Here is a 115,343-nt window from a genome sequence, read left to right as displayed (position 1 = left end):
CGAGAGCTGCATTATCGAAGGCCGCCTGTCCGATTACCTGCTGCGTAACAACCCCAATCACATTGCCGTGTTGGTGACCGCACCCTTTGAGGACCGCGTCGAGATCGTGCGCAAGAAGCGTGGGCTCAACAAAAAGAAGGGCGCCAAGCTGGTCAAGCAGCAGCAGAAGGCACGCGAGGCGTTCTATAAGCGCTACAGCGCCGGAAAGTGGAAGATGACGAGTGGCAAGGATATCGTCGTCAACCGCGCCAAGCTGGGCCGCGAGGGCTGCAAAGACGTCATAGCCGCTGCCTACCGCTACAAGGTGGCGCAGCTCGAAGGCTAGCCGACCAAAAGCCATCACAAAGGGGACAGGCACCTTTATGGTGATCGGGCGGCTGGCATAGAAAAAGTCCCCGCCGGGCGTGTGCCCGACGGGGACTTTGCCGTTTGGTGGCTAGCGCTGTAGGTGATTACTCACCCAGCAGGCTCTTGGTGATGGAAGCGGCGGCCTTCTTGCCGGCGCCCATCGCCAGAATGACCGTAGCGGCACCGGTGACGATGTCGCCGCCGGCCCAGATGCGGGGATCGGTGGTCTGGCCGGTCTCCTCGTCGGCGACGATGTAGCCCCACTTGTTGAGCTCCATCTTGCCGCCGATCTTGGCAGCGAAGGGGTTGGCGTTGGTACCGATAGCCGAGATCGCGACGTCGCAGGGGATCTCCTCGATGGCGCCCTCGATGGGCACCGGGCGACGACGGCCGGACTCGTCGGGCTCGCCGAGCTCCATCTTCTGGACCTTGACGGAGCACACGGAGCCGTCCTCGCCAGCGACAAACTCGAGCGGGGAGACGAGCGGCAGAACCTCGACGCCTTCGGCCTTGGCATGGTGCAGCTCGGCGCGGCGGCAGGGCATCTCGTCCTCGGTACGACGGTAGGCGATGATGGCGTGCTCGGCGCCCAGGCGCTTGGCGGTACGGACGGCGTCCATAGCCACGTTGCCGCCGCCAAAGACGACGACGTTCTTGCCATGCTTGGTGGGGGTGTCGTACTCGGGGAACTTGTTGGCCTTCATCAGGTTCACGCGGGTGAGGTACTCGTTAGCGAAGAAGACGTTGGGCAGGTTCTCGCCGGGGACGTTGAGGAACTTGGGCAGGCCAGCGCCGGTCGCCACGTAGATGGCGTCGAAGCCCTGCTCGAACAGCTCATCGGCCGTGGCCATGTTGCCCACGACGGAGTTGTACTCAAACTTGACGCCCATGTCCTCCAGACCGTCAATCTCGCGCTTGACGACTGCCTTGGGCAGACGGAACTCGGGGATGCCATAGACCAGCACGCCGCCGCCGGTGAAGAAGGCCTCAAAGACGGTGACGTCAAAGCCGTTACGGGCGAGCTCGCCGGCGCAGGTGATGCCGGACGGGCCGGAGCCGACGACGGCGACCTTCTTGCCGTTCTTGGGAGCCATCTTGGGCGTGGAAGCGAGCTCGGGGCGGTCACCCAGGAAGCGCTCGAGCTGGCCGATGGCCACGGGCTCGGACTTCTTACCACGGATGCACTTGCCCTCGCACTGGTTCTCCTGCGGGCAGACGCGACCGCAGATGGCGGGAAGCATGGAGTCCTCGCGGATGGTATCGAGGGCGCCGCCAAAGTCCTTCTCGCGGATTTGCTCGATAAAGCGGGGAATGTTGATGTTGACGGGGCAGCCCTCAACACAGAACGGCTTCTTGCAGTTGAGGCAGCGCTCGGCCTCGGCCAGCGCCATCTCCTCGGTGAAGCCCTTGTCGACGGGGCGGAAGTCGCAGGCGCGCTCGGCAGCCGGCTCCTCGTTATCGGGGGTGCGGGGCGACTTCATATCGGCAACGAAACGACCGTTAACTAGTGGCATGCGCAGCTCTTTTCCTCATAGGCCTTGAGGGACTCGCCCTCTTCGGAACGGTAAGCGGCCTGGCGGGCACGAAGGTCATCCCAGTCGACCAGGGTGGCATCGAAGTCGGGGCCGTCGACGCAAGCGAACTTGGTCACGCCGCCCACCTCGACGCGGCAGCAGCCGCACATACCGGTGCCGTCAACCATGATGGGGTTGAGCGACGCGGTGATGGGGGTGTCGTACTTCTGGGCGGTGAGGGTCGAGAACTTCATCATCGGAACGGGGCCGACGCAGAAGACCTGGCTCACGGCCTTGTCCTGCAGCAGGCGCTCCAGCGGAGCGGTGACAACGCCCTGCTCGCCGTAGGAACCGTCGTCGGTGGTGATGTGGATGTGGTCCTCGTCGAGGAGCTCGCGGAACTGGTCCTCCATGAGCAGGAGGTCCTTGGTGCGAGCGCCCATGATGGCGTGCACCTCGTGGCCGGTCTCGACCAGGTGCTTGGCGACCGGGAAGGCAATTGCCAGGCCGACGCCGCCGCCAATGACGGCGCAGGGGCCCTCGGCCATCTCGGTGGGAACGCCCAGCGGGCCCACGACGTCGCGCAGCGACTCGCCGGCCTCGTAGGTGGAAAGCATCTCGGTGGTCTTGCCGATCACCATGAAGATGAACTCGACCCAGCCCTCGTCACCGTTCCAGCCGGCCAGAGTAAACGGGACACGCTCGCCCGTCTCGTTGGCGCGAACCATGAGGAACTGTCCAGCGTGCGCATGCTTGGCGATTGCAGGCGCCTCGATGCGGAACTTGAACACCTTCTCCGAGAACTGCGTCTTCTCCAGGATCTTATACATAGAACCCCTCTCTTGTTAGGGCAACCGAACCGTGCCTCCACGGAAATGGACGGCAGCCCGAATAAAACCGTACGCGCACAGGCGTTGTGCAGACATACGGTGCAAATTATACCCTCATGGACATGTTGCTTGCGTGTATCTTTGGCAGGCGGGAAAAGTGATCTAGCACAAAGAGACAGGTTTATTTTGGCGGGTTTTATCAGATAAAACGACAAAAGGGGCCGGCCTTGCACATCGGTGAGGCCGGCCCCTTTTAGGGCGTTGGGTATGTATGGCGGCACAGGGTTTATTGCGATGCGGCCGCTGCGGCGTTTTCGCATATAAAACCTGCCAAAATAAACATCCCTTTTTGGTAGGTTTTAGTGCTTGCCGTTGGCAGAGGCGGAGCCGTTGACGTGGTCGCGGGCATAGATTACGCCGTGCACAATCGCCAGGCCGGCGGCGTCGGCGGCGCGGGCGCAGGTGTCCTGGAAGTCCTCGGCCTCGCGGGCGCGCAGCTGCTTGAGCACGTAGTCGGCGACAGCCATCTTGCCGGGAGGGTTGCCGATGCCGGTGCGGATGCGGCTAAAGTCGCGGCTGCCCATCTTGTCGATGATGGAACGCAGGCCGTTGTGGCCGGCGTGGCCGCCGCCCACCTTGACGCGCACGTCGCCGGCGGGAATGTCGAGCTCATCGTGGATTACGAGCAGCTCTTCGGCCTTGATTTTGTACTCTCGGCAAAGCTTGGAGATGGGGCCGCCCGAGGTGTTCATGTACGACTGCGGCTTGACCAGCACAATCTGGCGCTTGCCGCCCTCTTCCTCTGGATCGTTGATGTTGATGAGCGCGACCTCGGCGCCGGCCTGGTTTTTCCAGTACGTGACGCCGGCCTGACGCGCCAGCTCGTCGATCGCCTTAAAGCCTGCGTTGTGGCGGGTCTCGGCATACTCATCGCCAGGGTTGCCAAGTCCGGCAACCATGCGAATCTTAAGCGGCTGTGCAGCTGCCATGTGCTTCCTTTCATCGATTTGTCGCCTGTTATGGTGAGCGACCCCGTTGCTGCTGTCAAATGGAGGGTGATTGAGGCTGCATGAGGGCGTTTGGACAGTCGTCAGAAGCCGGGATGGACAGTTAGTTCAGATTTGTATAAACCAAGAGATCTTTGACTGCCAAAATCGGGGCCACGGAACTGTCACGGCGCTTTGGGGAGCACAATTTGTGCTATTTCAGATCTTTTGAGTCTTCAAATGAGGTGATTGGCGCCGGGATGGCGGCAAACCACCTCGAAATGAGCCGTCTGTTTATACAAATCTGAACTAACTGTCCAGCCATGCTCGGTAACACTGGGTAAAAGTCTTTTAGACCGGCGCGAGGCCGATTCCGGCCCGCAGGGTGTTGAGCCAGGCGGCCTGACGCTTGCGATAACCCTTGATGCGGTAGCGGAATCGGACTCCCGCAAGTCGATGCATCGTCTGGGCGAAGGCTTCGAGTGCAACAAGGTCCTTCATTTGGTCACGATTGATAACCAGGACGTGGATACCCATGGCCTTAAGGCCATTGTTGCGATTGCCATCGTGGATGCGAGCGTTTTGAAGCTCATGTCCAATTCCGTTGTATTCGTTGTCGACTCCGGCTGCTGGGCAATATAAGTCGCAGATGGCGTAGGGGATGCCCGAGGACATGTTGACCGCAAGGGTGTCGAAATCGATTCGATAGTTGAGCAGCAGGCCTCCCATGGGCAGGCTGCAACACCCGAATCCGCCAAAGCGCATGGGTGCGCCCAGGACAGCGAACATCAATGATTCCGCTGGGGATGCGGATCCGGCCCGGGCGAGTTTGATAGCTGTGCGAAACGAGGCGTAGGAACTACTTTTGGCAAACCGTGCGACTGCCTCGAGCTCTTCGATGGTTGTGGCGGGCTCGCATTTGTAGTGCGCCTGTTCGTAGCGGGTTTCGGCTTGCTTTTCGGGTGTCGGTTGATCGCCCTGGCAATCGAGATCGTCCATCGTTTCGAAGCTGTTGGCCTCGGGCCACGTGTCGTCGTAGGCGATGGGGTAAGTTGCTTCGGGCGGAAGTGAGTAGGTCCCGAGCAGTTCCATGAGAAGCATCAAGGTTTTGGCAACCGATTCATTTTTGGAACAAAGCATGGCCGTCATGGCGGGAGACGTTGCGTAGATGTCGGCTTCGATGTGCATGATCGCGCCCTGGGGGAGAGGGGCGGTGATGGTGTGCTGGAGGAGCCGTCCGTCGGGTCGTCTGTTGCTGCCGCTCGCAACAAAGAGGTCTAGACGCTCGGAGTCGTCTTCGCTCCAGGCGTCAAGTATTGCAAGGGCCGCAAAGTCTATGGCGTCCTTGTTGGGAACGCAACCTACGAGGGCTTGTGTCTGTTGCTCGTCATCGATGGCGTCCCAGGGAAGGGCGGAGTACGCCCGTCGAGCGCGGCGAATTGCGCGGAGGGCGGAGAGGTGTGAAATTACGGTTGTCATAGCTATAAGGTACTAAGCCGTTGGCGAAATGATATGGCCGTGTCGTTCTTTTCGCTCAAAGGGGCGTCGCGCGCCGCGGGCGGTAACGACATCATACGGAATGCCTTGGAAAAGTGGAGAATGGAGTGATGGGTTGGCCTTGGAGGCATCTACTGAGATGGGTGCTGGACAGTTAGTTCAGATTTGTACAAGGTGACCGGGGTGTATTGCCGTTGTTGAAGGACTCGGTGGGCAAAACGGGGCCAATGGCACGGTGAGGAGATCCATAGGTGGAGGAATCGAGTGGAATTATGCCGGCAAGAGAGCTTTCGACGCATTAAATGGCCCAAACGAATGCCACATTAATACAAATCTGAACTAACTGTCCAAGGCGGGTTGTCGAGGGGCAAAAAAAGGGTCGGAAGCGAGCCTCCGACCCTTCAAAAACACCAAAGATGATGCGATGCGCGCTGGATTACAGCGCGAAGTCGCCGCCGACGAGCGTGGAGACGGGCTCCTCGTGGTAAACGGCAGAGATGGCCTCGGCGAACTCCTCGGCGACCGAGATGGTCTTGATCTTGCCGCCAACCTCGACGGGGATGGCATCGGTGACGAGGCACTCGACGATGGGGGCGTCGTTCAGACGCTCGATGGCCGGGCCGGAGAAGATGCCGTGGGTGGCGCACACGTAGATGTCGCCGGCACCCATGGCCTTGAGCTCCTTGACGTTGGCGCACAGGGTGCCAGCGGTGTCGATCATGTCGTCATTGATGATGCAGGTCTTGCCCTTGATGTCACCGATGATGCCCATGACCTCGGCGGCGTTGTGGCGCGGACGGCCCTTGTGGGCGATGGCCAGGTCGCAGCCGAGCATGTCGGAGAGCTTCTTGGCAGCTTTGGCGCGACCCACGTCGGGGGAGACGACAACCAGGTTGTCGGTGTCGAAGTGCATGTCGTTGTAGTACTGGCCAAACAGCGGCAGCGCGGACAGGTGATTAACCGGGATATCGAAGAAGCCCTGGATCTGGCCCTGATGCAGGTCGAGGGTGATGATGCGGTTGACGCCAGCGCGCTCGAGCAGGTTGGCGACGAGGCGGGCGGTGATGGGCTCGCGCGGGCCGGCCTTGCGGTCCTGGCGGGCATAGCCGTAGTGGGTGATGACGGCGGTGATGGAGCGGGCGGATGCGCGCTTGGCAGCGTCGGTGGCGATGAGCAGCTCCATGAGCATGTCGTTGACGTTGCCGCCGGCCACGGACTGAATCAGGAAGACGTCGGCGCCGCGGACGGTCTCGTCGTAGCGGGCGTAAATCTCACCGTTGGCGAACTGCTTTAGCGTAAGGCCCGAAAGCTCGACCCCAAGGTACTCAGCGATCTTCTGAGCGAGGGGACGGTTGGAGGAACCGGAATACACGCGGATGGACTTGCGCATATTCTCCGACTTCTCGGGATCATTAATCGGCATTACCCTTCTCCTTTATATATCGAATGCCATATAGATGCCTTGTTGCATTGTAACCGCGCGGCGGGGTTTATCGGGTCTTGATAACGTCTTTACCGTCAACGGACACGAACCGACCACTCATCCGGTCGCGCAGGTCAGCATAGAAAAAGGAGCCATCCCCATGGGAACAGCTCCTTAGATGTTTGGTAAAACGTTATACCTCGTCGTCCTCGTGCAGACGGCGGCGATAATCGGCGGCCCAGCCCTCAATATTTAGCTGACGGGCGCGGCCCAGGCCGAGTGCGTCAGCCGGGACCGGCTCGGTGATGACGGAGCCGGCGGCCACGAGTGCGCCGTCGCCGATCTGGGCGGGCGCGACCATCATGGTGTCGGAACCGATGAAGGCATCCTTGCCGATGACGGTCTTGTGCTTGTGCACGCCGTCGTAGTTGCAGGTGATGGAGCCCGCGCCCACGTTGACGCCGGAACCCATGGTGGTGTCGCCGATGTAGGACAGGTGCGGTACCTTGGAGCCCTTGCCGATCGTGGACTTCTTGATCTCCACGTGTGTGCCGGCCTTGGAGCCATCGAGCATGTGGGTGCCCGGGCGCAGGTAGGCGCGCGGGCCGCAGTCAACGCCGTTCTCGATGACAGCCTCGATGGCGATAGTCTCATCGATGGTGCAGCCGCTGCCAACGGTGGTGTCGGTGAGGCGGCTGTTGGGGCCGAGCTGGCACTCCTCGCCCACGGTGACGTGGCCGATCAGGTGCGTCTGCGGCCACACGACGGTGTCGCGGCCGATGACGGCGTCGGGGCCGATCCAGGCCTGCGTGGGGTCGATGAAGGTAACGCCCTCGGCCATCCAGTGCTCGTTGATGCGGTCGCGCGCGATAGCGGTGAGTTGCGCGAGCTGGATCCGGCTGTTGACGCCCAGGCCGTCGCGGTAGTCGTCGCAGTGGAAGATGGAGACTGCCTGGCCGTGGCCCTTGAGAATCTCGAGCATGTCGGGCAGGTAGTACTCGGACTGCGCGTTGTCGTTGCCGATCTCGCTGATGTGGGCTGCGAGCTGCGCGCCGTCGAAGGCGTAGCAGCCGGCGTTGCACTCGAGCAGCGTGGCGGCCTGCTCGGGCGTGCAGTCCTTCTGCTCGATGATGCGCTCGATCTGGCCGTCGGCGCCCAGCTTGATGCGGCCGTAGCCAAAGGGATCGGGCGGGGTCATGGTCATGACGGTGCAGGCGAGCTCGCCGGTAGCGACGGTCTTCGCGAACTTGGCGACGGTGTCGGCGGTGATGAGCGGCAGGTCGCCGTTGAGCACGACGACGGGGCCTTGCATGATGCCGCATGCCTCGAGCGCGACCTTTACGGCGTGGCCGGTGCCCAGGCGCTCGGTCTGTTCGACGCACTCGACTTTGGTGGCGCTGTTGGCGTAGGCGCCGTCGATAAGGGCGCGCATCTCGTCGGCGTGGCTGCCGATGACGACCACGACGCGGCTGCAGCCGGCCTTGATGGTGGCGTCGACGATCCACTGGACCATGGGCTTGCCCAGGATCTTGTGCGAAACCTTGCAGTGGTTCGACTTCATGCGGGTACCCTCGCCGGCGGCGAGGATAATTGCGGTTGCGTCCATGTGATCTCCTGTTACGTTATAGACACGTGAGTTTGGAAACGATACACGGCGCAATATGATACCGCAGGCATATGATGAGCGCGTAACGATTGGCGCATGGCGGCTGATGTCGGTGCCGCCGGCGTGACGTTTGCGCTGGTTGTGCATGGCGGCGGCACTGCGGCGTTGGCGTTTGAGCGAGGGGATGGGGGTGTCCGTGGATATCATGCGAGAGGAATCGGGCAACGAACCCGTCGCGGCATTCTCGATGTCGCATCCGGCTGTGCCGGCACTCTATATAGTGCTGACGCTGGGGCTCACCATGTTCTCGATGCAACCGGTGCTGATCGCGCTGTCGCTTGCGGGCGGGCTGGCGTACGGGCTTGCGACGCGCGGTGCTGCGCGCACGTTGGGGGCGCTTCGCTGGCAGCTGCCGGTGATTTTGATTATCGCGCTGGTCAATCCGCTGTTTAGCGCCTCGGGCTCGACGGAGCTGTTCCGTATTGGCATGCGCGCGGTGTATCTGGAGAGCATGGTATACGGCCTGTGCATGGGCGGGCTGTTTGTGGCGAGCGTGCTGTGGTTTGAGGCCGCGGCATCGATGCTTGGCTACGACAAGGTGCTTGCGCTTTTGGGTAACGCCGCGCCGGTGATCGCGCTCATGATCTCGATGTGCATGAGGCTTATCCCACGGTTTTTGCGCCGCGGTCGTACGGTGCTGGCGGTGCAGGATGCGATTGATGTGCCGGGCCGCGCGCCGGCCGACCCCGTGCGTTCGCGCCTACGGGCATCGAGCGTGTTGATGGGCTGGGGCATGGAAGATTCGCTGGAGCGTGCGGACGCCATGCGCTCCCGTGGGTGGGGCGCCGCGGCGCGTCGCACGACGTACGCGCGGTATCGGCTGGCGCGCGGCGACGTTGCCGCGCTGGTTGGGCTTGCGCTGTTTGGCGTGGCCACGGCTGCAGTGGCGTGGACTGCGACGATGCAGTATTCGTTTTACCCGCAGCTTTCGGTGCCGGCGCCGTGGCCTGGCTATGTTGTATACGCGACCTGGATGGCGCTGCCCTGCGTGGTGCATGCGATTGACGAGAAGAGGTTTGGCTGATGGCTCGGTTGGACGGGAGCATCATGGCGGACGCGGTGTGCGGCTCGGATATGCCGGCGATTGAAGTGCGGGGCCTGCGCTTTGCCTACCCCGGGGCCGAAGTGCCGGTGTTCGAGGGGCTCGATTGGCGTGTTCCCCAAGGGACGTTTGCGTTGCTTGTCGGTGGTACCGGGTCGGGCAAGTCGACATTACTCTCGTTGCTCAAGCCCGAGATTTCGCCGGCGGGCGAATGCTCCGGCGAGCTGCGCATGCTGGGCGAAAGCGTTGCCGACATGGACGTTCGCGCGTCCGCGGAGCGCGTGGGCTATGTGTTTCAGGACCCCGAGAACCAGATTGTGTGCGAAACCGTGTGGCACGAGATGACGTTTGGCCTGGAAAACTTAGGCATGTCGCGCGACGAGATGCGCCGTCGCGTGGCCGAGACCAGTTATTTCTTTGGGGTGGAGGATTGGCTCCACCGCGATACCGATACGCTTTCGTGCGGACGCAAGCAGTTACTGTCGCTGGCAGCCGTGCTGGCGTTGCGCCCTCGCGTGCTGCTGCTCGACGAGCCCACGTCCCAACTGGATCCCGTTGCCGAGAAAAATTTTCTGCATGCGCTGTTTCGCGTGAATCGCGAGCTGGGCTGCACGGTTGTTGTGGCAACGCACCAGCCGCGCCCGATGCTTGAATACGCGACGTGCGCGTATCGGATTGAGGGCGGGCGCGTATGCGAGGTCGCTGACATCGCCTCCTTGGGGCATCGCGAAGAGCTGTTTTCTGGCGAGGTGCCAGGGTGGGGTGGCTCGTGGCGTGCAAAAAACGGAGTTTTCAGCAGCGCCAGTGGCCGTCCGGGCTATTTGGACCCGCGCGTGGGCGCTTCGGGCGCAAAAAAAAGACCGAAATCGGACAAATCGGCTGAATTTGAGGCGCAAATCCTGTCGCAAGACGACTCGGGGGCGCCGTCGTGCGCCGGTGGATGCCGAATACTCCCAAAAATGCACGCTGGGTCGGCTACCACCCTGGCAGGGGGCTGGTTTCGCTACGATCGAGCGTCCGGCTGGGTGTTGCGCGGGCTCGATGCGTCGTTTTCGGCGGGCGCGGTGCATGCTGTTGTGGGCGGTAACGGCTGCGGTAAGTCGACAATGCTTTCGGTGCTGGCCAAGACGGTCAAGTTGCAGCGTGGGCATATGGAGCGCGGGGCGGCCTCGGCGGCACTGCTGCCTCAGAATCCCAAGGCGCTGCTGGTTGCCGAGACGGTGCGCGAGGAGCTGATGGAATGGGCTTCGACCTGCGGATATGACGAGGCTATGGCGCGAGAGCGCGCGACGAGTCTGGGATTGTCCGGCTTGGATGGGCGCCATCCGTACGATCTTTCGGGCGGGCAGCGCCAGCTGCTTGCGTTGGCAAAGCTGCTGTTGATCGGCCCCGAGCTGCTATTGCTCGATGAGCCCACCAAGGGTCTGGACCTGGCCAGCCGTCGCATCATCGCCCGCGCCCTGCGCGACCATGCGGAGGCCGGCGGTACCGTCATCATGGCAACGCACGATCTGGGTTTTGCCGAGCAGGTTGCCGATGACATTGCCATGATGTTCGATGGTGAGATTGCCTGCATGGAGCCGCCCTCCGACTTTTTTGCCGACAATGTGTTTTATAGGGCGTGATGGGATGGCGGATTATCGCGTCTTGCGCATACTCGCAAAACTGGAGATCCCACTGCTGCTGGCGGTGCCAGCGGTAATGGCCGCGGCGTTGCTGGCAGGCGTTGAGCAGGCGGCGCTTGCCATGCTTGTCGTGGTGGCGCTGGTGCTCGCGCTGTTCTTTGCGGGCTACGAGGCGTCGCGACCGGGCCTGCGCCAGATTATGCCCACGCTGGTTCTGGCGGCGTTGGCCGCGGCGGGGCGTATCTTGTTTGGCCCCATTCCCGACTTTAAACCCGTGAGCGCTATCGCCATTATCGCCGGGGCGACGCTCGGTCGCCGCAATGGTTTTATGGTTGGCGCGCTGGCGGCGCTGACCAGCAATTTCTTTTTTGGGCAGGGCATGTGGACACCGTGGCAGATGTATGCCTGGGGGCTCGTGGGATACGTTGGCGGCGCGCTGGCGCATACGGGGGCGTTCGACCGTGCCGATGGAACCGTGCGCATGCCGGCGCTGATGGCGTACGGCTTTGCGTCGGGCCTGCTCTATGGCGCCGTGATTAACGCCTACGACATCATCGGTTTTGTGCAACCGCTCACGTGGGCGGGCGCCGTGGCGCGTCTTGCCACGGCGGTACCGTTCGATATCACACACGGCCTTGCGACCTGCGTGTTCTTGGCCGCTCTCTACAAACCTTGGTGTCGTCGCATTAACCGTGTCGTCGTGAAATACGGGCTGTAGTGGCGGTTGCGCCGGGGCGAGAATCAATACTGTCGAAGTGCCATTTTAAAACTATGCCGGTTTACGGGGCTAGATTGGCACAGGCAGACCATACCGGCTTTTTCCGAAAATAGACGATCCGTCTACCTGCGGTTTTATTTTGCTTGAATTGCGTTTGGTTGGGGATTTGCGATTCAGCCCCATAAACCGGCATAGTTTTAAAATGGCCGGCTGATATGACGGGCGTCGTGGCCCTCAGAGAGCCAAATCGATCCGTTTTCTTCCGCCCCCAGACGTCCCCAGGGAATCAGTTGACGGCGCTTGCCACGAAACTGCCCCATCTACTACGTTTAGCTTGATACCCCCGACCATGACCGCGTTTTATGAAAACCGCAGGCTTTCTACCTGCGGTTTTCTTTTTGCGTTGTTCGCTGTGGTTGAGGGTAGTGGCTTAAACGTAGTAGATGGGGCAGTTTCGTGGCTGGTGTGCCGCGTGGATTCCCTCGCGAGGTGAACATGATCCGTTTTGCTTCGTCCCCGAGGGGTCGGCTGGGGCTAGAGCTCTAGGGTGAGGGTGACGGGGCAGTGGTCGCTGCCAAAGATGTCGCCGCGGATGCCGGTGTCGCGCACGTTGCCGGCGATGGCGTCGCTCACCAGGAAGTAATCGATGCGCCAGCCCGCGTTGTTCTTGCGGGCATTAAAGCGGTAGCTCCACCAGCTGTAGACGCCCTCGACGTCGGGATTTGCCGCGCGCCAGGTATCGGTAAACCCGGCGTCGAGCAGCTCGGTAAACTTGCCGCGCTCCTCGTCCGAAAAGCCTGCGTTGCCGCGGTTGGACTTGGGGTTCTTGAGGTCGATCTCCTCGTGCGCGACGTTAAAGTCGCCGCAGGTCACCACGGGCTTGCCGGTCTCGCGCTCGAGTCCCGCCAAAAAGCCGCGATAGGCATCGTCCCAGGCCATGCGCACATCGATGCGCGCGAGCTCATTTTGGGCGTTGGGCGTATAGACGTCCACAAACCAAAACTTGTCGAACTCGAGCGCGCAGACGCGGCCCTCGGTCGCGGCCTGCGCCACGAGCTCGGCTGCCGCGCCCTCGCCGGCGTAAGGCAGCAGCGCATCGGCGCGCAGCACGCGCAGCGGTTCCTGGCGGCTAAAGACCGCAGTGCCCGAATAGCCTTTACGCTCGGCGTAGCTCCAGGTTTGGTGATAACCGGGCAGGTCGATATCGGCCTGGCCCTCCTGCAGCTTGGTCTCTTGCAGCGCCAGGATATCGACATTGAGCTCCTGTGCGATCTGGATAAAGCTCGGGTCCTTTTTGAGCACGGCGCGCAGACCGTTGACGTTCCACGAGGCGAAAGTGTAAGTCTGAGGCATGGTGTCCTTTCGACGGGGTTTGCAGGCTTAAGATTAGCGCAAAAGGGGCGGTGGTGGGCTCCGCGCGTGCTGACTCAAAGACCGCATGCTGGGATGTCGCCCGACGCTGCCCGACCAACAAGGACGGAGGACTCATATGACGCAGGCGATATCGGATCCCAAGCGGGCCTCCGCCGCACTGGCGGAGCTGTTTGGTACCCACAAGCGTGTGGTCTTCTTTGGCGGCGCCGGTGTTTCCACGGCGAGTGGCATCCCCGATTTCCGCAGCGTGGACGGCCTATATCACCAACAGTTTGCCTACCCTCCCGAGACCATGCTCTCGCATAGCTTTTACGAGGCGCATCCGGCCGTGTTCTTCGACTTCTACCGCACCAAGATGATCTCACTTGGCGCCAAGCCCAACCGCTGCCACACCAAGCTGGCCGAGCTGGAGCGTGCCGGCAAACTAAATGCCGTGGTGACGCAAAACATCGACGGCCTGCATCAGATGGCGGGCTCGCAGCGCGTGTTCGAGCTGCACGGATCGGTCCATCGCAACATTTGCCAGTCGTGCGGCGCGGTCTATAGCGCCGAGTGGATTTGCGCCCGCGGGCACGAGGACGCCGCGGGTGTGCCCGTGTGCCCCGCGTGCGGCGGGCGCATTAAGCCCGATGTGGTGCTCTACGAGGAGCCGCTCGACGAGCATGTGCTGACCGACGCCGTTGCCGCCATTGCCGCGGCCGATGCCCTCATTGTGGGCGGGACCTCGCTCGTGGTGTATCCGGCGGCGGGTCTTACGCGATACTTTACCGGCGATACGCTGGTCATATGCAATCTTGCTCCCACCGATCAGGATGCAAATGCCGACCTGCTGATTTCTTGCGACATCGCTGCCGCGTTTGCGTTCTAGCCCGCGTGCGCGGATACAATAGAAAGACTGATTGCAAAGCGACCCCGCCGCCTGCGCCCGAGCGTGGCGGCGCGGGCATTTTAGGAGGATGTTCATGGCGAACGACAGCAAGACATGGCGGTGCGGAAAGTACGAGCTCAGCTTTGACCGTCCGCGCATCATGGGCGTCCTCAACGTGACGCCCGATTCGTTTAGCGACGGCGGGGAGCATTTCGACCCGGATGCCGCCATCGAGTACGGCCTGGCGATGCTCGATGCCGGTGCCGACATCATCGACGTGGGCGGCGAGTCCACGCGCCCCGGTTTTACCCCGGTCAACCCCGACGAGGAGGCTCGCCGCGTGCTGCCTGTTGTGCGTGCGTTGGCCAAAGAGGGCGCCATCGTCTCGATCGACACACGTCACGTGGCGGTTGCCAAGGCGGCCGTGCGCTGCGGCGCCTCGATCGTCAACGACGTGACGGGCTTCACCGACCCCAAGATGGTCGAGTTTGTCGCGACGAGCACCTGCGGCGTCATCGTGATGCACGCCGGCGAGGTCGCCGCGCCTGCTCGCACGCATGCAACGGTGCAGCTCGATACCTCTGCCGCGGCGTTTGTTGCCGAGAAGGCGCGCGAGGCGGCTGCCGAGGCCGCGCGCGAGGCCGAGAAGCCCGCCCGCCGTCGTCGTGGCAAGCTGCTGGGCGAGCCCAAGACGGAGGCCAAACTGCCGGGTGGCGTGGTGCAGCCCTCGCTGCCGTTTGGCGATCCGGAGCCGGCGCCCGAGCCAACGGGCGAGCAGAAGCAGGAGACGCCGGCCGCCGAGCAGGCTGCCCCTGCCGCCGAGGCCACCGCGACCCCTGAGCCCGCGCCGGAGCCCAGCGATCACTTGGCCGCCATGATGCGCCGCAGCGCCCGCCGCGAGGAGGCTTATGTGCCCACCTCGCAGCTTCGCCGCTTTACCCTGCCCGATTCGGCGCCCATCATGCGCCGCGTCATGGGCTTTCTGTCCGATCAGGCCCGCGCGCTCATCCACGCCGGCGTGTCACGCGACCGTATCTGCATCGATCCGGGTCCGGGTTTTGGCAAGACGGCCAACGAAGACATCGTCATCCAGCGCGAGACCGCCAAGATGGCGTCGCTGGGCTATCCGCTCATGTGCGCCGTGTCGCGCAAGCGCTTTGTGGGCGCCGTCTCGGGCGTGACCGAGGCCGCCGAGCGCGATGCCGCCACATTTGGCGTGTGCCTGGGCGCTATCCAGGCCGGTGCCAACATCGTGCGCGTGCACGATGTCACCGGCTTTGCGCAGTTCCTGAACGGCTACTGGGCTGTTGCCAAGCCGCAGCCGCGTCGCGCGTTTGTGGCCGTGGGCTCCAACCTGGGGCATCGTTGCGACAACATCCGCGCCGCGCGCGACATGATCGCCGAGATTCCGCTCACCTGTGTGTCCAACTGCTCGCGCATCTACGAGAGCGAGCCGGCCTACGAGACGCGCCAGGACGCGTTTGCCAACGCTGTCATCGAGATCAAGACCGAGCTGGCGCCGCTGGTGCTGCTCGACGAGCTTATGAAGATCGAGGCCGAGCTGGGGCGCGACCGATCCAAGAAGGCCAAGGTCAACGGCCCACGCACCATCGATCTGGACCTGCTGTGGATGGATGGCGAGATCCACGGCGGCGAAAAGCTGCGCCTGCCGCATCCGCTCATTGGCGAACGCGACTTTGTGCTGGTGCCGCTCGAGGACCTGATGCACGACCCGGCGCGGTTCTTCCGCTACAACGGCGTCGAGGTCAAGGAGCCCGAGGATCGCGTGGGCCATATCGTGGGCGAATTGGGGCGTATGTAGATGATTGAGATGAACGCTGTAGCCGCCGGTACCGAGCTTGACGCGGCACGTGACGCGGGCCGCGAGGGTGTGCCCGCGGGTTGGTGCGCCTGGAGTGCCGGCGACACATCGTTGGCATTTTCGCTGGTCGTGCGCCCGGATGTGAATATGCACGCCTTCCATGGCCTGCCGTTTGTGGCGGCGATGGGCATGATGGACGCGCTCGCGGGAACGGCATCGACGCCGGGGCTGGGTCTTGCCGGTAAGGTGGGCATTCGGTGGCCGAGCGATATCGTGTACGGCGCGCCCGCGTTTGAGACGTCGTTTGCACGCGTCGCCGTCAACGGTGGCGCCGGTGCTGCGGGTATGTTCGGTGCCGTGACGGTGGATATTGAGCGCGCGGCGCTGGGCGAACTTGGCGTGGATGTGACCGATGAAGCGCTGGTCGAAGCGCTGACTACCGCCGTGCTGGCCCGCGTGGACGCCTGGGCGGTTGTCGCCAACACGCCGCAGGGCGCCGCCGGCCCGCTGGCTCCCGTGCTGGGCGAGTACTTCGACATGGTGCCGCTGCTGGGCCGCCAGGTTGCGGCGGTGTCGCCCAACGGCTTGCCGCTTGCGGTCGGTGTGTTTGCGGGCCTGGACATCTGGGGTCGCGCGACCATCAAGACCGATGCCGGCGAGCAGGAGTTTCCGCCCGAGGCCGTACGGATTCGCGGGCTGTAACACGAGATGCCCGCGCTCAAAGACAACGATGACTACAAGACCCTCCCCGGCAGAGTGAACTGCCTCTGCCGGGGAGGGTCTTTGCGCGACTACAGGGTGGCATCGCGGCCCTATTCCTCAAAACTGAAGAATTTTCGTTTTTGAGGAATAGCGATAAAAGACTGCGAGGAGGCCCCGATGAAACTCATCAATAGAGCGTCATATATGGACACGTTGACGAGTCTTATTGGCGTGCCGGATATCAAGGTCATCACGGGCATCCGCCGCAGCGGTAAATCAAAATTGCTCGAGGCCCTCCGCGATTACGTGGAGGCAAATCTGCCTAATTCGAATGTCATCCATATCAACTACAACCTCGATGAGTTCGAGAACCTGCTCGAGTATCACGCGTTGCTCGCTTATGTAAAAGATCATCGGGTGCCCGGCAAACAAAACTTTCTGCTTATCGATGAGGTTCAGATGTGCGACGGTTTTGAGCGTGCGATCAACAGCCTTCACGCATCCGAGCGGTATGACATCTTCATTACCGGATCGAGTGCCTTTTTGCTGTCGAGCGATCTGTCGACGCTCTTTACGGGGCGCACGTTCGAGATCGAGGTTTTCTATTCTCGTTTGAGGAGTATCGTCTCTATGGCGACGAGGGCGAGGTCGACCGTGACTTCGATGAGTACGCGAGAACCGGCGGTATGTCCGGCTCTTACCCTTATCCACTGCAAGAGCACCGCTATCAATATCTCTCCAATGTCTTTAAGACGCTCATCGTGAGGGATATCGTGCGGCGGCATAACGTGAGAAACGAATCGGCGCTGCTGCGCATTGCCGATTACATGATGGACAACGTTTCCAACATTACGTCGGCACGCAACATTACCGATGCAATAAATGCGGATGGGCTAAAGATTACGAACAAGACGGTCGGTGCGTACATGGGGTACCTGTGCGATGCGTTTGCCTTCTATAAAGTTCGTCGATATGACATTCGCGGCAAGAAATACCTTAAGAGCGGCGAGAAGTATTACCTGGCAGACCACGCGTTCAAATACGCGCTGCTCGGTACACGCAATATGGACTGGGGTCGCGTGTACGAGAACATGGTGGCCATCGAGCTGCTGCGCCGCGGATATGAGGTATACGTCGGCGTACTCTATAAAAAGGAAATTGACTTTATAGCAATCAAGCGAAGCGAGAAGCTCTACATTCAGGTGAGCGACGACATCAGCTCGGATAAGACATTTGAACGCGAGATTTCACCACTGCTGAGCATTGGCGACGCGTACCCCAAGATGATTCTCGCCCGCACGCATCACGAGGCCACGGACCGCGACGGAGTGCAGATCGTGGACCTGGCGAGGTGGCTGTGCGGCGAGGCGTAGCGTGCATCGAGCCTGTTCCTCAAAACTGAAAAATTTTCGTTTTTGAGGAATAGAAAGGCTTTGAGCCTCTTAGAAAACCATTGGGCTGCCTTTCCGGTGCGAGATTTGTGTCCGCGCCGTGCGAAATAATAGTTTATGTCCTAACGATGGGAGCAGACTATGACTGACAAAGCAAATTCGGCGTGTCCACAGGCATGGAGGGTTGCAAAATCCCTATCCGAGAAAATACTCGCTCAAGGCAAGAACGGGGTTTGGTCGCCTGCGTGCGTCGCGAGCTTGTTGACGATTGTACGAAAGGGTGCCTCGGGCGCCACATGTCGGGAGCTCGACATGCTCCTGGGCGATGGCGACATGTTTAGCGAGCGTGATCCCTTCGGCATCGAGCTGGAGCGGAACTGGGGCTATGACGGTTATGATGCGAGCTCGGCAACGGCAGCTTGGCTTTCCAGGTCCGCGAGCCCATCGGAGGCGTTTCTGCACGAGTGCGACAAATGCAGCGTGCATGTGTCAATCGATGACTTGGCCGATCCGCGCGTTAGCCAACGGGTGACCGATTGGATAGCCGAACAAACTCACGGCCTGCTGTCGCCAAGCATCGAGTTATCACCAGTGGCTCTTGCCTGTCTTGTGAGCGCGCTTTACATGAAGGATGCATGGGCGGATCCGTTTGATGGCGAATCGACCAAAGTTGAGACCTTCCATGCAAAGAACGGCGATGTTCAGGCAGCGTTTATGCGTGGCGAGCGCGATTGTGCGGTGATCGTCGAGAACGGCAGGGTTGCCTTCTTGTTGCCGCTCAGCTCCGATGCCGGCGTGTGTTTTGTTCTTCCGAGCGGCGAGGATGATCATGTTGATGACGCGCTTGGGCTATTCGAGCGTCTGTCCCAAGGCGAGGGAGAATGGGAGCCCGTCGACCTGGGGGTTCCTCGCTTTGAATGCGAGTCGACGCTCTTGGACGTCTGCTCGCTGCTAAAGGCCGCCGGCGTCTCTACGGCAACTGCGATGGAGCTTACACCTATGGTGGGGGTAGGGGGGACTTCAACGCAGATTGTCCATGGCGCGAAGTTCGCTGTCGATGAGAACGGCGTAGAGGCCGGAGCGTACACGGTGATGGTCGCTGTCGCGGGCCTTCCGCCGGAGAACCCGCCAGAGCCGCGCAAGATAACGCTTGACAGGCCTTTCTATGCAGCGCTCGTGTCTCGCACCGGCGTACCGCTCTTTGTGGCAAGCGTCGCGCTGCCGTCGGTGGACATGCAAGAAAGGTGAGGTTGAGGTTTGCGAAGGGGGGCTGCTATGCCAAGGGTTGCCAACGTACTCTTTCCAGCTGACTATTTTGAAAAGATAGCTCCAGATGGGTCGATGCGCATCGAATATGAGTCTGCGTGTGCTGAGGGGCGTCTTGACGTGGGGCTTTTCGATCTGGAACTGTTCGAGGAGCGTGGAGAGCTTGCGCTCTGCTTTTCTGGGCCATCGGACTGATGCGGGGTAATCAACCGCATGTTCACGGAGTTTATGGTCAAGGACTATGTAAAGTCGGTCAAAGGGACGAGGTTTCCCGTTAGCTTTCACACTCCCGTGAGCCAAGAGCGCATGGACGGGATTGTTAAAGAGTTCGTCAAGCTCCGCGGGGACCTTTTCACGGTCGGTATTGTCTGCAAAGAGTACGTTGATCTGGCCCGCTACCTTTCTGTTTTGATGAAACGTAGTCCCTTGATCTGGCTCACGGAGGGGTTGGAGAACTAGAGTCACCTAGTCCGTGCGTCAGAGAAACCGAGGGGATAGGACAATGCTCACGCTTGGCTCCGGTCCCCGTCTTGCCCCAGCTCCTGCATGCGGCGGTAGATTTCGCAGATACCCTTAATGGTGAGCTGTCCATCGACCACGTCGAAGGCATCGGTCGAATCGGCGACGATGCCGGCGAGGCCTCCCGTGGCGATAACGGTGGCATCCTCGCGGCCCAGCTCGCGCTTCATGCGCGCGACCAGGCCTTCGGCCATAGCGGCGGTGCCCACCACGGCGCCGACCTTGATGCACTCCTCGGTATCGCGGCCGATGGCGTGCTCGGGCGCCTCGAGCGGCACGCTGGCGAGCTTGGCGGCGCGGGCGGCAAGTGCATCCATGGAGATGCGGATGCCCGGCGCGATCGCTCCGCCAATGTAATAACCGTCCTCATCGATGACGTCGATATTGGTTGCGGTGCCAAAGTCCACCACGATTGCCGGCGCGCCGTAGAAAGTCTCGGCCGCAACGGCGTTGGCAACGCGGTCGGCACCTACGGCCTGGGGACGCGCCGCGCGCAGCTTGGTCACGGCGGCCGTCTGCGGCCCAATGACGATGGCGTCTGCGGCAATGCGGTCGGCCACGGCATGCCATTCACGCGAGAGCTGCGGCACCACGCCCGCAAAGGCGATAGCATCGACCGCGTCGAGCGAAAGGCCGTACATCTTAAAAAAACCCATCAGGCGCACGTGGATCTCGTCGGCGGTATAGGAGCGGTCGGTGGGCATGCGCCACGACTGCACCAGCTCGTCTCCGTCAAACAGGCCCATGGCCGTCTGCGTGTTTCCCATATCGATAGCGAGCAGCATGTCTACTCCCGGTTTCGGCATAAAAGGACGCGCACCATTGTATACGTGCTGTCGACGGCGCTCGGCTGCGATTCGTTTACGGTGATATGGGCTGAGGGGTTTTAAATATGAAGGAATTATGCTCTACGAGAGTTTCCTTGCCGTCCACCGAACTCCCGAGTAATATTCTTTCTTGCGCACATGAGGCGCCCAGACATTGCGGGGTGGAGCAGTCTGGTAGCTCGCCGGGCTCATAACCCGGAGGTCGTAGGTTCAAATCCTGCCCCCGCGACCAAGAACTTGCAGCTCGGAAGCAAAATTGCTTCCGAGCTTTTTCTTTATCGGGTTACCTTGCGGGTGAATCCTGAGTCAATTTATTATGTGAAACAGATAAACCATTGATAATCGCGGGCCGGTCGGCTTGACTTATCGACCGATAAACTCCAATTGGGAGGAGTTCCGGCGGTCCTTAGCTAAAATAGTGACGTCTGAATAACAACAAGGGAGTCGCTATATGAAGACCGTCTACGATGCCCTTGATTCTATCGTCAATGGGTCGGCAACGACCAAGGAGAAGGGCGACAAGTACGAGGCGGCCTGCATTTACTATCTCAAGAACGACTCCTTCAACGCGCTGTTCTTTTCCCGCGTCGGGACGATAGCCCGGGCACTCGAATGGGATAACAGTTTGTTTTAAGGGAAAGGAAGCCGTATGGCGAAAAAGGGATATATCTTCTGGGACAGCGAGACGGCGAATCCCCAGCAGAGGATATGCCAGGTCGCCTACATCCTCACGGATCTTGAGGGAAACTGCGTGGGCGACCCGGTTTGCCGGGTGATCAATCCTGAGAGCGAGATTGGTTGGTGGAGCAGGTCTCATCTGGAAATCGATTGGGACTCACTGGACGACATGCCGACCTTTGTCCACTTCTGGGAGGATGCCGGTCTGGCGGATTTGCTGCGAGACTACATCCTGGTCGCGCATAACGCCAACGGCGCCGACATCCACCACATCAAGAAGAGTCTGGCTGCCTACGACATCGAAATGCCCGAGATCGAAGTGGTCGATACGATGCTGGTGGCGAAGCAGAATGGTCTGCCGGGAGCGCTTGTCGATCTCTGCGAGCATTACGGAGTGCATCTTGATAGCCACCACGATGCCATGTGCGACGCCGAGGCGTGCCTTGAGATTTTCCATAGGCTGGTCGGCGAGTTCGGTGCGCTCGAGCCTGCCGTTTGGGCCCCGAATGCTTCCTCCCATCATGGCCGCAAGCGTGTTTTCACGGGCTTGGGACTGGTGAACGGGTCGCAGGAAACCATCGAAGAGGTTTTGGCGAAAGCCGAGGAGGCGGGCCACAGGGGCGATCCGGGCGAAATCACCGATCCGGTCGGACTCAAGGTGAAGGTATCCGGCGTTACTCCGGGCTACAATCGCGATGAGATCCTTGCCGCACTTAAGGAATGCGGGATGAAAGCGACCGATGGCAAACCCGCGCAGAGCACGAAGTACCTCGCAATAGGCGACAATGTGGGACGAAGCAAGCTCGACGCAGTTTTCAACGGCAACTCGCAGGCAAAAATCGTCACAACGGGCGAGTTACTTGAGGTCATGAACCGATTTGGCAAGGCGGAATAGAAGGGAAGGCTCGATATGGCCGTCAATTTGAAAACCGTAAAAGACACGGTGAATCTTGCGGCAGGGGTTTTGGCTGCTGCCGCCGGGGTTGTCGATGGGGCAAAGCAGCTCGGTTTCGATGTCGATGGGGCCGTGAAAAGCGCTGCCGATGGGGCAACCAACGGCGCACGTGTTGTTGTCGACGGCATCGGCAAGGGATTTGGTGCTGCGGCGGAAGGCGTCGGCGCGGCAGCCGGCGCGTTGGGGGATGCCACGAAGGCGTTCCAGGACTCAAGGGCCGCTGCGGAGGCTCGCAAGAAGATCGATGCCGCGAGGCAATCAATATTTGAAGGCGCGTCGACGGTGATGCCCCTGCACGAGTTCATCTGCCAGCAGGGCAAAGCCTCCGAGGCTGCGTTCAACGGCTACGATATGCCCGGCTGCTATCTCATCGCGACATACCGCAGGCATGACCACGATAAGAACTTCAGCGACTATCTCGGAATATACGTGGGGTCAAGTGATCGTATGGCGGACGATATCGCGTCCATACCTACGCGATTGGGCGATCCGGATGTCTACGCTGACTACAAGTACCGGCAAAACATTTTGCTATTCGTGTATCCGTGCGAGCTGAAGGACGTCGACGAACGTCGTGGGCTCCTGCTGCGTTCGTTTGACGGCGAGAGGCTCTACAACGGCACTGGATTATCGGTCGAGAGAGCGGCGGATGAAGACCTATAACCTGGACACCATCAAGAAGGTCCCCTTGCGCGAGGTGTGGCCGCATGAGGCCCACGACTTCACCAAGTGGCTGGCCGAGGAGCAGAACCTCGCAACCCTCGGGATGGCGGTCGGAATCGAGCTCGAGCTCATAGAGACTGAGTCCTCGGTCGGATCGTTCAACGTGGACATCTACGCACAGGAGTCCGGTACGGGCCGCAAGGTGATCATCGAGAACCAGCTCGAGGACACCAACCACGACCACCTCGGCAAGGTGATCACGTACGCCGCCGGCAAGGGCGCAGAGGTCGTCATCTGGGTCGTGGCGCGCGCCCGCGACGAGCACCGCCAGGCCATCGAGTGGCTCAACCAGCACACCGACAGCGACTTCGGGTTCTTCCTGGTCGAGGTCGAGCTCTGGAAGATCGGGGACTCCCTGCCCGCCCCGCGCTTCGGCGTGGTCGAGCAGCCGAACGAGTGGACCAAGGCCGTGAAGCTCTCCGAAGGGCTCAGCGAAACCGAAAAGGTCAAGCTGGCGTACTGGACGGCCTACCGCGAGGTGGCGGGCGGCCATCCGGAGTTCCTCAAGGAGTTCAGCCCGCAGAAGCCCAGCAAGGACCATTGGTCGACGCTTCGCCTGGGGGTCTCGGCATACCATCTCGCCCTGCTCATCGATACGCACAAGGGCCGCACGGGTATCGAGCTGTACGTGGACGACGACAAGGAGATCGGGCACCGCGCCATCGCCAACAGCGGAATCTTCGAGGAGCGCCTCGGGCTGACGGCGGCACCCTTCGATGCGAAAAAGGCCTCGGGACTGCGCTTCTACAAGGCGGGCCACCCCATCAAGGGCCACCAGGACGCATGGCCGGGGTACATCGAGGAACAGCTCGGATGGGCCCTCGAGATGAAAAAAATAATCGCGGAGATCGGACTTTAAAAGCGCTTCGGCAATTACTGGGCTTATTGGACACACTTTTTGTCCTATAAGCCGACTGTTTTCTGACTACAAAATGCGGGGATGTCATCGAAAACAACGCTTGCGGTATCCAGATTCTGGTGGGGATAGATATCGCGAGCAAGGATTCCGATGCTAGACGATGCGCCCGGTAAGGTGCCCGGACGCATCGCGGTCGGTCTGTTGGGGGCCGTGCGTCTGACGGTAAGATCTATCACGATGTTACAGGGCATGCCATCTTGCGGTCTTTCCCGTTCCGTCGCTATCGATGGTCTTGTCCACCTTCTTCATTTTCGCTAGAAGGTTCGATACCTTCTTGGCCTTTTGCGCGTCGGTAAGGCCCGAGGGGAGAAGATCGTTGATGAGGGCGGTGATTTTCGCGCGTGGTGCGGGCCCCGTTTCTGAGAGCATCTGAATGACAAGCGCCTTGCAGGCCTCTTCATTGAGGCCTTTGCTGCGCGTGTAAGACACCTCCTGTCCCGTCTTCGAGGCAAGGGCGTTCGTGATGGAGATATGGGGGTACCTGCCTTCGATAAGCTTGAGTCGATGCAGCTCTGAGGCCTCCTCGTTCGTGATTTCCTCGCCTTTTTGAACCTTGTCCAAAAGGTAGACGACGTCCATCGGAAGGTCCGGCTTAGCATAGAGTAGCCTGCTGTAGCTCTCATTGATGGTCTTACCGTAGACACTTACGCGCACGCGGGTTGGATCCGAAAGGTCGTAGGTGGGTAGGGGGAAGTATCGCTTTCTCTGCATCTGGAATACTTTGGGGATTCCCATGGCGATGGTGTCGATCATGTCCATCTGCACCATCGCCTCGGAAAGGAAGGGGTTGCGGTAGTAGCTTGGCTTAAAACCCGGCCGCATCGCATTTTCGATTGTCTCCGGAATGAAGGACCCTTCGTTTAGGAAAACGAGGTGATCCTCGAATTCCTCGACGTTGATTCGCCCCTGCATGGAATAGTCTTGATGGGCGATACAGTTGTTCAGGAGCTCTCTGATGATCTCGGGTTCGTACTGGTCAGCCTCAAAGGGAAACAGACTCGCGCCATTTGCGTTGAACCGGTACTTCTCGTTGCGGATTTTCCCGAGTACCTGGTCAATCGCGAGAAGGAAGGGTGGTTTGAAGTGCTCGTAAGAGGTTACCGATCCATTGGAGGCATAGAGAGTCCAGGTGATGCGCGGGCTCATCCCATCGAGCAAGCGGGTGGATTCCGGCCTTCCGAGCAGGATGAGTGTCGTCGGGGTGATCTTGCCGTTTCTGGTTAGGTTTGCCATGTCGAGAATCGTGCGGTCATCCATGTCCGCGAACGCCCCGGAATGCCGTCGGTGCTTGGAGAGAAAGAGCCCCACCGCTTTCTTCACGGCTTCGGGGTCGAGGTCCTCGAAGGTTGCTTCTTCGATTTCGAGGGCACTCCAGTCCGGCCTCCGCATTTGGCGTATCTGCTCGTACTTATCGATGGGGAGTGGCCCGAGTGATTCGCCCTCGCGCGCCCATGCCGCATTGTTGAACGCCGTTGGCATGCCCGGCGTTGCGGCGGGGATTTGAAACGCGAGGACGCGTTTGCCGTCAATCCTGAGTTCATGGATCTCTCTCAGGGTGAGGTGGTTGTTCGCGCGGTCCGCAATCTCCTTTTTAAGGGATCTAAGGTTGGCCGGATTTCCTTCTCGGTAAGCGGTTCCGCATGCGACCTTGTCGTTGTCCATACCGAAGATGAGCCAGGCGTCTTGTTTCCCGCGCAGGACCGCTTCGTTACTCAGGGCGGAGAAGTACTTCCCGAGGTTCTTGAAACTGAAGTCGTTTTTCGCTTCCTTGAGCTCGATAACCTCGCTCTCGTAGGGCTTCTCGATACGGGCGATGAGTTCAAGGACGTCGTGATCGCTGTAGTACAAGATCGCTCCTAACGGTCTCGTGGCTGATATTTAGTCGTAAGATACGACTAAATACCGAAATCAAAGTCATTTTAGTCCAATCTAACGACTAGAAATAAAGATGTTGGACTGTTTATAGGACTAAACACTGTGGAAGGCCCGGCTTTAGTCCAATCGCTGTTTGACGGCCCGCCATATCCGTAACCCGGAGGTCGTAGGTTCAAATCCTGCCCCCGCGACCAAGAACTTGCAGCTCGTCGGCCTAGCCGACGAGCTTTTTTGTTATTCCGGGATCGTGTTTTCGGTACGGTCCGCAGCTTCTCAAACAATATCTTGATCTGTAACAGATGGACCCGATTTGGACGTCTGGCCGTTACAAATCGAGACAAACCAGCACGCCAGCCTCCGTTTGTCTAAATCTGTAACACGAGGAGCGATTTTTGTCGTCTAATTGTTACAGATCAAGATTATTCGGAAGCCCGGTTTGGTTTGTCTCGATCTGTAGCGCCTAGGGCCGGTTTTGGTCGATAGATGTTACAGATCGAGACGTTTTGTTGGGATGGTTTCTATTGTCTCGATCTGTAACAGGTAGGGGTCAAAAGTGGGTCTAGCTGTTACAGATTTAGATTGTTGAGGATGGGTCGAGAGGAATATCTCGATCTGTAACAGTAAGACCCGGTTTTGCTGGGTAGCTGTTACAGATTGAGACAAACCGACGGGCCGCCCCGCCCCATCCGCCTGCCTCCACCTGATATTCGCCGATTTTCGTTGTGCCGCTGTACCCCCATGCCATATCCTCTAAACAACTACGCGGCACCATCGCCGCCGCGTCTACAAGAGAGGAATGTCCATGACCGTACCTGCGTCCAAGCTGCTCCAGCCCATTACGGTTGGCCCCCTTGAGCTCAAGAATCGCATTATGTTCCCGCCGCTGACCACCGGCTATGAGGAGCGCGACGGTTCCATCGGCGAGCGCAGCCTGGCTTTTTACGAGCGCCTGGCCCGTGGCGGCGTGGGCTACATCGTCATTGGCGACGTCGCTCCCGTCATGACCGCAAGCCCCACGCCCAAGCTGGCAACCGACGCCCAGATCCCCACGTTTAAGGCACTGGCCGACGCCGTCCACAAGCACGGTGCCAAGGTTGCGCTGCAGCTGTTCCACCCCGAGTACGACGTGCCCGGTGTCGGCCGCATGGTCATGGGCTCCATGGCCGCCGCCAAAGCCGCGCAGGAGGCCAAGGCCGCCGGCGACGAGGAGACCTTTGCCGCCAAGATGGCCGAGTCCAACGAGATCCGCAAGCAGGCATATGCCAAGCTGCACCACGACATGCAGCACTTTGTGAACGAGGCGAGCGTAGAGCAGCTCACCCAGATCAAGGAGGCCATCGCTGCCTCGGCCGCTCGCGCGCAGCAGGCCGGCATCGACGCCATCGAGGTCCACGGCGACCGCCTGGTGGGTTCGCTGTGCTCCGCGATCCTCAACAAGCGCACCGACGAGTACGGTGGCTCGTTTGAGAACCGCGTTCGCTACGCGCTGGAGGTCGTCGCTGCCATCAAGGAAGCCGCGCCGCAGCTGATGGTGGAGTATAAGCTCCCCGTGATCATGGAGAACCCCGACGGCACGCCGCGTGGCAAGGGCGGCCTGCAGCCCGACGAGGCCTGCGAGTTCGCCAAGCTGCTCGAGGGCGCGGGCATCGATATGATCCAGGTTGCACAAGCCAACCACACCGGCAATATGGGCGACACCATTCCGTCCATGGGCGCCATGCCCTACAACTGGACGCTGCCCGTGGCCGAGCACGTCAAGGCCCTGGTCTCCGTGCCGGTGGCAACTGTGGGCCGTGTTGTCTCGGTCGAGGCCGGCGAGAAGATCCTGGAAGACGGCGCGGCCGACATCATCGCCTATGGCCGCTCGCTCATGTGTGACCCCGACATTGCGCTGAAGGCCGCCACGGGCGAACCCATCCGCGAGTGCCTCAACTGCAACAAGGGCTGCGTCGATGCGATTCAAAACCGCAAGTACATCTCGTGTGTGCTCAACGCCGAGAACGGCGACGAGGCCACCATCGCCATTAAGCCGGGCGTGGGCGACAAGAAGATCGCCGTTGTGGGCGGCGGTATTGCCGGTCTGGAGGCCGCGCGCGTGGCGGCCAAGCGCGGCTACGACGTGACCGTCTACGAGGCGAGCGATCATCTGGGCGGCCAGATTGTGCTGGCGGCCGCGCCTCCGCGCAAGGACGAGATCATGCGCTCGGTCGAGTATTACGAGAAGATTCTGCCCGGCCTGGACGTGAAAGTTGAGCTCAACCATGCCGCTACGGCAGAGGACCTCAACGCCGCCGACGCCGCGATTGTGGCTGTGGGCGCGCACGACGTGGTCATCCCCGTTCCGGGTGCCGATTCTAAGAAGGTCGTCTCGAGCTGGGACGTGCTGGCCGGCAAAGTGGAGCTTACGGGCCGCGTCGCCGTCATTGGCGGTGGCCTGGTGGGTACCGAGACTGCCGAGTACCTGCTGCAGCACGGCTGCGAAGTGGCGATCGTGGAGATGCTCGACAAGATTGCCGCGGGCGAGTCCGAGACCATTCTGCCGCTGATTATGAGCGACTTTGCCGAGCACAACGTGGAGCAGCATGTTAAGACCCGTCTGACCGCCATTACCGACGAGGGCGTGGAGGCCGTGCGCACTGCCGATGACGGCGCCGAGGAGCCGGTGAAGATCGCCTGCGATTACGTGGTGATGGCCGTCGGTTCCAAGGCCAACGTGTTTGACTTGGATGGCGTTACGGTGCCCGTGACCTGTGTGGGCGACTGCTCGGGCGAGCGCACCGCCGACATTGCGAACGCCATTCGCACGGCATATCACGCGGCCAACGAGCTGTAGTTGAACATCGCGGCCAGGCGGGGCGGTAGCACGGATCTGTCTCGCCCGGCCGCGTCCCATCGGGTGTCAATCGGGGCGGGGCCTGCAAGCGCAGCAGGTCCCGCCCTTTTTGTTTTGCCCCGGTGGACGGCAATGCGCGCTAATCATGGGGAGTGAGGCGTCTACTGCCCTGCAGACTGCTCAAAATTATTGGAGGAGGGGTTAATAACTATATCCTCTATTCCAAAGGACATAAAGAGATGCCAATTTTGCTGGCAAGCGAATGACGATTAGCTACGAGCTAGTTACCAGCGTAAATAATCAATAAAGAAATGTCGTAAAATGGTGTCAAATTCCCAGATAGCGCCGCGTCTATTTTAATTAACTGCTTTGAGCAAACAGTAAAATGCTACTATCTAACTTGCACGTAAGAAAGCAATTTAACGTTTAAGGCTAAGAAGTAGAAGTGGCAGGTATGTCAGAAACAACAAGGACTCGCACGCATGCGCCCGAGATTAGGCAGCGCGCCGTCGAGATCCTCCAAGAAGGGGTCGGCCATCGCGCGCTCGCCGCAGAGCTTGGCATCCCCCAGGCCACAGCCCGTCAGTGGGCCCGTGCGTATGCCGTTGGCGGCGCCGACGCCGTTCTCAATGCGGGCTCTCATCACCACACATATTCGTTTGACGTTAAACTTGCCGTGGTTAAGGACCGCTTGGAACATGGTCTGACGGTGCGTGAGGTCATGGTCAAGCACAAGATCCCCAGCGAGTCTTCGGTTAAAGCTTGGTGCCGACAGTATCGCGACGGTGGCGAGGCCGCCTTGGTCGATAAGCCGCGGGGTCGTAAACCGCGCGTTAAAAAGGCGGAATAGCGAACGGGATGGTGCGTCCGCAGGGGCGCATTTTTCTTGCCGCGCCAACTTTTTGGACCGCCGCGAGTCTATTGGGACATCCTTCAAAGTGGTCAATAAACCGCGCGCAGTGGCCCGTGCGCCCGCCGCTACGATAGGGGGAGCGTCGCCTCTCTGCTCCAAAGCGGACATGCCCTTACCCCATACGCCTAAAACTCCCCAGTTGACCGAAAACCTGCCGCCTGAACCCCCAATTTGAGCTATAACGTTAAATAATTGCAGCGTTTTTGCATGGGGGAGTGATGGTATGACGCTACTGTATTTCCTTACCCTGTTTCCGCTGGTACCGGCGATGGGCATGCTGCTCGCGCGCAGTGACCGAGCCCGCGATGCGGTAGGGCTTGTGGGCTCCGGCATTATTATGGTGGTGACCGTTGTAGTCGCCGTCTTATTTTTTGGCACGGGTCCGCAGGGCTTTGAGGTTGCCCCCGGCACCTCGCATGTGCTCTCGATCATCAGCTCCGTCATCGACGTAATTCTGTGCGCCGTCATCCTGTACAACGCGTTCAAATATAGGAACGCGCTTACCGGTGTGCTCGGCGTGGTGCAGCTGGTGGGTTCGGTTGCCTTCGCTGCCATGACGCTGCCCACGGCCGAGGTCGTCACCGCCACGCCGCTCTACCTGGACTATATGAGCGTGATCATGGTGCTCGCCGTTGGCATTGTCGGCAGTCTGATCTGCGTGTATGCCCTGGGCTACATGAAGGACTTCCAGGCGCACGATGAGCACGAGGCCGCGCTGCGTGGGCAGACCGCGCCCGACCGACGCCCGCAGTTCCTGGCGCTTATGTTCCTGTTCCTTTCGGCCATGTTCGTCATCGTGACGAGCGACAACCTGGAGTGGCTGTTCTGCGGCTGGGAAATCACCACCGTGTGCTCGTTTCTTATGATTGGCTATACGCGCACGCCCGAGGCCATCAAAAACGCCTTTACCCAGATCATCCTCAACATGCTGGGCGGCATCGCGTTTTTGGCGGGCCTTATGTTCCTGCACGTCAACGGCGTACCGCTGACCATCTCGGGCATGATCGAGCTTTCCGGCGCCGGAACCGCGCAATCCGCGCTGCTGGTGCTGCCGGTCGTCTTGCTGTCGATCGCCGCGCTTACCAAGGCCGCACAGATGCCGTTCCACACCTGGCTGCTCGGCGCCATGGTCGCCCCCACGCCCACGAGCGCCCTGCTGCACTCGTCCACCATGGTCAAGGCCGGCGTGTTTTTGATGGTCAAGCTGAGCCCGCTGTACGCCACCTATCCCGTGACCGGCTTTATGGTCACGAGCGTGGGCGCCATCACGTTTTTGCTCGCCGCCCTCATGGCCATCTCGCAGAGCAATGCCAAGCGCGTGCTCGCGTACTCCACCATTTCCAACCTGGGCCTCATCAGTGCCTGCCTGGGTGTCGGCGCGCCCGAGGCCGTGTGGGCCGCCATCTTCTTGATCTTGTTCCATACGGTGGCAAAGTCGCTGCTGTTCCTGTGCGTGGGCACGGCCGAGCATCATATCGGCAGCCGCAATATCGAGGACATGGACGGCATGTTCAGCCGCATGCCGCACCTGACGCGCCTGATGATGCTGGGCATCATGGGCATGTTCGTGGCGCCGTTTGGCATGCTCGTGTCTAAGTGGGGCGCCCTGGTGGCGTTTGCGCAGACCGGCAATGTGCTCATGATCATGGTGCTGGCCTTTGGCTCGGCCGCGACGTTCTTCTTCTGGGGCAAGTGGCTCGCCAAGCTCTCGGGCGTGGATTCTACGGCCGAAAACGTGGAGGGCAATGTCCATAAGACCGAATGGATAGCGCTCAACACTATCGCCGCGCTGCTGATTCTGTGCTGTGTAGCGTTCCCGATTATCTCGAGCGGTCTGGTGTCGCCTTACTTGGCCATGGTGTTTGGCCGCGTTCCGTATGTTATTGGCAAGGATGCCATGTATCTAATGGTGGTTATCGTGGCTTTTATCGCCGTGGTGCTGCTGACTTCATTCCGCGTGAGCAACAAACCGCACGTAAACGTATATCTTTCGGGCGTGGGAACCGACAATTACCGTCATTTCCGCGGCTCGATGGGACACGAGGTGAAGGCCGAAAAGCGCAATTGGTACCTGGAGGACGCCCTTGGCGAGAAGCGTATTGGCCCCGCGGGCAGCATCGTGTGCTGTGGCATCATTCTGTTCGCGCTGCTATGCTGCGCATGGATTGGTCCCGATACGCTCGCCATGGGCGAGCCCTCGGTGCTGCGCGGCAAGTATTTCGAAGGCTCGGGTGTCGTAGGCATCTTTATAGGCACCGTGGCGTTTGCCCTGCTGGCGCCTTTGGTTGGTGGCCTGATCGACGGCATCGACCGCAAGCTGTCCGCCCGCATGCAGGGCCGCGTGGGACCGCGTCTGCTGCAACCGTTCTACGATGTAGCCAAGCTCCTGCGCAAAGCCCCTGCCAGCGTAAACACCGTGGACGATACTTACATGGCGTGCGCGCTCGTCTTTACCGTGGTGGGCGGCGGCATCTTTGTGTCGGGTTCCAACACACTGTTATGCGCCTTTATGGTTACCCTCGCTGCGATCTTTGTGGTGCTGGCGTCCTCCTCGACGCAAAGCCCGTTTGCCCAGGTCGGCGCCGACCGCGAGCTGCTGCAGGTCATGAGTTACGAGCCCGCCGTTTTGCTGATGAGTGTGGGCCTGTACCTTGCCACCGATAGTTTCGATTCCATCGCCGTGACGGGGCAGTCGGCCCCCATTATCGTGTACAGCGCGCCCATCTTCCTCGCGCTGCTCGCGGTGCTTACCATCAAACTGCGCAAGTCGCCGTTCGATCTTTCGTACTCGCATCACGCGCATCAGGAGATCGTCCAGGGCGTCGCCACCGAGATGAGCGGCACCACGCTGGCCAAGATGACCCTTATGCACTGGTGCGAGACCGTGCTGTTTTTGATGTGGGTGGGCATGTTCTTTGTTTGGGACAACCCGGCGAGCTGGGTCGTCGCCCTGGTCGTTATGGTCATGACGTATTTTGTCGAGGTACTGATCGATAACACCTTCGCCCGTAGCACCTGGCGCAGCTGCTTTAAGCTCGGCTGGGGCGTGGCGCTGGTGTTTGGCCTGCTCAACCTTATGCCCATCCTCATCGACGTGTTTATTTAGGAGGCGGCATCCATGGATCATAAAATGTCGCGCTCGCCGTGGGTTATTCATTACGACGGCTCGAGCTGCAACGGATGCGATATCGAGGTGCTGGCCTCGCTCACGCCGCTGTTCGATGCGGAGCGCTTTGGCGTGGTCAACACCGGCAACCCCAAACATGCGGACATCTTTTTGGTGACGGGGTCGGTCAACGCCCAGAACTTGCCCGTCGTGCGCCAGATCTACAACCAGATGCTCGAGCCCAAGTGCGTGGTGGCGTGCGGCATCTGCGCGTGCTCGGGCGGCGTGTTCCGCGATGCGTACAACGTGATCGGTGGCGTGGATCGCGCAATTCCCGTGGATGTGTACGCGCCCGGATGTGCCATTCGCCCCGAGACGGTGATCGACGCCATTGTGGAGGCGTGCGGCATCCTGGACCAGAAGGAGGCCGTGATGCGCGCCGGCGGCGACCCGCTTACCGTGGGCGGTGCCGCTACCTGGGATGGCGGCGTTGATCTGGGCGAGGACGGATTTGTGGCCCCGGCTGAGGCCGGCGACGCGCCCGCCGCTGGCGACGCACCTGCTGGGACGCCCGCCGCGTCCGCCGCTGCAAGGGGGGCCGAGTAATGCAAAAGGCAATCTATACCACCGTCGAGCTCGATGCACTGCTGTCGCATGTCCAGGCGCTCAAGGGTGCCGGTGCCCGCTTTGTACAGATGCACGCCGAGCGCAACGTGGACGACGGCACGTATCGCTTGGTCTATACGTTCATCAACGTTCGTGCTGCCCAGGAGCAGATCGCGCAGGACGGCAGCTATGCGATTGAGAACCTGGTGGTTGAGGGCATCGACCAGTACCAGGAGATTCCGTCCATCAGCTCGTACTACCCTGCGGTGTTCCCATTTGAAAATGAGGCACACGACCTGTTTGGGCTTGCCATTACCGACATGCAGATTGACTTTAAGGGCTTTTTCTACCAGGTCTCGACTGCCGAGCCCATGAGCGTCATCACGCCCGAGGTTAAGGCTGCGCGCGAGAAGGCCATGAAGGTCCGTGCCGCTGCCGAGGCCAAGGCGCGCAAGGCCGCGGCCGAGAAGGCCGCCGCTGCCGCGGCTGCTGCAGGGGAGGGCGCTGCGAGCGTCGGCGATGCCGCGGGCGCCACTGTTCAGCCCACTGCGGCTGCCGGCTCCGATGCTCAGCATGACGAGGCTGCCGCCAAGGCCGCGCTCAAGGCTGCCGAGATGGAGGCAAAGCTCGCCGCCATGGATCCCGAGAAAGCGGCCAAGGTTCGCGCGGCGCTTGCCGCCAAAGCCGCCCGCGATAAGCAAAAAAAGGAGGCGTAAGGTCCATGGCACATCGCTCCGTTATTCCGTTTGGCCCGCAGCACCCGGTGCTGCCCGAGCCGCTTCACCTGGACCTGGTGCTCGAGGACGACCGCGTTATCGAGGCAATTCCGCAGATCGGCTTTGTGCACCGCGGACTCGAGAAGCTCACCGAAAAGCGTGACATGCACCAGTTTGGCTACATCGCCGAGCGCATCTGCGGCATTTGCGCCGTGGGTCACAGCTGCGGCTATGCCAGCGCCTGCGAGCGCATGCTCGATATCGAGGTGCCTGGCCGCGTGCGGTATATTCGCACCATTTTGCACGAGCTTTCGCGCATTCACTCGCACCTGCTGTGGCTGGGCCTGCTCGCCGATGCCTTTGGCTTCGAGGCGCTGTTCTATCGTTCGTGGACCCTGCGCGAGCAGATTCTCAAGATCTTTGAGAGCACGTGTGGCGGTCGCGTGATTCTGTCGATTAACGAGATCGGCGGCCTTAAGCACGATATCGAGGACTCCGAGCTGTCGGGCATTGTCCAGACGCTCGACGCCATGCGCCCCGACTACGAGGCCCTGGTGCATACCTTTTTGGACGACAACAGCTGCGGCGAGCGCCTGCATGGCGTGGGCGTGATCAGCAAGAAAGACGCGCTGGAGCTTTCGATGGTCGGTCCGTTTGGGCGCGCCTCGGGCGTGGATTACGACGTGCGCATGTTTGGCGATGGTGCCTATGCGGACCTGGCTGCGTTTGAGCCCATCGTTGCTACCGATGGCGATTGCTATGCCCGCTGCCAGGTGCGTTGCGCCGAGGTCACGCAGGCCATGGACATCATTAAGGAGCTTGTGGGCAAGATTCCGCACGACGGCATCGGCGGGCGTACCAAGCTTACGCCAGCCGATGGCGCGCGCGGCGAGGTTGTGATTGAGCAACCGCGCGGCGAGGCGTATTACTATGTGCGCGGCAACGGCACCAAGAATCTGGACCGTTTCCGCGTGCGCACGCCGACGTCGCAAAATCTGGCGGGTCTGACGCATGCGCTGCAGGGCGTGCTCATTGCCAACGTGCCCATGATTATCCTGACCATCGACCCCTGCATTAGTTGCACGGAAAGGTAGGCGCGGCATGAGTTTGATGACATTTGCCAAGACGGCCTTGGGCTCTATGGTCAAGCAGCCGGTCACGGTGTGCTATCCGCAGGAGGAGCTGGCGGCGCCCGAGCGCCTGCGCGGGCATATCGTCAACGATATGGACGTGTGCATCTGCTGCGGTATGTGCGCGCGTCGCTGCCCGGCGGGCGCGCTTGCGGTCGATCGCAAGGGTGGTATCTGGTCGATCGATCCGTATGCTTGTGTGGTGTGCGGCGAGTGCATCGAAAGCTGCCCTAAGCACTGTCTGAGTATGGACACCACCCGCACCCCGGTTGCGGCGGACAAGACTCCCACGGTAGAAACCAAGCCGGAGTAGCACTGGAATAGAGCTGGAATAGGGGCCGGTGGGGCAAAAATGCCCCGCCGGCCCCGCGCTTAAACGCGCGGTTAGGCTGCCGCTAACAAAACTATGCCGGTTTACGGGGCTGGATAGCGAACCTCCGACCATACAGATAATTGCAAAAACAAAACCGCAGGTAGACAGCCTGCCGTTTTCCAAAAAATGAAGGTATGGATGAGGGTCTCGACTTTAGCTCCGTAATCCGGCATGGTTTTGAAATGGCACCATATCCGTAACAGCCTTTGATCTCCCGTGGACGGAGGAAAACGGACCATTTTGGCCTTGCGAGGGCTGCCGCGCGACCCGTCTGCCACGAAATGGGCCCATCTACTACGTTTAAGCCGCTACCCTCAACCATGCCAAAAAGCGCGAAAACGAAACCGCAGGTAGAACGCCTGCGGTTTTTCATGAAACGCGGTTGTGGTCAGGGGCATCGGGTTAAACATAGTAGATAGGCCAGTTTCGTGGCGAGCACCACCAATTGATCCCCCGGGGACGGAGGAAAACGGGTTCTTTTGCCCCGTCCATCTTGAGTCGCACCCGTTTTCCTGCGAAAACGCTCGTGTCTCAACTATGGTGAGACATTTGTCTCACGCTCAAAACCGAATCTGGAACGTGTGTCACCTGCTCAAATTGTGTCTCATTCCGTAACTTGAGGCTGATGCAAGGCCTGAGTCTGCGAGAAGGGAGACGCGATGGGTAAGTACACGAGGGGTCTCTTGGCGGTGATGCTGGCCGTAGTGCTGGTATTGCCGGCTGCGGCATTTGCCATGCTGCCCGAGGCCAACGCCAGGTCCAGCACCGGAATGGATGGACCGACAATGACCGGAAAGGTCGTCGATCCCGATACCAGCGGCCGCTGGGAAATCTGGGCGGCTGGCCATAGCGGCAATAAAGTATCGACCCAACACGTCGGCCGAATCTGGACCGACAAGACGGTCAAGGCAACCGAGAAAAACGAGGAGTCGGATTTTCTGACTACGCTTTCGGCCATGTCCTCGACGTCCAATTCAACCGTGACGGTTACTACGCCGCTCGACATCGTGATGGTGCTGGATGCCTCTGGCTCGATGGATGGTGAGATGGGCGGTGGAGATTCCACCAAGCGTATCGATGCACTGGAGAGCGCTGCCAGCAGCTTCATCGACACCATTGCCAAACAAAACGAGGGTATCGAGGGCGTGGATAGGCAGCATAAGGTTGCAATCGTTAAGTTCGCGGGCAAGAAGTCCGACAATATCGGCAACGGGACGTATCGTGACGGAGAACACACCTACAATTACACGCAGGTAATGAAAGGCCTGACCGATTGCTCCGGCGGCAACGTGAAAGCTCTTAAGGATAGGATTGCCCAGATTACACCCGCTGGTGCAACGCGCGCCGACAATGGCCTGCAGCTGGCAGAGGGCATCACTTCTGGTCGCGTGGACGCCAAGAAGATTGTTGTGTTCTTTACCGACGGCACGCCGACAAGCTTCAGCGAGTTCAATCCGGATGTCGCTAACGCTGCCGTAACGGCCGCCAAGAGCATGAAGGACAGCAAGGCTACCGTTTATACTATCGGCATCTTTGATGGCGCGGATCCCAAAGCCAGCGTCCAGGATTCGAAGACAAGCCAAGAGAACAAGTTCATGCAGGCCGTTTCGAGCAACTACCCCAATGCCACGAAATGGAATTCTCACGGAACGCGTGCGGAAAACTCCGACTACTACAAGTCGGCGACCAATGCCGAAGAGCTCAAGAAGGTCTTCGACGACATCTCGCAGGCCATCACATCGGAGGCGCCTTATCCGACCGAAATCCATAAGGGCTACGACGAGACCAAGTCCGGCTACATCACGTTTACCGACGAGCTGGGCGACTTTATGCAGGTTGATGGATTTACCGAAGTCGTCATTAACGGCACGCCGTTTACCAAGGCGAGCAAGACGGTCAATAAAGAAACCAATAACGACACCTACGAGTTCACCGGCAAGGCAAAAGACCTGCTCATTACCGTGCAGCGTGCCGGCGATGACAATCCCCAGAAGGGCGATATCGTAACGGTCAATATTCCTGCGTCGTTGATTCCGCTGAGTCACTTTAAGACCGTAGACGGCAAGCTTTCGGTCGACAACGTTAAGCCCATCCAGGTGAAGTATGCTTCGAGCGTGAAGAGTGTTGCGCTCGACAACCTATTTACGCCTGAGGAGGTCACGGGGCTCAAGGCTTACATCGAAAAGAATACGACCGTTGCCGACGATGGCACCAAGACCGTGAACTTCTACGCGAACAAGTGGGAGACCGGCGCGTTGGGTAATACGGTTGCGACCTTTGAGCCGGCCGACACCAACCGCTACTACTACTTCCAGAAACAGACCCCAATTTACACGGACAAGGACTGCACGCAGCCTGCAAAGAATTCGCTGGCAGATACCGGCACCTATTACTACAAGGATGAGTTTGAGGAGCAGGGCGAAAACGATGAGGCCAAGCCCGCCTCTGCCGTCATCGAGTTTATCGGCGGCGACGCTGCGAAGTTTGACGGCGCTATTGTTGCTGACGAGGACGGCAGCCTTTCGTTTAGCGTGGGAACCGCGCGCCTAGCCTTTATCGACGAGCTCCACACCACCAAGGAGAGTGTGGGCGGCAACAACACTGGTACCGCGACCGACGTTCTTAACCCCAAGTGGAACAACGTGTCCGCCAAGGCGACCGCGACGCATGTCAATTCCTACCTGGGCAACAACGGCAAGATCAGCTTTAACGTGACGCCGACAACGGTGGATACCAAGGCCAGCTTTGGCCTGACCAAGGTGCTCGAGGGCCGCGATTGGACGGATGCGGACGAGTTTAAGTTTGAACTCTCCGCAACGTCCGAGAATGACGCCCCGATGCCCGCACACGCGACCGCGACCGTGACCAATGACGACCTGGACGACAATGGCAAGGCAGCTATCGACTTCGGCGAGATCACCTGCAACAAGCCGGGCGAGTACACCTATGAGGTCCGCGAGGTCAAGGGCGGCGCCGGTGGCATCACCTACAGCGAGAACGTTGCCACGTTCAAGGTGACCGTGGCGGTTAAGGCCACGGGTGGGCTTAAGGCTGACGTTGAAAAGATCTCGGGCAAGACCGAGTTCAAGAACACCTATAGCGCCAAGACGGAAACCCCGCTGACCCTTGAGGCAACCAAGACGCTCACGGGACGCCCGATGGCCGATGACGAATTTAAGTTTGCGCTGAGCTATGCGGGGCACGACGAGGTTCTGCTGGATGCAACCAACAAGGGCGGCAAGGTTGAGTTCGGGCCGCTGACGTACACGACCGAGTCGCTTGCCAAGCTGGTCGAGGAGGGCAAGGCGTCGGTTGATGCTAGCTCCGACAAGCCCACGTGGACCATTCGCTACATTGCTGCCGAGCAGACCGGAAAGCTGCCTGCGGGCGTGAGCGCCACCGTGTCGGCAATTGACGCATGTGTAACCGTTGTCGACAACGGCGATGGTACCCTGACGGCGACGGCTGTCTACGGCGATGCCGGCAACGAGTTTGTGAACACCTACACTGCCGCGCCTGTCGAGGCATCGCTTGTGGGCAAGAAGAATCTGCAGGTTCCTGATGGCTTGACCCCGGCTGACATTGCCGGCAAGTTCACCTTTACCGTGACCGGTGAAGAGGGCGCACCCATGCCCGCGAACGCGAGCGTGACCAATGATGCCAAGGGCAAGGTCGACTTTGGCAAGATCACCTTTACGCTCGACGACCTTAACAAGGCTCTGGGCGAGAAGCCCGAGAAGCGCGAGCGCACCTTTACCTACACCGTGACCGAGTCCGGTGAGGTCGCTGGCGTGACCAACGACGCCGAGACTTCGCGTACGGTTTCCTTCACCGTGACTGATGACGGCGAGGGTACTCTGAGGGTGTCCCGCAAGCCGGACGGCGATGCGGCATTTACGTTCACCAATACCTATAGCGTGACGCCCGTCGAGACGCGCGTCACCGACCAGATCACCGCGACCAAGGTTCTGGACGGCCGCGGCCTCAAGGCTGGCGAGTTCAGATTCGAGCTCGTCGAGGGCGAGGGCGAGGACGCCAAGGTCGTCGCCACCGGCACCAACAATGCCGAAGGCAAGATCACGATGAACGCCGTGAAGTACGACAAGCCCGGCAAGCACACCTACACACTGCGCGAGGTCAACGGCGGAACCACCAGCAAGGGCGTCACTTACAGCAACGCCAAGTACACCGTTGAGACCACCATCACCGACAACGGCGACGGTACCCTCAAGGCCGAGCATGTCCTGAAGGACGACGTCAAGGCTGCAACTTTCGAGAACGCTTACAGCGTGACCCCGCTCGACACAGAGCTCGACTTTGGCCTGAGCAAGGCCATCGACGGTCGCGACTGGACGGATGCAGACAAGTTCAGCTTTACCATCACGGCCTCCGAGGGCACCCCACTGCCCGACCCGGCAACCGTAACCGTGACCAAGCAGGATGCTGACAACGAAGGCATCGCCGCCATCAAGTTCGGCAAGATCCACTACACGGCTGCCGGAACCTACAAGTACGAGATCCGCGAGAACGCGGGCAGCGCGGTCGGTATGACGTATGACGCGCATGTCGCAACCGCCGAAGTGACCGTGACCGAGAACGGCGACGGCACCCTGACCTCCAACGTCACCACGAAGGAAAGCGGCCGCTTCACCAACACGTACCGCTCTGAGCTCGATTACACCGCGGCCGGCGGCCTCAAGCTCAGCAAGAGCCTCTCCGGACGTCCCATGACCGAGGGTCAGTTCACCTTTACCGTGACGCCTGCCGACGAGGCTTCGGCCATCGCGCTCGGCCTGCACGAGGGCGCCAACGTGTACAAGTCCCCTGCAACGGCAGAGGCAACGGTTGGCCTGATCGACATCCTGGCTGGCCATGAGGTCAAGTTTACGCAGGCTGACGCGGGCAAGACCTTTACATACACCGTTGCCGAGAAGAACGATGGCCAGCCCGGTTACACCTACGACGAGGCCGTACGCACCGTGACGATCGCTATCGCCGACGATGGCGCTGGTACGCTCACCGCTACGACGACCGTTTCTGGCGGACCCAATGGCACGCCGGTGGCGGTCCACAAGAGCGGCGAGAATAAGGTCGAGAGCGCCGTGGTCCCGTTCGCCAACAGCTACCACGCATCGACCGATAACCCGGGCGGCGAGCTTGCGCAGATTGTCGCCACCAAGACCCTGACCGGTCGTCCGCTGGCCAACGGCGAGTTCTACTTTGGCATCGCCTATGCGGGCGAGACGGAAGCCATTGACGGCACTGTGGCGACCAACATCAACGGCCAGGTGAGCTTTGGCGCGCTGCATTACACGACCGAGATGCTTGCCGACCTGGTAAACGCCAAACGCGCCATCCGTACCGACACGGATGCCAAGCTTGCGTGGACTATCAACTACACGGCGTTTGAGTACACGTCCCCGCTCGCAGCAAAGGGTATTACTGCCGCGAAGTCGAGCTTTAGCTTTAAGGTCATCGTCGTCGACAACGGCGACGGCACTCTGACGGCGAAGCCTGACTACGGTGGCGTCGAGCCCGTGTTCGAGAACGTCTACGGCGCCGATGCCGTTGACGCCGCGCTCGCCGGCGCCAAGAAGCTCCAGGCTGCCGAGGGCCTGACCCCGGCCGATATCACGGGTAAGTTCACCTTTACCGTGACCGCCGATGAGGCGGGCACCCCGATGCCCGAGCGCACGACCGCAACCAACGACGCGGCCGGCAACGTGGACTTTGGCAAGATCCACTTTACGCTCGAGGACCTCAACCGCGCCTTGGGCGTGACGGATGATGCGACCGATAAGGCCGAGGCAGACGAAGCTGACGAAGCCGAGGCCGACGAGGCAGAGGCTGAAGAGGCCGACGCTGACGCCAATGCCGACGAGTCCGGCGGCGAGTCCGAGCCCGCAGCCCCCACCGCCCCGCGTTCGCACACCTTTGCCTACACGGTGACCGAGTCCGGTAGCGCCCCTGGCGTGACCAACGACGCCAACGCCACGCGTAAGGTTTCCTACACCGTGACTGACGACGGTGCCGGACATCTGAAGGTCGTGCGCGAGGGTGACGACGGCGCTGCCTTCACGTTCACCAACACCTACAGCGTGACGCCTACCGATTCTGTGGTGACCGATCAGGTCAAGACGGTCAAGCGCCTGACCGGACGCGACCTTGCAGCAGGCGAGTTCACGTTTGAGCTGCTCGAGGACGGCGCGGTTGTCGCGACCGGCACCAACGACGCCAATGGCACCGTCGCGCTGAGCCCGATCCGCTACGAGGCACCTGGCGCGCACACGTACATGCTGCGCGAGGCTTGCCCCAACGCGCTCGGCCTGTACAAGGGCGTCACCTATGACGGCACGACCTACACCGTCGTGACCACCGTCTCCGACAACGGCGACGGCACGCTGACCGCGACGCACAAGCTCGAGGGAACTACTGAGTCGGCTGGCTTTACCAACAAGTATCATGCCATGCCCACGCAGGTCTCCATCGGTGCCATCAAGGTGCTCGAGGGACGCGAGCTCAAGAAGGACGAGTTTAGCTTTAAGCTCGTTGGCGAGGACATCGAGTCCACTGTCACCAACGATGCCGATGGCAAGATCAACTTCGACAAGTTCGAGTACGACGAGCCCGGTACGTACGTCTACACCATCAGCGAGGTCAAGGGCGACGAGGCCGGTATGACCTATGACAAGTCCGTCTTTACCGCGACCGTCAACGTGGCCGATGACGGCGAGGGCGACCTCAAGGCGAATGTCGCCTTTACCAAGGGCGACAAGAGCGTCGAGGGCATCGTGTTCAACAACACGTACAAGAAGCCCGAGACGCCCGTGCCGACGCCCGATCCCGGCACGCCCAAGACCGTGACGAACATCGTCAAGACGGTCAAGGGTTTCCTGCCCACCACGGGTGACCAGCAGACCGCCGCACTGCTCATGGCATTTGTTATCGCCATAGCCGGCGTCGGAGCCCTGGTCTGGGGTATCCGTAAACGCTAGGCACGCTGGCGGCGCCCGGGGCCAAAAGGCCCCGGGCGGCCGGCGGGGAGCCAGAACATAGCCCCACCCCCCACCCCCAGCCGCCACGGAGGTATCTCCCACCTCCGTGGCGGCGCTTTTGTGCGTAGGCGAGGAGGGCTCGCCACGAAACCGGCCCATCTACTACGTTTAGTCCCTTACCCCCAACCATGTCAAAAAACGCGAAAACAAAACCGCAGGTAGAACGCCTGCGGTTTTGCTCAAAACGAAGGTATGGTCAGGGGTATCGAGTTAAACGTAGTAGATGGGCCGATTTCGTGGAGCGGTTCCGGCTGATCCCTTGGGGACGGAGGAAAACGGATCATTTTTGGCTTGAAGCGGCTTGCGGAGACACTTGACGTGGCCGCTCGGACAAAACTAGGCCGGTTTACGGGGCTGAGTCACGAGTCCCCAACCATGCTGATATTCGTGAAAATAAAACCGCAGGTAGACGAGCCGTCATTTTACAGAAAACGCGGGTATGGATGGGGGCCCTGAGTTTGGCCCCGTAAACCGGCATAGTTTTGAAATGGCATTAAATCGGTAGCAGACATTTTGTTATGTCGGGGCGATCGGTCTTCGGGCAACTACCCTCGCAGGTAGGCGATGGCGATCTGCGTGCGGTTGCGCAGGCCCATTTTGGCCAGGATTGAGCTGATGTGGTTTCGCACGGTGCCTTCGCCCATATAGGCGGTGGCGGCAATCTCCTTGTTATCGAGGCCGCGGGCAATGAGCTCGGCGACCTCGAACTCGCGGTCGGTCAGGCTGACGAAGGCCGCGGGCCGGCGGGTCGTGCCCACCTCGACGCCCGCCCCATCAAAGTCGACATCCTCGATCGCCTTACCCTCGAGCACGCGTTTGCCGTCCATGACCTGGGCCAACGCCGGCGGGATGGCAGCGACATCGGTTTTGATCAGGTAGCCGCGGGCACCCAGTTTGAGCGCCGACACAATGTACTCGTCATCCGAGAATGTCGTCAGAAACACCACGCGCGCCGCAGGGTCGCACTCAAGGATCTCGCGGGCCGCCGAAAGCCCGTCGCGCCCCGGCATCTGAATGTCGAGCAGCGCGATATCGGGTGCGTGTTCGGCATAAAGAGCCACTGCGTCGTTGCCGTCGGCGCCGGTACCCACCACCTCGATCTGCGGCTGGGCGCCCAGGATTATCTTGAGCGAATCGACCACCAAGCGGTCGTCGTCGACAACGATGAGCCTCATCGGCCCTCATCTCCTTGCTGTTTGGGAACGGTGGCAAACACACGCCAGCCGCCGGTGCCGGCGCGCGGGCCGGCGGTGAAGGTGCCGCCAAGCGCCTCGACGCGCTCGCGCATGGAGCCGAGCCCCATGCCCTCTGCGGTGCCGCGGCCGCTTGCTTGGACCCCGCCCGCGCCATCGTCGGTAACGATGAGCTGGTAAAACGACGGATGCTCCATGCATCGTACGGTGACGGTCTGGGCGCAAGCATGGCGTATGGCGTTGGAAAGCGCCTCGCGCAGGACCGCCGCAAAGCAGTTGGCGACATTTGCGGGCGCATGTTCGGCCAAAACCTCAAGTTCAATCTGCGGCCCGCCATCTGAGCGCGCGCCCTCCACGATGCGCTCGAGCTGTACGGAGAGATTCGCCGCGTTGTCGTTGAGCGCGTGGACGCTCGAGCGCACGAGCTGAAGCGCTTCGTCCACGGTGCGCTTGACGTCAGCGAAGTCGGCGGCGACGCCGGGCTCGTTGGCGTGGACCACGCGTAGGGCCTCGGTTTGCAGCGAGGCGCGCGTGAGCTGGTGCCCCACGTTATCGTGGATCTCGCGTGCGATGCGGGCGCGCTCGGCGAGTGTTGCGAGCTCGACCTCGTAGTCCTGGCGGTCGGCAAGGTCGCGGTTGCGCGCCTCGAGCGCGAGGGCTCGCTCCTGCAACTCGTCGCGGGTGCGACGCATGCGCTCCTGCTCGAGCTCCAGCTGAGCGGTGCGCAGAGACAGCAAGGTGGCGGCGACTGAAAGGATGGCGGTCAACAGCAGCGCACGGGTGGGAAGCGCGCCGGCGTGGGCATATGCGACGAGTGCGCAGACAAAGATGGCGCCGGCGCCCAGCGCGACCCAAACGTGTTCACGGCGCACGTATCGCGCGATGTCATAGAGGGCGAGGGGCGCAAACGGCACAAACGACGGCACAAAGACGGCCACCATAATGTAAGCGTAGCTCGCGGCCTCACCGGCGCGGCGGGCACGTTCGCCTTGCGCAATTTCCGTAAGCGAGGCGACTGCGACGCCAAGACAAAACGCCGCGACCAAGCAAGCATCCACAGCAAGGCCCAGAGCGGCCGCGATACAGCACGCCAGCATGATCGATTTGTCGAATAGCCTGTTCATACGGGTATTGTACGCGATGGTGCGCGCGACGATTGCTCAGGTGCCGCAACCGTGACATTCCTCCCGCCCGCCCCCGCCGCACTCGTGACAAAGCTCACTGGTGCGCGCCGCCCGCACCTGCGATGATGCAATCGTACCGGGCCGAAATCAACAGAAGGGCCGACTCATGACAGACATCGTCCACGTCGAAAACCTCGTCAAGCGCTACGACGATCTTATCGCGCTCGACCACTTTAACCTGAGCATCGCCCCCGGCGAGATCTTTGGCCTGCTGGGCCCCAACGGCTCGGGCAAGACCACGTCCATCAACTGCATTCTGCAGCTGCTCGCCTACGACAAAGGCACCATCGAGTTGTTCGGCGAGCCCATGACGCCCGCCCGCTACGACCTCAAGCGCCGCATCGGCGTGGTGCCGCAGCAGGTGGCGGTGTTCGACGAGCTTACCGTCCGCGAGAACATCGACTATTTCTGCAGCCTCTACGTCAACGACCGCAAACGCCGTCGCGAGCTGGTCGACGAGGCCATCGACTTTGTCGGCCTGGGCGACTTTGCCAAGTTTCGCCCCGGCAAGCTCTCGGGCGGCCTGGCGCGTCGCCTCAACATCGCTTGCGGCATCGCGCACAAGCCCGAGCTCATCTTCTTCGACGAACCCACGGTGGCCGTCGACCCGCAGAGCCGCAATGCCATCCTGGAGGGCATCTGCCGCCTGCGCGACGAAGGCGCCACGGTGGTGTATACCAGCCATTACATGGAGGAAGTCGAGCAGATCTGCAGCCGCATCATGATCATGGACGGCGGGCGCGTGCTGGCGCAGGGCACCAACGACGAGCTCAAGCGCATGATTCAGATGGGCGAGCGCGTGACCGTCGAGGTCGGCGCCGTCGAGCTCGCCACGGTCGAGCGACTGCGCGCCCTCGAGCACGTGCTTTCGGTTGAGCTTTCCGGCGGCGAGCTCGTTTGCACCTGCGAAGCGAGCCCGCACAACCTGGTTGACATCCTCGACACGCTGCGCGCCGCCGATGTGGCGCTCGGCCGCGTGTGGAGCGAGCCGCCGACCCTCAACGACGTGTTCCTCGAGATCACCGGCCGCGAGCTGCGCGACTAGGGGGCGGCCATGTTCAACACCATTATCATTACGGTCAAGACGCTGCTGCGTCGGCCGAGCACGTGGGTTTGGGGCGCGATCTTTCCCGTCGCGCTTTCCACGATGTTCATGTTTATGTTTGCGAATCTGAGCTCCGACGGCACGGTCGATCCGGTGCCGGTGGCCGTCGTGGCGGATGAGGCCTGGGGCGCCTCGACCTTTAAGGACGTGGCGACGTCGCTTGCCAAGGAAGGCGACGACCAACTGCTCGAGATCCACGAGTGCGACGACGCAGCCGATGCGAGCCGTGCGCTTAAAGCCGGCGAGGTCGCGGGCATCTATACGGTCGATGCCGCGGGCACGCCCAAACTCACGTTGCTTTCGAGCTATGACAGCTCGCGTGCGACGTCGGTGCTCACCGACCGCAGCATCCTGGAGACGGTGGCAAGCTCGTATACGCAAAATGCCGAGCTCATGCGCCAGATTGCCCAGGACAACCCGGCGGCGCTCGCCGACCCGGAGGCGGTTGCGCGCGCCCTGTCGCTCGAGGGCGGAATCCGCCGTGTGAGCCTGACGCGTGCCACGCCCGATGGCACGGTCATCTACTACTACGCGCTCTTTGGCCTGGTTGCGATGATGTCTGCCGAGTTTGCCGCCTTGAGCGTCGTCGACCTGCAGCCCAATCTGTCGGGCCTTGGTGCGCGTCGCTGCGTGGGTGGCCTTTCCAAGACGGCGTCGCTGGCCGGTATCTTTGTGGGCGCGTGGTTGGTCTCCTTTGCCTCGATGACGATCGCGATCGGCTACGTGCGCCTGGTCGTGGGGGTCGACTTTGGCGGGCGCGAGGGGCTGTGTCTGGTGGGTGGTGCCGCGTCCGCGCTTGCCGCGACGGGTCTGGGCCTTTTTGTGGGCACGCTTCCCGTTAAGGGCGGCAAGGCGTCCAAATCGGGCATCCTCACGGGCTTCGCCACCACGTGCGCCCTGTTCGCCGGCCTCTACGGCGAGCCGGCGATGGCGCTTGCCGACGACGTCGCCCGCGCCTGCCCGGCCGAGAGTTGGCTCAATCCCGTCAAGCTTATCTGCGACATGTTCAACCGCTTGTATTTCTTTGAGGACCTGGGCCCCTTTGCTGTTCGCGCCGGCGCGCTGGTCCTTATGGCGTTGCTGTTCGTTGCCGTCGCCACGCTGATCTTTGGAAGGAGCCGCTATGAGCACCTTTAAGACCGCGCTTCGCATGGCGCTGGCGCACCCGTTCTACCTGCTCATCTATACGGTGTTCATCTCGCTCATGGGCGTATTCATCGCGGCATCGGTGAGCTGGAACTCGTCGCAGCTCACCGAGTACAAGCCCTACGATGCCAACGTGATCGTGGTCGACCGCGACAACAGCGACCTTTCGCGTGCGCTTACCAAGCACCTGGGCTCGCGCTTTGATCTGGTCACGGGTATCGGCGAGGACACCTACGACCTTGCGGACGCGCTCTCCAAGAGCAACAGCGCCAAGGGCAGCGCCGACTGCGTGTTCTTTATCCCGGAGGGGTTTGAGGACGACCTCGTTGCAGCCGCCCGAGCGGGGGAGTCCCTGCCCAAGCTCGATGTGACCTACGGTGCCGGCACCATGGCGGCGGCGCTTTCGTCTGCCGAGGCCTCGCGCTGGATCTCGCTCGCGGGCGCTGCGGCCGCACTTGATCCTGCTGCCTCCGACGGTGACGTCGCCAAGGCCGCCGAGCATGCCGCCGCCAAGCGCGCGGAGGTCGAGATCGAGCAGGTCAAGGTCGACTCGACAGCCGCCGCCACGCTTGAGTCGTACTTCAACTTTGGCACGTACGCGATTATCTCGTCGGTCATCGTATCGGTGGGGCTGGTGTTCTCGGGCATGAACGAACCCGAGCGCGTGCGCCGCATGGAGGCCAGTCCGGTCTCCGAGCGTCAGCGCTCGCTTGCCGTGTTTGCGGCCGCCGCCGTGCTCGCCGTCTGCATCTGGTTTGTGTCGAGCATGATGGGCGTCGTGGGCTTTGCCGGCGCGGTCGCCGAGGTCGGCGCGAGTCGTGTGTGCCTAGCGCTGGCGGCAACGTTTGCCCTGGCGTGCACGCCGCTGGCCGTTGGCTTTGCGTTGTCGGGCTTGGGCGCGCGCGAGGAGCTGCTCAACGGTGTGGGTAACCTGCTCGGCATGCTCATGACGTTTTTGGGCGGCGCCTGGATGCCGCTGTCGCTGATGGGCCCGGCCGTGCAGACGGTGGCGCACTTTGTACCGACGTTTTGGGTGAACGACGCAATCGGCAAGGCGCTCTCGTCGGACCTGACGTCCACCGTGCTGGGCGACATCGTCTGCGATCTGGGCGTCACGGTGCTCTTTGCCATGGCCATCGCCGCCGTAGGCCTAGCCCTCACTCACGCCAAATCCCACGCCTAGCCACCTAGTCATTGGGTGCTCATTGGGGACAGACTTAAACGACCAAGGGTGGTCATTGGGGACAGACTTAAACGACTAGTCATCGGGGACAGTCTTTGCCGATTCGCCGGCTCGCCGGCAGGGTTGGCAAGGGCTGTCCCCAGCTGCCGGCAGGAAAGGAACGTCCCTAGCCGCCAGGTGGCGAGGCACTCATTTAAGTCCGTCCCCAATGAGTGGTTTCAGTCATTTAAGTCTGTCCCCAATGAGTAGTCACTCATTTAAGTCTGTCCCCAATGACTAGGCGCCGTACTTGACTTTGACCCCGCTTTAACGGGTACCATCCTCTATGTCTGTAACGCCATATAGACCGAGGGGATATATATGACCGCAACTTCACCCACAGCACCCGCTAAGGTGTACTTCACCAACTTGCGTACGCATGCTCGCGAGAGCCAGCTCGACAAGCTCAAGCGCCTCATCCGTCACGCCGGTATCGAGCAGATCGACTTTGAGAACAAGTTCGTCGCTATCAAGATTCACTTTGGCGAGCTGGGCAACCTGAGCTTTTTGCGCCCCAACTACGCCCGCGCCGTCGCGGATGTCGTGAAGGAACTGGGCGGCAAGCCCTTCCTCACCGACTGCAACACGCTCTATGTCGGTAGCCGCAAAAACGCGCTCGAGCACATCGATACCGCCTATCAGAACGGCTTTACCCCGTATGCCACGGGCTGCCAGGTCATCATCGCCGACGGCCTCAAGGGCACCGACGAGGCGCTCGTCCCGGTCGAGGGCGGAGAGTACGTGCGCGAGGCCAAGATCGGCCAGGCGCTCATGGATGCCGATATCGTGATTAGCCTCACCCACTTTAAGGGCCATGAGCAGGCCGGTTTTGGCGGTGCCATGAAGAACCTGGGCATGGGAGGCGGCAGCCGTGCCGGCAAGATGGAGCAGCATGCCGCCGGCAAGCCGAACGTCGCGACCGAGCACTGCATTGGCTGCCGTGCCTGTGAAAAGATCTGCGCGCACAACGCTATCTCGTTCGATGACACCCGCGAGCGCGAGCTTGCCAGCGGCGCTACTCGCACGGTGCACGTGGCCGCCATCGACCACGATCGCTGCGTGGGCTGCGGACGCTGCATCGGCGTGTGCAACCAGGACGCCATCAAGCCCGTCTATGACGCCGCGGCCGACGTGCTCAACTGCAAGATCGCCGAGTACACCAAGGCCGTCGTCGACGGCCGCCCGAGCTTCCACATCTCGCTTGCCATGGATATCAGCCCCAACTGTGATTGCCATCCCGAAAACGATACGCCTATCGTCAACGATATCGGCATGTTCGCGAGCTTCGACCCGGTCGCCATCGACCAGGCCTGTGCCGATGCCGTCATGGCGTCCGAGCCGCTGCCCAACACCGAGCTCACCGATAGCGCGGCCAAGATGGAGCATAACCACGAGCATCTGGAGGGCGAGCAGGCGCGTGACCCCTTCTGCATCACGCATCCCGACACCGACTGGCGCGCGTGCATCGCGCACGCCGAGAAGATCGGCCTGGGCACGAGCAAATACGAGCTCGTCGAGGTCAAATAGCGCCTAGCTATTGGACAATACAAGCGTCTTTGTGGCGTAATTCGGGCAAAAGCCGCCCGCGAGCACAGCGCTCGCGGGCGGCTTTCCGGAAGTATGCGGCAAATTTCGAGACCGCCGAGCACACGACATTTTTTGGCAACAAAACCCCTGATAAATTGTTGGTAAAACTGCGGTCTGGTCGGCAGTTCCAGATTTTGCCGCATAATTCCGAAGGCGGGAGCCAAAACGGTCCTCCAGCGCTGTAATCAACCATGATTGTTCGCCGTTGATGCGTCAACAAGCAAAGAATGGGTAAACAAGGGGTCACGTATGGTGCAAATTTCGCACGTACCCAGACGCTTTGATATAGTGTTGAGAACTCTTTACGTTGGAGGATGTAACCGGCATGTCCGATTCGAGCGACAGTTCTAAGCCGCGACCCAAGACCGCGGCCGTTCCACACTACACGGTGGGTGAGGAGATCATGAACTCCGTCACCCATGGTGTCGGTTGCCTGCTGGGCATCGCGGGCCTGGTGCTCCTGATCGTATTTGCCGCTCTTCGCGGCGGAGGCCCGGCTCACATGGCCGCGGCGATTGTCTATGGCGTCAGCATTATCCTCGAATACCTAGCCTCTACGCTCTACCACGCGATTCAGCCCGCACGCGCCAAGCGCGTGTTTCGCATCATCGACCACAGCTGCATCTACCTGCTCATAGCCGGCAGCTATACGCCGTTTTGCCTCATCACGCTCGCAAACGATGGCGGCCCTATGCTGTTCTTTGCCGTATGGGCCATCGCCATTATCGGCATCGCCCTCGAGTGCTTTATGCGCGAGCGTCAACCGCACTGGGTAAGCGGCCTGGTCTACCTGCTGATGGGCTGGCTCGTCGTCTTTAAGCTGCCCGAGCTCGTGTCGCTGCTCAACCCCGTGGCACTTGCCCTGCTCGCTGTCGGCGGCATGTGCTACACCGTGGGCGTGCCGTTCTACATCGCTAAAAACGTGCGCTACCTGCACAGTGTGTTTCACTTGTGGGTGCTCGCCGGCAGTATCTTCCAGTTCATGGCGGTGATCCTCTTCGTAATCTAGCGATCACGTCTGTGCCTGCGGACCCATCCAAGCGGCCGCCGGACGCAACTGCCCTATCCGTTATCTACGCTTACTACCTAACGTCCCGAATCTTGGAGGTTCGAGAAACTCCCGATGGACATAACCATCTCCCTTATCACCACCCTCGTTTTGACCCTCATCAACGGCTACTTCTCTATGTCCGAGATGGCGCTCACCACGGCAAAGCGCGCCGTGCTGGAGCACGAGGCCGAGGAAGGCGACAAACGCGCCGAGCGCGCCGTTAAGCTGGCTGCCGACTCCGACCAGCTGCTCGCCACCATCCAGGTCGCCATCACGCTCGTGGGCTTTGCCTCGTCCGCCGTCGCCTCGACGAGCTTGTCCGACCCGCTCGCCACGTGGCTCATGAGCTTTGGCATCGCGCCGCTCTCTGCCATCGCGCGCGGACTGGCGCCGGTCATCATCACCGTTGCGGTCGCCTTCGTGTCCATCGTGATTGGCGAGCTTGTGCCCAAGCGCATTGGTCTGGCCAATGCCGAAGGCGTGTCCAAGCAGGTGGTGGGGCCGCTGTCGTTTTTCCAAAAGATCGCCCGTCCGCTCGTGTGGCTGACTGGCGCTTGCTCCGATGGCCTGGCCCGCATCCTGCGCATCAAGAGCGCCGATGATCGCCAAAACGTCTCGGAGGAAGAGATTAAGTACATGGTCTCGGAGCAGGACGACCTGCTCGACGAGGAAAAGCGTATGATCCACGAGATCTTCGACCTGGGCGATACCGTTGCCCGCGAGGTCATGGTGCCGCGCGTGGACACCACCATGTGCGAGGACGACGAGACGGTCGCCGACGTGCTGTCCACTATGCGCCAGACCGGCTTTAGCCGCATCCCCGTCTATCACGAAGATCCCGACAACGTGGCGGGCATCGCGCACATCAAGGACCTGATTCAGCCCTCGCTCGACGGTGAGGGCGACCAGCCCATCGCCGGTTATTTGCGCGACGCCACCTTTGTGCCCGACACCAAGGACATCCTGCCGCTGCTGTCCGAGATGCAGACTTCGCACGACCAGATCGTGGTGGTCGTGGACGAGTACGGCGGCACGGCTGGCATCATTACCATCGAGGACATCGTCGAGGAGATCGTGGGCGAGATCGAGGATGAGTTCGACCCCGACAACAAGTACCTCACGCGTCTTTCGCGCCGTGAGTGGCTCGTCGATGGGCGTTTTTCGTGCGATGATGCGATTGAGCTTGGTTGGCCGCTCGAGGAAAGCGATGATTATGAGACCATCGCCGGCTGGATTTTGGAACTTTGCGACTCGGTGCCCGACATCGGAGAGGTGTTTGAGGTTGCAGGGTACAAGTTCAAGGTGCAGTCGATGCGTGGCCAGCGCATCTCGCTTATTCGCGTGATCGCTCCGGCCGAAACCGATAAGAAGGATTCCGAGTCCTCGGCAGATAAGCCGGCGACGCCGGGCGCGGGCTCTGCGGGTCCGCACGACGGCGACGAGTAGGGCAAGGAAGAGTAGGGGAGAGTTATGGCAGGCCTGTTCAACATCCTTAAGGTCACCGTCAGCGAGGACAAGATCTGCGCGCATGTGCTGGTGAACCCCGGCATGCCGCTCATGACCTCGGAGGACATCGAGGCCACGGCGCGCGTGTACTACCTGGTGCCCGCGATTGCCAAGCACCTGTGCCTAGGCGATTCCGGTCGTGAATTCCAGGACTGCATGGGCCAGACCGAGCTTTGCCATCTGCTTGAGCACGTGACAGTGGAGCTCATGAACGAGACCGGTCTCGCCGGCAGCATTTCGTGCGGCCGTACCCGCGTAAGCGAGCACGATGAGCGTGTCTTTGAGGTTGAGCTTTCATGCCCCGATGACGCGCTGGCCATCGGCGCGCTGTCTTCGGCGACCTTTATGATGGACTGGGCTTATCTGCACGCCGACCAGCCTGCCCCTGACGTGGAGGGCACGGTCGCGGGCCTGCGCAACCTGGTGCTGGGTATGCGCGCCGAGGCCGAGGGCAAGGATCCGCACGAGGCCATCGCCGCCGCAAACGCCGAGGACGGGGCCGAAGGCGAGGCTCCTGCCGATTCCGAACCCGGCGTCGAGGCAGCTGCTGAGGAAGCTGTTGAGTCCGAGCCCGTGGAGCCCCAGGGTGTCCCGAGCTTTGACGATGAGCTGCAGGAGGCAATCGATACCGAGGGCGCGACCGCCGAGAGCCACGAGGCCCCCGCTGCCGTCTACGGTGGCGCGGCGACGGTTCCGGCAGGTCCCGCACAGGAAGGTGCGCTTCCGCTCGTTGATGGCGCCGGCGAGGACCCGGCGGCCACGGTGGCCATGCCTGCCATGCCGCAGGAGTAGGCTCACTCGCTTATCACCATCATGTACCTGCGCTTTTACCGTACGCAGATGAGCGCGACGGCAGGTGTTGCGCTGCGGGTATAATGGACAGCATTCAAACGGTGGGCATTGAGGTGCCCGCAGGAGAGGAATGATCATGGGAAAGACTTTCAGCTTTGTCTCCGGTGCGCTCTTTGGCGCTGCCGCCGGCGCTATCATCGGCGTTGCTCTGGCCCCGCGCTCGGGTGCCGAGACCCGTGCCATGGCCGCCGATATCGCCAACGATGCCTGGGACAACATGCGCGACACCTACGAGCACGGTGCCGAGGAGGCTCGTGCCGCGGTCAACGACTTTGGTCCGATGGTCGACGCCAAGACCGATGACCTGCGCGCCAAGGTCGACCTGGCTCGCGAGCGCATGGACCAGCTTCGCGAGCAGCTCAACGACGCCATCTCGGGCGGCAACGTGACGCCCGCTGCCGACGTCGTGGTCGAGAACGTCACTGAGGCCGACACCGAGGCCACGGAGCCCTCGACCGAGGCATAATGCGCGCAGGGGATTTTGTCGGCGTCAAGGTTTATCGTAAGCCTGCCGAAGACAAGCGCACCAAAAAGGACGGCACGCCGCGCAGCCCCAAAAAGCTCGGCAAGATTCACTTTCCGGTCTTTACCCCGGGCGGTACGCGCGTGGTGGGCTTTATGGTTCGCCAGTCCGATATCGCGGGCATGATCGAGCGCCCCGATCGATTTGTGGCGCTCGATGCCATCGGCGTCTATGAGGGTGCTGTCGCGGTCGACGACGTCAAGGGCACCTACGATGCCGCCGCGGCCAAGCGCCTCGATATCAACCTGGACGATTGCATCATCTGGGTTGGCATGGACGTGCGCACGGAATCGGGCGACGTCGTGGGCTACTGCTCGGACGTTGAGTTCAAGCCGCGTTCGGGTATCGTGCAGACGTTCTACGTGACCTCCGGCACTGCCTCGAGTGTGCTGGTGGGCGACACACAGATGCCGCCGACGATGCTGCGCGGCTACGAGAACGGCGCGATGATTGTCTCGGACGAGGTCAAGTCGCTCGGGTATTCGGGTGGCGCGGCCGCCAAGGCTGCCGAGGCCAGTGTCGTGGTGGGCGATAAGGTCAAGAAGGGCGCCAAGGTGCTCGATGACAAGGGATCGGCCGCTGTGGACAAGGGCAGTCGCGCACTGGGCAAGCAGCTCGGCAAGACGCGCGGTATGTTCAAGGCCTTTAAGGACGAATATCAAAAGGCGAGCGGGGGCTCGTCAAAAGCTAGCAAATAGCGACGTACCAAATGATGGGAGGCGAGCCGGAGACATGTTGCTCCGGCTCGCTGTGTTTATGGGGGAGGGCACATGCGCCAAAACGGATCTAACTTAAACGGGCGCTCGGGTGCGCGTCCGACGGCGCGACGCGACCTGGGGCAGCTGCCCAGCGGTCAGCGTCGACGTCGCCGTAAACCCGGCGCGATGTACCTCAACCATAGCCGTGGGTTTAGCGATCGCAGCGCGCGCATCGGCAACGGGCGCTCACCGCGCCGACCGTCCCGCCTGCCCTATGCGCTCATCGCTGTCGGCTGTGCGCTCGTGCTGTTTATCGCTGCCGTCGTGGGCTATGTCAATCGCAGCGTGGACATTGTGCTCAATGGGGAGCAGGCTTCGGTGCGCGTGGGCTCCACGTTGCAGAACCTTATCGATGACCAAGGCCTGACCGACACCTACGATGCCGGCGACTTGTTGGCTGTCGACGATAGCGTGCTTACCCGCCGTGGCGGCGAAAAGCTGTCGGTGAAGGTGGACGGCAAACGGGTGAAGCAGGGCAAGTGGAATAGCCGCGAGCTAACGGGCGGCGAGAAAGTGACGGTCAAAGACGGCCGCGACACGTACGAGAAGCACGAGGTCCAGGTCACGACCATTGAGCCCAAGTTGAAGGTCGAGGGCACGGGCGCTATCGAATACGTTAAAACCTGGGGCGTTCGGGGCCGCTCCGAGGTATGGGTCGGCGAGCAGTCGGGCAAGACGCAGGACCGCGGCGAGGTCGTGCCCGCCACCGACTGTGTAGTCGAGTGCGCGAGCGTAGCGCCCAAGGGCAACGAAAAGTACGTGGCCCTGACATTTGACGAGGGTCCGAGCGGCGCGACCAAGCAGGTCTTGCAGGTGCTCAAGGAAAAGGGCGTCACGGCGACGTTCTTCCTTTTGGGCGATGCTGCGGAAGCCTCGCCCGCTACTGCCAAAGCGATTGTCGATGCCGGATGCGAGATCGGCTCCAACAGCTACAGCGATGATTCGCTCAAGGGCAAGGATCGCGAGGCGGTGCGCAAGCAGATCACGAAGGGCACCGAGGCGATTAAGTCGGCGACCGGCGTCGAGACGATGTTGCTGCGTGCTCCCTACGCCGCGTTTGACGAGCAAAACTGGATCGATGCGATGGATCTGGTGTCTGCCGTGGTCTCGTGGAATATCGATTCGGGCGACTGGCTGCTCAACGGCGCCGACGAACAGGTTTCGACAGTGCTCGAATCGGTGACTCCGGGCAACATTGTTTTGTTCACCGATAGCGACGAGTGCTCCGAACAGACGCTCGAAGCGCTGCCGCAGATCATCGATGGCCTTGTCGCCAAGGGCTACAAGATCGTGACGCTGAGCGATTTGGTTAAGACGGATACGTCGCTGAGCAAAAAACTCACCTCGCTAACGAAGACTTCCATGCCCAAGAACGCCGTGTTTCCCCAGCTCGCCGAAGATAACGACACCACAGACTAGTCACGGGGGACGTTTTTAAACGACTATGTCACGGATGCGTCAGCGTTTGGTATGCCTGCGATGTTTGGAGCATAAATTTGGCGTCACGGCGCGATGCTGATGCTATAGTTACTGCGGATAACAAGGGTCAAGAGAAAGGTTGCAGGTGAAATCCAAACCTCGACCATACAGTCGATGACCCCTTGCAGGTGCTTCTTGCGCATGCACGGGGTGTGAGCGCCGAGCGGTGTGCCGCCCGCGCATGCGTATACATATCTAAAAGTCCACGGATGGCGTGCCGGCATGGCCACGGTCCGAAGGAATAATGATGGGGAGCACCAGTGAATTATCTGAGTGAGATGCTCAAGCTGCCGGTCTTGGACGTCGATGGCGAAAAGCTCGGCGTTGTGAACGATTTTGGCATTGCTACCGGCGAAGTTTTTCCGCACGTGACGTCGCTCGCGTTCCGCGGTCCCGGCAAGACGCCGTTTATGATCAGCTGGCGAAAATGGGTCGACCGTATCGACGAGACGGGCGTATACCTTAATACGTCGGCCACCGAAATCCGTTTTTCGTACCTGCAGCCGACCGAACTCCTGCTCGCGCGCGACGTGCTCAATAAACAAATCGTCGACACGCAGGGCATGAAGGTCGTGCGCGTAAACGACATCAAGTTTTCCATGTCGGGCGAAAATCAGCTGCGCCTGCTGGGTGCCGAAGTCGGTGCCCGCGGTCTGCTGCGCGCAATCAGCCCCGCTCTTGAACATGTCGTCGAGGGCTTTATGAAGCACCTGGGCAAACCACTCGGCGAGGACATCATCGCCTGGTCCTACATGGACCTGCTCGATCGCTCGACTAAGAACATCCAGCTGTCGGTGTCGCATAAGACGCTCGGCGAGCTGCATCCTGCCGACATTGCCGACATTATCGAGCAGCTCGATCCTCGCCTGCGCGCGCAGGTGTTCGCGCAGCTCGACACCGCCCAGGCCGCCGAGGCCATCTCGGAGTTCGATGACGACGAGCTCATGACCGAGATGCTCGAGGGCCTGTCCGACACGGATGCGTCGTCGATGCTGGCCATGATGGACCCGGACGACGCCGCCGACCTGATCGACGAGCTCGATTACGAGAAGGCCGAGAAGCTCCTGCGCCTGATGGGCGTTCAGGAGGAGAAGGCGATTCGTAACCTGCTGGGCTATGAGGAAAACACTGCCGGCCGCATTATGACCTCGGAGTTTGTCTCCCTGCCTGCCACGGCGACGGTCGGTGACGCCATCGAGGCGATCCGCAAGCTCGACGAGGATTTCGAAAGCGTCTACTACGTCTATACCGAGGATCCGAGCGGTATGCTGACCGGCGTGCTCTCGCTGCGCACGTTGATCGTGGCCGACCGCGACGCCACGCTGGGCCAGCTGGCCTACCGCGACCTGGTTTATGTGTCGCCCGACGAGGACCAGGAAGACGTAACGGACGAGATGACCAAGTACGACCTGGTCGCCATCCCCGTTTGCGATGAGAACCGCCACATCTTGGGCATTGTGACCTTCGACGACGCCATGGACGTTATCGCCGAGGAGCACCAGGAGGACCTGCAGATCGCAGGCGTCGGCTCGGGCGATAGCGCGTCCGACGACTCGACGAATGTGCTCAGCTGGTTTGTGCATCGCCAGTACTGGGTTGTCGTGTGGGGCATTTCCTCGTGCATCATGGCGGCAGTGCTGGGGACGGCGCTGGGCTCCGCGCATCTGGTGGTGTTCCCCATGTGCGCCATGCCGCTCGTGCTGCTGGCTGCCTCGCGTATGGTGTCGTTCGTCAAGAACTACTTCCTGGAGTACGACGGCCATGACGATGAACCCAAGCCGTATCTGGGATTCTTCTTCCAGAGCACGGGCATGGGCCTGATCCTGTCGCTCGTGACCTACCTGTGCGCTCAGCTGGTGCGCACCACGGCGTTCCCCGACGCGCCCATGCTTGAGGAGCAGCTCTTTACCGGCTGCTTTAACATCGCGGCCATCGTCTGTCTGATTGGCAACATGAGCGCTGTGATTTACCTGATGGTGCTGTTCTGGCGCGACGAGCACGACCTCAATACGTCGGGTACCGCCATGAACGTCATTGCCGTCATGATCTCGTGCGTGGTGTACTGTGCCGCTGCGGTGCTGCACACCATGTCGGTCATGGGTTAGGTGGTCGCGTGCAAAATAGCAAGCAAAAGCAGGGCACCAAGCAAAAGCAGGGCACCAAGCAAAAGCTGACCATCGCGGCCATCTTTGGTGCCATGGGCCCTGGCCTTCTGGCGGCGCTTTCGGGCAATGACGCCGGCGGCATCGCCACGTATTCCAGCGCCGGTGCCAGCTATGGTTACAAGATGCTCTGGATGCTTCCCGTCATGACCGTGCTGCTCATCGTGACGCAGGAGACCGCGGCGCGTTGCGGCTGCGTGACGGGCAAGGGCCTGGCCTCGCTCATTCGCGAGCGCTTTGGCGTGCGCAAGAGCGTGCTGGCTATGGCGGCGCTGCTGATTGCCAACACAGCCGTGACCATTTCGGAGTTTGCGGGTATCGCGAGCGGCCTTGCCCTCTTTGGCGTGCCGGCGAGCATCTCGGTGCCGCTTGTGGCGCTGATGGTTTGGATGCTTACCATGTCGGGTAGCTTCCAGCGCATCGAGAAGATTCTGTTGCTGGTGAGCTGTGTGTTTGTGACCTACATTGTCGCTGCAATTATGGCTGGTCCCAGTTGGGGCGAGGTGGCGGTCGATCTGGTTGTACCCAACATTCAAAATGACCCCAGCTACGTGTCGCTTGTGGTCGCGACGATCGGTACCACCATCGCGCCCTGGATGATTTTCCTTGCACAGAACAACGTGGTCGATAAGAATGCGGGCGAGGACGATATCGTGTTGCAGCGCATCGATACCGTGAGCGGCTCGATTGCCGCCGATGTCATTGCCGGTTTTATTATCATCACGACCGGTACGGTATTGTTCCCCGCGGGCATTCAGATTAGCGACGCTGCAGACGCTGCCCGCGCGCTGGAGCCCATTGCGGGCCAGTGGTCCACGGTGCTGTTTGCCTCGGGCCTGGTCGCGGCGAGCTTCTTGGCCGCCTGTGTGCTGCCGGGCGTTACGTCCAGCGCTATCTGCGAGGCGTTTGGCTGGGAACGCGGTGCCGATCGCAGCTGGGACGAGGCCCCGGTCTATCGCGGCATCATTACGGCAATCATTGGCATTTCTGCCGTGCTGGTGCTCATGCCCGGCGTCGACCTGTTCCAGATTATGATGACCTCGCAGGTCATCAACGGCGTGTTGCTGCCCGTGGTTCTGGTGTTCCAGGTGGTTATTGCCGCCGATCGACACATTATGGGCGCCAACCGCAACGGCCGTGTGTGGAATGTGCTCACTTGGGCGACTATCGGCGTTATTACGGTGCTGACGGTCGTCATGTTTGTTCTGCAAGCGATGGGCTACAGCGCGTAGCACCTCTCTTGGACTCTAAGCAGGCCGCCGCCATGGGCTGCGGCCTGTTTTTGTCTGCTATAGGGTGCTAGTTATATACCGATGTGCAGCTATAAAGCCGCCTCTGGGGTGAATTAACAGCCCAGAGGCGGCTTTGTAAGTCGCGGAAGTGGTCCCAAGTGCCGGATTGTAAGCAGATTTGGCTGTGCGTTACTTGTCGGTGCCTAGCTTGTGCGGTTTGTAGGCGAGGGCGTTGACGAGTGCCTCGGCAGCGGATTTGACAGCCGCCGGCTGCGGATCGTTAACGTGGTCCTCGGGGTGCACGGGTAGGTCCTTCTTGACGGCATCGTGGATGAGCTTAAGGTACTCGGTCACGCCGGTAGTCGACAGGTGCGTGCCGTCGCCATCGAACAGGTCGTTGCGATTTGTGCTGTATCCGTACCAGTCGATAACACGCACGTTTTTATAGCGCTTGGCGGCGTTGGCAATGGCTTGGTTAGTGGACCCCACCCATGGCTGCGGGCTGCGCGTGTTCACAAATACCACGATACGTTTGCTGCCGGCGTCGGCCATGATCGCATCAATCTGATCATCGGTTACCAGGCCGTTGGTGCCTAGCGCAAAGACCACAATCCTGCCTGCAAGATTTTGCTGGATATAGCCCTCAAATGTTTCGCGGCCGACGTCGAACTGGCGGCCCTTTTCGGCATCGATGTGGCTGTGCGGGAACACGCCGTCAAAGGCATCGACGGCGCGCAGGGACACGGAGTCGCCAATCATTAGCAGGTCGTAGGCTCCGTCGGGGAAGCCGTCGTCATCTTTGTCGGTGTCATCGGCCGCCTGCTGATCCTGAGGCTTTGCATTTTTGGCTTCATTGTTTAGGATTTCGGCGCCCTCGCCGCTCAGCGCGGATGTGTCGGGCACAAAGACCAGGCCGCCCAGCGCCACAACAATCACGACGGCGCAAACGGCGCAGGTGGGGACATGTGCGCGCACCCAGCCGGCGGGCGTGGTGGTGCCGTCGCGGAGCTCGGAAACAGTGCGCCCAAAAGCGCCCTTCCTAAACGGCGTTTCGATAAAGCGATAGGAGCACTCGGCCACGGCGACCACCAACAACACCTGCAAAATGTATTGCCACCAGGGCGTATCGTTGATGTTGGCGACCGGGTTCATAAGCAGCAGCAGCGGATAGTGCCACAGGTAGATGCTGTAGGAGCGCTTGCCGATCCATACGAGCGGCTCGGTGGCCAAGGCCCGTGCGACCATGCCCTGGGGCTGCACGCAGGCCGCGATGACCATGAGCGTGAGGATGGAGCATAACAGCGTGCCGCCGCGATACTGGAACGCGGTGTAGCCGTTGGTGAGCGCGACCATGGCGGCGAGTCCGACCAGACCCACGACGCCCATCAAATCGATGGATGCGGGGGAGGACCAAAAGCGTGCGAGCTCACTTGGCTTTGTCGTGGCGGCCTCGGCGGTGTTGCTCTTTGACTTGTCGTGCTTGCCGGCGCCGGCCAGTCGGTCGAGTCCCAGATGGCGGACAAGGCGCGCAGGCGCCAGGTCGCGGTCGGGGATAAAGGCCATCCAGGCGCCCAGCAGCAACGAGAACACGCGGGTGTCGGTGCCGTAGTACACGCGGCTGGGGTCGGTGGCGGGGTTATAGAGCACCATCATGGCGACGGCGGAGACGGCGGCGAGGCCCAGGACCACGCGGCGCGTGTTGGGCTTGCTCATGTGCACCGACACCATGGCGAGCAGCAGCGGCGGCCAAATAAGATAGAACTGTTCCTCGATGGCAAGCGACCAAAAGTGCGTGAGCGGCGAGGGGTCGCCCAGGGCGTTAAAGTACGAAACGTCCTGCATAATCTGCCACCAGTTATTAAAGAACAGCAGCGACGGCAGGATGTCGGGGCGCATCTTGGTGAGCATCACATGGTTAAAGACAGTGCACAGTGCGCAGGTCACCACCACGACGGTTACCACGGCGGGGAACAGGCGACGGATGCGGCGGATCCAGAAGCTCTTGAGATCGATACGACCGGTCTTTGCTATTTCGTTGATGAGCAGGCGCGTGATCAAGTATCCCGAGAGCACAAAGAAGATCGTGACACCGAGCAGGCCGCCCTGTGCCCACGTGAGGTTGAGGTGATAGAGCACCACCGCGACAACGGCGAGCGTGCGAAGGCCGTCGAGGGCGGGGATGTAGCGAGATTTGGGACGCGTGGGCGCCTGTTCTTTTGCGGCGCTGTCGGTGCGGGCGCCCTTGTTGGCGGGCGAGCGATGGGAGCCTGCAGCGCGGCGCGGCTCGGTGGTTTGGCGGTTAGTGCGCGAACGTTCGTGCGGCGCTTGTTGATCGCTCGCATGGCGTGAGCTGCGCGAGCTCGATCGCGGGAATTGTTCCATAAAACATCATCCAATGACGAGAATAATCAGCACGCTTTCATTGTAGCCGCCTACTCCTGTGAATGCTTGCTGCTGGCGTAAGCTCAAGCGCGCGTCCACATCAAAGTGAACTAAAGTTATAGAGGTGCGAGAGCGCACGATTGACGGCCGATGGCGGGTGCAGAGCCCGCGGACGAGGAGGTTTCCATGGCAGATTGCGGCATCGTTGCGGTGTTCGGCAGCATGAACATGGACCTTTCGGTGGCGTGCGAGCGCATGCCGCGTGCGGGCGAGACCGTCGGCGGCAGCGGGTTTATCACCAACGCCGGCGGCAAAGGCGCCAACCAGGCCGTAGCAGCTGCGCGCATGGGCGCGCGCACGCGCATGATCGGCGCGGTCGGCCGCGACGCGTTTGGCTCGTCGCTCGTGGCGGGGCTCCAAGATGCTGGCGTGGACTGTGACTTTGTGGCGCGCCGCGACGACGTGGAGACGGGAACGGCGACCATCATTCGCTGTGAGGGCGATAACCGCATCGTGCTGTCGCCGGGCGCCAACCATGCACTTGCGGGCGAGGACGTTGCCCGCGCGCTGAGGCGTCTGGTGGCCGATGAGCTCGATAGTAACGCCAGCGAGATTGCCCCGGCTGCCGGAGGCGTCTTTATCGCCCAGGGCGAATGTGACCTTGCAGCGACGGCCGAGGCGTTTGTTTGCGCTCGCGAGCTGGGGTTCTATACGGTCTTTAATCCAGCGCCTGCCTGCGATTTGCCTGCGGAGGTCTGGCCTGCAGTCGACTTGGTCTGTCCCAACGAGACTGAGTGCCAGGTACTGACGGGCATCTTGCCTGCAGACGATGCGAGCTGCGTCGCGGCGCTCAATGCCTTGCTCGCCAAGGGTGCCGGCGCCGCGGTCATCACGCTGGGCGGCGCCGGCTCGGTTACGCTCGGCGACGACGGCGAGCTGCTGCGCATGCCGGCGCTTTCGAGCACGGTGGTCGATACGACGGCTGCGGGCGATACGTTTATCGGTGCGCTTGCCGCGGCTCGTCTGGAGGGCCTGCCGCTCTTTGAGTGCATGGCCGCGGGTGCACGCGCCTCGGCGGTGACGGTGTCGCGCTTGGGCGCGCAGCAGTCGATTCCCACGCGCGCCGAAGTTGAGCGCGTGTTTGGTTTAGACGATTTAGTACAAGACGGAGAAGCGGAGTAGAACAATGGCAATCAAGAAGCTGATCCTTGATCTGGATATGGGTGTGGACGATGCGATGGCGCTTGCCTATGCCATCGCGAGCCCCGAGGTTGAGCTCGTGGGCATTACCACGTGTTTTGGCAACGTGCGCGTCGACCAGTCGGCGCGCAACTGCCTGGCGGTGCTCGACTTGTTGGGCCGTCCCGAGGTGCCGGTGTACCTGGGTGCCGACCGTCCTCTGCAGGCGACTGAGCCCTATACGCCGCCGGCGTCCACCGTACTCATCCACGGCAAGAACGGCATCGGCGGCGCGAGCGTGCCCGCGTCGCCCTACGAGCCGGTGGGGGCGACGTCGGCCGATGGCAACGCTGCAGTCGATTATCTAATCGATGCCGCGCGCACTTATGGTCCCGATCTGGTCTACGTAGCGACCGGCCCGCTCTCCAACCTGGCGCTTGCCCTGGAGCGCGATGCGACGGCGGTGATGTCTATTGGCCGCGTGGTGGTGATGGGCGGCGCCCTGACCGTGCCCGGCAACGTGAGCGCGGGTGCCGAGGCCAACATGGCAAGCGATCCCGAAGCGGCCGATGCCGTGCTGCGCTCGGGCCGCAAGCTCACTATGGTGGGCCTGGATGTGACGCATCGCGTGGTGCTTACGCGTCGCGACATTGCCGGATGGACGGGCTCGGGCACCATGGCCGGCTGTGCGTTTGCGAGCATGGTCGAGCACTACATTGGCTCGTACGAGATGAACGCACCCTACCTGGGTGGTTGTGCGCTGCACGATCCGCTGGCCGTCGCCGTGGCGATCGACCCCACGCTCGTGGGTGCGCTCGGCTGCAATCTGCGTGTTGATCTGCTGGGCGAGTATCGCGGCCGCACCATTTGCGACGAGCATCGCCTGTCCGATCCGGACAAGAGCGCGCTTGTGGCGCTGACCGTGGATGCCCCGCGCTTCCTGTCCGAGTTCAAGACGCGCATGGCCCGTGTTCTTGGCTAGATGATTTCCGTGCCCCGCCCCATGTAGTCAATTTGGGACGGGGCTTTTTTAGCTACCGAGTAAATGTGCCCGTTGGGGGAATAGTCGTGCCACTTCGCTTGACAACAGGCTAAACTAGCTCATAAACATTTACTATTCTGTTTAGATTGAATTTGCGGTCGTTTAGTTGTCGAGTCATCAAGTTGCGATGCTCCGCCACGGCCGTTGCTAGGGGGAACAATGGCCAAAGCAAGTGTTCGCGAGATCAGCCGCATCACCGGTTTTTCGCCTGCGACCGTGTCCAACGCGCTCAACCGCAAGCGCAGCGTGAGTGAAGAGACCGCCAAGGTCATCCTGGAGTGCGCGCAATCGCTTGGCTATCAGCAGTCGACGCAGCTCGAGAGCATTCAGTTTGTGCTCGCGCGCAAGACGGGCGCCATTCTGGACGAGAGCACCTTCCATCCCGCGGTCATCGAGGGCGTGGAGCGCCAGGCGCGTCGTCACGGCATGAGCACGAGCTTTGTCTCGCTCGACTTTAGCGACTTGGACGCCGTGCGTCCGCAGGTCGAGGGCCTGATCGCCGATCCGTCCGCCGCTATCGTGCTGATGGGCACCGAGCTGGGCGAGGAAGACTACGCCCTGTTTGCCAACGCTGCCGCCCACCTGATCGTGCTCGATGGCTGGAGCGATCGTCAGTACTTCGATGCCGTGGTCATTGCCAACACCGACTCGGTGCTGCGCGCCGTGGATCACCTCATCGAGAAAGGTCACAGGCAGATCGGCTATCTGGCAGGCGACCTTCGCATCCGCAACTTTAAGGATCGCGAGCGCGGCTATCGCCAAGCGCTTGAGGACGCAGACCTTGAGGCCAACCCGACATGGCGCGTCACGCTGGGCACCACGCTCGAGGGCGCCTATCGCGACATGGGCGCATGGCTCGACAGTGTCTCGCGCGACGACCTGCCGACGGCTTTCTTTGCCGAAAACGACGTGCTCGCCGTAGGCGCCATGCGCGCGCTCAACGAGCACGGTATTCGCGTGCCCGAGGATGTCTCGATTATCGGCTTTGACGACCTATCTCTGGGTGCCTTCTCCAACCCGCCGCTCACCACGGTGCACGTTCCCAAGCACGAGGTGGGCGAGATCGCGGTGCGCCGCCTGGTGGGCAACATCCGCAATCCCAAGAGCTATACCTGCAAGACAGCCGTATCGACCTATTTTGTCGAGCGTCAGAGCGTGCGTGAGATCTAGGCAAAGGCAACGCCGGGCCGCAGGGCGGCAAAGCTCGCTAAGGCAGCAAAATAACGTCATCCAAAAGGGGCCCTTCGGGGCCCTCTTTTTGTTGCCCTTGTATGTTCAGTTTGTTTACATACCGTTTAGGCTGATTTCTCTACCGCCTACGGGTATTTCGCGTTAAACTTCTAAACACTGGAGTAAAAATTTAGTAAACAGAACAAAACGAAACATGCGTCTGTTTACTGAACATGTGATTAGGGGAGGACGTACATGGATAAGATCAAGCTCGGTTTTGTGCCCACGCGCCGCAGTATCTTTAGCGCGCCGGACGCAATTAAGTATCGCGGCCTGACGGCTGATCGCCTGCGCGAGATCGGCGTCGACATCGTGGATATCGACGACATCAATGACGAGGGCCTGCTGTTCGACGACAGCCACATTGAGCCTATCGTCAAGAAGTTCCGCGCCGAGGGCGTCGATGGCATTATGCTGTGCCACGCCAACTTTGGCACCGAGTACGTTTGCGCTCGCCTTGCCCGCGAGCTCGGCCTACCCGTGCTGCTGTGGGGCCCGCGCGACGAGCGCCCCGAGCCCGACGGCACCCGCCTGCGCGATAGCCAGTGCGGCCTGTTCGCCACCGGCAAGGTCCTGCGCCGCTTCCAGGTTCCCTTCACCTACATGACCAACTGCCGCCTGACCGATCCCGAGTTCGAGCGCGGCGTTTGGGACTTCTTGGCCGTGTGCAACGTGGTCAAGACCTTTAAGCACACCCGCATCCTGCAGATGGCCACCCGTCCATTCGACTTCTGGTCGACCATGTGCAACGAGGGCGAGCTGCTCGAGAAGTTCAACATCCAGCTTTCGCCCATTCCCATGACCGAACTTGTCCAGGCCGTGCGCGACGCCCAGGCCGACGAGCAGGCCATGGCTACCATGCTTGCCCACATCAATGACAGCTTTGAGATCTGCATCCCCGAGGATAAGGTTCCCGCGGTCGCCGGTCTTGCCATCGCCATGAAGCGCCTGGTCGAGAAGTACGGTTGCAACGCCGGCGCCATTCAGTGCTGGAACGCCCTCCAGGACGAGCTGGGCATTATGCCCTGCGCCGCCAACGCCATCCTCAACGAGATGGGCATTCCTATCGTATGCGAGACCGATATCCACGGTGCCATTACCGCGCTGATGGTCGAGGCCGCCGACCTGGGCCGTCACCGCAGCATGTTCGCCGACTGGACCGTGCGTCATCCCGATAACGAGAACGGCGAGCTGCTGCAGCACTGCGGCCCCTGGCCCTGCAGCTGCGCGGCCGTCAAGCCCAAGCTCACCTACCCGCTGGCTTTCGATCATCCCGGTGCGCTGACGGCCGAGGCCAAGCACGGCGACCTCACCCTTGCCCGCTTTGACGGCGACAACGGCGAGTACTCGCTGCTGCTGGGCAACGCCCGCGGCATCGACGGCCCGGCCGGCATGGGCACCTACCTATGGGTCGAGGTCGACAACCTCAAGCGCCTCGAGGCCAAGATCGTCGAGGGTCCCTACATCCACCACTGCGTCGCTATTCATGCCAACGTGGTGCCGGTGCTCTACGAGGCGTGCAAGTACCTCGGCATTGCCCCCGACCTGTACGACCCCATCGAAGAAGACGTTAAAGCCTACCTGCGAGGAGAGTAGAAATGGCAACTATCGAAGAGCTTGAGTCCCTGCGTTGGGACCTTCGCCGCGATTGCGTCGATATCATCATGGCTGGCGCCGGCGGCCACATCGGCGGTGACATGTCGGTGATCGACGCCCTCATGACCCTCTACGCCAACCACCTCAACATTTCGCCCGAGACCGTCGACGATCCCAACCGCGACCGCTTCGTGCTCTCCAAGGGCCACGCCATGGAGGCCTACTACGCGGTGCTCTGCCACGAGGGCTATCTTGACCTCGACGACGTCAAGGCCCGCTTCTCCAAGTTCGGCAGCCCCTACATCGGCCACCCCAACAACAAGCTCAAGGGCATCGAGATGAACTCGGGCTCGCTGGGTCACGGTCTGCCCGTGGCCGTGGGCATGGCGCTCGCCGGCAAGATGGACGGCCGCGACTACCGCGTCTACACCATCATGGGCGACGGGGAACTTGCCGAGGGATCGGTCTGGGAGGGCGCCATGAGCGGCGGCAACTACCAGCTCGATAACCTGTGCGCACTCGTGGACCGCAACCGCCTGCAGATCAGCGGCAGCACCGAGGATGTTATGAAGCAGGACTCGCAGGAGGAGCGCTGGGCCGCCTTCGGTTGGAACGTGCTCTCCATTCCGGGCAACGACGTCCGGGCCATCGACGCCGCGCTGACGCTTGCGGCCGAGACCTGCGGCAAGCCCACGGTCATCATCCTCAACACGGTGAAGGGCTATGGCTCGCCTGTTATGGAGGACAAGGCCGCCTGGCACCATCACCTGCCCAACGATGAGGAATATGCCCAGATCATCGCCGATTTCGCTGCCCATAAGGAGGCCGTCAATGGCTAACAAGATCGCCAATCGCAAGGTTATCTGCGACACGCTGCTCGAGGCCGCGAAGACCGATAAGGACATCGTCGTCCTATGCTCCGACTCCCGCGGCTCCGCATCGCTCACGCCGTTCTTTGATCAGTATCCCCAACAGTCCGTCGAGGTCGGCATTGCCGAGCAGGACCTGGTGAGCATCGCCGCCGGCATGGCTTCGTGCGGAAAGAAGGCCTGGGCCGCCTCGCCGGCGTCCTTTGTGACCACGCGCTCGTATGAGCAGTGCAAGGTCGACGTCTCGTACTCCAACACCAACGTCAAGCTCATCGGCATCTCTGGCGGCGTGTCCTATGGCGCCTTGGGCATGAGCCATCACTCCGCGCAGGATATCGCCGCCATGAGTGCGATTCCCAACATGCGCGTGTATCTGCCGAGCGACCGCTTCCAGACCGCCGAGCTCGTGCGGGCTCTGGTCGCCGACAACAAGCCGGCCTACATTCGCGTGGGCCGCAACCCGGTCGAGGACGTGTATACCGAGGACGAGTGCCCGTTCCAGATGGATCGCGCCACCTGGGTGCGTCGCGGCACCGATGTGACGCTCGTCGCCACCGGCGAGATGGTCCGCCATGCCGTGGACGCTGCCGACCTGCTGGCCGAGCAGGGCATCTCGGCAACGGTGCTCGACATGTATTGCGTCAAGCCGCTTGACGCCGAGGCCGTGATTGAGGCCGCCGGTGCCACGCGCGCCGTTGTGACCGTCGAGGAGCACAGTCCCTTCGGAGGCCTGGGCTCTATGGTCGCGCAGGTGGTGGGCGAGCATTGCCCGCGTCCGGTCAGGTGCCTGAGCCTGCCCGACGCGCCGGTCATCACCGGCACGAGCCCCGAGGTCTTTGCGCACTACGGCCTCACCGGCGAAGGCATTGCCAAGACGGTCGCCGAGTTCCTTCCCGCAGAGTAATTGGAATGTGACAAAGGGACAGTCCCTTTGTCACATTCATTTTGAAAGGGGTGGCCATGGGCCGCTACATCATCGGAATCGATCAATCCACGCAGGGCACGAAGGCGCTGCTGGTGGACGAGGGCGGCCATCTGATTCATCGTGCCGACCGCTCGCATCGCCAGATTGTCAATGATGCCGGCTGGGTGAGCCATGATCCGGTCGAGATCGCCGCCAACGTGTTGGCCGTGGCGCGTGCCGTGGTGGAGGAGACCGGGGTCAATCCGGCCGACATTGCTGGTATTGGCATCTCCAACCAGCGCGAGACCACCGTTGCCTGGAACCGCACGACGGGCGAGCCGCTGTGCGACGCCGTGGTGTGGCAGTGTGCCCGCGCCCGCGAGCTGTGTGACGAGCTTGCGGCGCGCGAAGGCGTGGCAGAGCTGGTGCGTGACACAACGGGCCTGGTGCTCTCGCCCTACTATCCGGCGGGCAAGATGGCTTGGATTCTCGCGAACGTTCCGGCGGCTGCCGAGGCCGCGGCGTCGGGTGAGCTGTGTCTGGGCACCATCGATGCCTGGGTGGTCTGGACGCTCACGGGCGGCGCGGAGTTTCGCTGTGACTGGTCCAATGCCAGCCGCACGCAGCTCTTCGACCTGCGCCGTGGCTGCTGGAGCGAGCCGGTGTGCGAGGCCTTTGGCATCGATTCGGCCTGCCTGCCGCAGGTGACCGATTCCGACGGTCTGTTTGGCACAACGGACCTGGATGGCTTTTTGCCCGCACCCGTGCCGGTACACGGCGTGCTGGGCGACAGCCATGCGGCCCTGTTTGCGCAGGGTTGCGCCAGCCGCGGCATGGCCAAAGCGACCTATGGCACCGGTAGCTCGGTCATGATGAACGTCGGCAACGAGTTTGTCGCCAGCTCGCACGGGCTTTCGAGCTCGCTTGCGTGGCGTATGGATGGCGTGACCGAGTATGTACTCGAGGGCAACGTGAGCTACGCCGGCGCCGTCAAGACCTGGCTGCGCGACGACCTGGAGCTCATCAACAACCCCGAGGAGGTCACCGACCTGTGCTACGCCGCCAACCCGGCGAGCCATGTTTACTTTGTGCCGGCGTTTACCGGCCTGGGTGCGCCGCACTGGGCAAGTGATGCCGAGGGATGCGTTTTTGGTATGACACGCACCACGGGCCGCGCGGAGTTCGTAAAGGCTGCCGACGAGTCGATCGCCTATCAGATTTTTGACGTCATTGATGCGATGGTCGAGGATTCGGGCGCGGCGCTTGCCGAGCTTCGTGTTGACGGCGGCCCCACGCGCGACGCGTACCTGATGCAGTTTGAGAGCGATTTGGTCGGCTCGCCCATCCGCATTGCGAGCAACGACGAGATGAGCGGTCTGGGCGCGGCTTGGGCCTGCGGTATCGCGCTGGGCATGTATACGCGCGATGTCGTCGATGTCTACGGCGCCCGCGGCATCGTGGAACCGTCGATGCCCGCTGACGAACGCGCCAAAAAGATCGCCGGCTGGCGCCATGCCGTCGACGCGACCATCTCGTACACTGCCTAGCATGATTTTCCTGGGACGGGGATTAAAAACTCATTGATCCCCGTCCCGGGCAGCTCATTTGGGACGGGGCTTTTTTGACTGGTATGATTGGTGCGACCATTCGAACCAGCTAAAAGAGCGCCGTCCCAAATTGACTATCGAGAGGATCTGCCATGGAGCGCATCGCGAGCTTTTCCGTTGACCATCTGCTGCTTGAGCCCGGCGTGTATGTGAGCCGCATCGACCGCGATCCGGCGACCGGCGTCGCCGTCACCACCTTTGACCTGCGCCTGACCACGCCCAACAAGGAGCCGGTCATGAACACCGCCGAGTGCCATACCATCGAGCACCTGGGGGCGACGTTCCTCCGCAACCATGCCGAGTGGTCGAGCCGCATTGTCTACTTTGGCCCCATGGGCTGCCGCACGGGCTTTTACCTGGTTGTGTTTGGCGAGGTGACGAGCGAGGAGATCCTGCCGCTCGTGCGTGAGTTGTTTGAGTTTGTCGCCGACTTTGAGGGCGATGTCCCCGGAGCCGCTCCCGAGGAGTGCGGCAACTACCTGGACCAGAACCTTCCCATGGCAAACTGGCTCGCGCGCCGCTACCTCGACCGCGACCTGGCCGATATCGACGAGAAGCGCCTGCACTATCAGCAGGCGTAAGGGCTTGTCGCCCAAAACGCGCACATTGGGCGCCTTCGCTTATGCGGGGGCGCCTTTTTGTTGAGTGGTCTGGACGAGCGTTCAAAACCGCTCATGTTTGTTCTAGAATATTCGTATAGTCACATTTACGAACAGGAGTGAACATGCATATCTACTCTGTCAACGATCCCGAGTTCAAGTCCTATGGCAACGTTTGGGACGACGTCCCGTCCGGCCTGACCGCCCCACTCGTCGAGGCGCTCTCCGCTACGCCCATCCCCGAGGGCAGTAAGTACGTAGCGAGCGCGCCGGAGCTCGAGGGTGTCATGGATGCCGACAAGCTTGGCTTTCTCATGTTTGGCGGCCGCCCCTTCCAGCTCGGCTGGTGCAATGGCCACAACACGCGTCTCAACTGCCTGGAGTACCACCGTGCCAGCGAGTTCAACCTGGGTGCACGCGACTTTATCCTGCTCGTGGCGCATCGCTGGGAGATCGAGGGCGGCAAGCTCGATACCGCGTGCGTCAAGGCGTTTCGCGTGCCGGCGGGCAAGGTTGTCGAGGTTTTCAACACCACGCTCCACTACACGCCGTGCATGGTCGACGACGGTGGCTTCCAGGTGATGGTGGCGCTGCCCGCCGGCACCAACGGTCCGCGTCCCGAGGCTGCGGCCGATATGCCTGCTGCCGGCGACAGCTACTGCTACTGGAAGGCCGACAAGTGGGTTCTCTGCCATGCTGACAGCCCCAAGGCAGCCGAAGGCGGCTACGTAGGTCTCATCGGCAAAAACCTCGACATCGCCTGCGACTAGAATCTTCTGTCTCGATCTGTAACATCTAGCGGGTTAAATCGTCTCTGCCTGTTACAGATCGAGACATACCGCCCCCCCAGCCACCACAAAGGTGCCTGTCCCCATTGTGGTGGCTGTCTAGAGCTGGCTGCGCAGATAGTCAGCCATATATGGAACAGCGAAACGCACGTAACCGCGGCGTGCCTGTTCGATAACGCCGGCGTCGATGAGGCGTCGGCGATACTTTTGCGCATAGTCGGGTGTGACTGACATGCGCTCGGCCACATTGGAGATGCGCGACACGCCGTCTTTGTCATCAGTCATTGCGTCGAGAAACGCGACGTCTTGGTCCGATAGCGCGGCGAGCGTCGTTTCACAAACATCGTTTTCGAAATCGGCCTTTGACGCTTCGATAGCTCCGTCGACTTGCTCTGGCGTTACGTATTCTCCTGCCTGGCAGCGATTGGCGATGTTGTAGCCGATGAGCTGCAGCATATAGGGCGATCCTTGGGTTGCACGAGCGGCACGGAGGCGAAGATCGCCTGGAATATCAAGGTCGAGCTCTTCGAAAGCCCGCTGATAATAGGCATCGACATCTCCGACTGAAAGCGGTTCGAGCGTGACTTTGCGTGCGCGGTTGAGAAATGTCAGTACGCGGTCGTTGAGTGTCGCGGAGACTGCTCCCGGGAGGCCCGCCATGACGAGCGCGACGTTGAGTCCCTCGCCGACCAGCTCTTGATAGGCGGTGACGAGTTGTCTGATCTCGGGTGAATTTGCCTGGAGCTCGTCGATGAGGATGAGGATGCCGTGTCCCTGCTCGGTTAACTTGCGTGCCAACTGCGTGAGTTTGAACTGGAAACTCTTAGTTTCCTGTACGTCGCGCGTAAACTCGAGGCCGGCTGAGAAACCGAAGACGCTCAAACTGCCACCTGTAAGTTTGGGGAGACGATGCTTGTTGGCGTAAGGCTCGCCCGCTTCCTGGATTTTCTCAACAATGCGCTCGAGCATATCCTCGGAGGCTACGGTGGGCGTGGCGACAACAAAGCCGAGCTTGCGGGCGCGATCGGCAAGTTCCCACAACAGAACCGTTTTGCCGCTGCCTCGCTGGCCGAGCATGAGTATGGCTCGGTCTCGATTGCCCGGCTCCTGCTCAAGGCCGGAGATGAATGTCGAAATCACGCTCCCGCGTCCCACCAGATAGGACGGGCGATTTCCAAATGAGGGGGAGAAGATGGTTTCAGTCATAAGTCTCCTTTCCTTTTTTTCCTATTTTTTCCTTTTTTTCCTATTCAGTCAAATGGGTTGCTGAGCGAAGGCGGCTACGTAGGTCTCATCGGCAAAAACCTCGACATCGCCTGCGACTAGGATCTTCTGTCTCGATCTGTAACATCTAGCGGGCTAAATCGTCTCTACCTGTTACAGATTTAGACAAACTGCAAGGGACTGGCCGAACAATCTCAATCTGTAACACCTGGCCCGGTTTTGGCGGCCTACTTGTTACAGATCGAGACAAATCGCCCCAAACCGCCACAAAGGCGCCTGTCCCCTTTGTGGTGGATTGGGCAGGCGGGTATCAAAAAGTGTCAGGTGGGGTGGCTGCCGGGCGCCTGCACGCGAAAAGAAGTATCGGCCTGTGCCGTTGCCGTTGAGCGGTACCCCGTTTGCAGGGATACTGAGCCTATGAGAACAGCGTGCGAAAGGATTGATACATGGCTTTCCGTAATGACTTCCTGTGGGGCGGCGCAACGGCTGCCAACCAGTGCGAGGGTGCCTACGACGTGGACGGCCGCGGCCTGGCCAACGTGGACGTGGCTCCGCACGGCCCCGAGCGCTATGCGGTGGTCTCCGGCCAGCGTAAGATGCTCGACTTCGAGGACGGCTATTACTATCCCGCGCAGACCGGCATCGATTTCTATCACCACTACAAAGAGGACATCGCTCTCTTTGCCGAGATGGGCTTTAAGACCTTCCGTATGAGCCTGGCTTGGACCCGCATCTTCCCCAACGGCGACGAGACCGAGCCCAACGAGGCTGGCCTGGCCTTCTACGAGGACGTATTCCGCGAGTGTCAGGCGCACGGCATCGAGCCGCTCGTGACCATCACGCACTTCGATTGCCCAATTCACCTCATCAAGGAGTACGGCGGCTGGCGCAACCGCAAGCTCATCGACTTCTACAAGAACCTCGCGACCACGATCTTTACCCGCTACAAGGGGCTGGTGAAGTACTGGCTCACCTTCAACGAGATCAATATGATCTTGCACCTGCCGTTTATGGGTGCCGGTCTGGTCTTTGAGGAGGGCGAGAACAAGGAGGCCGTCGAGTACCTGGCCGCCCACAACGAGCTCGTCGCCAGCGCTTGGGCAACCAAGATCGCCCACGAGATCGACCCCGAGATCAAGATCGGCTGCATGCTCGCCGCGGGTAGCTACTACCCCTACAGCTGCCGTCCGGGCGACGTGCGCCAGGCGCAGCTCGATAACCAGGACAACTACTTCTTCGTCGACGTCCAGAGCCGCGGCTACTACCCGGCATATGCCGTCAAGAAGCTCGAGCGTCTAGGCATCGATGTGGGCATGACGGACGAGGACCGCGAGATCCTGGCCGCTAACACCGTCGACTTCATCAGCTTTAGCTATTACAGCACCCGCTGCTCTGCCGGTGCCGATAACCCCGATGTCGAGCGCACCCAGGGTAACGCCTTCGCCGGCGCCAAGAACCCCTACTTGCAGGAGAGCCAGTGGGGCTGGGCCATCGATCCGCTGGGCTTCCGCATCACCCTCAACGACCTGTACGACCGTTATCAGAAGCCGCTGTTTGTGGTCGAGAACGGTCTGGGCGCCAAGGATGTTGTCGAGGAGGATGGCTCCATCAACGACGACTACCGTATCGACTACCTGCGCCAGCATATCGCCGCGATGCGCGATGCGGTGACCGAGGACGGCGTTGACCTGCTGGGCTACACCACCTGGGGCCCGATCGACCTGGTGTCTGCCGGCACGGGTGAGATGTCCAAGCGCTACGGCTTTATCTATGTGGACCGCGACGACGCCGGCAACGGTACCCTCAAGCGTTCCAAAAAGAAGAGCTTCGACTGGTACAAGAAGGTTATTGCTTCTAATGGTGAGGACCTGTCCTAAGGAAGCTGAGACACTCAACTTCATAGCCTTCTAACCAAGGCGCCCGGCGAGTAGTTATTGCTCGCCGGGCGCCTTGCCGTCTGCGGATTTTGGGACATGCGGCCCGCTTTTTGGGCCCGCCTGTCGGTACACTAAAGGGACTATGAGTACCCGCGAGCGACATATCGGCCACGCGGCCGCCCGGACCGCTCCGGTTGCGGATCCCAGGGGCGGCAGGCTCTTCGCCATGCCGCGATTCCTTGTTGGCATAACGCATCAGGTGTACCGTCACCGCGTCTTTGCTATCGCCGGCGCCGTCACCGCGCTGTTCCTCATGCTTTTGGCGATCTTGCCGGTGCTGTTCGCCTTCGACCCCAAACTTTCTAACGCCGTGCCCGCCTATAGCGAGGTGTCCGAAGAGGTCGTGGACGCGCTCACCCATTCGAGCCCTCTCCCGCTGCTTGTCGCCGCAATTGTATTTTCGATTTGGGGCGTGTTGGTCTATCTGCGTTGTTTGGACTATGTGTTGCGCCGCCGCCTTGTTGCCATCGCCACCATCTGTGCCCTGTGGATGATCGAGGTCATTCTCAAGTACAAGTCGTTCACGCCGTTCTATGCCACCTTGCTGTGGTACCTGTACTACGTGCCCATGACGCTCATTCCGCTGCTCTACCAGCTCTGCGGCCTGCGCCTTGCGGGCCTGGAGCAACGCCGCCTGGGTCGCCGCTACCGTGCTGCGCTGTGGATTGTGGCCATCCTGCTTATCGGATTTGTGCTCACCAACGATTTTCACCAGCAGGTCTTCCGCTTTGACCGTACAAGCGACACCTGGAGCAACGATTACACGTACGGCCGGGGTTATTTCGCCTTCCTCGTGTGGACGGCCTTTAACTTCGTGGCCTTTTTTATCCTGGTTGGTCGGTCCTCGTCCTTTCGCATCCAACGTTTCTCGGGCATGGCGGCGCTCGTGCTGCTGGGCGGCGCATTCTTTGCCATCTCATATGCTCTGCGCGTGCCCTGGGCATGGAGGCTCAACTTTTCGCTCGTCTATTGCATCCTGTGCGTGGTGGCGATGGAAATCTGTCTCGATTGCGGTGTCATTCCGTCGTACCACGATATCGCCGGCATCTTCGACACCTTGCCGCTTGACCTCAAAGTTCTAACGCGCGACCTGCAGGAGGTCTATGCCACGCCGGTGTCAAAGCCAATGCCGGTAGGCGTGCGCGAGGAGTTGCGGAACCAGGAGCACGCCCGCGCCCATGCCTTTACCGTGGCGTCCGATCCCGATGTGATGTATCGTGCCTTTCCGCTGCTGGGGGGATCGGCCCTGCTTGCCCAAGACGTATCGGAGCTCAACGAGCTCAATCGCGAACTGGCACATCGTCGCATGGAGCTGCAACGCCAAAACGAGCTGCTTGCCGCCGACTACGACCTTAAGACACATTTGGCAGATCAAGAGGCCGAGACCTTGCTAGTCCAAGACGTGGACCAGGCGCTTGCCCGCGCGCTCGAAGAGATGTACGACTTGTTGAGCTCGCTGCCGCCGTTGACTGACGAGGAATCTTCGCGCGAGCGTTACCGCATGCTACAGCGCGCCAAGATGCTCGTTGCCTATTGCAAACGGAAGGGGTCGCTCACGTTGGCACGGCACGGGGAGAGCGGTTTTGACCGCGACCGCATTCAGCTCATTGCCAACGAGCTCGCAAGCGACCTGCGCACGATCGATGTCGATTGCGCCTCGATTATTGCCATACGGCGCCCGATGCACGCCAGTACGGTAAGCGCGCTGTACGACTGCGTGTATGACTTTGCGTTTTTTGCCTACACCACCGATCATCCGGCACTTATGTATCACTTGGGCGACCATGACCGATGCAGCGTCGAGCTGCGCGCCACACTTTTTTCCAACGATGATGAAGATCTTTCGCAGACGCCCGCTGCGCAAGAGCTCGAAAGCGCTTTGCAAGGGCGCAACGTGGCATACCGCCTTGAGGGCGAGTCCGGTCAGCTGCGCATGATCGTCTTGATGCCGAGGGCGGGTGAGTGACGATGCAGATTTCGCTCATCCTTCCCCAAATCGTTGCGCTCGATGTTGTCTTTGCCCTGGCTGCGTGTCTGCAGACGATCCACGTCCCGCTCATCGCATCGCGCCGCTCGTCCTATAACCGTAAGGTGATTTGCGCCTACGAGGCGAGTCTTGTGCTTCACCTGATGATTTCGGCGCTCATCTTGTTCACGTCGTCTGGCTCGTATCTGGTGGCGCCGCTTGACGTTTGCGCCAGGGCAATGGGCGGAGCGTTGTGGCTCAATGCCGCAATCTTTGCCTATGGCGTGGTACTCATGGTGCACTATCGTCGTCCCGTCATGCTGGTCGAGCTGTTGCTTGTTGTCGCCGTTACACCACCGGTGGTTTTTGCCATGGGCTCGGCGTGGACCGTTGTCCTTATCGCAGAGGGGGCGTTCTTCCTGTTCCGTTCCATCGCGGCGCTCTTGATGGACGTCCGTAACCGCCAAGAGGATATCACCATGTTCTCGACGATCGAGACCATCAACGTGATTCCCGTGGGCATCCTGTATCTAGACCCGAGGGGCCGTCCGCTGCTCATGAACCGCTGCATGCGCAAAAACCTCGTAGAGCTCCATATGCCCACCGACCTGGGCGACATGAGCAGCACATGGAACGACCTGCGCAAACTGAGCATGCAAATGCCCGAAAGCAGCGCTAATCGCGCCCATATCGACCTTGATCGCTTTGGTAGGGATCGCGCCGTGGTCGAGATCTCTCCTTCCGAGATTCGTCTGTTCGTGCGTGACGCCGTTACGGTCTCGAGCCGTCCGTTCGAGCGCGTCGTCGGCCTGGACGTGACGGAATACGCACACGCCTACGACCGTCTGGCGCAAGCCAACCACCTGCTTGAGCGTGCTAGCCAAGAGCTCCAGGCCCAGATCGAAGAAGCCAAAAAGGTTGCCGACAATGCGGCCTACCTACGTATGCGTGCCCGCGTTCACGATGTGATCGGCCAGCGCCTGTCCATTCTTCATCGCTATTTGGAGGAGGGACGTCTGGATGATGAGTCGCTCGAGCAGATTGACCCGTTGCTGCGCTCAATCGCCGCCGATTTGCGCAGTGGCGGTGCCAGCGAGCCTGCAGAGCAGCTGAGCGATATCGTTCACGCCTTTGGCTTGGTGAGTGTGCAGATCGATGTTGAGGGTGCGCTGCCTGAGGACGCACGTGTCGCCGCCGCATTTTTGCAGATTATCCGCGAGGCCTCGACCAATGCCACCAGGCATGCGCAGGCGCATCGGGTCCACGTGCGCCTGTGGCAGGAGGGGACGAATGCTGGCGCCGTCGCGCGCATGACGATTTCTAACGACGGGTCCCCGGCCCCCGTATCGTATCGCGAGGGAACGGGTATCCCAGGTATGAGGCATGTCGCGCAAGATTTGGGCGGCGGCCTGGAAGTCCACGCCGCCCAGCCCTTTACGCTTGCGGTGTCCATCCCGCTGAGCCCCAACGCCACGGTCCAAAGGAGAAGTTCATGATCCGCGTGTTAATTGTCGAAGATCAGGCCATTCTGCGCGAAAGCCTGGCGCGCTCCGTTGGCGACCAGCCCGATATGACCGTCGCCGCCGCGATCGCCGATGCCTCCGAGGCCTTGGGTGTCGCGCTCAAGGAGCACCCGGACATGATATTGATGGACGTGTGCACCGAACACGATTCAAACGGCATCGTGGCGGCGGCGCGCATCAAGGAGCAGCTGCCCGAGTGCCGCGTCATCATCATGACCGGCATGCCCGAGATCACCTTTGTCGATCAGGCTCGCGAGGCGGGCGTCGATAGCTTTGTGTACAAGAACGTTGGTATCGACGAGCTGTTCGCCGTGATGCGCTCCACGCTGGCGGGCTATTGCACGTTTCCCAAGCCGCCCGAGAGCATTTTTTCGGGCACGGCGGCACTCGACGATGTCGAGCTGTCGATTTTGCGCCTTGCCTGCGAGGGCAAAAGCCGCCGCGAGATCGCGGCCGAGCTGTTTATGAGTGAGGGTACCATCAAGCGTCGCATCTCGGAGATTCTGAGCAAGACCGGCTACGACAACATCATGCGCCTGGCCGTGCGCGCGGTAACGGAGGGCAGCATCGTTCCCAACATGGAGCGGCCGTAATCGACGCGCTCGCCGTGTTCCGGCGCCGTAAAGATAGGCCGCCCGCCGTTTTGCATCAGAAAACGACGGGCGGCCTGCTTGTGCGGCTGTGCTGTCGGCATAAAAACGACGGGGCCGCAGGATCAACTCCTGCGGCCCCGCCTGGCAAGTGCGCGGATGCGTCCGCCAATCCGCGGCTGATGTTACGTGCCGCTACGCGATGGTTGCGGTGTAGGAGGCGACGTCCTCGTAGGAATCGGTCAGGTAGGCGTCGATGCCGATGGTCGTGTTGACCAGGTCGTCAAGGCTGTCAAGCTCGCCGCTCGAGAACGTGAATTCCTCGGTGGCGTTGGTGCCGGGCATCAGGTTAGCCGAGAACCAGGGTTCCTTCATGGTGCCGTTGACGTTGGTCTTGCCGGAGGGAGCGTAGAAGGTCAGGTCCTTGTCGCTCTTGTTGGTGATGTTGACGACAAAGCCGATGTCGCCCCATTCGTCCTTGAACTTCTCGGTGATGGTGATGGTGCACAGATCGTCATCGGCGACGGTGACGGCGGGGGAGATTTCGACGCTCTGGACATCGTCGTCTTCGACGGCCTCATCGATCTCCTCTTCCTTCTCGGCCGCCTCGCGATCCTTTTTTAGCGTACCGGACAGATCCTTGTCGGACTTCGTAAAGATAAGCTTGTCGCCTTCCACCTCGAGGACGAGCTTGCCGTCCTTGAGTTTCATGTCCTGCGAATCGCCGTCGGCGGTGATGGTTGCAGTGGTGGCGTCCTTGGCCTCCCATTTCAGGTCGGCGACCTCAAGGAACATGTCGAGGACGCCCGTGCCGTCTTCGTCGAGGATCAGGATACAGTTGAGGCCCCACCCCTTGAGCATATCCATGTACTCATCGGTGAGCTCTTCGCCCTCCAGGGTTCCACCCGAGAGTTCCCAGCTGCCGACGAAGTTGGCCTTGGGGTCCTTGCCGCCGCCGCTGCAGCCCGTCAGGGCAAAGGCGAGCGCCAGGACGCATGTCAGAAATGCGAGTACGGACTTTTTGAACGTTGTCTTCATGGTGTCCTCCTTTATCGAACGAAACCCATAGAAGCAAATGCGGGGGTGGCGGACCCCCGCCAATTACCAGATAGAGGGGTTAGGGCCTAGGCGTTCCGCAGTTGCTGCAGAACTTGCCGCCGTTTTCGCTGCCGCAGTTGGGGCAGAACCACTTGGCCGGTGCCGGGGCGGGTGCGGGACTGCCGCATTCGGGGCAGAACTTGCCGGTGTTGGTGGCACCGCAGCTGCAGGTCCATGCGCCGGCCGCGGGGGCAGCGGCAGGAGCCGGTGCGGGGGCGGGTGCCGGAGCCGGCTGTGGGGCGGCCTGCTGCTGTGCCTGGCCGGCGGCGAACAGCTGGCTGGCGTTCATGCCGCCCATGCCGCCCGCCATGCCCATGCCCATAAAGCCGGCCATCGCGCCGTTGGGGTTGGCGGCTGCCGCGCGCATCGCATCGCTCTGGGCGCTGGCGATGTTGGCGGCTGCCATGGTGGGATCGCGCATGACTGCGGCCTTCTGCAGGTCCTTGATCATTTGCTCGTCTTCTTGCGAGGCCGCGATGGAGTTGACGCCAAAGCTCACGATCTCGACGCCGCGCAGGTCGCGCCAGTCGGCGGAGAGAACCTCGTTGAGCGCGCGGGCGAGCTCGGTGGTGTGGCCGGGGATGGCGCTGTAGCGGATGCCCATCTCCGAGATCTTGGCAAAGGCGGGTTGCAGAGCGGTGAGCAGCTCGGACTTAAGCTGGCTGTCGATCTTATCGCGCGTGTAGCTATCGGTCACGTTGCCGCACACGTTGGTGTAGAACAGCAGCGGGTTGGTGATGCGGTACGAATACTCGCCGTTGCAGCGAACGGAGATGTCGACATCCAGGCCAATGTTGTTATCGACCACGCGGAAGGGCACAGGCGAGGCGGTGCCGTACTTGTTGCCGATGATCTCCTTGGTGTTGATGAAGTAGACACGCTGGTCTTTGCCCGCGTCGCCGCCAAAGGTAAAGCGGCTGCCGATATTGGCGAACGTCTCCTTGATGGAGTCGCCCAGGTTGCCGCTAAAGACGCTCGGCTCGCTGCCGGTGTCAAAGACAAACTCGCCGGGCTCCAGCGCGACCTCGATGATCTTGCCGTTTTGCACCACGAGCATGCCCTGGCCGTCGTTGACGGCGATGACGGAGCCGTTGGAGATGACGTTGTCCTCGCCGCGCGTGTTGGAGCTGCGGCCGCCGGTGCGCTTGCTGCCCTTGCAGGCCAAGACGTCAGCGGGCATCGATTCGCAATAGATATATTCCTTCCACTGGTCGGCCATGACGCCGCCGGCAGCACCCAATCCAGCTTTCAAGAGTCCCATGGTGATCTTCCTTTCTCGTCAAAGGCCGGGTGGTATTGGTTAGAATGGCTAATCGTCCTTGTTGTCCTTCATGACAACGGTGGTCTCGGTGTGGCTGAAGGTGTCGTGCTTCTCGGTCAAGTCGAGCTCGCCGCAGTAGCAATCGGCGTGGGTGGCCTCGTTGGCCGTCTTGAGCTGGCCTACCAGCAGCACGTCTCCGATGATTACGATAATCAGCGGTGCGACGATGTTGATGAGGATGCCCTCGATATCAAAGGTGAGGTAGTCCGGATCGAAGGCGTTCTCGCCCATAAAGAGAATCTGGGAGAGGACAAACCCGATCACAAAGAACAGCATCGAGGCGATGGCGAGCTTGGGCTTGGAGCAGGGAAGCTCGCCGACCATGCGGCCGGTTTGGCCGTTCATGGCAAACAGGTAACTCTTGCCGTTCCACGAGGTGGAAAGCATCCACACGGGGAACAGGGCATAATCGTTTTCTTCCCAGGTGTAGTCGAGCTGCTTGCTTTCGACCGTAGCGTCGTCATATTCGTCGACGACGGTCTCTCGCAGGGCCGAAATCGTACTTTCTTCCATACGACGCTCGGCGCGCGCCTTGCAGGTCTCGCAATCCTCATCGTAGCGGTTGGCGATGTAGCCGGGCATATACGCGACCGAGAACGGGCGCAGCGCGTCGTAGTCAAACGGCTCGATGGCATCCATATGGCCGTCGGGCATCTTGGACGATCCGTCGACGGGCACGCGCTCAAACGAGATTTTGCCCTTACGGTAGGCGTCGTAGTGGTCGGTGGTCGTGACGGTGCGGTCGGATTCCTCGGTCACGGTCTCGTTGGTCGCATCGAAGTACACTTCGCCATCCACGCGGGCGCCGTAGAGCCAAAACGGCACGTAAACGCCTTGGACCTCGTCGATGTGGTTGCCGGTGACAAAGCTCTTGGGCAGCAGGATTTTGCCCTTGTAGTGCTCTTTGAGTGCTGCCATAACATCATCGCGCCCGAGCTTAAACGGAATCACCAGGTCGGGTGAGAAGTCGCCCGAGAGCTGGCCGGGCGCCACGGCGGAGTTGCCGCAGTATGGGCAGGTGGTAACGGCGACGGTGCCGTCCGAGACCAGCTCGGCGCCGCACGACGAGCAGATGTAGCCGGCGTTTTGGGCCAGCTTCTGCACGGCATCGTCGACAGCAGGTTTGGGGGCCGCGGCTGCGGCATCGGCTTTGGCATCTGCCTTGTCCTGGCGCTCGCGATAGAGGGCCTCGACTTCTTCGACTTCAAAACGCGAATCGCAGTAGTCGCAGACAAGCTTTTGTTCGGCACTGGCAAAGTGAAGGGGGCCGCCACACGCGGGGCACTGATAGTTGACACTCTCGAAGGCCATGATCGGTCCTTTCCGTGCCGGAGGCTATGCGCCGATGGCGCCGCCGCAGTACTCGCAGCGTCCACTGGCATCGGGAATGGTGGTTGCACCGCAGAAGGGGCAGGTGACCGCGGTCTTGGGGGCCTTGGCGGCCACGACGCTGTCGCGTGTCTCCTGACGCAGCTGTACCAGCGCATCGCGGACTTCGGTTGCCTGGCGCTTGGCCTCGCGGTACTCGATGGAGCCACGCTGATCGATGGTGGAGTCGTTCACGCGCAGGTTGATCTCGGTAAAGTACGGCGTGTTGACGTGGATGGTCAGATTAAAGTCGTAATCCAGGTCGTAGCGCGGCGGGTTGTAGCTCTCGCGCTCGCCGTCCTTGGTCTCGCGATAGATCTCGGTGCGATGCTCGTCGATATCCATATCGCAGCCGAGTACCTGTGAGAACTCGATGATGTCGGGATTGGCGTCGCGCCAGCGGCTCTGCGAAGTGATGATCAGCAGACCCGCGTCCTCGTCGAGCATGATGTTGGTGCGCCCGGCAGAGAGCGTGCGCGTGGGGTTGAACGAGGCCAGGCGCTCGGCGTTGGCCTCGCGGTAGGCGAGTTGCTCGCGGATATCGTCCGCGGTGCTGGAGCGCCAACCACTAAAGAAGGGGGAGAGCTTGCCTGCGCACTCTTTGCACAGGTAGCCTTCGTTGATTTTGGTCTTTCCCAAAAGCCCCAGTTCGGTACCGCAAATCGCGCACTCTTTCTTCTCGAACATCTTGTCAAAGAAGCCCATAGCTGCCTCCCATCAACAGGTAGCGTGTGTCACTTTTGATGATGGGTGAGCGCGCGATCTTTCACGATACCCAGACGGCTCAAGGAGTCTCCACAACTGGGACACATGGCCCATTTTTGACTGGACGCCGGGGACACTCTTCGGCCACTCATTGGGGACGTACTTAAATGAGTGGCAGCTGGGGACAGTCCATGCCGAATGTGGCGGCTGCCGAATGTGGGCGCCGTCCCTGCTATGCCACGGTCACGGCAACCTGGGCGTAGCGGCTGCAGGGGCGCTCGGCGCGCGTCTGCACGGTAAGGGTGAGCACGAAGCGGTCGCCGGGCTGCGCGTCGGCGGGCACGATAAAAGCGGTGTTCACCGTGCATTCCTGCCACAGCGAAAGATCCTGCGTGCCTGCATAGCTCGACGGGTCCACGGCGACATCCCAATGTGCATCAAAGCCCTTGCCGTCGGGGTCGACGACGGTCGCTGCAAGGGTGACGCGCTCGCCGGCTGTAGCGCTGCGGTCGGCCGTGACCTCGACAACATATGCCGGATGCGAGCAGGCTGCCGGATCATGGGCGCACCATTGCGCGCGGGCGGCAAAGTCTTCCTGATAGGCGCGCAGGTAGGGATTGGGGTTGCCGTCTACGGGCGTGCCGATGGCGGCAAAACCGGCGGGTGCGTCCGTATCGGGATGTCCATCAAGAAACATGCGGCCGAGCAGTGTGTCGAAGCCGCGGTCGTCGATACCGCGCAGGCCAAACGGCAGCAGCGGAATATAGGTCATGCTGTCGCCTTCGGCCATAAAGTCGCCGCGCTCAAACTGCATCGCGGGCATGCCTTCTAGACCCCAATCCAGACGGGCATGCTTGCCAAACTGAAAGCGCTCGGGCTCATTTTCGTAGACCTTGCCGTCGCCATAGAGCATGTAGCGTGCCATGAGGGGGCCGTTGCCCTGCGTGAGATTCTGCTCAGGCCAAGGTGCCTTAAACAGCGGCAGCGTATCGGGTTGAGCCATCTTGGCATCGACATAGCCGCCATACATATAGGGCACACACCAAAAGATGAGCTCGGGAAAGAGCTCGCGTCCATGGTCGAGCCATGAGTTGTCCTGCCCCACGCCATCGGCAACGCCCATCACGCGCACCTTCTGATAGACCCGCTGCTGCACGGCAGGCCATTCGGGCGTGGCGCGATAACGCTCGGCAATACTCATGAGGGCGCGAACGATGGTGTTCATGCCACCCCAGCTGAGCAGCCATAACGTACGCGGATCATCATCCAAGATTGCCTGCGCAATTACACGAGATCCCTCAGTTTCCTCAGTCACATCACCCTCAAAGGCAACATTTCCCACAAAGGTGCGCTCGATCATCTGGGCGGGCGTGGGAAACGGCGGCTCACCGGCAGCGCCCGCATTCGCCTGCAACTGCGGCCAAGCCTGGGCATATTCATTACTCCAGAGACTCTCAATCCAATGCTCGGGAAACGGACGATACTCACGAAGCTCGCCCGCCAGCGGATCGGGCTCATGAGGCACAACATCCCACTCATAAGAGCGACGCCCTTTGGTCCGCCAATGCGAATTCACCTCGCCCAGCGTATGAACCCCATCCCCAAGAAAGTGATACTGCGAAGCCGTATACACCACAGCCTGAACATCAAGCACATTAAGATACAGAGCCAAATGAACGAGCGAGTTCATATCGTCGACTTCCATATCGGTAGTAACAATCACCCGAGTTAACTCTTGGGACATAGGAACAGCTCCAATCAAAATCAATTCAGCCAGTTACGCGCAAGGCAAGACGGGACCCACGCCCCCATCGCCGCCGACCCGGCGTGCTGCCGGAAGCGGCCGGCCAGGGCCAACGACAATGGCAACGCAGCGGGGGCCGGGTGTTAGTTTTGCAGACATTCCGCAGGGGGCATGGGAAGGCGCAGCGCGAAGCGCAAAGCGCCGCCCCATGCATGCCCGAGGACGTTTGCAAAACTAACATCCGGTCCCCGCGCCGGGACGGATTACCGTTTGACCCTGGCCGACCACTCCCAGCAGCCCACCGGCTCGCCGTCGATGAGCACGCTGCCCCCGTCGAAGTCTTGATAACACAGGTCGTTGAATTGGTGGATCCACACGCCGTGGTTGAACGTCTTCTTGGGCGAGCCATCGGCCTCGCGATAGCGACCGGTCAGGTCCTCGACATGGCTAAAGTAGGTAAGGTGCACGTTGGCTCCGGCGTCACGCAGGCGTGCCGTGAGCGGCAGCACGGTCTGCTGCGGCGACACGAGCTCGTCGCCCTTGGAGTGCGTAAACCACAGCGGCGTCTTGGCGAGCGCGGCTACGTCCTCGTCCGTGGCGTTGTACCACGGGGCACAGCAGGGAAGGCCGGCGGCGAAGAAATCGGGGTAGTCGGCGCACAGGCGCAGGGTCATAAAGCCGCCGTTGGAAAGGCCGGCGACCACGATGCGGTCGGCGTCGATGCGCTCGGCATGCTCGGCGACAAACTCGTCGATGAGCGCCTTGAGTACGGGGGAGTAGATGCTCTGGTTGGAGCGGCCGAGCTGCTCGACGCCGTTATCCATCCAAAACGTGGGAGACTGCGGCACGAGCACCCAGGCAAAGCCGCCAAAGTAGCGCTGGATTTGCGCCTGGCTAATGGCTGTCACGCGGTTGCCGATATAGGCGCGCGTGGCGCCTTCGCCCTGCGTGGCGCCCCTGCCTTCGCCGGCGCCGTGCAGGTACACCACGAGCGGGGCCTTTCGGGGCACGACCGTGGCCTCGGGCGCGAAGGGATTGAAGCAGGCCGAGTCCTCGGCTTTAAAGCTGGGCTCAAAGAAGCCGTACTCGAGCGCGATGCCATTGACGGCGGTCTTTTGCACGGCATTGCTCCAGCCCTTGAGCGCGGGGCAGATGTCGCCGCGACAGGTATCGAAGACCAGGCCGCAGGTGGGTTCGCCGTCGTCGCCGGGAAGAGCCGCGAGCTGCGTGACGTGCAGCTGGTTATCGAGCATGCGCGAGCCCATGACGCCGCCTTCGATCTTTTTGGTCAGGCGCTGCTCGGCAACCTCGAGTGCCACATGGGTGCCCACGGCGAGCTTGCGGCCGTTCTCGTCACTCGGATACGCGGCGAGAACGTCGATGTAACCCACGGAGGGCGTGGCATGGTCGGCGCCGTGCTCCTTGCGCATCAGGACCTCGCCCGTGCGCTCGTGACGCTCTACATATATATGGAAAGTGTTCGCATCGACATCGTTGGCGCGCACGGTGCAGGGTAGGTCGAGAACGACCTTACTGATCCAGGGGCCAAAGTCGCCCAAGGTGCTGACGGTTGCGTAGGTGCACGATTTGAGTTCCATGAGCTGCCTCCCTTGTGCCGCGCGTGCTAAACAATCGCGGCAATACAATCTAAACATGTTTAGTGTAAAGCAGAATTTGAGAATAAGCGGATGAACTCGGTAAACGGTCGCATCAAACGTTCAATGAACTACTAAACACTCGTTTACTACTATCTAGCAGGGCTTTTGTTGATGAGTCAACAAGTCATTGAGGTGCCAGATTATATAAAATCCCACGTAAAATACCATTTATAAATAAATGGTACTATGTGTAATGCCTCGGCATTCAATTACGTTCACCCCCGATTTCCTACCGTTCACCGGACTGCAAACGGCAAAACTCCCACAAATTCAACGCTGCGTGTAAACTAAGTGCTGTAAACGTTCAGTAAACAGATTGTTTACGACAGCGTATCCAAGGGCTCGGCAGCCGTAAGGGGTTATAGCCGCCGGGCCAAAGGCGTGCCTGCGCCCAAGCGATTAGGCACACGACGATATGGGGAGGGGTCCCATGGCAGTAGATAACAAGCAGATTGCCACCGATGTCCTCGAGCTCGTGGGCGGTGCGGAAAACGTCACCGTCGCCACCAACTGCATGACGCGCCTGCGTCTGACGCTCAAGGATAACAGCAAGGCCGACGTGGAGAAGATCAAGAAGGTCAAGGGTGTTCTGGGCTGCCAGTTCGCCGGCAGCCAGCTCCAGGTCATCATCGGCCAGAACGTGCCCAAGGTGCTCGCCGAGTTCGTCGCCATGTCCGGCGTCAAGCAGGGTGCCGCGGTCGACGAGAACCTCGACGCTCCTAAGGAGAAGTTCGAGATCAAGAACCTGCCCAACATCATCCTCGACTACCTGTCGGGTTCCATGACCCAGCTGATTCCGCTGCTCATGGCCGGCGGTCTGTTCCGCACCATCGCTGCGGTTCTTGGTCCCACCATGCTCGGCGTTATCTCCGATACCGATCCGACCTACACGTTCCTCTACACCACCCTGTACGAGGCCACGTTTACCTTTATCCCCATCTACTTGGGCTATGCCGCTGCTAAGAAGCTCGGCGCCTCTCCGGTTCTGGGCATGCTCCTCGGCGGCGCTCTCATGGCCCCGTCCGTCGTGAGTGTCGCGACTCAGGAGGGTGGCGGAATCATCTCCGTCTATGGCATCCAGATCACCGCTGCCAACTACCAGCAGTCCGTCCTGCCGATTATCCTCTCGGTGCCGGTCCTCTACTTTGTTGAGAAGTTCTTTAAGAAGGTCATGCCCGACGTGCTGTCCACGGTCTTCACGCCGTTCTGCACCATGATCGTCACCATTCCCATCGCCTTCATCGTCCTTGCCCCGATCGGCAATGAGCTCGGTACGCTGATTGCCAACGCCCTCTTTGGTCTCGCCGACCTTGGCGGTATCGGCATCCTGATCGTCATGGCCGTCCTCGGCGCCTTCTGGCAGCTCTTCGTGGTCTGCGGCATGCACATGCCCGTCATCCTGCTCGCTCAGGTTCAGATCATCGCCGCCGGCTACGATCCCTTCGTCTTCGTTTCCACCAACTGCGCTATGGCCGCCGTCTGGGGCTGCGCTTTCGGTGCCTTCCTCAAGATGAAGAACCCCGACGAGAAGGGTCTTGCCCTGGGCTACGTCATCTCCGCCATCGCCGGCGGCGTCACCGAGCCCGCGCTCTTCGGTATCCTCATGCGCTTCCGCCGCACCATGTTCGGTATGTTCATCGGCGGTGCCATCGGCGCCGTGTTCTCCGGCCTCATGGGTGTTACCTACTACCTGGCCGGCGGTGCCTCCAACTTCCTGGTCTTCACCAACTACCTGCAGGGTGGCCAGATGAACACCGTCTGGGCTATCGTCGGTATGGCAATCTCCTTTGTCATCGCAGCCGCCGTCGTCTTTGCCACTGGCTTCTCCAAAAAGGAGCTCGCCGAGATGGAGGCCTAAGGCCAAGCCATTCGGTCACATACGACCTTACCTACACGACAGGGCCCCGTCAGGCGCAAGCCCGGCGGGGCCCTTCTTACAAGGTAGACTGATTGAGGGCGCGTGGTGCCTGCTCGCCGGGGCTTGCTAAGCGCCAGGGGCTTTCGCGCGGGGTTACCGCGAAAGAATCTGCCGGTTCGCAACTCCTTTATCAAACGAAAGGACATGCAGATGAGTTTGGGAAAGCTGACCGTCAACGGTCGTCAGGACGGCTTTTTGTGCGAGGGCAAGCCGTTCTTTTGGTTTGCCGATACGTGCTGGAGCGCGTTTACGAGCATTACCGAGGCCGATTGGGACTACTATCTGACCCGCCGCGCCGAGCAGGGCATGAACGTGCTGCAGATCAACACGCTGCCGCAGTGGGATCGCTGCTGCCCCGATCTGGGCATTTGGCCCTATGCCAGCGAGGATGGCGTGCATTTTGATTGGTCCCGCCCCAACCAAGCGTACTGGGATCGCGCCGCCGCCATGTGTCGCGCTGCCGTCGAGCACGGCATTCGTCCGGCACTTGTGCTTATGTGGTGCAACTACGTGCCCGGAACCTGGGGCGCCAAGATCGCTGAGCATTGCGGTGCCGAGGTTATGCCGCGCGAGGAGGTTCGTGCCCACGTTGCCCGCGTCGTCGAGAACCTGGGCGAGTTCGACCCCGTCTACGTGGTGACGGGCGATACCGACTTTACCAGCGGCGAGGCAATCGCCTATTACGAGGATGCCCTCGACGAGGTCATCAAGCGCGCGCCCGAGGCGTTGCGCACCATGCATATCAACCGCGGCAACCGTACCATTCCGGCACAGTACCTGGACCGCCTGGACTTTTACATGTTCCAGCCCGGCCATAACTACGAGGGCCAGCCCGAGGCCTGGCACCTGCCGCAGGACTTTATCGCCAACTACCCTAAAAAGCCGATGGTCAACTCCGAGCCCTGTTACGAGCAGATGGGTGCGTCGCGCAATGTGTACTGGCGCTTCACCGCGCAGGACTGCCGCGCGAGCGTGTGGTCGTCGATCCTTGCCGGTGCGAGCGCTGGCGTGACCTATGGCGCGCACGGTGTTTGGAACTGGCAGACCAGCAAGAGCCAGGGCTCAGTGCTGGGCGAGGGCTTCGACATGCCGTTCCGCTGGCAGGAGTGCCTGCAGTTTGCGGGTGTTTGGGACTTTGGCGCGATCGAGCATGTGCTTGCCGGCTTGGGCGCTACGGCTGGCGACGACGCACTTGCCGTGGTTCCGGCACAGGAACTGCTCGATGACGCGCGCGAGGCCATTCGTGTGGCGCGCGTTGGCGATCGCGTCGTCACGTACCTGCCACGCACTACGGCGCTCAAGTTTAAGCTCGACGGCACGTGCGGCTGGACGGCGACGGTTCTCGACATGGAGGATAAGCGCATCGCCAAGCTGCCCGTTCGCGACAACGGTGACGGTACCGTGCGCGTGGCTCAGCATCCCTTTGAGCACGACGCACTGGTGATCTTGGCTCCCGGGTGCTAACGGCTCTTCTCCAACATTTACAATCCAGTCCCTTTCATGAGGCTGCGACGGAATGGTTCGTGCATGACAGCTTTAAGCTGCCAAGGGAGCCATTCCGTCGCACTCATTGGGGACGTACTTAAATGAGTGGTCAGCGCACGGCGGTATCTACGAGGGGGACGTCACGGGAACGATCCATCGCGGCGGTGCGCTCACGTTTATGGACGGCTGCCCACTGGGAAAGCTCATGTGCGAGGCACTGGGGGTGCCGGTTGCCGTCAATAACGACGGTAAGTGCTGCGCACTCGGTGAGTATGCGGCTGGCGCTCTGCGCGGGATACGTTTTGGCGTGGTGCTCGCCATCGGCACGGGCATCGGCGGCGGTATCGACATCGACGGCAAGGTCCTGCGCGGCGCGCACTGTTTTGCAGGCGAGTTCAGCTTCTTGCGCAACGATGTCACGACTGCCACGAGCACGGAAAACTCCTTTGCGGGTTCGGGCGGTTGGCGTGCGCTCCGTGATACCGTCGTTGCCGAGAAGGACCTGCCTGCGGATTCTCCGGTGGACGGCCGCCGCATCTTTGAGTGGATCGCGGATGGCGACATGGCGGCGCAGCGCGCGCTCGACCGCTACGCTCGCTCATTTGACGGACAGCTCATCAACTTGCAGGCCGTGCTCGACCCCGAGGTCTTTGTGATCGCAGGCGGCATCTCGTGCCATCCCGAGCTCATCGATGCCCTGCGTGCGCAGATGCCGCTGGCCCTCGCGAGTTACGAAGGGACCCTTGCCGGCATTCCTGTGCCGCAGATAAAGGCGGCCGAGCTCGGCAACGACGCCAATCTTTACGGTGCTGTCCAGGAAGCCATGCGCCTGGTGTAGCGCGCGCCAAACGAGGCTGTCGAAAAAGATAAAGGCCGGCGTGAAGCACCCACATCGAAGCTTCGCCTGCGCTAAACTGGAGAGCACGTACGCGATTACGAGAGGAGCCCGCATGGAGGCTTACAAGCAAGAGTTCATCAAGTTTATGGTTGAGTCCGACGTTCTTAAGTTCGGCAGCTTTACGCTCAAGAGCGGCCGTCAGTCCCCGTTCTTTATGAACGCCGGCGCTTACGTGACGGGCTATCAGCTCAAGAAGCTGGGTGAGTATTACGCCCAGGCCATCCACGATAACTTTGGCGACGACTTTGATGTGCTGTTTGGACCGGCCTACAAGGGCATTCCGCTGGCCGTCGTGACCGCAATTGCCTACCACGAGCTGTACGGCAAGGAGGTCAAGTACTGCTGCGACCGCAAGGAGGCCAAGGACCACGGTGCCGATAAGGGCAACCTGCTGGGTTATGAGCCCCAGGACGGCGACCGCGTGGTCATGGTCGAGGACGTTACCACCAGCGGCAAGTCCATCGACGAGACCTATCCCAAGGTTAAGGCTGCCGCCGACGTCGAAATCAAGGGCCTGATTGTGTCTCTCAACCGCATGGAGGTCGGCAAGGGTGGCGTGACCACCGCTCAGAAGGAGATCGAGGCCAAGTACGGTTTCCCCGTCGCGAGCATCGTCTCCATGGCCGAGGTCGTCGAGACCCTCTACAACCACGAGATCGATGGCAAGGTCGTCATCGATGACGAACTTAAGACTGCCATCGACGCCTACTACGAGCAGTACGGAGCACAGGAGTAGTTACGGCGTTGTACCAAACGCTGTAACCGGCCGACGCTGCGCGCCGCCCAGGGCGACAATTTGTCATTCAAAAGGCGAGGCATGACCAGAAGGTCAATGCCTCGTCTTTTTCATGCCAACTTGTTCGCCCTGGACGGCGCTCGCTGCCGTTGCCAGAGTAGTCATTGGGGGCGTTCTTAAACGACTACTTAAGCCCGGGCAGGCGGGTGTAAGGGAACGAGCGCTCCAGGAATTCGGAGCAGCGGGCGTAGTCTTTGGCGAAGTAGCTGCTGTAGAGCGAATCGAGCACGTATTGCACGGCGATGTGGCTGGCGAACTGTGTGATGCGATGCGTCATGCTCTCGTGGTCACTCACCGTAAGGTAGGCGGCAAAGCCGGGGTGAATGCGAGCGCAATAAGGCGTGCCGATGACGATGACCGGGACATGCCGACTGCTGAGGATCGGCAAGATGTCCTTGAGGTTGGGGGCAAGGCCGCTGTAGGAGATGACGATTGCCGCATGGTCGGGATTCGAGGCGAGCGCCGTTCGCACCTGGGCCTCGACACCGTTGTGGCACGTCGCGCTTTTACCGGCGGAGAGCAGGCGGTCGCGAAACATTCCCGCTGGATAGAGGTTGTGCGAGCCCGTGTAGATGTCGACCTGTCGGGCGTTCGCGATGAGCTTGGCGGCGTGGTCGAGCTGCGTGGGGTCGAGCAGCTCCTGCGTTTCGGCCAGCGTGGTCTGGTAGAGCCCCTCCATGCGCTCCATAACCTGCGCGGGAGTGGAGGTGGCATCAAAGGGAAAGTTGATGTCCACGTCGCGGCGGTTTCCCGCCTCGGTTGCCAAGCGGATGAGCTCGACCTTGAGGTCCTTGAAGCCCTCGAGGCCGAGCTTTTTGCAAAAACGATGCACGCTCGCGACCGAAACGTTGGTGCGCGCGGCAAATTCCTTAATAGAAAGCCCGCGGATGTCCTGACCGATGCCAAGGGCTGCAATGCCGAGCTGTTGCTCGGTGGGGGTGAGACCCTGCGCCTCGGTGATCTTGCGTTTGATATCCATGCGAACTCCCACACTCGCCAAACCTGCCAAAAAGGGACAGGTTTATTTTGGCAGGTTTTGCCCGCAAAGGGTAACGGGGCCGAGGATGCCGCTGGGGGCGACGGGCTCGGTGAGGGCGAAAATGTCGGGGATCGCATGGTCGAGCGTGTTGATGACGTCGATCGTGAGCTCATGCGCACCGGCGGAAAGTGCGCCGGCGGCAAAACGATAGGGCGGGCAGATGCGTGTGCCGAGCGGGCGTCCATCGAGCGTGAGCGTCGCGGTTTCGTAGACGTCTCCCAGGTCGATTGTGGCGTCGGCGCAATCGTTGGCAAGCTCAAACGACGCATGATATCGGTAGGTGCCGCAGGTGCCGGTGGACAGATCGGCTGTAAGGTCGCACAGGTGCTTGAGCTTTCGTGATTCACCAAAGGCGCCATTGCTGCCGGCAGGAGAGAGGGCGACGGTCCATGGGCCTTCGATGCGCAGGCCGAGCAACGTGTCAGCGTCGATTGCGCCGTCTCCAGGCGCATTCTCGCTGCTCGTTTCCAAAACAACGATGCAGCTCTCGAAGGGTGCGAGCTCCAACGCACCGTCAAACGCAACGGGCCCGGCGCCGTTTAGCAGGTCGAGCCGCGTGCCGCAAAGGCGCTCGCCTGTCGCAAGTGCAACCGTGCAGTCGATATGCTCGCGTGGGTGTTCGTTGACGAGCATAACGTAGGTCTCGCCCACCCGCTCGTAGCGAAGTGCGCGTAGCCAAGGCTGCGGTGTGTCAGGCACAACGGTCTGCAGTCCCGCGCTTGCAAGCGCGCGGGCGACATCGGCGAGCGGCGTTGCGACGAGCCCTCCCAGCTCGACCGCGCCATCGGTATCGTAGAATGTGCCGGGCACCTCGTCGACGGCAAGCACCATAACGCCTGCATCCGCCATGCGTCTCACTGCCTCCGCCGTCGTAGCGCCAATAAATGAAGCTCCTGGCATAACAAACGCCTGGTAACGACAATCGTTTACGGTAAGTAATCCGTCGGCAATCGAAACCTCGTAACGGTTCTCATCCTCAAAAGCCTCGGCGGGCACAAAATCAAAGTCGATCTGCGCGCGCGTGAGCTCTGCCGCCACGCGCTCGATAGGCATGGCGTTGCCGGCCCATTCGGCATCGGCATGGTACAGGATGGCAACGGGGCGCATGGCATAGCCTCCTGAAAGCAGCGTTGCCGTACGGTTCATATAGCTCATGAGCTGGCCAAAGTGCGGCCATTGCGGATTGTTGCCGTGTGCGTAAAAGTGCGGCGGGCAGTCCCAATCGGGGAAGGGCGCCATGCTAAACGCGTGCGGCGTAAACCAGTTAATACCGCGGACGAGCATGTGGTCGGCGATCCATTTCATCTCGCGCAAGCCCTCGTGCCAGCCGAAGGCGCCAAAGACCTCGGCCATGCAGCGCCCCTGCTTTTTGGGGTCGAGGCGTGCGGCCGAAGAGCCCAACTTGGCGAGCGCGTAGGTAAAGAACTCCATGTTCCACGCGCCGTGGAAGTAGCTGTAACGTCCGTGGTCGACGCCGGGGGCAAGCTGGTTGATGACAACGTCGATGCCCGCCATATCCTGCCCGGCGACCGCGCGGAAGTAGTGTCCGGCGCCCTGGCCCAGGCGCGTGTGGCAACTCTTGTCCTCAATCACATGTCCGATGTGCATGACGCCGCGCTTGCGGCACCAGTCACCAATCTGCTCGTCAAAGCACGCGCGGTAGAGTTGCGTGGCGATGTCCATGTAAGTGTGGCGGACCCGAGCGCCGGCGGGGTCGCGCGTCCAAAGGCCGCGGAGCTCGGCAAGCCAGCTCGCGCTCAACTCCTCGTGTAAGCGGCGGGCAAGCTCATCCGACCAGGGCAGTGCCATATCACCGCGTCCAATAAAGCTGCTGGTGGAAGCGTCTTCGAGGGTCGCACCCTTCTCGTTCATAAAGCCCGGTTCATCGGTAAAGAAGCCCAGAATGGTCTTGCCGAACTCGTCGCCCAGATGCTCAAACGTGGGTTCGTAGACGGCGTTGATGAGCATACGGCACGAATCGGCGTCGACCATGTTGATGTACTCATCGCGATAGCCGGTCTTTTGGCTGGTGACGTAGAGCTCGAGGGTGGTGATGCCGGCAGGAGCGTCAAAGCGCAGGCGGACGGGAGTGCCGTCCTCGGTCTGTTCAACGGCGAGCTCAAGGTCGAGCGGTGCACCGGCGGCGTCGAAAGTCGCCGTGCCCACAAAGCGCTCCGTGGGATCCATAAGATTGCCGAGCTTAATGGTCGTGGACGGCTGGGGACCGACGACCGTTACCGTGTGATGCTTAAGCACGGTCTTTTTGAGCGCGGTGTCTACATCCTCGCCTGCAAGCGCGCCGTTGGCGTAGCCCGTGGGAAAGTGGGCATCATCGAGCAGCCAGATCTTCAAGTCCAGGCGCTTGCACTCGCCAATGATAAAACGCAGGTCGGACCACCAGCCGTCGCGACAAAACTCGGGATGCGTGCGCGATTCGAGGCAGACCTCGTGGATGTCCGCCCCGGCAATCTGCTCTAAGTATTCGGTAATCGTCTCGCGCGCCTCGCCCTTGAGCCACAAGAACGGAAGCACATGGTTGTCGTATGCCGCCATATCCACTCCTCTAAAACAAACCTTTTAAATCGATTGAAGCCAGAGTACGTCGCGCGCACACTCCTGCTAATATCAAAACCACGGCAGAATATGACCAAATCAATGATGGTGGCGCTATGGATATCGCACGTTTGGACAATCTTTTGCTCAAGCTGACCGACAGCGAGCGCGCTTACTGCGCAGGCACCCGCTATGACTGGAACGATGCGTTCAGCTCGGGTCATCAGCAGAATATCGGTGAAAAACATATCCATAAAATCGGTGACCCGACGCGAGCCCTGCACCAAGAAGGCATGCCTGAGGGCCTGTCAATCGTGCGCAACTCGCGCTTTAACCCCGTGCCGGAGCATGTGCACAATTATGTCGAAATCAGCTATGTCTATCGAGGGCATGCGCCGCAGGTCGTCAACGGCGCACAGCTCACGCTTGCCCAAAACGAGGTGCTCTTGCTCGACGCGGCCTGTCCGCATGCCGTAGGCGAGCTCGGCGAGCATGACATTATGCTGAGCATCGTCATCTCGCGGGTGATGTTGCACCGCAGCCTAGAGCAGAGCCTGTCGCCGTCAAGCGCCGTCTCGCAGTTCCTCATTAATGCCCTCAATGACGAAACCGACCACCGCGGTCATGTGCATTTCCGCACGGGCAACAGCCGCCGCGTGCGCCGATATATGCAGGAGATGCTGTGCGAGCTTCTGGAGCCGACGGCGGCGAGTCCCCAGATCGTGTCGAGGCTGTTTGAGTTGCTGCTGGTCGAACTTATGCAAAGCTATGAGACATCGCTGCTGCAGGCGGACATGCCCACGCTGCCTTCGGCGCAGGTCGCGGCCGCCGTGAGCTACATCGAGCGCCATGCCTGCGATTGTACGCTCGAGGACGTAGCTCGCCACCTGCATCTGAGTCCCAACTACGCAAGCGCGCTGCTCAAACGGCAGACGGGCCGCACGTTTATGCAACTCGTGCAGGAGAGCCGCCTGGCACGCGCGGCAACATTGCTCGACGCCGGCGCCACTGCCGAAACCGCGGCGCGCGAGGCCGGCTACGCCAACATGAGCTTCTTCTACAAAAAGTTTGCCGAGCGCTATGGCTGCACGCCGGCCGTCTACCGCCGGCGTTTGTCCGAATAAAACCTGCCAAAATAAACCTGTCCCTTTTTGGCAGGTATCAGGAAGTGTCAGGGGCGGGGCGGTGACGGGGCGCAAGGGCGAAAAGAAGTGTCGGGTTTGGTGCGCCCGCTTCTGCCCGTCCCGCGCGTGGGCGATACTCAGCTTATCGACCCGCGATGCAAAGGAGATGCTCATGGCAAACATCAAGTTCCCCGAGGGTTTCTATTGGGGCGGCGCCACCGCCGCCAACCAGTTTGAGGGCGCTTGGAACGTGGACGGCCGCGGTGCTTCCGTCGACGATCATTTCTTGGGCGGCAGCTACAAGGAGCCGCGTCAGATTACGATCGACATCGACCCCAACCGCTTCTACCCCAATCATGACGGTATCGATTTCTACCACCACTACGAGGAGGACATCGCGCTGTTCGCCGAGATGGGCTTCAATATGTTCCGCATGTCCATCTCCTGGAGCCGTATCTTTCCCAACGGCGACGACGCTGAGCCCAACGAGGCCGGCCTCGCCTTCTACGACCGCGTCTTCGACTGCCTGCGTGCCCACAATATCGAGCCGCTCGTGACCCTCTCGCACTACGAGATGCCCTATCACCTGGTCGAGAAATACAACGGCTGGGCGAGCCGCGAGCTCATCGGCTTCTTTGAGAAGTACTGCCAGACCGTCTTCGACCGCTATCAGGACAAGGTCAAGTTCTGGCTCACCTTCAACGAGATCAACTGCGGCACTCAGGACATGGGCAACCTCTTTGAGACCAGCATGATTCAGGGCTTTGAGGGTCCGGCGTCGGCGGTCCACACCACGCCGCAGGCTCGTATGCAGGCGTTGCATCACCAGTTTGTCGCCAGCGGCCGCGTCGTGCGCTATGCCCATGAGCATTACCCGCAGTTTAAGATGGGCAACATGGACTGCTTCATTCTTTCCTATGCCGCCACGTGCGATCCGGCCGACGTGTTCGCCACGCAGCAGGAGATGAATACCATGAACTGGTACTGCTCCGACGTGCAGGTGCGCGGCAAGTACCCGTTCTATGCCAAGCGCTTCTGGGCCGAGAACGATGTTGAGCTCGTGATGGAGGACGGCGACCTGCAGGATATCGCCGACGGCAAGGTTGATTTCTACACCTTTAGCTACTACATGTCCGGCACCGTGGGCACCCACAAGGACCACGAGATGACCGAGGGCAACATGGCCTTTGGCGGCAAGAATCCCTATCTGGAGTCCACCGACTGGGGCTGGCAGATCGATCCGCTGGGCCTGCGCATCGCCCTCAACGAGATTTACGCCCGCTACGAGATTCCGCTGATGGTGGTCGAGAACGGCATGGGCGCCTACGACGAGGTCGAGGAGGACGGCTCCATCCATGACCCGTATCGCATCGCCTACCTGCAGAGCCACATCAAGGCCATGGGCGAGGCCATTGCCGATGGCGTTGACCTGATAGCCTACACCTGGTGGGGTCCCATCGACCTGGTTTCCGCCGGCACTGGCGAGATGCGCAAGCGCTACGGCTTCATCCACGTCGATAAGTACGACGACGGGACCGGTACCTATGAGCGCCGCCGCAAGGACAGCTTCTTCGCATACCAGAAGATCATCAAGTCCAACGGCACCGAGGGCTTGGAATAATTGAGCCCCGGCGTTCCGCCGAACGCCGGACCGGCCGCCGACTACGTGACCACCGACGTCGATGACGACGGCATCTGGAACGCTTTTGTTCACCTGGGGCTTATCGAGGCTTAATCGACAATATGAGTGCCCATGGGAAAAGGTTTTGGAAGGGCTTGGAAGGGCTTGTGATTCGGGCCCTCGCCTTAGCATTTTGGCCATTTGGCACTATAATCACCATAGGTATGCGCATAACGTTGCGCTTAATCAAGAGGAGAAAACGTATGGGTCTGTTTGATATGTTCAAGAAGAAGGCTGAGCCCGTGGCTGCCGCTGCTCCGGCCTCCATTTCTGCTTCTGCCGGCGCCGACGTGCTGTGTTCGCCCGTCAAGGGCAAGGTCATCAAGATGGCCGACGTGCCCGATCCCGTCTTTGCTGGCGAGGTTTTGGGCAAGGGCTGCGCCGTGTGGCCCGAGGACGACCTGGTCTACGCTCCCTGCGACGGCAAGGTGACCGTCACCATGGGTCACGCCGTGGGCCTGCAGTCCGATAGCGGCATCGAGGTTCTGGTGCACGTTGGCGTCGATACCGTCAACATGAATGGCGACGGCTTCGACGGCTTCGTCAAGGCCGACGACGTCGTGAAGGCCGGCCAGTCCTTGCTCAAGATCGACCGCGCCAAGATCGCTGCCGCCGGTTACAAGGACTGCGTCGTCGTGGCCGTGTCCAACACCGCCGAGTTTGCCGATGTCGAGCTCGCCGTCGAGGCCGAGTCTGCCGTCGCCGCCGGTGACGCCATCGTTAAGGTCGTCCGCAAGTAGTCTGCGGCATCCAGAAGATGCACAAGGGTGGTCGGGTTATCCGGCCACCCTTTTTTAGTAGGCCGAGTAGGCGCATTTTATTGCAGGGGGCTTGCTTTATGGGCCATTCACTCGTCAAATTGAGCCGCCCACGCTTTTGCGACGTAGGGGGTTGAACGGAGCCGCTAATATGGACCTACTGTTACGACGTGCGCTGCGCGGGAAACGCAGCGCCGCTTGTTTGGAGGAATGTCATGAAAAAGAAGCTGCTGCTTGCGCCCCTGATGGCTGCCCTGGTCGCGTGCGTGGTTTTGCTTTCCGGCTGCGGAGGGCCTTCGGTGGAGGAGCTCATCACCAACGACCTTACGAGTCAGTTTGACGAGATCAAGAACGGCGGCGATGACTTCCTTTCCGGCCTGGAAGAGGCTTCGGGCGACGAGTTTGAGCAGCTGGGCATCGATCCCGAGGAGTATGCCAAGAGCTATCTCGAGGGTTTTGATTACAAGATCGGTGATGTGACGGTCGATGAGGACAAGGGCACCGCGACCGCCGAGGTCACCATCACCTGCAAGTCCATGAACAAGATCGTCGAAGATTTCGCCACCCAGTATCAGGAGAAGATCGCCGCACTCGATACGATGCCTTCCGAGGACGAGTTGTACAAGATGGCCGGCCAGGTGATGGTCGACGTGACCAAGGCCGCTAAGACCAAGGACACCAAGGTCACCTTTAAGTATTCCGCCAACGAGGATAACGAGTGGTCTGCCGACGATTCCGCAACCACCGAGATGATGAATGCGATGATGAGCTAGGGGGTTACGCGGTTCTACGAACCGCGTAACCAGTTGACGCTGCGCGCCGCCCAGGACGACAATTTGTCATTCAAAAGGCGAGGCATGACCAGAAGGTCTATGCCTCGCCCTTTTCATGCCAACTTGTTCGTCCTGGACGTCGCTCGCTGTCCGTCCTCTACCTGCGACGTTGCCATTGTTTGACCAGCCGTTTAAGAACGTCCCCAACGACTACTTTCCGCGCAACAGCATTGCGGCGGCTGGGTTGAGCAGCGCTGGCGTTACTCGCCCAGCACCAGCGCCGCGAGCTCTGCCTGGCTGTCCACCACGTAGTCGGCGCCGGCGGCTTCCAGCTCTGCGCGGCCGCGGAAGCCCCAGCTGACGCCTGCGCTCTTAAGACCGGCGTTGTGGCCGGTCAGGATATCGACATTGGAATCGCCTACGTAGAGCGTGGTCGCCGGGTCGGCGCCCAGCTCTTCCATCACATGCAGCGTGACGGGTGCCTCGGGCTTGGGCGGAAATGCATCGACACGGCCCTGTACCAGCGCAAAGCGCTCGGAACCAAAATACTTCTCGATAAGCGGGGCCGCCGAGACGTGGTCCTTGTTAGTGAGCACGGCAAGCTGCACACCCGCGGCACGCAAGCGGTCGAGCATCTCGATCGTGCCGGCATAGGGGGCGGTGTGGTCCTCCTTGTGCTCGCCGTAATAAGCCCTAAACTCGGCAAGCGTCTGCTCAAACATACGGCCGTCGCCCGCGTACTCGGCGGGCATAAAGCGCTCAACCAGCTTGAGCATGCCGTTTCCCACCTTGTAGCGGTACTCGTCAACGGCAAACGTGGGCCAGCCGTGCGCCTCGCAGGTATGGTTGCCGGCGGCTGCCAGGTCCTCGAGCGTGTTGAGGATGGTGCCGTCCAGATCAAAGATCACATGGGAAAAAACTGCTGCCATGAGAGCTCCCGTCGTTGGGTTTCAAAACGCACCCCATAATACTGGGCTTCCGCGTTGGGTGTGCTTGGAATCTGAACATCTCCAGGGATATCAGGTGACATCGCGCCACTCATGAGATTCCGCCCTAGCAAATTCTCGGCAGCTGCTCTCCCACGAGCATGTCGAGGATGCGGGTCGAGCCCCAGCCGGTGCGCACGCGCACGGCGGGATGGGCGTCCGATCCAAGCGGCAGCACGCGGCCGATGATCGCGGCGTTCTCGCCGTAACGGGCGGAACGCATGGCGGCTAGAGCCGCATCGGCCTGCTCGGCCGGCACCACGGCGACCATCTTGCCCTCGTTTGCCACCTGCAGCACATCGTAGCCGAGCATTTCGCAGGCGGCCTGCACGTCGGGACGCACGGGCACGGCATCCTCGTCGATCTCCATGGCAACACCGCTGGCCTGGGCAAACTCGTTGAGTGTGGACGCCAGGCCACCGCGCGTGGGGTCGCGAAAGCAACGCGTGCCGGGCGCTGCGGCCAAAACGTCGGCAATCAGGTGGTTGAGCGGCGCGGCATCGCTTTCGATCGCGCTCGAAAACGCCAGGCCCTCGCGTTGGCTCATGATGGCGATCCCGTGGTCGCCCAGTGTGCCTGACACCAGGATAACGTCGCCGGGGCGGCAGTTGGCGCCGCTGAGCGCCACGCCCGTGGGAACCTCGCCCACGCCGGCGGTATTGATGTAGACGCCGTCGGCCCCGCCGCGCTCGACCACCTTGGTGTCGCCCGTGATTATGGACACGCCCGCCTCGTGCGCCGTCTCGGCCATGGTCTGCACAATCTGGCGGAGCTTATCCATGGGATAGCCCTCTTCGAGGATAAAGCCGCACGAGAGGTAGCGCACGTTGGCGCCCGAGGTCGCGACGTCGTTGACGGTTCCGCACACGGCGAGACGGCCGATGTTGCCACCGGGGAAGAACTGCGGCGAGACTACAAAGCTGTCGGTCGACATGGCGATGCGCCCGCTCGCGGGCAGCGCGGCGACGCCGGCGTCGTTGCCTTCGAGCAACTCGGGCGCCCCAAAGGCATCCAAAAAGACCTCATCGATGATGCGTTTCATCATCTGACCGCCGGAGCCATGGCCCAACAGGACGGTGCTATCGGTGATGCTATGGGACATATCCAAAACTCCAATCGTGGGTGGTATCAGTGTGCGGGTGCGTCCGGACTAGTCGCGATAGCGGTAGTACGCCGCGCAGCTGCCTTCGGAGCTCACCATGCACGGGCCGACGGGGTGCTCGGGCGTGCAAGTGCGGCCAAAGAGCGGGCAGCTGCTCGGCGTAATGGCCCCGCGCAGCACGTCGCCGCAGCGGCACCCACGCGGCTCGACCGTCGCCTCAACGGGCACGTCAAAGCGGGTACGGGCATCAAAGCGCGAGAACTCGGGGCGGATGGAAAGGCCCGAGTTGGCAATCGGCCCCAGCCCGCGCCATGTGGTGTCGCATGGCTCAAACACCTGCTCGACCAGCTGTCGCGCCACGGGGTTGCCGTCTGCGTTGACGCCACGGCGGTAGGCGTTGTCGATCGCGGGCCTGCCCTCGACAGCCATCTGGATCAGCATGCAGATGCCTTGCAGGATATCGACCGGTTCAAATCCCGTGACCACGCCCGGGGTATCGAACTCGTCGACCAAAAAGCTAAAGGGCGCCAAGCCCATGATAGTGGCGACGTGGCCCGGCAAGATAAAGCCGTCGATGGCGGTCTCGGGATCGTTGGCGATGGCGCGCAACGCCGGCGGCGTGGTCTTGTGGACGCAATAGACCGAAAAGTTCAAAAGCCCGCGCGCCTCGGCCTCCAAGATGGCAGCGGCGATGGTGGGCGTCGTAGTCTCAAAGCCCACGCCCAAAAAAATGACCGGACGATCGGGGTTTTGCTCGGCAATGTCGAGCGCATCGAGCGGGGAGTAGACGATGCGGATATCGCGCCCTGTCGCCTTTTGCGCAGCGAGCGAGGTGGACGATCCGGGCACGCGCATCATGTCGCCAAAGGTGGTGATGATGGCGCCGTCTATGTTGGCGAGCGCGATCGCGTGGTCGATGTCACGGTTGGCGGTAACGCAGACGGGGCAGCCCGGGCCGCTCAGCAGCTTGAGCCCGGCCGGCATAATGGAGCGAAAGCCATAGCGGCCGATGCTCACGGTGTGCGTGCCGCAGACTTCCATAAGGTTGATGGTACGGTCGCCGACAAGACCGCGAATGCGTTCGATGAGCTCGCGAGCCAGCTTGGGGTCGCGAAATGCCGAAAAGTCGATACCGGAGCGCACCGGCTGTCCGGCCGCCACTAGTATGCCTCGGCCGGGTTGCTGGCCAGTTGGTCTTCTTCGGCCAGTTCGGTCATGGCGTTAACGAGCTCGAGCGTTTCTTGCGCTTCCTGCTCGTCGACGATTTGGATGCCAAAGCCGGCGTGCACGAGAATATAGTCGCCAACCTGCGCCGTCGGCACGAGTCGCAGCGACACCGGACGCTCGACGCCCATCATATCGACGGTGGCCTTGAGGTCGTCGTCGCGTTTGACTACTTTACCGGGGACGGCAAGGCACATATTGTTCCCCTTTTAGACGCTTTGCGCTGGATAGGCGCTCAATAATCCATCAGTTGATGGTAGCGCTCGCGGGGTTCGCGGGCAAACGCGTTACGCCTGTGAGACGGCTGGGCACAGCGGTGTGCGAGAGCGAGCTACTGCGATGCGATCTGCGCAAGACGAGCGCTTGCGACCGCCGCCTGACCGTAGGCGATGCAGCCGTCATTGACGGGCACGGTATGGGGGATAAGGACAGTAAGACCTGCGCTTTTGAGCTCGCGGGTGAGGAGCTGGAGCAGAAGTCGGTTCATGAACACACCGCCCGAGAGCGCAACGGTATCGAGGCCTTCACGGGTGCAGATCTCGCTGGCGATGCGTGCCGAAGAGCGCGCGACGGCGACATGGAAGTCGAGTGCGAGCCTGTCGGCGGGCACACTGGCTCTGGTTCCCTCCAAAAGCGCCGCAAAAAGTGAGCTGGGGCTCAGGACGAGAGACCTGCTCGAGGTTGCTTGGACAGTTAGTTCAGATTTGTACTTTTTAGAGTGGTAATGGGTGGTATAGATCGTCTGCGAGGACCCCGAGTGGGTTGATTTGGGGTATCCGGCGGGCGAATTAACCGCAAATGAGGTGCCTGGAGAGCCCTCTTCGGGGTAATCTGAGCCAAAACCGTTGGTTAGAGGGTCTGTTTTTAATACAAATCTGAACAAACTGTCCAGTCGCAATGGGTCAGATGCGGAACAGCCGTCTTTATCGCCGGGAACATGGGTAATTTTGCTGCCGAGCGCGCGCCAGGCGGCGGCTTCGAGTTCGATGGCGGGCTCGCCTTCGTAGGTTGCCTGCCCGCAAATGCCCAAAACTGCAGCGGCGGCGTCAAAGAGACGCCCCATACTGCTCGTGCGTGGGCTGTTGATGTTCCGCTCGATCATCGTTGCCGTCACGCTGCGTGTTTGCTCGTCTAGGCCGTCCAAGAGCCGCTCGGCCCCCGGATGTTCAAGCAGGCCGAGCTCGCTGAGCAGGGCAAAGGCGTTGCGGCGTGCGTCGCGCACGGAGACCGCCCCGCCGGGGAGCGTCCAGGTGCGCAAATGCGCGGCGCGCTCAAAGCCGCCAAGGCTGGCAACAAGAAACTCGCCGCCCCAAATGGTCCCATCGGTGCCGGCGCCGGTGCCGTCAAAGGCGATGCCAAGGACGCGCGCGTCGGTTGTAAGCTGGCCCGCGGCAATCGCCTCTGCCATTACGCTCGCGATGTGCGCATGATGGTGCTGCACCTCGACGAGCGGCAGATTGCATTTTCGCGCCTGCTCGCGCGCCCACTGGCTCGATAGATAGCTGGGGTGTAGATCGCAGGCCAAGGCGGCGGGCGCCAAGTCAAAGAGATCTTCCAAGCGCGTGCGCGCGGCGTTCCAGGCATCGAAGGTCCCGCCGTTTTCAACATCGCCGATATACTGCGACACAAAACAGGCTGCCTCGCCGTTCGTCCCTTCACGCGTGAGCGCAATCGTGGCCTTTTGTTGTGGCCCGCAGGCGAGCACGCAGGACGGAGCGCCGTCGAGCGCCGGCAACGGCAGCGGCTGGGGTGCATATCCGCGAGCGCGGCGAACGGGCATGGCGACCCCACCGACCACGCGCACCACGGAATCATCGTAGCGCGAGAGAATCGCACGGTCGTTGCCAAGTAGCGCGTCAGCGATGCCGGCGGCAACAAGGTGCTCCCATGCAAGGGTATCATCGGTCTCGATGGGTTCTTCGCTCAGGTTTCCGCTGGTCATGACGAGCGCGTGCATACCGCGGGCTTCTGCCGCGGCAAGCAACAGATGCTGAAGCGGGGTGTAGGGGAGCATAACGCCGAGCTCGGGTAGATCGTGCGCGACGGACGGCGCGAGCACGTTGGGGGAGCCGCCGCTCTCGCAAACGGCACGTCGGCGCAGCAGCACAATGGGGCGAATGCTGCCGGTCAGCAAGCCGCGTTCAACGTTGTTGACATGGCACAGGCGTTCAACATCGGCAAGGTCGCGTACCATAACGGCAAGCGGTTTGTTGCTGCGGCGTTTGCGGCGGCGAAGCTCGGCTACCGTCTTCTCGTTGGAGGCGTCGCATGCCAAGTGAAATCCGCCCAGACCCTTGATGGCGACGATACCGCCGTTGGCCAGCAGCTCAACACAGCGGTCGATAATGGCGTCGCTGGTCTCGCGCGTGGTGCCGACGGTCAGCGACGCGGCGGCTTCGCCGGCCTCGCGCCACGTAATGTGCGGCCCACAATCAAAGCAGGCATCGGGCTGCGCGTGAAACCGCCGGTCAAGCGGGTCGCCATACTCTGCGGCACAGGTGGGGCACATGGGAAAGCAATCCATCGAGGTGGCCGCTCGGTCATAGGGCAGCGACCGGATGATGGTAAAGCGCGGTCCGCAGTTGGTGCAGTTGATAAAGGGATAGTGAAAGCGTCGGTCGGCGGGGTCGAACAGCTCGTGCAGGCAGTCGTCGCACGTGGCGATGTCGGGCGAGACGAGCGTCGTGTGGGCGGTTTGATCCTGCGATGCCACAATGCGAAAGCCCCGCTCGTTGGCGGCGTCCCAGTCGCCGGGCGCTAGGTCCATAACCTCGACATGCTCCACACGAGCCGCCGCAGGCGTATGCTCGGAAAGCGCGGCGACAAATTCGTCGAGCGCCTCGCTTAGAGCGTGCGCCTCGATATGCACGCCATCGCCCGCGTTAAGCACCCAGCCGCAAATGCCGTGCGCCATGGCCTCGCGATACACAAACGGTCGCATGCCGACGCCCTGCACAATGCCCGTTACATGGATATGCGCATGTCGCATGCGACCCTCCTTCATCGAGACCTGCCAAAAAGGGACAGGTTTATTTTGGTAGGTAAAACGTTAAACCTGCCAAAACAAACCTGTCCCTTCTTGGCAGGTGCGCCGCGTAAAGACCCGCTACAGCCCCAGGCTCTGCTCGGTGGCGGCGCAGGTGAGCTCGCCGTGCTTAACGCCGCGCAGGCCCAGCAGACGGTCAGCCAGCTCGTAGACACGCTCGCCGCGACCCTTGAGCGCCAGAATTTCCAGGCAGTTGTGGTGGTCCAGATGCACGTGCATGGTCGAGACAATCTCGTCGGTGTAGTCGTGCTGCACCTCGTCCAGACGGCGCGTCAGATCGCCGGTGTGATGGTCGTAAATCATGGTGAGCGATCCGATGACCTGCTCGTCGGGCGTTCGCATCTGCTCCTTGGCAATGGAGGCGCGAATCAGGTCGCGCACGGCCTCGGAGCGGTTGGCAACGTCGCCGCGGCGCGCGATTTGCTCGTCAAAGCGGCGCAACAGGTCGTCGGGCGCGGTGACCGAAAAACGGACCAGCTCGGAGGCGGAGCCGCTGAGGCGGCAGCCCACGTCGCCGGTCGGCCCGTGCGGATGCTCGTGCTCGCAGGCGTGCTCGTGCTCGGCCACGCTACACCAGCTTTACGGAGCCAACGGAGTTATGGTCGGCCTCGATGGCCTCCTCGTAGCCCTCGAGCGCATCGTGCGCCTCGTGGAGCGCCGCCATGGCGGCCTCGAGCTTGGCGCCGATGCGCTCCATGTCAAAGTTCTCGGTCGCATGCAGCAGCTGATGGCTCCATTCGTGGGCGAGCTCGATCGTGTCGTCGACCTGCTTGACGCTCATGGCAAGCTGGCTCATGTTCATTCCGACGTCATGCATGGGAATCTCCTTATGTTCGGGACAATCCAGTGGTTCAGATTCTACTACGCCCGCTTTACGCATCGCCGCATAAGAAAACGGGTGCGAGTCCGTCTGACCCGCACCCGTTCACTGGGGGCTGTTTGTGATTACCATACTATCCGTGGTCGCGGGCGCAACACCCGGCTCTCCGGCGAGCGGCACAAAACCACTCATGGACGGCAACACATGACCGGCGTATTACAGGTGCTTCTCAAGCAGCGCCTGCAGCCTGGCCTTGGGCAGTGCACCGACGGAGCGGTCGATTTCCTCGCCGTTCTTAAAGACAATCAGCGTGGGGATGCTCATAACGCCAAACTTCATGGCCAGGTCCTGATTGTCGTCGACGTTGCATTTGGCGACGGTAATCTTGCCGGCCAGCTCGTCGGCCACTTCGTCAACAATGGGCGAGAGCGAACGGCAGGGACCGCACCACGGTGCCCAAAAATCAACCAGCACGGGAAGGCTGCCGTTAACGACGGAATCGAAATTCTCGGGGGTAATTTGCTTAATGTCAGCCATGGTGACCTCCATAGTGCGACGCGGCTCGGCCGCGTAAAACTCAATACGACCGTGCTTATACCCAACGGCCCGCAATGCAACCACTCGCGGGCGGCTCTTTTATATAATGGTGGGCATGCAAACGATTGGAGAGCGCATGCCCACGTCACAAAGCCAGAAAAAAGAAGCCATCGCCCAGGCGGCCGAGCAGGAGCTCGCATCGCTCGCGGGCCGCGGCGTGCGTATCGCGGGTAACGCGTGCTCGCCAATTGTGCTGGTAAAAGGTGATTTAGACGATGCCGAGCGCGCAGGTGGCGAGTTGGCTGCCGGTCCAGACGGCGCCGCGTTGCGTAAGGCGCTCGGCGCCATCGGTTACGCGCCCGAGGATTTCTGCGTGCTGGCAAGTGTTGCCGGCGCGGGCGACGGGGCGGTTGCGGCAGGCGAGGACCTGCCGTGCGAGCTGTTCCGCGAGGCGCTCGAGGCCTTGGACCCCGAGGCGGTCCTGCTGCTGGACGATCGCGCGGCCGATACCATGCGCGAGACCTACGCAGACATGCTCGTGGCGATCGACGACTTTGATACCGCCATGCTCAAGCCCGGCTTGGTCGCCCACGTGCAGGGTCGTCGCGTACTCGCGCTCGACGGCTTTGAGGCCGCGCTGACCGACAAGGCCGCCAAGCAGCGCATGTGGGCCTACATCAAGCAGCTGACCCCGGCCGCCGCGCCGCTGTAGCGGACTGGCGCCGGCAAGGCGGTCCTGATGGGTCGAGCGCGGCGCCGACTTGTCGCGCCCTTACATCACTGCGCGAAGCTCAAACCGATCGCCGTGAATGCGAAACTGGCAGTTGCCGTTCATGCGCTCGACGGCAAGCTTAATGCTCCTGGTTCCAAAGCCGTGTCCGGTGTGCTCGGCCACGGGCATGCCGTCGACCATGCGCGGCGGGCGCCCAAACGTGTTGGAGACCAAAAGTAGCAGTTGTCCGTCCTCGCAACGCAGGTCCAGATCGACAAATCGCTTGCCCTGGGGAGCGGCGCTTGCGGCGACGATGGCGTTGTCCAGGGCGTTTGAGAGCACGCTAAACAAATCGACGTCGGCTACATGGACGCTCTCGGGCACGGCGGCGCGCAAATCGGCGCTGATGCCGTTTCGGTTGATATCGGAGCTAAATGACGAAAGCACGATATTGACCGTGTCGTTGGCGCAGTAGCGGCGCACAGCGGTGCGGTCGTTTGTCTCGCAGAGCTCGTCGATGCGCTCGAGCGCCTCGTCGATGCGGCCCTCCTCGATCAAAGCCGCAAGGCCGCGCAGGAAGTGCCGCATGTCGTGGCGGAGAACCGAAAGCTCACGTCCAGATTGGCGCCAGGCCTCGAGCTCCTTGATGGCTGCGCTGTCGCGGGTCGCGAGCATCCAGCGCTCGCGCTCGGCGATTTCCTTTGCCTCGTATTCGCGCAGATACACAGTAAGAAACATGAGGTAGAACGCGCAAAGCGCAAACGCCAAAAACTCAACCGTCACCACGGAGCCCGAGTGGAAGAGCGTGGTGTAGACGTTGGTGGCGTAGTCAAAGATGTAATAGACGAGCGGCAGGATGAGCAGAATCTCGAGCTCGGTGGGGGTTTTAACCGCCAGGCGCGGACCGATGTCGCTGGCCCAATGCAGCAGGATTGCAAAGACGACGGCCGTGGTGATAATGCGTGCCGCGTAGTACGCGAATTGCGAGTCGGTGGCGGCGAGCGCGGCGATGCCCATCCAGTTGCTGAACTGGCAGCTCAGATAAGCACTGGTGACGCCCAGCATAACGAGCAGCGGGCTCAGGCGATAGCGCGCGCACAGGTAGATGACGAGCGGCAGATGCACGACGAGCGGATATACCTGACGGGCGAAAAGCTCGCCGCCGACGGCATTGGCGAGGCCGAATGCGCATCCGGTTACGGCGCCGACCATCACCAGCTCAAGCGCATGACGCCGGTTGATCTCGATACCGCAGAGCGCCGCCGAGGCAAAAACGCCAAAAAGCAGGGTCGTTGCGTGGTGGATTGCCCAAAGTACCATCTCGGCCGCGGGGAGCATTAGCGCCTCCCGCTCTCGAACCGTGCCGCAAAGTAGGCATCCTGGAAACCCTGCTTGCAGCTGCGCGCCAGCGGGATGCAAGCGCCCGAGCGCATGACGATATCCGTACGGTTAAAGTGGTCGATATTGCGCAGGTTGACCTGGTAGCTACGGTGACATTTAAAGAAGTTCGCGTTTTTGGCCAGCTGGTCCTCGATGTTGCGGAACGGCTCGAGCGCTTCGATGTCGCGCCCGTCGCGCAGGTGGAATACCACGTGCTTGTTGCGGGCCTCGGCGTATTCGATATCGGACAGGCGCAGGGCATGGTATCCAAAGGACGTTTTGGTCACGAGCTCATCGGTCGCGTCAGGTCGCATGCTCGAAAGCTCGTCGAGCAGTTGCGCCAGGCGTTCGTACGCTACAGGCTTGAGTAGGTAGTCGAAGGCACGGACCTCATAGGACTCCAGCGCGAACTCGGGCGATGAGGTGAGGAACACCAGACGCACGGCTGTATCGGATTGGCGCAACTCCCGCGCGGTGTCCATGCCGTTGACGAGCGGCATGATCATGTCGAGCAGAATGATGTCGGCGCGCGATGCGGCATGGCGGGCCAGCAGGTCCTCGCCGCGCGTGACGAGTGCAACGTCGACCGCCGTGCCCGTCTCGGTCGACCAGCGGTCGATCATCCGGTGCAGTCTATCTAGAAAAGCGACGTCGTCGTCGCAGGCGATGATCTTGAGCATTCGGGCCCCCTTAGTAATTCGATTTTGCCACATTGGGTGCGTGCCGCCCGCGGAGGAACACCCCGTTTGCGCCCCACGGTGCGCAACTCGCGCCGAGCAGTATTGCGGTGGCGAAAGATGCCTCCTGCGCTATCGAGAGCTCGACTATCCTCAGCTTGCCAGTTCGAAAATGGATCCGCCCCAAGATTGAATCCTTATTCCAACTTTACACCTGGCTTTACAGCTGTCTTGTCAGCTGTAAAGCCAGGTGTCATACTAAAGCCCCAAGATTCGCCAAAAGAGAGGGGCCTTGATGGCACAGAGCGCGAACATGGATGCATCGGAGCTTGCACGCGATATCGCGGCCGGCCTGGCATCGGCAACGACGGCAACGGAGCGCGCGGCACTGGTGCCCGCAGAGCTCGTCGAGGCCATTCATCAGCTAAAAACCCAGCGTGACGCAGTGATCCTGGCGCACTATTATGTGGCGCCCGAGGTTCAGGCTGTGGCCGATTTCGTCGGCGACAGCTTCTACCTGGCAAAGCTTGCCAAGAGCCTGCCGCAGCAGACTATCGTGCTGTGCGGCGTGGAGTTTATGGGCGAGAGCGCCAAGCTGCTCAATCCCACCAAGACCGTGCTGCTGCCCGAGCCGGGCGCGGACTGTCCCATGGCGCACATGGTCAAGCACGAGACGGTCGACGCGGCGCGCGCCGAATATGGCGACGACCTGGCCGTGGTGTGTTACGTCAACTCGACGGTCGAGATCAAGAGCTGGAGTGACGTGTGCGTTACCAGCTCTAACGCCGTCAAGATCGTCTCCGAGCTGCCGCAGCAGCACATCTTGTTCATTCCCGATCAGAACCTGGGCCGCTTTGTGGCCGAGCAGGTGCCCCAAAAGCACGTCATCCTCAACAACGGCTACTGCCCGCGCCATCACATCATCACCGTCGAGCAGATTGTCGACGCGCAGGAGGCGCACCCCGACGCGCTCGTGCTGACGCACCCCGAGTGCAAGGCCGACGTCCTGGCCGAGGCCGACTACATCGGCTCCACTGCCGGCATCATCAAGTATGCCGAGGAGTCGGACGCGAGCGAGTTTATCATCGTGACGGTCCGCGGCGTGCTCTACGAGCTTGAGCGCCGCTGCCAGGGCACCGGCAAAAAGTTCTACTTCCCCGCGGTGCAGCCCACCTGCGTCAACATGGATCTCATCACGCTCGAAAAGCTCGTGCGCTGCCTGGAGACGGGCGAGGGCGAGGTGCAGATCGGCGTGTCGGATGAGACCGCCGACCAGGCCAAGCTCACGCTCGACCGCATGCTCGAATACGCGGCGCGCTAAGCCAATGTGACATGAGGGACCATCCCTTATGCCACATTACAAGGGAGAGGATTCCTGTGGAAACCAAACAATGCCCCGACATGGAGTGTGACGTCGTCATTGCCGGTTGCGGCGTGGCGGGCCTATACGCGGCCCTTAATCTGCCGACGAGCACGCGCGTGATCATGCTCTCCAAGGGCGCTGTCGACGAGTGCGATTCGATGCTCGCGCAGGGCGGTATCTGCGTGCTTCCCGAAGGCTCTGACTACGACGCCTTCTTTGAGGACACCATGCACGCCGGCCACTACGATAACCGCCGCGAGAGCGTCGACATCATGATCCGCTCGAGCCGCTCGGTCATCAACGACCTGCTCGCCATGGGCGTGGACTTTGAGCGCAAGGCCGACGGCAGCCTCGACTTTACCCGTGAGGGTGCGCACAGCCGCCCGCGCATTGCCTTCCATGCCGACATTACGGGCAAGGAGATCACGACCAAGCTCCTCCAGGCCGTTCGCAAGCTGGATAACGTGCAGATTTTGGAGCACGTGGCCATGACCGACATTCTGACGGGCGAGCGTGATGGCGCCACGGCGTGCCTCGGCGTCGTCGCCGTTCCCGTGGACGAGGACAACTCGGTTCGCCCCGCCGACGAGCTGGCAAATGCCGCCGAGGGCGTGCATGCCGGCGAGCCGTTTAAGATCCATGCCCGCCACACGCTGTGGGCGACAGGCGGTATCGGCGGCGTGTACGACCACTCGACCAACTACCCGCAGCTCACGGGCGATGCCTGCTACATTGCCCAGGAGCACGGCATTAAGATGGAGCACCTGGACTACGTGCAGATTCACCCCACGGGACTGTTCTCGCCGCAGCCGGGCCGCACCTTCCTGATCAGCGAGAGCTGCCGCGGCGAGGGCGCGATTTTGCTCAACGCCGCCGGCGAGCGTTTTACCGATGAGCTTCAGCCGCGCGATGTGGTCGCTGCCGCTATTCGCGAGCAGATGAAGCAGGATGGTACCGAGCACGAGTGGCTGAGCTTTGCCCCCGTTGAGCGCGACGTGGTGACCGGACACTTTGCCAACATTCGCGCACGCTGCCTGGAGGACGGCCGCGACATCTTGGACGAGCCCATCCCCGTCACACCCACGCAGCACTACTTTATGGGCGGCGTGTGGGTCGACAAGGACGGCCGCACCTCGATGCCCGAGCTCTACGCCGCCGGCGAGACGGCCTGCAACGGCGTTCACGGCAAGAACCGCCTTGCATCAAACAGCCTGCTCGAGGCGCTGGTCTGGGGTCGTCGCGCCGCGTGGCACATGCGTACCGGCCAGTCGCTCGCCGTGGAGCAGGCGGGCGAGCCCGCGCTCGACGGCCGTCATCGCGCCCTGAGCGCCGACACCCTGGCAATCGATGATTTGGCCCGTGCCGCCGGCACGCAGGCCGTGGAGGAGTAGACCATGAACCCCATTACCATGAAGCTCGTCGTCGATGATCTGATTCTGCAGGCTCTGCGCGAGGACATTACGTTTGAGGACGTGAGCACGGCAAGCGTGTGCCCCACGGCGCGTCCCGCCACGGTGGAGCTCATCGCCAAGGCCGATGGCATCATCGCGGGCCTGGATGTGTTCGCTCGCACCTTTGAGCTGCTGGATTCGCAGAGCTCGGTACTGTTTGATGTTGCCGATGGCGACGAGGTGCACGCCGGCGACCATGTGGGCCAGGTACGCGGCGATGCGCGCGTGCTGCTTTCGGGCGAGCGCGTGGCGCTCAACTACCTGCAGCGCATGAGCGGTATCGCTACCTATACGCACCAGATGGCTGCGGCGCTCGAGGGCACCAAGACCGTGCTCGTCGACACGCGCAAGACCACACCGGGTATGCGCGTCTTCGAGAAGGCCGCGGTCGAGATCGGCGGCGGCAGCAACCACCGCTACAACCTGTCGACGGCTGTCATGCTCAAGGACAACCACATCGACGCCGCCGGCGGCGTGGCGCGTGCGATCGAGATGGCGCGCGCCCATGCATCGTTTACCGCGACGGTCGAGATCGAGTGCGAGAACCTGGACATGGTGCGCGAGGCCGTGGAGGCCGGCGCCGATATCATCATGCTCGACAACATGACCCACGATGACATGGCTGCCGCGATTGAGCTTATTGCCGGTCGCGCCAAGACCGAGTGTTCGGGCAACGTGGATGCCAGCAATATCCGTGCGCTTGCCGACCTGGGCGTTGACTTTATTAGCTCGGGAGCGTTGACGCACTCTGCGCCGATTCTCGACCTCTCGCTTAAGCACCTGCGTCTGCTGGACGGTAAATAATGGACGCCCGCGAGCGTCGCCGTGCCATCATGGGCGTGCTCGAGCGAGCCAAAGACCCCGTCTCCGGCAGTACGCTTGCTCGCGAGGTGGGTGTGAGCCGCCAGGTTGTCGTGCAAGACATCGCCCTGCTGCGCGCCGATGGGCACGATATCGTGGCGACCAATCGCGGCTACGTGCTGCAGGAGGCCCCCAGCAGCCCCGCCGTGCCCACGCGCCTGGTCAAGGTTCGCCATAGCATGGAGCAGGCAGGCGATGAGCTCACGAGTATCGTCGACGCCGGAGGCGCCGTGCTCAACGTGATCGTCAATCACCGCGTGTACGGTAAGATCACGGCCGACCTGGACATCCGCAATCGTCGCGATGTTGAGCGCTACCTGCACGATATCGAGAGCGGCAAGAGCTTTCCGCTACTAACGGTGACGAGCGGCTATCACTTCCATCGCATCGCGGCAGAGGATGAGCAAACCCTCGACGAGATCGAGGCTATGCTCAAGGAGAAGGGCTATCTGGCAGACCTGATGCCCTACGAAGACGATCTATCGTAGCCGATGCTGCAAACGCCCCTAAGCGGCAATCTGACGTTCAATCGTCGGTCGCGTACAAAAGTACGCTTCCCTCCTCTTTCACGTCACCTTGCTCGCTTAGGGGCGTTTTCGCTGACTTATGCTCAACCTGCGACGGTGCCAAATTAGCTATCCGCACAAAAAAGAGGCCTCTGCGGCGATGCGGAGGCCTCCTTTTTTGTGCACGGTGTACTTGTGAGTGTGCAAGTGGGGGAGTTGTTACTCCTCGACGATCTCGGTGATCGCGCCGGCGGGGCAAGCGTCCTGGCAAGCGCCACAGGCGACGCAGGAGTCCTCGTCAGCAACGGTAGCGACGTCCTGGAGCTCCAGAACGCCAGCGGGGCAGGAGTCGACGCAAACGCCACAAGCGATGCACTCGTCGGCATCAATTACGGGATGAGCCATGGTAGTTTCCTCTCTGTTGACCGACGCTACAGGCGATGCGCGCCGGTTTGATTCGGGCAAAAACATACCACGCGAGCGACCGTTTGCAATACCCTCTGGCCGGCATCTTCATACCATTCGCCGAGTATGCCACGGCTTACTAAGAAACGCACTGGTGAGGCTGGTGAGCTGTGCAGATGTTAGCTATAGGTGACTCGAATTATTGAGCAATTGAGTGGGCTTTCGGAAAGCGCATCCCGTTATCTGGTCGAAAAACGGGTCGCAGTTTCCGGTTGGGCCCGCTAGCGGAAACTGCGACCCGGTATCAGCTGGGACTGCGGACGATTTCTTGGACCGTTACGCGGCCCTTCCCAGCGCGGCGCGGAACTCGGCCGGCGTGCGGCCGCCGAGCGCATCGCTGCGCCTCTCCGTATTGTATCGGCCGATCCAGCCCCCGAGCTCCTCGATGAAGCGGGCAGGGGTCCAGCCCGACCAGTCCCTGCCGTGCCAGAACTCCCTCTTGAGCAGGCCGAAGAAGCCCTCCATCGCCGCGTTGTCCGGGCTGCAGCCCTTGGCGGACATGCTCCTGGCGAGGCCGTGCCCCTCGCAGATCGAGATCCAGCCGGGCCAGCGGTAGTG

Annotated in this window: 94 protein-coding genes and 1 tRNA gene (1 of these 95 running past the window's edge); 62 read left to right on the top strand and 33 right to left on the bottom strand. The window is 61.2% G+C overall.

Annotated elements, in window-relative coordinates; translation table 11 throughout:
- On the top strand, positions 1-325 hold the 3' portion of the coding sequence (locus ACTQW0_RS01395) for an AAA family ATPase (protein ID WP_427717988.1). 299 nt of this gene lie to the left of the window's left edge; 325 of the gene's 624 nt are visible here — the last part of the coding sequence; its start codon lies beyond the left edge, outside the window; its stop codon occupies positions 323-325.
- 127 nt (positions 326-452) lie between these two features.
- On the opposite strand, the gene gltA is transcribed toward ACTQW0_RS01395, so the two are convergent.
- From gltA to glmU, 6 genes are all read right to left on the bottom strand, one after another.
- On the bottom strand, positions 453-1,862 hold the full coding sequence (gene gltA, locus ACTQW0_RS01390) for an NADPH-dependent glutamate synthase (protein ID WP_441554194.1): 1,410 nt from the start codon (positions 1,860-1,862) through the stop codon (positions 453-455).
- Positions 1,853-2,692 (bottom strand): sulfide/dihydroorotate dehydrogenase-like FAD/NAD-binding protein, encoded by an 840-nt coding sequence (locus ACTQW0_RS01385; protein ID WP_006235793.1) that lies wholly within the window; start codon positions 2,690-2,692, stop codon positions 1,853-1,855. Before ACTQW0_RS01385 ends, gltA begins: the two co-directional genes overlap by 10 nt.
- Before the next feature lie 359 nt (positions 2,693-3,051).
- Entirely contained in the window at positions 3,052-3,681 is a 630-nt protein-coding gene (gene pth, locus ACTQW0_RS01380) for an aminoacyl-tRNA hydrolase (protein WP_427717993.1), read from the bottom strand.
- A gap of 348 nt (positions 3,682-4,029) precedes the next feature.
- Positions 4,030-4,866, bottom strand: coding sequence for a hypothetical protein (locus tag ACTQW0_RS01375; protein ID WP_441546879.1), 837 nt, complete (start codon positions 4,864-4,866; stop codon positions 4,030-4,032).
- A 745-nt stretch (positions 4,867-5,611) separates the two neighbouring features.
- Positions 5,612-6,598, bottom strand: a complete 987-nt coding sequence (locus tag ACTQW0_RS01370) for a ribose-phosphate diphosphokinase (RefSeq protein ID WP_441566583.1) — start codon at positions 6,596-6,598, stop codon at positions 5,612-5,614.
- A 193-nt stretch (positions 6,599-6,791) separates the two neighbouring features.
- Positions 6,792-8,204 carry a bifunctional UDP-N-acetylglucosamine diphosphorylase/glucosamine-1-phosphate N-acetyltransferase GlmU gene (gene glmU / locus ACTQW0_RS01365; protein WP_441566581.1) on the bottom strand — a complete coding sequence of 471 codons (1,413 nt, stop codon included), beginning with the start codon at positions 8,202-8,204 and terminating at the stop codon, positions 6,792-6,794.
- Positions 8,205-8,409: 205 nt separating this feature from the next.
- On the opposite strand from glmU, the gene ACTQW0_RS01360 reads away from it, so the two are divergent.
- The 3 genes from ACTQW0_RS01360 to ACTQW0_RS01350 are packed head-to-tail and all read left to right on the top strand — an operon-like array spanning position 8,410 to position 11,649.
- Positions 8,410-9,288, top strand: coding sequence for an energy-coupling factor transporter transmembrane component T (locus ACTQW0_RS01360; protein WP_441566647.1), 879 nt, complete (start codon positions 8,410-8,412; stop codon positions 9,286-9,288).
- Between the two features lie 23 nt (positions 9,289-9,311).
- Entirely contained in the window at positions 9,312-10,931 is a 1,620-nt protein-coding gene (locus ACTQW0_RS01355) for an ABC transporter ATP-binding protein (protein ID WP_441566579.1), read from the top strand.
- A 4-nt stretch (positions 10,932-10,935) separates the two neighbouring features.
- The gene (locus ACTQW0_RS01350; RefSeq protein ID WP_441566577.1) at positions 10,936-11,649 is read left to right on the top strand and encodes a DUF6580 family putative transport protein; all 714 of its coding nucleotides are present in this window, start codon (positions 10,936-10,938) and stop codon (positions 11,647-11,649) included.
- 534 nt (positions 11,650-12,183) lie between these two features.
- Here ACTQW0_RS01350 and ACTQW0_RS01345 read toward each other — a convergent pair.
- Complete coding sequence (locus ACTQW0_RS01345) at positions 12,184-13,002, bottom strand: exodeoxyribonuclease III (protein ID WP_154516667.1); 819 nt, start codon at positions 13,000-13,002, stop codon at positions 12,184-12,186.
- Between the two features lie 136 nt (positions 13,003-13,138).
- On the opposite strand from ACTQW0_RS01345, the gene ACTQW0_RS01340 reads away from it, so the two are divergent.
- From ACTQW0_RS01340 to ACTQW0_RS01310, 7 genes are all read left to right on the top strand, one after another.
- The gene (locus tag ACTQW0_RS01340; RefSeq protein ID WP_441566575.1) at positions 13,139-13,891 is read left to right on the top strand and encodes an NAD-dependent protein deacylase; all 753 of its coding nucleotides are present in this window, start codon (positions 13,139-13,141) and stop codon (positions 13,889-13,891) included.
- Between the two features lie 94 nt (positions 13,892-13,985).
- Positions 13,986-15,713 carry a dihydropteroate synthase gene (gene folP / locus ACTQW0_RS01335; RefSeq protein WP_441566573.1) on the top strand — a complete coding sequence of 576 codons (1,728 nt, stop codon included), beginning with the start codon at positions 13,986-13,988 and terminating at the stop codon, positions 15,711-15,713.
- The gene (locus tag ACTQW0_RS01330) at positions 15,714-16,415 is read left to right on the top strand and encodes a hypothetical protein (protein WP_441566571.1); all 702 of its coding nucleotides are present in this window, start codon (positions 15,714-15,716) and stop codon (positions 16,413-16,415) included.
- A gap of 177 nt (positions 16,416-16,592) precedes the next feature.
- Entirely contained in the window at positions 16,593-17,180 is a 588-nt protein-coding gene (locus ACTQW0_RS01325; protein WP_441566569.1) for an ATP-binding protein, read from the top strand.
- A complete protein-coding gene (locus tag ACTQW0_RS01320) occupies positions 17,102-17,788 on the top strand; it encodes an ATP-binding protein (protein WP_441566567.1) in 687 nt (228 codons plus the stop codon). The genes ACTQW0_RS01325 and ACTQW0_RS01320 overlap by 79 nt, the downstream gene beginning before the upstream one ends.
- Positions 17,789-17,947: 159 nt before the next feature.
- Entirely contained in the window at positions 17,948-19,054 is a 1,107-nt protein-coding gene (locus tag ACTQW0_RS01315) for a serpin family protein (protein WP_441566565.1), read from the top strand.
- 246 nt (positions 19,055-19,300) lie between these two features.
- Positions 19,301-19,531, top strand: a complete 231-nt coding sequence (locus ACTQW0_RS01310) for a hypothetical protein (protein WP_427718019.1) — start codon at positions 19,301-19,303, stop codon at positions 19,529-19,531.
- Between the two features lie 47 nt (positions 19,532-19,578).
- Here the strand turns inward: ACTQW0_RS01310 and ACTQW0_RS01305 are convergent, their stop codons facing one another.
- On the bottom strand, positions 19,579-20,376 hold the full coding sequence (locus ACTQW0_RS01305) for a type III pantothenate kinase (RefSeq protein ID WP_441566563.1): 798 nt from the start codon (positions 20,374-20,376) through the stop codon (positions 19,579-19,581).
- 197 nt (positions 20,377-20,573) lie between these two features.
- Between ACTQW0_RS01305 and ACTQW0_RS01300 the strand changes: the two genes are divergently transcribed.
- From ACTQW0_RS01300 to ACTQW0_RS01280, 5 genes are all read left to right on the top strand, one after another.
- Positions 20,574-20,650: transfer RNA gene (locus tag ACTQW0_RS01300), tRNA-Met, on the top strand.
- Between the two features lie 219 nt (positions 20,651-20,869).
- The gene (locus ACTQW0_RS01295) at positions 20,870-21,052 is read left to right on the top strand and encodes a hypothetical protein (RefSeq protein ID WP_441068278.1); all 183 of its coding nucleotides are present in this window, start codon (positions 20,870-20,872) and stop codon (positions 21,050-21,052) included.
- Positions 21,053-21,067: 15 nt separating this feature from the next.
- Positions 21,068-21,991 (top strand): exonuclease domain-containing protein, encoded by a 924-nt coding sequence (locus ACTQW0_RS01290; protein WP_441546890.1) that lies wholly within the window; start codon positions 21,068-21,070, stop codon positions 21,989-21,991.
- A 15-nt stretch (positions 21,992-22,006) separates the two neighbouring features.
- On the top strand, positions 22,007-22,714 hold the full coding sequence (locus ACTQW0_RS01285) for a hypothetical protein (RefSeq protein ID WP_441546891.1): 708 nt from the start codon (positions 22,007-22,009) through the stop codon (positions 22,712-22,714).
- Positions 22,701-23,633 (top strand): DUF4268 domain-containing protein, encoded by a 933-nt coding sequence (locus tag ACTQW0_RS01280; protein WP_441041498.1) that lies wholly within the window; start codon positions 22,701-22,703, stop codon positions 23,631-23,633. Before ACTQW0_RS01285 ends, ACTQW0_RS01280 begins: the two co-directional genes overlap by 14 nt.
- 240 nt (positions 23,634-23,873) lie before the next feature.
- On the opposite strand, the gene ACTQW0_RS01275 is transcribed toward ACTQW0_RS01280, so the two are convergent.
- Positions 23,874-25,541, bottom strand: coding sequence for an RNA-binding domain-containing protein (locus ACTQW0_RS01275; RefSeq protein ID WP_427718032.1), 1,668 nt, complete (start codon positions 25,539-25,541; stop codon positions 23,874-23,876).
- A gap of 829 nt (positions 25,542-26,370) precedes the next feature.
- Between ACTQW0_RS01275 and bilR the strand changes: the two genes are divergently transcribed.
- The 8 genes from bilR to ACTQW0_RS01235 all read left to right on the top strand — a co-directional run bounded on the left by bilR (position 26,371) and on the right by ACTQW0_RS01235 (position 42,240).
- Positions 26,371-28,401, top strand: a complete 2,031-nt coding sequence (gene bilR, locus ACTQW0_RS01270; protein WP_441566560.1) for a bilirubin reductase, long form — start codon at positions 26,371-26,373, stop codon at positions 28,399-28,401.
- 454 nt (positions 28,402-28,855) lie between these two features.
- The gene (locus tag ACTQW0_RS01265; protein ID WP_229770663.1) at positions 28,856-29,251 is read left to right on the top strand and encodes a helix-turn-helix domain-containing protein; all 396 of its coding nucleotides are present in this window, start codon (positions 28,856-28,858) and stop codon (positions 29,249-29,251) included.
- 286 nt (positions 29,252-29,537) lie between these two features.
- Positions 29,538-32,420: a proton-conducting transporter transmembrane domain-containing protein gene (locus tag ACTQW0_RS01260; protein WP_441566558.1), complete on the top strand. Its 2,883-nt coding sequence runs from the start codon at positions 29,538-29,540 to the stop codon at positions 32,418-32,420.
- A gap of 12 nt (positions 32,421-32,432) precedes the next feature.
- Complete coding sequence (locus ACTQW0_RS01255) at positions 32,433-33,026, top strand: NADH-quinone oxidoreductase subunit B family protein (protein WP_441566556.1); 594 nt, start codon at positions 32,433-32,435, stop codon at positions 33,024-33,026.
- Positions 33,026-33,742 (top strand): NADH-quinone oxidoreductase subunit C, encoded by a 717-nt coding sequence (locus ACTQW0_RS01250; protein ID WP_441566554.1) that lies wholly within the window; start codon positions 33,026-33,028, stop codon positions 33,740-33,742. Before ACTQW0_RS01255 ends, ACTQW0_RS01250 begins: the two co-directional genes overlap by 1 nt.
- 5 nt (positions 33,743-33,747) lie before the next feature.
- Positions 33,748-34,836: a hydrogenase large subunit gene (locus ACTQW0_RS01245; protein WP_441566552.1), complete on the top strand. Its 1,089-nt coding sequence runs from the start codon at positions 33,748-33,750 to the stop codon at positions 34,834-34,836.
- 7 nt (positions 34,837-34,843) lie between these two features.
- Entirely contained in the window at positions 34,844-35,185 is a 342-nt protein-coding gene (locus tag ACTQW0_RS01240) for a 4Fe-4S dicluster domain-containing protein (protein ID WP_441566550.1), read from the top strand.
- Positions 35,186-35,904: 719 nt separating this feature from the next.
- Positions 35,905-42,240, top strand: a complete 6,336-nt coding sequence (locus ACTQW0_RS01235) for a Spy0128 family protein (protein ID WP_441566548.1) — start codon at positions 35,905-35,907, stop codon at positions 42,238-42,240.
- A 605-nt stretch (positions 42,241-42,845) separates the two neighbouring features.
- Here ACTQW0_RS01235 and ACTQW0_RS01230 read toward each other — a convergent pair.
- Both ACTQW0_RS01230 and ACTQW0_RS01225 read right to left on the bottom strand, forming a co-directional pair.
- The gene (locus tag ACTQW0_RS01230) at positions 42,846-43,475 is read right to left on the bottom strand and encodes a response regulator (protein ID WP_441566546.1); all 630 of its coding nucleotides are present in this window, start codon (positions 43,473-43,475) and stop codon (positions 42,846-42,848) included.
- Entirely contained in the window at positions 43,472-44,617 is a 1,146-nt protein-coding gene (locus ACTQW0_RS01225) for a sensor histidine kinase (RefSeq protein WP_441566544.1), read from the bottom strand. Before ACTQW0_RS01225 ends, ACTQW0_RS01230 begins: the two co-directional genes overlap by 4 nt.
- Before the next feature lie 166 nt (positions 44,618-44,783).
- Between ACTQW0_RS01225 and ACTQW0_RS01220 the strand changes: the two genes are divergently transcribed.
- From ACTQW0_RS01220 to ACTQW0_RS01165, 12 genes are all read left to right on the top strand, one after another.
- Positions 44,784-45,722, top strand: coding sequence for an ATP-binding cassette domain-containing protein (locus ACTQW0_RS01220; RefSeq protein ID WP_441566542.1), 939 nt, complete (start codon positions 44,784-44,786; stop codon positions 45,720-45,722).
- Positions 45,723-45,731: 9 nt separating this feature from the next.
- Positions 45,732-46,919: an ABC transporter permease gene (locus ACTQW0_RS01215; RefSeq protein WP_441566540.1), complete on the top strand. Its 1,188-nt coding sequence runs from the start codon at positions 45,732-45,734 to the stop codon at positions 46,917-46,919.
- A complete protein-coding gene (locus ACTQW0_RS01210; RefSeq protein WP_441566539.1) occupies positions 46,906-48,111 on the top strand; it encodes an ABC transporter permease in 1,206 nt (401 codons plus the stop codon). Before ACTQW0_RS01215 ends, ACTQW0_RS01210 begins: the two co-directional genes overlap by 14 nt.
- Positions 48,112-48,471: 360 nt before the next feature.
- Entirely contained in the window at positions 48,472-49,677 is a 1,206-nt protein-coding gene (locus ACTQW0_RS01205) for a DUF362 domain-containing protein (protein ID WP_441566537.1), read from the top strand.
- Positions 49,678-50,062: 385 nt separating this feature from the next.
- Positions 50,063-50,746, top strand: coding sequence for a PAQR family membrane homeostasis protein TrhA (gene trhA / locus ACTQW0_RS01200; RefSeq protein WP_441566535.1), 684 nt, complete (start codon positions 50,063-50,065; stop codon positions 50,744-50,746).
- A gap of 114 nt (positions 50,747-50,860) precedes the next feature.
- Positions 50,861-52,234, top strand: coding sequence for a hemolysin family protein (locus ACTQW0_RS01195; protein ID WP_154516597.1), 1,374 nt, complete (start codon positions 50,861-50,863; stop codon positions 52,232-52,234).
- 24 nt (positions 52,235-52,258) lie between these two features.
- Entirely contained in the window at positions 52,259-53,086 is an 828-nt protein-coding gene (locus ACTQW0_RS01190) for a cyanophycin synthetase family protein (RefSeq protein WP_441041523.1), read from the top strand.
- A gap of 136 nt (positions 53,087-53,222) precedes the next feature.
- Positions 53,223-53,612: a YtxH domain-containing protein gene (locus ACTQW0_RS01185; protein WP_154516595.1), complete on the top strand. Its 390-nt coding sequence runs from the start codon at positions 53,223-53,225 to the stop codon at positions 53,610-53,612.
- Complete coding sequence (locus ACTQW0_RS01180) at positions 53,612-54,367, top strand: PRC-barrel domain containing protein (RefSeq protein ID WP_441566534.1); 756 nt, start codon at positions 53,612-53,614, stop codon at positions 54,365-54,367. Before ACTQW0_RS01185 ends, ACTQW0_RS01180 begins: the two co-directional genes overlap by 1 nt.
- A gap of 72 nt (positions 54,368-54,439) precedes the next feature.
- Positions 54,440-55,846, top strand: coding sequence for a polysaccharide deacetylase family protein (locus ACTQW0_RS01175; RefSeq protein WP_441566532.1), 1,407 nt, complete (start codon positions 54,440-54,442; stop codon positions 55,844-55,846).
- A gap of 320 nt (positions 55,847-56,166) precedes the next feature.
- Positions 56,167-58,011: a magnesium transporter gene (locus ACTQW0_RS01170; protein ID WP_441566530.1), complete on the top strand. Its 1,845-nt coding sequence runs from the start codon at positions 56,167-56,169 to the stop codon at positions 58,009-58,011.
- 92 nt (positions 58,012-58,103) lie between these two features.
- Positions 58,104-59,300: an Nramp family divalent metal transporter gene (locus tag ACTQW0_RS01165; protein WP_427747655.1), complete on the top strand. Its 1,197-nt coding sequence runs from the start codon at positions 58,104-58,106 to the stop codon at positions 59,298-59,300.
- 189 nt (positions 59,301-59,489) lie between these two features.
- On the opposite strand, the gene ACTQW0_RS01160 is transcribed toward ACTQW0_RS01165, so the two are convergent.
- A complete protein-coding gene (locus ACTQW0_RS01160; RefSeq protein WP_441566528.1) occupies positions 59,490-61,682 on the bottom strand; it encodes an acyltransferase family protein in 2,193 nt (730 codons plus the stop codon).
- 186 nt (positions 61,683-61,868) lie between these two features.
- On the opposite strand from ACTQW0_RS01160, the gene ACTQW0_RS01155 reads away from it, so the two are divergent.
- The 9 genes from ACTQW0_RS01155 (at position 61,869) to ACTQW0_RS01115 (ending at position 71,478) form a co-directional block, all read left to right on the top strand.
- A complete protein-coding gene (locus ACTQW0_RS01155) occupies positions 61,869-62,864 on the top strand; it encodes a ribokinase (RefSeq protein WP_441566526.1) in 996 nt (331 codons plus the stop codon).
- 4 nt (positions 62,865-62,868) lie between these two features.
- The gene (locus ACTQW0_RS01150; RefSeq protein ID WP_441566524.1) at positions 62,869-63,843 is read left to right on the top strand and encodes a nucleoside hydrolase; all 975 of its coding nucleotides are present in this window, start codon (positions 62,869-62,871) and stop codon (positions 63,841-63,843) included.
- A 219-nt stretch (positions 63,844-64,062) separates the two neighbouring features.
- Positions 64,063-65,073: a LacI family DNA-binding transcriptional regulator gene (locus tag ACTQW0_RS01145; protein ID WP_427793677.1), complete on the top strand. Its 1,011-nt coding sequence runs from the start codon at positions 64,063-64,065 to the stop codon at positions 65,071-65,073.
- 255 nt (positions 65,074-65,328) lie between these two features.
- Positions 65,329-66,729, top strand: coding sequence for an L-fucose/L-arabinose isomerase family protein (locus tag ACTQW0_RS01140; protein ID WP_441566522.1), 1,401 nt, complete (start codon positions 65,329-65,331; stop codon positions 66,727-66,729).
- Positions 66,730-66,731: 2 nt separating this feature from the next.
- Positions 66,732-67,568: a transketolase gene (locus ACTQW0_RS01135; protein ID WP_427718096.1), complete on the top strand. Its 837-nt coding sequence runs from the start codon at positions 66,732-66,734 to the stop codon at positions 67,566-67,568.
- Complete coding sequence (locus ACTQW0_RS01130; protein ID WP_441566520.1) at positions 67,561-68,502, top strand: transketolase family protein; 942 nt, start codon at positions 67,561-67,563, stop codon at positions 68,500-68,502. Before ACTQW0_RS01135 ends, ACTQW0_RS01130 begins: the two co-directional genes overlap by 8 nt.
- 56 nt (positions 68,503-68,558) lie before the next feature.
- The gene (locus ACTQW0_RS01125; protein ID WP_441566518.1) at positions 68,559-70,049 is read left to right on the top strand and encodes an FGGY family carbohydrate kinase; all 1,491 of its coding nucleotides are present in this window, start codon (positions 68,559-68,561) and stop codon (positions 70,047-70,049) included.
- Positions 70,050-70,201: 152 nt separating this feature from the next.
- The gene (locus tag ACTQW0_RS01120; RefSeq protein ID WP_441566516.1) at positions 70,202-70,690 is read left to right on the top strand and encodes an S-ribosylhomocysteine lyase; all 489 of its coding nucleotides are present in this window, start codon (positions 70,202-70,204) and stop codon (positions 70,688-70,690) included.
- A 143-nt stretch (positions 70,691-70,833) separates the two neighbouring features.
- Entirely contained in the window at positions 70,834-71,478 is a 645-nt protein-coding gene (locus tag ACTQW0_RS01115; RefSeq protein WP_441566514.1) for a DUF4867 family protein, read from the top strand.
- A 117-nt stretch (positions 71,479-71,595) separates the two neighbouring features.
- Here the strand turns inward: ACTQW0_RS01115 and ACTQW0_RS01110 are convergent, their stop codons facing one another.
- Positions 71,596-72,702, bottom strand: a complete 1,107-nt coding sequence (locus ACTQW0_RS01110) for an ATP-binding protein (protein WP_441566512.1) — start codon at positions 72,700-72,702, stop codon at positions 71,596-71,598.
- Between the two features lie 464 nt (positions 72,703-73,166).
- Between ACTQW0_RS01110 and ACTQW0_RS01105 the strand changes: the two genes are divergently transcribed.
- The 4 genes from ACTQW0_RS01105 (at position 73,167) to ACTQW0_RS01090 (ending at position 78,739) form a co-directional block, all read left to right on the top strand.
- Positions 73,167-74,597 carry a 6-phospho-beta-glucosidase gene (locus ACTQW0_RS01105; RefSeq protein ID WP_427718111.1) on the top strand — a complete coding sequence of 477 codons (1,431 nt, stop codon included), beginning with the start codon at positions 73,167-73,169 and terminating at the stop codon, positions 74,595-74,597.
- Positions 74,598-74,739: 142 nt separating this feature from the next.
- Entirely contained in the window at positions 74,740-76,623 is a 1,884-nt protein-coding gene (locus tag ACTQW0_RS01100) for a histidine kinase N-terminal 7TM domain-containing protein (protein ID WP_441566510.1), read from the top strand.
- Positions 76,620-78,119, top strand: a complete 1,500-nt coding sequence (locus ACTQW0_RS01095; protein ID WP_441566508.1) for a sensor histidine kinase — start codon at positions 76,620-76,622, stop codon at positions 78,117-78,119. Before ACTQW0_RS01100 ends, ACTQW0_RS01095 begins: the two co-directional genes overlap by 4 nt.
- Entirely contained in the window at positions 78,116-78,739 is a 624-nt protein-coding gene (locus ACTQW0_RS01090; protein WP_441540375.1) for a response regulator transcription factor, read from the top strand. The genes ACTQW0_RS01095 and ACTQW0_RS01090 overlap by 4 nt, the downstream gene beginning before the upstream one ends.
- 192 nt (positions 78,740-78,931) lie before the next feature.
- Here ACTQW0_RS01090 and ACTQW0_RS01085 read toward each other — a convergent pair whose 3' ends face one another.
- From ACTQW0_RS01085 to ACTQW0_RS01060, 6 genes are all read right to left on the bottom strand, one after another.
- A complete protein-coding gene (locus ACTQW0_RS01085; protein WP_441566506.1) occupies positions 78,932-79,774 on the bottom strand; it encodes a hypothetical protein in 843 nt (280 codons plus the stop codon).
- 79 nt (positions 79,775-79,853) lie between these two features.
- The gene (locus ACTQW0_RS01080; protein ID WP_441540376.1) at positions 79,854-81,095 is read right to left on the bottom strand and encodes an SPFH domain-containing protein; all 1,242 of its coding nucleotides are present in this window, start codon (positions 81,093-81,095) and stop codon (positions 79,854-79,856) included.
- Between the two features lie 48 nt (positions 81,096-81,143).
- Entirely contained in the window at positions 81,144-82,466 is a 1,323-nt protein-coding gene (locus tag ACTQW0_RS01075) for a hypothetical protein (RefSeq protein ID WP_441566504.1), read from the bottom strand.
- A 24-nt stretch (positions 82,467-82,490) separates the two neighbouring features.
- Positions 82,491-83,228 (bottom strand): DUF4428 domain-containing protein, encoded by a 738-nt coding sequence (locus ACTQW0_RS01070; RefSeq protein WP_441032084.1) that lies wholly within the window; start codon positions 83,226-83,228, stop codon positions 82,491-82,493.
- Positions 83,229-83,460: 232 nt separating this feature from the next.
- A complete protein-coding gene (locus ACTQW0_RS01065) occupies positions 83,461-84,972 on the bottom strand; it encodes a nucleoside hydrolase-like domain-containing protein (RefSeq protein ID WP_427718129.1) in 1,512 nt (503 codons plus the stop codon).
- Between the two features lie 263 nt (positions 84,973-85,235).
- A complete protein-coding gene (locus ACTQW0_RS01060) occupies positions 85,236-86,570 on the bottom strand; it encodes a prolyl oligopeptidase family serine peptidase (RefSeq protein WP_441566502.1) in 1,335 nt (444 codons plus the stop codon).
- A 490-nt stretch (positions 86,571-87,060) separates the two neighbouring features.
- Here ACTQW0_RS01060 and ACTQW0_RS01055 point away from each other — a divergent pair, with 490 nt between their 5' ends.
- The 4 genes from ACTQW0_RS01055 to pyrE all read left to right on the top strand — a co-directional run bounded on the left by ACTQW0_RS01055 (position 87,061) and on the right by pyrE (position 91,667).
- Positions 87,061-88,488, top strand: a complete 1,428-nt coding sequence (locus tag ACTQW0_RS01055) for a PTS transporter subunit EIIC (protein WP_441566500.1) — start codon at positions 87,061-87,063, stop codon at positions 88,486-88,488.
- Between the two features lie 210 nt (positions 88,489-88,698).
- Positions 88,699-90,012, top strand: a complete 1,314-nt coding sequence (locus ACTQW0_RS01050; protein ID WP_441566498.1) for an apiosidase-like domain-containing protein — start codon at positions 88,699-88,701, stop codon at positions 90,010-90,012.
- Positions 90,013-90,118: 106 nt separating this feature from the next.
- Positions 90,119-90,871 carry an ROK family protein gene (locus ACTQW0_RS01045; protein WP_441566496.1) on the top strand — a complete coding sequence of 251 codons (753 nt, stop codon included), beginning with the start codon at positions 90,119-90,121 and terminating at the stop codon, positions 90,869-90,871.
- A gap of 112 nt (positions 90,872-90,983) precedes the next feature.
- Positions 90,984-91,667, top strand: coding sequence for an orotate phosphoribosyltransferase (gene pyrE / locus ACTQW0_RS01040; protein ID WP_154518188.1), 684 nt, complete (start codon positions 90,984-90,986; stop codon positions 91,665-91,667).
- Positions 91,668-91,851: 184 nt separating this feature from the next.
- Here pyrE and ACTQW0_RS01035 read toward each other — a convergent pair whose 3' ends face one another.
- Entirely contained in the window at positions 91,852-92,706 is an 855-nt protein-coding gene (locus ACTQW0_RS01035) for a MurR/RpiR family transcriptional regulator (protein WP_441566494.1), read from the bottom strand.
- A gap of 42 nt (positions 92,707-92,748) precedes the next feature.
- Positions 92,749-95,319: a glycosyl hydrolase gene (locus ACTQW0_RS01030; RefSeq protein ID WP_441566492.1), complete on the bottom strand. Its 2,571-nt coding sequence runs from the start codon at positions 95,317-95,319 to the stop codon at positions 92,749-92,751.
- 116 nt (positions 95,320-95,435) lie between these two features.
- On the opposite strand from ACTQW0_RS01030, the gene ACTQW0_RS01025 reads away from it, so the two are divergent.
- The 4 genes from ACTQW0_RS01025 to ACTQW0_RS01010 all read left to right on the top strand — a co-directional run bounded on the left by ACTQW0_RS01025 (position 95,436) and on the right by ACTQW0_RS01010 (position 99,655).
- Positions 95,436-96,443, top strand: coding sequence for an AraC family transcriptional regulator (locus ACTQW0_RS01025; protein WP_441566490.1), 1,008 nt, complete (start codon positions 95,436-95,438; stop codon positions 96,441-96,443).
- Between the two features lie 172 nt (positions 96,444-96,615).
- Positions 96,616-98,064: a glycoside hydrolase family 1 protein gene (locus tag ACTQW0_RS01020; RefSeq protein ID WP_441566488.1), complete on the top strand. Its 1,449-nt coding sequence runs from the start codon at positions 96,616-96,618 to the stop codon at positions 98,062-98,064.
- Between the two features lie 263 nt (positions 98,065-98,327).
- Positions 98,328-98,864 (top strand): PTS sugar transporter subunit IIA, encoded by a 537-nt coding sequence (locus ACTQW0_RS01015; RefSeq protein ID WP_441566486.1) that lies wholly within the window; start codon positions 98,328-98,330, stop codon positions 98,862-98,864.
- Positions 98,865-99,097: 233 nt separating this feature from the next.
- Entirely contained in the window at positions 99,098-99,655 is a 558-nt protein-coding gene (locus tag ACTQW0_RS01010; protein WP_441566484.1) for a hypothetical protein, read from the top strand.
- Positions 99,656-99,915: 260 nt separating this feature from the next.
- Here the strand turns inward: ACTQW0_RS01010 and ACTQW0_RS01005 are convergent, their stop codons facing one another.
- From ACTQW0_RS01005 to trxA, 8 genes are all read right to left on the bottom strand, one after another.
- Positions 99,916-100,584, bottom strand: a complete 669-nt coding sequence (locus ACTQW0_RS01005) for an HAD family hydrolase (protein ID WP_441566482.1) — start codon at positions 100,582-100,584, stop codon at positions 99,916-99,918.
- 124 nt (positions 100,585-100,708) lie between these two features.
- A complete protein-coding gene (gene hypE / locus ACTQW0_RS01000) occupies positions 100,709-101,743 on the bottom strand; it encodes a hydrogenase expression/formation protein HypE (RefSeq protein WP_441566480.1) in 1,035 nt (344 codons plus the stop codon).
- 48 nt (positions 101,744-101,791) lie between these two features.
- Positions 101,792-102,904 (bottom strand): hydrogenase formation protein HypD, encoded by a 1,113-nt coding sequence (hypD, locus tag ACTQW0_RS00995; RefSeq protein WP_441566478.1) that lies wholly within the window; start codon positions 102,902-102,904, stop codon positions 101,792-101,794.
- On the bottom strand, positions 102,904-103,164 hold the full coding sequence (locus ACTQW0_RS00990; RefSeq protein ID WP_441031941.1) for a HypC/HybG/HupF family hydrogenase formation chaperone: 261 nt from the start codon (positions 103,162-103,164) through the stop codon (positions 102,904-102,906). The genes hypD and ACTQW0_RS00990 overlap by 1 nt, the downstream gene beginning before the upstream one ends.
- A gap of 134 nt (positions 103,165-103,298) precedes the next feature.
- Entirely contained in the window at positions 103,299-105,956 is a 2,658-nt protein-coding gene (gene hypF, locus ACTQW0_RS00985) for a carbamoyltransferase HypF (protein WP_441566476.1), read from the bottom strand.
- 117 nt (positions 105,957-106,073) lie between these two features.
- Positions 106,074-106,580 carry a nickel-responsive transcriptional regulator NikR gene (gene nikR, locus ACTQW0_RS00980; protein ID WP_370450671.1) on the bottom strand — a complete coding sequence of 169 codons (507 nt, stop codon included), beginning with the start codon at positions 106,578-106,580 and terminating at the stop codon, positions 106,074-106,076.
- 1 nt (position 106,581) lies between these two features.
- A complete protein-coding gene (locus ACTQW0_RS00975; RefSeq protein ID WP_006235225.1) occupies positions 106,582-106,830 on the bottom strand; it encodes a hypothetical protein in 249 nt (82 codons plus the stop codon).
- A 219-nt stretch (positions 106,831-107,049) separates the two neighbouring features.
- On the bottom strand, positions 107,050-107,370 hold the full coding sequence (gene trxA / locus ACTQW0_RS00970) for a thioredoxin (protein ID WP_427719294.1): 321 nt from the start codon (positions 107,368-107,370) through the stop codon (positions 107,050-107,052).
- A gap of 136 nt (positions 107,371-107,506) precedes the next feature.
- Here trxA and ACTQW0_RS00965 point away from each other — a divergent pair, with 136 nt between their 5' ends.
- A complete protein-coding gene (locus ACTQW0_RS00965) occupies positions 107,507-108,082 on the top strand; it encodes a hypothetical protein (protein ID WP_427719297.1) in 576 nt (191 codons plus the stop codon).
- Between the two features lie 60 nt (positions 108,083-108,142).
- Here the strand turns inward: ACTQW0_RS00965 and ACTQW0_RS00960 are convergent, their stop codons facing one another.
- Together ACTQW0_RS00960 and ACTQW0_RS00955 are read right to left on the bottom strand one after the other, a co-directional pair.
- Positions 108,143-109,420 carry a sensor histidine kinase gene (locus ACTQW0_RS00960; RefSeq protein WP_441566474.1) on the bottom strand — a complete coding sequence of 426 codons (1,278 nt, stop codon included), beginning with the start codon at positions 109,418-109,420 and terminating at the stop codon, positions 108,143-108,145.
- Positions 109,420-110,142, bottom strand: coding sequence for a LytR/AlgR family response regulator transcription factor (locus ACTQW0_RS00955; protein ID WP_441063863.1), 723 nt, complete (start codon positions 110,140-110,142; stop codon positions 109,420-109,422). Before ACTQW0_RS00955 ends, ACTQW0_RS00960 begins: the two co-directional genes overlap by 1 nt.
- A gap of 292 nt (positions 110,143-110,434) precedes the next feature.
- Here ACTQW0_RS00955 and nadA point away from each other — a divergent pair, with 292 nt between their 5' ends.
- The 4 genes from nadA to ACTQW0_RS00935 are packed head-to-tail and all read left to right on the top strand — an operon-like array spanning position 110,435 to position 114,302.
- Positions 110,435-111,460: a quinolinate synthase NadA gene (nadA, locus tag ACTQW0_RS00950; protein ID WP_441566471.1), complete on the top strand. Its 1,026-nt coding sequence runs from the start codon at positions 110,435-110,437 to the stop codon at positions 111,458-111,460.
- A 56-nt stretch (positions 111,461-111,516) separates the two neighbouring features.
- On the top strand, positions 111,517-112,893 hold the full coding sequence (locus tag ACTQW0_RS00945) for an L-aspartate oxidase (protein ID WP_370450670.1): 1,377 nt from the start codon (positions 111,517-111,519) through the stop codon (positions 112,891-112,893).
- 3 nt (positions 112,894-112,896) lie between these two features.
- Entirely contained in the window at positions 112,897-113,757 is an 861-nt protein-coding gene (nadC, locus tag ACTQW0_RS00940) for a carboxylating nicotinate-nucleotide diphosphorylase (protein WP_441566469.1), read from the top strand.
- Positions 113,757-114,302 carry a transcription repressor NadR gene (locus ACTQW0_RS00935; RefSeq protein WP_441015374.1) on the top strand — a complete coding sequence of 182 codons (546 nt, stop codon included), beginning with the start codon at positions 113,757-113,759 and terminating at the stop codon, positions 114,300-114,302. The genes nadC and ACTQW0_RS00935 overlap by 1 nt, the downstream gene beginning before the upstream one ends.
- 237 nt (positions 114,303-114,539) lie before the next feature.
- On the opposite strand, the gene ACTQW0_RS00930 is transcribed toward ACTQW0_RS00935, so the two are convergent.
- Together ACTQW0_RS00930 and ACTQW0_RS00925 are read right to left on the bottom strand one after the other, a co-directional pair.
- The gene (locus ACTQW0_RS00930; protein WP_158564522.1) at positions 114,540-114,791 is read right to left on the bottom strand and encodes an indolepyruvate ferredoxin oxidoreductase subunit alpha; all 252 of its coding nucleotides are present in this window, start codon (positions 114,789-114,791) and stop codon (positions 114,540-114,542) included.
- Between the two features lie 270 nt (positions 114,792-115,061).
- Positions 115,062-115,250, bottom strand: a complete 189-nt coding sequence (locus ACTQW0_RS00925; protein ID WP_441566645.1) for an IS3 family transposase — start codon at positions 115,248-115,250, stop codon at positions 115,062-115,064.
- Positions 115,251-115,343: the final 93 nt, after the last annotated feature.

It is taken from the genome of Collinsella sp. LCP19S3_B7, from assembly GCF_052121795.1.
Taxonomy (GTDB): Bacteria; Actinomycetota; Coriobacteriia; order Coriobacteriales; family Coriobacteriaceae; genus Collinsella.
The sequence above is the reverse complement of the archived record's forward strand: the minus strand, read 5'-3'. Positions and strand labels throughout refer to the sequence as shown.

Bases quoted from the DNA above. Each gene is read 5' to 3' on its own strand.
- gltA (WP_441554194.1), bottom strand. From the start codon at position 1,862: ATGCCACTAGTTAACGGTCGTTTCGTTGCCGATATGAAGTCGCCCCGC.
- ACTQW0_RS01385 (WP_006235793.1), bottom strand. From the start codon at position 2,692: ATGTATAAGATCCTGGAGAAGACGCAGTTCTCGGAGAAGGTGTTCAAG.
- pth (WP_427717993.1), bottom strand. From the start codon at position 3,681: ATGGCAGCTGCACAGCCGCTTAAGATTCGCATGGTTGCCGGACTTGGC.
- ACTQW0_RS01375 (WP_441546879.1), bottom strand. From the start codon at position 4,866: ATGCACATCGAAGCCGACATCTACGCAACGTCTCCCGCCATGACGGCC.
- ACTQW0_RS01370 (WP_441566583.1), bottom strand. From the start codon at position 6,598: ATGCCGATTAATGATCCCGAGAAGTCGGAGAATATGCGCAAGTCCATC.
- glmU (WP_441566581.1), bottom strand. From the start codon at position 8,204: ATGGACGCAACCGCAATTATCCTCGCCGCCGGCGAGGGTACCCGCATG.
- ACTQW0_RS01360 (WP_441566647.1), top strand. From the start codon at position 8,410: ATGCGAGAGGAATCGGGCAACGAACCCGTCGCGGCATTCTCGATGTCG.
- ACTQW0_RS01355 (WP_441566579.1), top strand. From the start codon at position 9,312: ATGGCGGACGCGGTGTGCGGCTCGGATATGCCGGCGATTGAAGTGCGG.
- ACTQW0_RS01350 (WP_441566577.1), top strand. From the start codon at position 10,936: ATGGCGGATTATCGCGTCTTGCGCATACTCGCAAAACTGGAGATCCCA.
- ACTQW0_RS01345 (WP_154516667.1), bottom strand. From the start codon at position 13,002: ATGCCTCAGACTTACACTTTCGCCTCGTGGAACGTCAACGGTCTGCGC.
- ACTQW0_RS01340 (WP_441566575.1), top strand. From the start codon at position 13,139: ATGACGCAGGCGATATCGGATCCCAAGCGGGCCTCCGCCGCACTGGCG.
- folP (WP_441566573.1), top strand. From the start codon at position 13,986: ATGGCGAACGACAGCAAGACATGGCGGTGCGGAAAGTACGAGCTCAGC.
- ACTQW0_RS01330 (WP_441566571.1), top strand. From the start codon at position 15,714: ATGATTGAGATGAACGCTGTAGCCGCCGGTACCGAGCTTGACGCGGCA.
- ACTQW0_RS01325 (WP_441566569.1), top strand. From the start codon at position 16,593: ATGAAACTCATCAATAGAGCGTCATATATGGACACGTTGACGAGTCTT.
- ACTQW0_RS01320 (WP_441566567.1), top strand. From the start codon at position 17,102: ATGTCCGGCTCTTACCCTTATCCACTGCAAGAGCACCGCTATCAATAT.
- ACTQW0_RS01315 (WP_441566565.1), top strand. From the start codon at position 17,948: ATGACTGACAAAGCAAATTCGGCGTGTCCACAGGCATGGAGGGTTGCA.
- ACTQW0_RS01310 (WP_427718019.1), top strand. From the start codon at position 19,301: ATGGTCAAGGACTATGTAAAGTCGGTCAAAGGGACGAGGTTTCCCGTT.
- ACTQW0_RS01305 (WP_441566563.1), bottom strand. From the start codon at position 20,376: ATGCTGCTCGCTATCGATATGGGAAACACGCAGACGGCCATGGGCCTG.
- ACTQW0_RS01295 (WP_441068278.1), top strand. From the start codon at position 20,870: ATGAAGACCGTCTACGATGCCCTTGATTCTATCGTCAATGGGTCGGCA.
- ACTQW0_RS01290 (WP_441546890.1), top strand. From the start codon at position 21,068: ATGGCGAAAAAGGGATATATCTTCTGGGACAGCGAGACGGCGAATCCC.
- ACTQW0_RS01285 (WP_441546891.1), top strand. From the start codon at position 22,007: ATGGCCGTCAATTTGAAAACCGTAAAAGACACGGTGAATCTTGCGGCA.
- ACTQW0_RS01280 (WP_441041498.1), top strand. From the start codon at position 22,701: ATGAAGACCTATAACCTGGACACCATCAAGAAGGTCCCCTTGCGCGAG.
- bilR (WP_441566560.1), top strand. From the start codon at position 26,371: ATGACCGTACCTGCGTCCAAGCTGCTCCAGCCCATTACGGTTGGCCCC.
- ACTQW0_RS01265 (WP_229770663.1), top strand. From the start codon at position 28,856: ATGTCAGAAACAACAAGGACTCGCACGCATGCGCCCGAGATTAGGCAG.
- ACTQW0_RS01260 (WP_441566558.1), top strand. From the start codon at position 29,538: ATGACGCTACTGTATTTCCTTACCCTGTTTCCGCTGGTACCGGCGATG.
- ACTQW0_RS01255 (WP_441566556.1), top strand. From the start codon at position 32,433: ATGGATCATAAAATGTCGCGCTCGCCGTGGGTTATTCATTACGACGGC.
- ACTQW0_RS01250 (WP_441566554.1), top strand. From the start codon at position 33,026: ATGCAAAAGGCAATCTATACCACCGTCGAGCTCGATGCACTGCTGTCG.
- ACTQW0_RS01245 (WP_441566552.1), top strand. From the start codon at position 33,748: ATGGCACATCGCTCCGTTATTCCGTTTGGCCCGCAGCACCCGGTGCTG.
- ACTQW0_RS01240 (WP_441566550.1), top strand. From the start codon at position 34,844: ATGAGTTTGATGACATTTGCCAAGACGGCCTTGGGCTCTATGGTCAAG.
- ACTQW0_RS01235 (WP_441566548.1), top strand. From the start codon at position 35,905: ATGGGTAAGTACACGAGGGGTCTCTTGGCGGTGATGCTGGCCGTAGTG.
- ACTQW0_RS01230 (WP_441566546.1), bottom strand. From the start codon at position 43,475: ATGAGGCTCATCGTTGTCGACGACGACCGCTTGGTGGTCGATTCGCTC.
- ACTQW0_RS01225 (WP_441566544.1), bottom strand. From the start codon at position 44,617: ATGAACAGGCTATTCGACAAATCGATCATGCTGGCGTGCTGTATCGCG.
- ACTQW0_RS01220 (WP_441566542.1), top strand. From the start codon at position 44,784: ATGACAGACATCGTCCACGTCGAAAACCTCGTCAAGCGCTACGACGAT.
- ACTQW0_RS01215 (WP_441566540.1), top strand. From the start codon at position 45,732: ATGTTCAACACCATTATCATTACGGTCAAGACGCTGCTGCGTCGGCCG.
- ACTQW0_RS01210 (WP_441566539.1), top strand. From the start codon at position 46,906: ATGAGCACCTTTAAGACCGCGCTTCGCATGGCGCTGGCGCACCCGTTC.
- ACTQW0_RS01205 (WP_441566537.1), top strand. From the start codon at position 48,472: ATGACCGCAACTTCACCCACAGCACCCGCTAAGGTGTACTTCACCAAC.
- trhA (WP_441566535.1), top strand. From the start codon at position 50,063: ATGTCCGATTCGAGCGACAGTTCTAAGCCGCGACCCAAGACCGCGGCC.
- ACTQW0_RS01195 (WP_154516597.1), top strand. From the start codon at position 50,861: ATGGACATAACCATCTCCCTTATCACCACCCTCGTTTTGACCCTCATC.
- ACTQW0_RS01190 (WP_441041523.1), top strand. From the start codon at position 52,259: ATGGCAGGCCTGTTCAACATCCTTAAGGTCACCGTCAGCGAGGACAAG.
- ACTQW0_RS01185 (WP_154516595.1), top strand. From the start codon at position 53,223: ATGGGAAAGACTTTCAGCTTTGTCTCCGGTGCGCTCTTTGGCGCTGCC.
- ACTQW0_RS01180 (WP_441566534.1), top strand. From the start codon at position 53,612: ATGCGCGCAGGGGATTTTGTCGGCGTCAAGGTTTATCGTAAGCCTGCC.
- ACTQW0_RS01175 (WP_441566532.1), top strand. From the start codon at position 54,440: ATGCGCCAAAACGGATCTAACTTAAACGGGCGCTCGGGTGCGCGTCCG.
- ACTQW0_RS01165 (WP_427747655.1), top strand. From the start codon at position 58,104: ATGGGCCCTGGCCTTCTGGCGGCGCTTTCGGGCAATGACGCCGGCGGC.
- ACTQW0_RS01160 (WP_441566528.1), bottom strand. From the start codon at position 61,682: ATGGAACAATTCCCGCGATCGAGCTCGCGCAGCTCACGCCATGCGAGC.
- ACTQW0_RS01155 (WP_441566526.1), top strand. From the start codon at position 61,869: ATGGCAGATTGCGGCATCGTTGCGGTGTTCGGCAGCATGAACATGGAC.
- ACTQW0_RS01150 (WP_441566524.1), top strand. From the start codon at position 62,869: ATGGCAATCAAGAAGCTGATCCTTGATCTGGATATGGGTGTGGACGAT.
- ACTQW0_RS01145 (WP_427793677.1), top strand. From the start codon at position 64,063: ATGGCCAAAGCAAGTGTTCGCGAGATCAGCCGCATCACCGGTTTTTCG.
- ACTQW0_RS01140 (WP_441566522.1), top strand. From the start codon at position 65,329: ATGGATAAGATCAAGCTCGGTTTTGTGCCCACGCGCCGCAGTATCTTT.
- ACTQW0_RS01135 (WP_427718096.1), top strand. From the start codon at position 66,732: ATGGCAACTATCGAAGAGCTTGAGTCCCTGCGTTGGGACCTTCGCCGC.
- ACTQW0_RS01130 (WP_441566520.1), top strand. From the start codon at position 67,561: ATGGCTAACAAGATCGCCAATCGCAAGGTTATCTGCGACACGCTGCTC.
- ACTQW0_RS01125 (WP_441566518.1), top strand. From the start codon at position 68,559: ATGGGCCGCTACATCATCGGAATCGATCAATCCACGCAGGGCACGAAG.
- ACTQW0_RS01120 (WP_441566516.1), top strand. From the start codon at position 70,202: ATGGAGCGCATCGCGAGCTTTTCCGTTGACCATCTGCTGCTTGAGCCC.
- ACTQW0_RS01115 (WP_441566514.1), top strand. From the start codon at position 70,834: ATGCATATCTACTCTGTCAACGATCCCGAGTTCAAGTCCTATGGCAAC.
- ACTQW0_RS01110 (WP_441566512.1), bottom strand. From the start codon at position 72,702: ATGACTGAAACCATCTTCTCCCCCTCATTTGGAAATCGCCCGTCCTAT.
- ACTQW0_RS01105 (WP_427718111.1), top strand. From the start codon at position 73,167: ATGGCTTTCCGTAATGACTTCCTGTGGGGCGGCGCAACGGCTGCCAAC.
- ACTQW0_RS01100 (WP_441566510.1), top strand. From the start codon at position 74,740: ATGAGTACCCGCGAGCGACATATCGGCCACGCGGCCGCCCGGACCGCT.
- ACTQW0_RS01090 (WP_441540375.1), top strand. From the start codon at position 78,116: ATGATCCGCGTGTTAATTGTCGAAGATCAGGCCATTCTGCGCGAAAGC.
- ACTQW0_RS01085 (WP_441566506.1), bottom strand. From the start codon at position 79,774: ATGAAGACAACGTTCAAAAAGTCCGTACTCGCATTTCTGACATGCGTC.
- ACTQW0_RS01080 (WP_441540376.1), bottom strand. From the start codon at position 81,095: ATGGGACTCTTGAAAGCTGGATTGGGTGCTGCCGGCGGCGTCATGGCC.
- ACTQW0_RS01075 (WP_441566504.1), bottom strand. From the start codon at position 82,466: ATGGCCTTCGAGAGTGTCAACTATCAGTGCCCCGCGTGTGGCGGCCCC.
- ACTQW0_RS01070 (WP_441032084.1), bottom strand. From the start codon at position 83,228: ATGGGCTTCTTTGACAAGATGTTCGAGAAGAAAGAGTGCGCGATTTGC.
- ACTQW0_RS01065 (WP_427718129.1), bottom strand. From the start codon at position 84,972: ATGTCCCAAGAGTTAACTCGGGTGATTGTTACTACCGATATGGAAGTC.
- ACTQW0_RS01060 (WP_441566502.1), bottom strand. From the start codon at position 86,570: ATGGAACTCAAATCGTGCACCTACGCAACCGTCAGCACCTTGGGCGAC.
- ACTQW0_RS01055 (WP_441566500.1), top strand. From the start codon at position 87,061: ATGGCAGTAGATAACAAGCAGATTGCCACCGATGTCCTCGAGCTCGTG.
- ACTQW0_RS01050 (WP_441566498.1), top strand. From the start codon at position 88,699: ATGAGTTTGGGAAAGCTGACCGTCAACGGTCGTCAGGACGGCTTTTTG.
- pyrE (WP_154518188.1), top strand. From the start codon at position 90,984: ATGGAGGCTTACAAGCAAGAGTTCATCAAGTTTATGGTTGAGTCCGAC.
- ACTQW0_RS01035 (WP_441566494.1), bottom strand. From the start codon at position 92,706: ATGGATATCAAACGCAAGATCACCGAGGCGCAGGGTCTCACCCCCACC.
- ACTQW0_RS01030 (WP_441566492.1), bottom strand. From the start codon at position 95,319: ATGGCGGCATACGACAACCATGTGCTTCCGTTCTTGTGGCTCAAGGGC.
- ACTQW0_RS01025 (WP_441566490.1), top strand. From the start codon at position 95,436: ATGGATATCGCACGTTTGGACAATCTTTTGCTCAAGCTGACCGACAGC.
- ACTQW0_RS01020 (WP_441566488.1), top strand. From the start codon at position 96,616: ATGGCAAACATCAAGTTCCCCGAGGGTTTCTATTGGGGCGGCGCCACC.
- ACTQW0_RS01015 (WP_441566486.1), top strand. From the start codon at position 98,328: ATGGGTCTGTTTGATATGTTCAAGAAGAAGGCTGAGCCCGTGGCTGCC.
- ACTQW0_RS01010 (WP_441566484.1), top strand. From the start codon at position 99,098: ATGAAAAAGAAGCTGCTGCTTGCGCCCCTGATGGCTGCCCTGGTCGCG.
- ACTQW0_RS01005 (WP_441566482.1), bottom strand. From the start codon at position 100,584: ATGGCAGCAGTTTTTTCCCATGTGATCTTTGATCTGGACGGCACCATC.
- hypE (WP_441566480.1), bottom strand. From the start codon at position 101,743: ATGTCCCATAGCATCACCGATAGCACCGTCCTGTTGGGCCATGGCTCC.
- ACTQW0_RS00990 (WP_441031941.1), bottom strand. From the start codon at position 103,164: ATGTGCCTTGCCGTCCCCGGTAAAGTAGTCAAACGCGACGACGACCTC.
- hypF (WP_441566476.1), bottom strand. From the start codon at position 105,956: ATGCGACATGCGCATATCCATGTAACGGGCATTGTGCAGGGCGTCGGC.
- ACTQW0_RS00975 (WP_006235225.1), bottom strand. From the start codon at position 106,830: ATGCATGACGTCGGAATGAACATGAGCCAGCTTGCCATGAGCGTCAAG.
- trxA (WP_427719294.1), bottom strand. From the start codon at position 107,370: ATGGCTGACATTAAGCAAATTACCCCCGAGAATTTCGATTCCGTCGTT.
- ACTQW0_RS00965 (WP_427719297.1), top strand. From the start codon at position 107,507: ATGCCCACGTCACAAAGCCAGAAAAAAGAAGCCATCGCCCAGGCGGCC.
- ACTQW0_RS00960 (WP_441566474.1), bottom strand. From the start codon at position 109,420: ATGCTCCCCGCGGCCGAGATGGTACTTTGGGCAATCCACCACGCAACG.
- ACTQW0_RS00955 (WP_441063863.1), bottom strand. From the start codon at position 110,142: ATGCTCAAGATCATCGCCTGCGACGACGACGTCGCTTTTCTAGATAGA.
- nadA (WP_441566471.1), top strand. From the start codon at position 110,435: ATGGCACAGAGCGCGAACATGGATGCATCGGAGCTTGCACGCGATATC.
- nadC (WP_441566469.1), top strand. From the start codon at position 112,897: ATGAACCCCATTACCATGAAGCTCGTCGTCGATGATCTGATTCTGCAG.
- ACTQW0_RS00935 (WP_441015374.1), top strand. From the start codon at position 113,757: ATGGACGCCCGCGAGCGTCGCCGTGCCATCATGGGCGTGCTCGAGCGA.
- ACTQW0_RS00930 (WP_158564522.1), bottom strand. From the start codon at position 114,791: ATGTTTTTGCCCGAATCAAACCGGCGCGCATCGCCTGTAGCGTCGGTC.
- ACTQW0_RS00925 (WP_441566645.1), bottom strand. From the start codon at position 115,250: ATGGAGGGCTTCTTCGGCCTGCTCAAGAGGGAGTTCTGGCACGGCAGG.